This is a genomic window from Legionella gratiana (genome assembly GCF_001467695.1).
Classification (GTDB): Bacteria; Pseudomonadota; Gammaproteobacteria; order Legionellales; family Legionellaceae; genus Legionella; species Legionella gratiana.
Genome location: NZ_LNYE01000023.1, coordinates 57,672 through 157,891, shown reverse-complemented (window position 1 = coordinate 157,891; position 100,220 = coordinate 57,672). Strand labels below are relative to the sequence as shown.

The following is a 100,220-nucleotide window of genomic DNA, read 5'->3' as shown; positions in this document are numbered from 1 at the left end:
TCGACAGAGCAAAGTGAGGGATTTATCAGGCCGAACGTTTGAGAATATTAGTGGTTTTGAATACGCGATGTGGGCGTTGGATAAACACATGTGGACAAAAATGCTTGCCTGTTTACCAAAGGATAAGGAAGGTGAAGAAATAAAAGATAAATTAAGAGAGCAATATAAACAGGTAAAAGAAGTAGGTGTGACTTATATCCTTAATGGCGTAACACAACATTATATGCCTGACCCTGTAACGAAGACAGAACATCATTTTGATTTTGATAACACTATCCTTAAAGAACTTCAAAAATATGTTAAGAAATACGATGGTAATCAATGGCGAACAGGTGTTGGTGGTGCACAACGATTATTACCCATTCATGTTGTTGATGAATACTGTAGTGATGAGGCGTTTCATCCTGTCCCTGCATTTAAAGAACAACCCAAATCATCGAGGAGATTTGATAATTGGTTGAATTATGGCAGGAAGGAATCTTGGTTTTTTGAGGGTTCTAAGCTGGGGGTGGATTTTGCAATATATAAAGGCCGTCCCTGGTGGTTTAGCGGGCCAAAGGCTGAGAAGGATGGGGAACGCGGGCTATGGGATAGCGTCGATTTAAATGCGCTGAGGGCGCTATGTGAAGTCAGAACAAATGATTTTATTGCGCTAGAAAATGATCTCAAGCCCTGCAACTTGAATGAAAATCTTTATAAGATCTAATATCCATTGAGCGCAATGCGTGCTGATTCTGATTTTTTGGAATTATGAAGAAATTTTTCCGCAAGCAATACGCGCTCCTCCACCACCTAAAGATGGATTATCACTATAATTATCCCCACCCTCATGAACCATAATAGAGTGTCCTTTAATATCTTTGGTTTTTAAACGAGGTGCTAATATGGGAATCACTGCAGTTCCATTGCTATCAACAACCAATACTGGCAAATCACCCAGATGGCCATTGCCATATGGACCTTGGTGACTCTTTGTATTCGCAGGATCTAAATGACCACCTGCATTCATAGCATTATTGCCACAATCTGGATGTTGATGGACATGGAAGCCATGGATGCCCGCAGGGAGTCCCGTTAATTGGGGTTTAACCAGCAAACCATAGTGACTGTCTTCAAAAACAACTTTTCCTACTGAGGTTCCATTTGTTGTATAAACATTGCTAGTTACACTATCAGCATTCGATACAGATGCAATTAATAAAGAAAACATACTGACCATAAACTTCCCTGAATGTTTCATTTTAGCCATGTTTCAATCCTTTTTTAGTGACAATTTTTGTATTCTAACATAGCATAGCAGTTACCAGGTCATTTAAACGTTAAATTTCAAAAATAAATTAAAGAAGTGAATTACTTCTCTAAGGTTTTTATTATGACTCAATATGTAACACCAAAAATTAGAACAGCCACTTTAGAAGATGCTGAAGCTATAGCCAAAATTCATATCCATTCTTGGCAGAAAATGTACAAAGATTTTATTCCAGAAACGATATTACAAAATTTATCTCTTAACGAGCGTACTCTGCAATGGCATGATTTAATAAAACAACATGTAAAAGTATTAATAATAGAAATCAATCATCAAATTGTTGGTTTTGCGAGCATAGGTGCTTTTCATAATTTTGGTGTAGATGATGGTTCAATGGGAGAAATTAAAGCAATTTATTTACATCCCGATTATTGGCGCAAGGGATTAGGAACTCAATTATGCTTGGCTGCCATTTCTGAATTAGCGAAATTAGGGTACAAAAAAGTGCTTTTATGGGTATTTGAAGATAATATTCAAGCCCGAAAATTCTATGATGCTTTGGGATTTGAAGTAACCAGCTCAACCAAACTCGAAGAGTTTTATGATGGCGGTGCTTTATTAAAAGAAGTTCTTTATCAAAAAGTAATTTAGCTCAAGTATGAACATAGCTAATGTTTTATTTATCGAAGATTCACCCTCCACTTTCATGCGTGGAAGGTGACAAGATTCCTTAATTATGCAAATTTTATTTACGTTCATTTAGCAACATAAAAGCCATTTCCATGCTTTTTAAGTTGAACTCGCGTTATTTAGTATGCGAAGTTCCATCCACACAAGTACAAGTGCCGCTTCTTTGAGTAATATCAATGATGCACGACTTCATCCCTTGATGTGCTTGACAAAAATGCTCACAATTCCCCTGCTGAGTTGCATTACACATTTTCATATCATCTGCAACTGCTAAAATAGGGCTGAAATACAAGCCCATACTAAGTACAGCAATTAAAGGTCTAATAAACATTTTCCCTCCTAGTAAAGATATTTTTATTCAATGTTTTTCTTTCACTATGATGGTTATTATAGATCTAAAAAAAAATCTCATGCATATTTATTTACTGCTTTTATATTCCAGATAGAATTTTAATGACTAAAAAACATTTTTGTCGAAACGTGCATCAATACTTTATAATATAATTAATCATTTCTTTCCTCCTAATGGCTGCTATGAATGATATCAATATAGAGGGATTACAAAACCTATTGAGTGAAGCTCGAAAAAGCATCGAGTCTTCTGAACAAATTCTCAATGAACTTGGTGATGATGCAAAGGCAGCTGAAGTATCCTTTATGGAAGATACAGTGTATTCCATTCAATTAGTACTTCAATATCGATTCGGTTGCCAAGATGCACTAGCAGTACTTTTTCATCTTGATCAAAATCTCCTTTATCTCTTAGGAATTCAACCACAACATTCAGCCAAAATGAATTTTGATCGATTAGCTTATGCTTTAGGCCATGATGATTTAAAACAAATGCTTCATGCCCTCTCTTTACTCGTGAGTGCTTTATTAAAAATTACTAACCGTTATCAAAAGGAGCACCTCAAATTTGGATTAAAATCAAGTAAACCTGTAAAACAAAACTCAATTATTAAAGGAATGCAGAAACTTATTTCACTAAACAATCACTTTATAAGCTTAATTCTCAAACTAGAAAACAATGTAACACTGCTTTTAGAGCACCAATCTATTGGACCAATTTTTGATCATATAGCCGCTATTAGAGGACCCATTTCTCAATTTTATCAAGCAATATTAAATGGCATAGGTGAAGCAAAGGAACTCTATGAAAAAATTAATTTGAATCAACCCATAAATAACAGAGTTGATCTGCTTTTAAGACAAGCAGAAGAAGTACTTCAAATCATGCCTTCAATATATAAACCGCGTCCCCAATATACCTTACGTCAAGCCCCTCAAATATCTTCGGAACAATTAGAGCAACGTGCAACTGCAAAACGCTTACGCCCATTTTTTTAAAAATTTGAACAAATTACTAGGCAACGTTCCAGACTTTATGTGACATACTGTTTATTTTTAGAGGATACATAGATCGCAGCGATTACTTGGATCTACCTCATCTTCCGCGCTAAGAGTTCTAAAAGAGTATGATGCTGCTTTTCGCGGAAGAGGGTTTTGAAGGTAATTAATAATTATAGATAACACCCTACTCCATCATAACCAATCACCTGACATTCTTTGTAAGTACCTTTATCAAGACGATAACTTACCGAACCGTAATAAGCAATAATATCACCCTCTTTAGTTTGTTCTATATGAGGTTTTTGAAAACTATCAATGGATTCGCAGGCAGAGTGATTTAGTATCCAAGTAACACCCTCCCTAACAACGCGCGACTTACCTGGTGTTAATGAATTCTTTCCACAATTTTTCATCGCTAAACGTTCCATTTTTGGGGATGAAAAGAGTAAATCATAACCTGCTGCTGCAGCCTTCACTGCATTTTCAGCATCCAAGATTCCATGTCCACAAGGCTTTTTCCCAACACACGATTTATTCGGATCAGAGCTTACTCCAAAATTATGTGTTGTAATATAAAGTAACTGCTCAATTTGCTCAGAACTAAGTGTTTTATTACTTGCTGCAAGAATCAATCCTGCAACACCCGCAACATGCGGCGTTGCCATGCTGGTTCCTTGATAAAAATCAAATCCGGATCCTCCATAGCCACCCCCGGGATTCACCGTGGATAAGATGCCACCCCAAAGCCCATAACGTTTATCACCTCCTGGGGCCGCTAAAGTCACACTAGGGCCATAGTTCGAAAAGTACGATCTAAGTCCCTCTGGTCCTGTAGAGGCGACTTTAATAGTTCCATTACAAATCGCTGGGGCATTAAAATGCTCCCATACATTATCATTTCCAGCAGCCACGGCAAGAACTGCACCATTCTCTCGTGCAAAAAAGACCGCCTCTTGTAAAGCTTGATCGCAATAATCAATTTCTTCATTCGGTCCTTTATCTACACCAAAACTCATATTTAATATTTTTGCCGGATGAATATTCTTTGGAACCCCGGGAACATCGCCACCTACAGCCCAATAAATAGCATTGATTACGGAGCTTTCATAAAACATTCCATTACTACCAGGGATTTTTAGTGGAAGAATTTTTAAGTTTTCTCCCATGCCACTCATAACATGACCATAACCCGCTATTGTTCCGGCTACATGAGTACCATGATAAGATTTCGTCTCATCCATCAAGTTATTATTATTCCCTGCAAAATTCCAACCCCATATAGTACCAGTATCATCTTTAACAAGGTTATTGATTAAACTTTCGTTTAAAGCAATCCCGGTATCTAATACCGCTACTACTACGGGTTCTTTAGATAAACCAGTAGTATAAAACCAAGCACCATCACGGAAACCTGGCTTAGATTCCAACATAATTCCAGCAGGTCGTGAAAATTCATCCCATTGAATTTCATGTGATAATAAATTACCAGGATCCAAAATTTCAGGATCGGGAACGGGTTTAAAATAACTTACGCGGTCTTTCACTGCATATAAAACTTGTGGATTTTTACGCAGACGGTCCAATACTAAAGAAGTTGTATCCTTATCCTCTGTTTCTTTAGAAAGGGGGCTATTTGTAGCATCTAAAATTAATAAATAAGCACCATTCGCCATAGGATTTAATTGATTCACAGGTAATTGTGTCATTTGTTTTATTTGTGACTTTAACGAAGAAACACTCGTTATTTGTTCTTTATATTTGATAATCACTCGAACAGTATCCTGTTTGGGTGTCGCAAAAGTATTATGGGCGATGGACAAAAGACTTAGGCTTAAAATCCCTAATTTCAACATGCAAAATCTCCTTATAAAAATGCATAGCCAATCAGTATGCAATAAGATAAATATCAACACAAGATCAAACTTATCTCAAAATGATGCCGTCCTATACGTCATGTATTAAACTTAAATGACAGTTGAAATTATTCATGTGAGTTATACTCCCCAAATATAGACAATTTTAAACCAGTAGTTTGCTATAATATCTATTATGTCCAAATTTTAATCAATTGATCGTGAGTAATGAAAAGCACAACAAATTTCAACGATTGTTTTCCGGAAAACATGGAGAATATCGTGATTTAACGGTTGGAAAAGTAAAAAGCGAAGGGGCTGAAATAGGTGCATTTTTCAGTTGTTCGAAAACTCATTCTGAAAAACAGGAAGAGAAAATAAACTTCTTAGGAAAATTTATAACTAAACCAGTAGAAGAAAAGATCTATATGGATATTGTAGGATATTTTTCAAATGCTCCATCAACACGATTAGCCTGCTTTACAGAAGAAATTGTCAAGGAGTGTTCGCGTAAAAGCACAACATATTCTTGGATGAAACCAGACGAATTTGAGTATGAGGTTTGGATGGGGGGGCTTAGAAATAGATATCCTAAAGTTAAAGAAGAATATTTAACTTACCTATCAAAGCTGGTACCAGGATATCGTAATTTAGAAGATTATAAAGTAAACGATTTAAATGAAAAAATCAACTTTAAAGATTATATCGAAAAATACCATAAATTTCCTTCATCCGTTATAATAAACGACCAAGAATATCCCTTAACTGGAATCATGAAAAATGCTGCGGTAGCACTTTTTATAGGCGATAAAGACTGGTTAGGTGGCTCCTGCAAAAATACCGGAGCCTATATTGAAAATATAAATGGAACTGATTGCGCTGTCACTATTAATATAGATGCTGGATTTGCGGCTGATACGGATATAGAACCATTCAAAATTTCAAAAAATGTTATTCCATATAATGCTAACTACAGCTCAACCGACGAGAGTAAAGACTCGATTCATATAGATATGTTATCACCGGAACTACGCAATGAGTTTTTGCAAGCTTTATATTTAATTGTACACCGTTATCCTGAAAACGATATAAGGATGGATCATTTACTTGAGGCAATAGTCAGAAGAAATGGAGCATTTAACGATCCATCATTTGATCATGAAATTTTAACGGATGAAAATGCAATAAAAATAATCGATAAGTTAAAAAATAGAATTAACGAATTAAGAGAAACTTTTTCTGTAGCACTTCAAGAATATGCTCATAATAATGTAGACCTTTTAAATGAGCTAGTACATCAAGCACAAGAAAAAGATCTTGAGTTCTTACACCATATTCAAGAAACACATGAAGAACAGACTTCCCTGCGTCAAGAGCAAATTCCTAATGAACCAGAGCATCATATTGACTCAGATGAAGAGATATTTATAGAACCAGATGAAAACTCTGTAAATCCAATCACACCGGGAAAGTCAACTTGGTCTGATCTTTTTAACTCAATCAATTGGAAAAAATTTGGGATAGCGAGTATTGGAACGGCAGCAGCAGTTGCAGCTGTAGCTGCATTTTCCATGAAAAAATCATTTTAATCACTAAGAATAGCTTTGTTGCCTGGACAAGAAGCATCCAGGCTAAAAATTACAAATTAATAACGATAATGATCCGGTTTATAAGGACCTTTGATCGCAACACCTAAATATTGAGCTTGTTCATCGGTTAATTGAGTTAACTTCACGCCAATCCGAGCTAAATGCAACCGAGCAACTTTTTCATCCAATAGTTTAGGAAGAACATAAACTTGCTTTTCATATTGAGCAGCATTTTTAAATAACTCAATTTGAGCTAAAACCTGATTGGAAAAAGAGGCTGACATTACAAAGCTAGGATGACCTGTCGCACAACCTAAATTCACCAAACGTCCTTCAGCTAAAAGTATAATGCGTTTACCATCAGGAAAAATGACATGATCCACTTGGGGCTTAATATTTTCCCATTGATATTTCTTTAAGCTGTGTACATCGATTTCGGAGTCAAAATGACCAATATTACATAAAATAGCTTGGTTCCGCATTCTTTTCATATGATCATGAGTGACTACATGATAATTACCTGTCGCAGTAACCACAATATCTACTTGCTCTGCAACATCATCTAAAGTAACCACACGATATCCTTCCATAGCTGCTTGAAGAGCGCAAATAGGATCAATTTCAGCAATTAAAACAACAGCACCTTGTCCTCGTAGCGCTTGGGCACAACCTTTACCTACATCTCCATAACCTAAAATGAGAGCAACCTTTCCTGCAATCATTACGTCAGTAGCTCGTTTTAAACCATCTAATAAAGATTCACGGCAACCGTATAAATTATCAAACTTAGACTTAGTGACTGAATCATTCACATTAATTGCAGGAATACTTAACTCACCTTGTTTAGCCATTTCATACAAGCGAGCAACACCCGTAGTGGTTTCTTCCGAAACGCCTTTAATTTCAGATAATAACTCAGGATGTTTTTGATGAATGATTTGTGTTAAATCACCACCATCATCTAACAATAAATTAGGCGCCCAATTATTGGGTCCAGTCAATGTTTGTTCCACACACCACCAGTACTCCTCCTCCGTTTCACCTTTCCAAGCAAATACAGGGATACCTTTAGCTGCAATAGCAGCAGCAGCATGGTCTTGAGTAGAAAATATATTACAAGAAGACCAACGCACTTCAGCACCTAAAGCAACTAAAGTTTCAATCAGCACAGCTGTTTGAATGGTCATGTGCAAACAACCTGCAATACGAGCACCTTTTAAGGGTTTAGTTGGTCCAAATTCTTCACGCAAAGCCATCAAACCCGGCATTTCTGTCTCAGCTATAGCAATTTCTTTGCGTCCCCAAGAAGCCAACGACATATCTGCAACTTTATAATCCTGTATCATAGTGCCTCTCACTCCTACTTTATCGACCAATTCCATCACAATCTCCTTATAATGCTTTACGTAATTCAGCCACTTTGTCTAAACGTTCCCAAGGAAAAGTTTCACGTCCGTAATGGCCGTAAGTTGCTGTTTGTCTATAAATTGGACGAAGTAAGTCATGGTATTCAATAATACCTTGTGGTGTTAAATCAAAATGAGTATTGATTAGCTCAATGATTTCACTATCTTTTAATCGTCCTGTACCAAAGGTTTCAACAAAGATTGAAGTAGGTTCGGCAACACCAATAGCGTAAGAAATTTGTAGCTCACACTTATCGGCTAGACCCGCAGCGACTATATTCTTAGCAACATGCCGTGCTGCGTATGCCGCAGAACGATCAACTTTTGAAGGATCTTTACCGGAGAAACATCCCCCCCCATGTCTAGCCATACCACCATAGGTATCCACAATAATTTTACGCCCCGTTAATCCACAATCCCCTAAAGGACCACCAATAACAAAACGACCTGTTGGATTAATAAAATAACGAGTTTTTCGCGTCAACCACTCAGCTGGTAATGTCGTTTTAATCACTTCTTCACGTATCGCCTCAATTAAATCATTATGACTCATTTCAGCCGCATGTTGGGTTGAGAAAACAACTGTATCCACTTCAACAGGTATTCCCTGCTCGTATTTTAAAGTTAATTGACATTTAGCATCTGGCCGCAACCAAGGTAAAGCACCTGATTTACGTAAATAGGCTTGCTTCTCCATCAATCGATGTGCATAGGCAATAGGTGCTGGCATATAAACATCTGTCTCACGACTCGCATAACCAAACATGAGACCTTGATCTCCGGCACCAAGAATTTTAGTTTCGTGGTTATCAACACCTTGAGCAATATCAGGAGATTGTTTCCCTATTGCAGAAAGCACTGCACAGGACTCCCAGTCAAAACCCATTTGCGAACTATTATAGCCTATCTCTTTAACTACTTGTCGTGTAACTGCCTCAACGTCTACCCATGCTTTGGTAGTAATTTCACCACCGACCAATACCATACCTGTTTTAACAAACACCTCGCATGCTACTCGTGCTTTTGGATCTTGCGTTAAAATAGCATCTAGAATTGCATCGGAAATTTGATCAGCTATCTTGTCCGGGTGTCCTTCGGAAACAGATTCTGAAGTAAAGACATGACTTTCATTCATTGTTAATCCTCTTTAATATGTATTTGTATATCGAGCTGTTGGCTTTTCCTATCTCTACCAACTTCCAAAGATTATCTGCAGAATTTTGGTAAAGAAATGGGTAACAACCTTTACCTCATCAACTGTATAAACTCATTAAATATTATTTCTATATCATGTGGTCCAGGGCTAGCCTCTGGATGTCCTTGAAAACCTAAAGCAGGCTTCTCTTTATGTCTAATACCTTGCAACGTATTATCAAATAAAGAACGATGAGTAATAGCAAGACAATCTGGCAAACTCTCTTCATCCACTGCAAAACCATGATTTTGGCTGGTTATAAAAACACGTTTTTTACCTTCAATTTCAATAACAGGATGGTTCGCACCGTGATGACCAAATTTCATCTTTTTGGTTGCTCCCCCACAAGCTAAAGCTAAAATTTGAAAACCCAAACAAATACCAAATACAGGTATTTTATGTGCTAAAAATTCTTGAGTCGCACGGATGGCATAATCACACGCTTCTGGATCTCCAGGACCATTCGATAAAAAGATACCATTAGGATTCATTGCCAGAACTTCTGCTGCTGAGGTTGTAGCAGGCACTAAAGTCAAATGACAACCTTTATCATATAAGATACGTAAAATATTGTGCTTCACGCCAAAATCATAAGCAACCACATGAAATTGTTGCGGCTGAGAATTTTTTCCCCATTCTCCACAACCAGTATGCCAACGCTCTATTGTTTTTCTGGAAACTTCTAATGCCAAATCCACACCCTGTAAGCCAGAAAAAGAGTGTGCTTTTGCTAAAACCGACTCAGGATTTGCAATATCAGTACTGATGCATGCTCCTAATGAGCCTTTTTCACGTAAACGCAAAGTCAAATCGCGAGTATCAATACCTGCAATAGCAACCACTCCATTTTTTTTGAGCCAATCAGGTAATGATTGATCAGCACGATAATTGCTAGGTGTAATTGAAGCATTACGGATCACTAAACCCGAAGCCCAAACTTTATTGGACTCCATATCCACATGATTACATCCAGTATTTCCAACGTGTGCGGTGGTCAAAGTAATGATTTGTCGTGCATACGAAGGATCAGTAAGCATTTCTTGATAACCAGTTAGCGAAGTATTAAAAACCAACTCGCCAATACAATCACCTGACGCTCCTATTGAAATGCCTTCATAAATGGTACCGTCGGCTAATGCTAAAATTGCTGGTTGATTCATCATGGATCTACTCTAAGTTGTTTTCAATGATTTAATTTCAGCTTAAGTGAAACTGCATAACCAAAGCGATGCACTCATCTAAGCTCAAAAAATGCACATACAGATAAATGTCAGCAATTGTAACGTACTTATTTTAAAATTTCATGTCTTCAAAGAATTTTTTCACACCAGCAAACCAGGAATTAGAGCGTGGAGAATGGTTTCCTTTGGCATTTTCCAATGATTCATGGAATTTTGTTAACAATTCTTTTTGCTCTCGTGATAAATTAACGGGTGTTTCTACAACTACTTTACATAATAAATCGCCTTGACCATGCCCGCGTACGGATTTCATTCCTTTGCCCCTTAAACGAAACACTTTACCTGTTTGCGTTTCTTCAGGAATCTTTAACGTAACTCGTCCTTCAAGGGTAGGAACTTCTATTGAACCACCTAAAGCTGCGGTGATAAAACTTATGGGCACATCACAATGTAAATCATTTTCATGTCGCTCAAATATGGCATGCTTTTTGATACTAACCTGTACATAAAGATCACCTGGACCACCTCCATGCATTCCAGCCTCACCCTCACCACTTAAACGCACTCTATCCCCAGTATCAACGCCAGGTGGAATTTTGACGGTAAGCTTTTTACTTTCGCGTATCCTGCCTTGACCATGACAACTTGAGCATGGGTCAGAAATAATTTTACCTTCTCCATGACAATGAGGACATGTTTGTTGAATGGAAAAAAAACCCTGTTGGATGCGTACCTGCCCTATTCCATTACAGGTTTCACATGTTTTTGGTTGGGTTCCTGCTTTTGCTCCAGAACCATTACAAACGGTGCAAGAGCCATGTCTCGGAACAGTAATTGGAACTTCTTTACCTAAGGCAGCTTCTTCAAGGGTTAACTGCACATTGAATTGCAAATCAGCACCGCGTTGGCCGCGTGATTGTCGCCCAGAAGCCCGCCCACCTGAAAAAATATTTTCAAAAATATCTTCGAAAACATCACCAAAACCGCCAAAGCCACCAAAACCACCAGGGCCACCTCGCATAGTAGGATCAACCCCCGCATGACCGAATTGGTCATAAGCCGACCGTTTTTGTGGATCGGATAAAATACTGTACGCACTTTGAATTTCTTTAAATTTTTCTTCTGCTGCAGAATCGCCAGGATTACGATCTGGGTGATACTTCATTGCCAATTTGCGATATGCTTTTTTAATTTCAGCATCACTGGCAGTTCGACTTACTTCTAAAAGTTCATAATAATCCCGCTTTTCCATAACCACTCACAAAATTTAAAAATTAATAGGCTCCATAACCTAGCTTTTCAACCAATATGAAGCAACAGCATCTCTACCATTGTATTAAATTGTCACTCCCGCACAGCAAGTATCTATTTATTAATCTTAGCACAATGCTATATAGAAAATGGATCTTTGCCTGCATGGAAATGAGCACTGCTCCTTAACAATAGCATCAAACAATAACGTAACTCAGGAAGTACATCTTGATTTCCCAAGTTACGCGTTGCTTCACCTGGAGTCAAATACCCAGGCTATCATATTACGATAGAATTAATTACTTCTTATCGTCTTTTACTTCCTCGAACTCAGCATCGACAACACTTTCATCTGCTTTAGCTGATTCATGTGCTTGTGTTTGTGCCTGATCTTGATGTGCTTGGCCCTGCCCTGCCTGTCCTTCAGATGCTTTTTTAGCATAAACTCGTTCAGCCATTTTTGCAGATGCATCGCTTAGCACTTTCAATTTGTCTTCGATTTGTGCTTTATCACTGCCCTGAATTGCTTCTTTTAATTCAGCAATTGCCGTTTCTATACCTTTTTTCTCATCATCAGTAAGTTCTTCTGCTAAATCTTTCATAGATTTTTCACAACTGTGAATTAAGCTATCTGCTTGGTTACGAAGATCGGCCATTTCCTTAAATTTCTTATCTTCTTCTGCATGAGATTTAGCATCTTTAATCATCGCTTCAACTTCTTCATCACTCAAACCACTAGATGCTTTAATGACAATTGATTGAGCCTTACCTGTAGCTTTATCTTTAGCAGAAACATTAAGAATACCATTCGCATCAATATCAAAAGTAACTTCAATTTGTGGGACCCCGCGTGGCGCAGAAGGAATATCACTTAAATCGAAGCGTCCCAAAGATTTATTCGCTGACGCTTGCTCTCTTTCTCCTTGGAGCACATGTACAGTAACCGCTGTCTGATTGTCATCTGCGGTAGAAAATACTTGTGCTGTTTTAGTTGGGATAGTGGTATTTTTTTCAATGAGCTTTGTCATAATACCCCCCATCGTCTCGATACCTAAAGACAAAGGAGTAACATCAAGCAATAGAATATCTTTCACTTCACCAGATAATACCGCAGCTTGAATCGCAGCACCTACAGCAACAGCTTCATCTGGATTTACGTCTTTACGTGGCTCTTTACCAAAAAACTCTTCTACTGTTTTTTGGACTAAAGGCATACGTGTTTGACCACCCACTAAAATGACTTCATTAATTTGCGATACGGTTAGACCTGCATCTTTTAGTGCAATTTTGCAAGGTTCTACTGTACGCTCAACCAACTTCTCAACTAAAGATTCCAATTTAGCGCGAGTCAACTTAATGTTTAAATGTTTTGGTCCAGAAGCATCTGCCGTAATATAAGGTAAGTTAACATCAGTTTGCTGTGCCGAAGAAAGTTCAATTTTAGCCTTTTCAGCAGCATCCTTTAATCGTTGTAATGCTAATGGATCATTATGTAAATCAATGCCTGAATCCTTTTTAAATTCAGAAGCCAGATATTCAATCAATGCCAAGTCAAAATCTTCACCACCTAAGAAGGTATCACCATTAGTAGCTAATACTTCAAATTGGTGTTCACCATCAACTTCAGCAATTTCAATGATCGAAATATCAAAGGTACCACCACCAAGATCGTATACTGCAATGACTGAATCACCACGCTTTTTATCCATACCATAGGCAAGAGCCGCAGCGGTAGGTTCGTTAATAATACGTTTTACTTCAAGGCCAGCAATACGACCCGCATCTTTAGTCGCTTGTCGTTGTGAATCATTAAAGTAAGCAGGTACTGTAATCACCGCTTCTTTTACTTCTTCACCGAGATAATCTTCTGCAGTCTTCTTCATCTTACGCAATACTTCAGCAGAAACTTGTGGTGGTGCTTTATCCTGACTTTTCACGCGAACCCAAGCATCTCCGTTATCTGCTTTGACAATCTTGTAAGGAACCATCTTAATATCTTTTTGAACAATCGCATCATCAAAACGACGACCAATTAATCGTTTAATTGCAAACAGAGTATTATCTGGATTAGTCACTGCTTGACGTTTTGCAGATTGGCCAACTAATACTTCACCATCCTCTGTAAAAGCGACGATGGATGGGGTAGTACGATGCCCTTCACTGTTTTCAATTACCTTAGGTTTATCACCTTCCATTACAGCAACACATGAGTTGGTGGTACCCAGGTCTATTCCTATAATCTTTGCCATTCTATTCTTGCTCCAAAGTAGTAATTTTTCATGCAATAATTCGTATATGGGTATCCTGTGCTAAATTTCAACCCATTAATCTCACAATTTTATTTTTTTGATACAACAACTCGTGCTGGTCTAATCACACGGTCACTCAACTTGTAACCTTTTTGGAATACAGCTAATACCGTATTAGGTTCAGCATCTGGAGCATCCTGCATCGACATAGCCTCGTGTAATTGAGGATCAAATGGAGCACCAATAGGATCAATTTGTTGTACTTCAAATTTTTGTAATGCATCAACAAAAAGTTTCAACGTGAGTTCTAAGCCTTCACGCATTGATGCATCTTCTGCCTTGATAGCCAGTTGTAATGCTTGTTCTAAGCTATCAATCACCGGTAATAAAGAAGAAATTAACTTCTCAACACCATAACGATGAGCATTCGCTATTTCTCGTTCTGCTCGACGACGAAAATTATCTAATTCAGCCTGAGCACGTACTGCTTTTTCCCAACTCTCATGGGCTTGCTGTTCTGCAAGAGTGAGTTTCTCACTCAATTCAGCATAATTTGGATGCTCTAAAGACGCCTCTTGAGGTTCGATTAAGTCCAAAGCTTCCTCAAGACTTTCATCCTGAGCGTCATTAGACTGCTGCTCTTCGTTTAAATGTTGTTCTTTAAATTGATGCCAATCTTTTTTCTCTTTCTTACTCATGCAAATACTCCTGATTCACCAGAATTAACACCAATGGGTAATAAGTCTCCCATTTTCATCGTATCCTTGGCGCCGAAAATTAATATTAGGTTTTACACCTAATTAATGTGAGTTCGATATAAAAAATAATGTAATTTTTTTATATCGAACTATTCCAATTTTTAAACTGGATAACGTTCGTTTAGCGACCTAAAAGCATTTTTATGTCTTTTATGTCGAACTCACGTTAATTAAGGCGAACCTCCGAAATGGGGACAACACTGCGAAATTTCAAGTCCTTAATTCTCAAAAATCTGGTAAATTATAGAAAAAAACTCAGATTTCTATAGTACTTCCTAAGGTTTCCAGCAAAAACATTCAAATCAAGTAATCAGCAACAGTGAACTTGCAGTATATGTTCATTTATTCCATACTTAGACTTAAAAAAATCACCTAGGTTTATTTATGCAAAAATGGTCGCCTATATCTTGGCTTCAGTATTCATATCTACAGGCTGCAACATACGCTGATGAAGAAAAATTAAATAAAGTTGTAGAACAACTGAGTTTGTTACCCCCATTAGTAACCAGTAGCGAAATTAAAAATTTAAAAAAAGAAATTGCACGCGCTGGACGTGGTGACGCATTTATTCTTCAAGGTGGTGATTGTGCTGAGTCATTTAACGATTGTCGTGCAGAAATTATAAGCAATAAGTTGAAAATTATATTGCAAATGAGTTTAATTCTATTACATGGGTTGCGTAAACCGATCATCCGTGTTGGTCGAATTGCGGGACAGTATGCAAAACCTCGTTCTTCTGATTACGAAACAATTAATGGTATTACTTTACCCAGCTATCGCGGAGATCTGGTTAATTCGCCTGAATTTACCTCCGAAGCAAGAGAACCCAATCCCAAACTATTGCTGCAAGCCTATAATTGCTCAGCAGTTACCTTAAATTACATTCGTAGTTTGCTTGATAGTGGATTTGCTAGTCTTAATCATCCTCAACAATGGGACTTAGGTTTTGTGGAACATTCAAAACAAAAAGAAGAATATCAAACCTTAGTGAAATCAATTGCTGATGCCTTAGATTTTTTAGATACTATAGATGGAATAAAATCCAGTAATTTATCCAAAGTAGATTTTTATACTTCTCATGAAGCATTGCATCTGCATTATGAACAAGCACTGACACGCAAAATGGATGACGGGTTATGGTATAACCTTTCGACTCATTTGCCTTGGATTGGAATGCGTACGGCACAAACAGATAGTGCTCATTTAGAATTTTTACGAGGAGTTGAAAATCCTATCGGTATCAAAATTGGTCCGGGAGCTTCTCCAGAGTGGTTGGAAGAGGTGTTAGATAGAGCAAATCCACAACGTGAAGAAGGGCGTCTTTTATTGTTTACTCGTCTAGGAGCTCGGCACATCGAAAAATTACTTCCTCCGCTTATCGAGACAGTAAAGAAAACAAAGATTCCAGTAACATGGTCTTGTGACCCTATGCATGGAAATACCGAAACTACTTCTGATGGTATTAAAACCCGACATTTTGATAATATTCTATTGGAATTAAAACAAGCTTGGGAAATCCACCGCAGTATGGGCAGTTACTTAGGTGGTGTTCATTTTGAACTTACTGGTGATAATGTTACCGAATGCATCGGCGGTGCCCGCGGATTAGCAGCGGACGATCTGAAAACAGCATACCATAGTCTGGTTGATCCTCGCTTAAACTATGAACAATCAATAGAAATGGCCATCCAATTAAGTCGACAATTTAGAAGGTAAGAGTTACTATGATGTTTTATAAGGGCATTAAAAAAAGAGGCTTTGCCCCTTTAAATCCCCAGGATATTTAATAGTACGTTTTAAATGAAAGCAGGTCACGGGGGGATGGGGAATCTTGGCCGAACGGACAGGTTTGAGCTCAGGTTGAACGAAAAACGTCCCAGAAAAGCGGAGCATAGGTGGCTATGTGAGTATTTTCTGGGACGTTTTTCGTTCAAGATGAGCCAAACATGGCCGTTCTCTGAAAGGGTCCTTTTACTATCATTTAACGATGATAGTAAGGACTATACTCATGAACCGCCTCAATCATCGCAGCAACATGTTCTGGTGGTACATCAGGAGTTATGCCATGGCCAAGATTAAATACATGCCCGCTCCCGTGTCCAAAAGAAGCTAAAACCTTTTTGACTTGCTCATGAATACATTGTTTTGAGGTTAACAATACTGAGGGATCTAAATTTCCCTGTAGCGCTACTTTATTGCCAACTCGTCGTCGTGCTTCACTCAAATCACAAGTCCAATCCACTCCCAAAGCATCACAACCGGTAATGAGCATTTTTTCCAACCATTGCCCACCTCCTTTAGTAAACAAAATCACCGGGACATTAGGAAAATAACTCTTTATATGTTGTACGATGTATTGCATGTAATGTAGGGAACACTTTTGATAATTCTCTGGAGTTAAAATTCCCCCCCAAGTATCAAAAAGCATCACTGCATTGACGCCAGCTTTAATTTGTTCAATAAGATAATCAGCTACTGACAACGCTAATTTATGTAACAACTGATGTGCTGCTTCGCTTTCGGTATAAATTAAATGCAAAATACGTTTAAAGTCCCTACTGCTTTTACCCTCAACCATGTAACATGCTAAAGTCCAGGGACTACCTGCAAAGCCAATCAAAGGCAACTCTTTTGGCATTTCTTGGCGAATTAAACGCACTGCTGCCATCACATAAGCTAAAGAATTTAAATCTGGAATTTGAAGATTGTTAATTGCTTGTATCTCTTGAATAGGACGCTCAAAACAAGGTCCCTCCCCTTCAGCAAAATACAAACCTAATCCCATGGCATCAGGAATAGTCAAAATATCAGAAAATAAAATAGCGGCATCCAAGGGATAACGACGTAAAGGCTGCAAGGTCACTTCACATGCAAGCTCTGGATTTTTGCATAAGCTTAAAAAATCGCCCGCTTGTGCTCTCGTCTGTCTATATTCAGGCAAATAACGTCCCGCCTGACGCATCATCCATACAGGAGTTCTCTCTATCGGCTGACGTCTTAAAGCACGTAGAAATAAAGATTGATTTAGATCGTACATTACCTATCTCAGTATCTTAAATGAGCTAATAGTAACATACTTATTGTGCTCTACTCCAATTCTCATAGAAATGCTTTTTGTCGTTGATATCACTCTTAATCTTTTCCCAAGAGTAATTAAAACAACTCTATACAGAGAGATATTAATTTAGATACACTATAAAAAAATTATTTTTATGACAAAATGGATACCTTAAACATAAAAGCCCTCAACGTCAGTACAAAAATAGGCGTATATAACTGGGAACAACGCATTAATCAGACTCTATTAATTGATATCAGCATTGATACAGATTTTCGTGTGTGTGGGGAAGATTTAACTAAGACTATAGATTATGCGGCTCTTTGTGAACTAGTTACTCGCTACGTGGAATCAAAATCATTTCAATTAATTGAAACAGTTGCTAATGAAGTAGCTGCCTTAATTCAAGAACACTTTAAAATAACCCATCTTACAGTAGGTGTAAGTAAACCCCATGCGATAAAAAATGCAGAAAATGTTCAAGTGGTTGTACGCCGTTAATGAAACCAACGAAAGTAAGCGACTTTGTTTGCTAATCAATGAATCAGTTTAACTTGCTCTTCATGCATAAACTTAAAATTGAATGCATCAATTAGCCTCTCCATATAGGTCGCTAATTAAGCAATTGAAAATTATTTTATTTAAATCGAATTTATAATAAACTCTCGAGCTATGATTTAAGCGATTAGCTCAAATCTCTTTAAATCACTAGAGCTCTACTGCAACTTATCCTCTCCTTAAGGATAGCAAGGAGGACTGGTACTCTACCTAGTTTTCATGAATAAACGGGTTCGTTGCTGAGATAAAGCATACCCAGAACTCCATTGTTCACTGACTCTGAAATCAGGAAAAGGCTTTCAGCTTGGTACTTTATATCAGCGAAGAGATGATATCCGTTTACAGGTTTTGACTCATCTATCTAGTATGTCTTATCTCAATTGGCTAAAAAGTTACTTAATTTTTAGCATTAAAAACATTAATTAGTCCATTTTACTGGAGAATAGAGATGACGACTTACATCATGAATGCCCTTGGAACTATGTCTGAGGAGGAAATAACACAAGCCTTTGTTCTCATTCCACAAGGGGTGACTATACTTGATTTTTGCCGGAATGACCTTCACAAAAAATCAGGTGCAGAATTGGCTCAAATCTTTACTGCCATTCCACAAGGGGTAACTAAACTTGATTTAAGCTTGAATGACCTTTGCCAAAAATCAGGAGCAGAATTAGCTCAAGCTTTTGCTGCCATTTCACAAGAGGTGACCACACTTGATTTAGGCTGGAATCACTTTGGAGACAAATCAGGCGAAGAATTGGCTCAAGCCTTTGCTGCTATTCCACAAGGGGTGACTACTCTTGATTTAAGGGCGAATTACTTTTACAAAAAATCAGGTACAGAATTGGCTCAAGCCTTTGCTGCCATTCCACAAGGGGTGACCAAGCTTAATTTAAGCTGGAATCACTTAGGAGACAAATCAGGCGAAGAATTGGCTCAAGCCTTTGCTGCTATTCCACAAGGAGTGACTAACCTTGATTTAAGTGCAAATCACCTTTACCAAAAATCAGGAGCAGAATTAGCCCAAGCCTTTGCTGCCATTCCAAAAGGGGTGACTAACCTTGATTTAAGCGGGAATTTTCTTGGAAGCAAATCAGGAGTAGAATTGGCTCAAGCCTTTGCTGCCATTCCACAAGGGGTGACCAAGCTTGATTTAAAGATGAATGACTTTTGTAAAAAGACCGCGGAAGAATTGACGCTGATTTTTAAAGCAATACCTCAAAATGTTGCGACCGTGACTTTATCGGTTGACGATTTAAAGCAAATGAGTCTCGAACAACTTAAAGCCATTCAAACTCGCTATCCCCGTGCTGAACAAATTATTTTGGTTGATACTGTTAATCGTAAAAATCGGGAGTTAAATCCATCTTTAAGTAGAACAGATGCTAATGTATATGCACGATTTGGATTTCAGGTAGTTCCCCCATCTTTGTTTCATACCACTTCTTTTTTTGTTGCAAACAATAAAGAAAAGTTACAGGAGTTGGCACCAAATTTTGAGCGAATGCTCCATCCAGCACTCATGGAAGGAATCAAGAAATTTGGAGGATAAGCAAAAAAAGCAATACGGAATAACGTTTATTTAGCTATATAAAAGGCATTTCTATGCCTTTTATATCGAGCTAATGATCCATTAGATCCCAATTACCCACCCGTAGTAACCATCCCATTCAAACGCTCATTCCTAGCTAAATTAACCTGTGCTTGTTGAGCAAGTCCACGATTGGCATATGGGCCCACTACTACTCGAAACCAATTACCTTTAGTAGGATGACTCACTGGAATTATATATACACTAAAACCCTTGAGGATCAATGTACCTTTCATATGTTCTGCATCTTGTCGCGCTTTGAATGAAGCTACTTGCACTAAATAATTTCCCTTTCCAGAAGGAGCAGAAGCAGGTCTGGCTGCCATGGCATTAGTAGTAGCAGGCTGTTGCACTTTAGATGAGTTCGGTTTTACTTGCGGTGATGTAGTTGTAGTAGATGCTGCTGTAACTGCATTTGAAACAGGAGCAGTAGTTACTGAAGCTGCAGTAACCGTAGTTGTATTTGCAGTGGAAGTCGGCTGAGGTTGAGTAGTTGCTGCTGTATTTGTACTTGCAGCAGAGGCAGATTGAGCTGCTGTTGCTGCATTATTAGGTTGTGCTCCAGAAGTTTTTTCATTAGCCAGTAATGTATAAAACTCAAATTTGGGTTTAGGTGGAATCACAGCCTGTTTTGATGCTTCGGGCTTGGCTGATTCTTTTTTAGTATCATGATGAGCCAGAACTTGAGTATTTACCCAATGCGTTATTGTTTCAAAATCAAAAAAAGAAGCGGCCAAATAGCCTAATGAAAAAATAACCGTAATCAATATAAAGTGGTGCGATGCACCACCGCGCGATCGTGAAGAACGTTTATTATTGTATTCTCTTGCCATCACATACTCTCAGGAGCGGACACGCCCAATAAACCTAAACCATTGTATATTACCTGACGAACTGCTTCGAGCAAACAAAGACGAGCACCTCGTAATTGTTCCTGCTCACACAGAAGTGGAACTGCATTATAATAACTATGCAATCCATTGGCTACTTCACGTAAATAATAAGCTACTTGATGAGGTTCGCAATGAAAAGCAGCTAATTCCACAATCTCAGGATAACGACTTAGTAACGAAATCAAATAAGTTTCATGATCTTGTTCTAATAAGTCAAGATGTTTTAGTCCAACTGATTTATCCCAAAACAACTTTCTTTCCTTCAATTGTCTTAATACAGAACATATTCTTGCATGTGCATACTGAATGTAATAAACCGGATTATCACTAGACTCTGATTTCGCTAAATCTAAATCAAAATCCATATGCTGTTCTGATTTACGTGCTACATAAAAAAAGCGAGCGGCATCATTGCCTACTTCGTGACGCAACTCTCTTAAGGTTACAAAAGATCCACTTCTCGTGGACATTTGTACTCGTTCAACACCACGATACAAAATAGCAAATTGAACTAATAGTACGTCAAGTGTACGCTCATCATGCCCTAATGCTTTAACAACCGCACGTAAGCGAGTGATATAACCATGGTGATCAGCACCAAAAATATCAATGACACGATCATAACCTCTATCATATTTGTTCCAATGATAGGCTACATCTGAGGCAAAATAGGTAGTATGACCATTAGCACGAACCAAAACACGATCTTTTTCATCACCAAAATCAGTAGCTCTAAACCAAAGTGCCCCTTCCTTTTCGAAAGTATGGCCACCGTTCTTTAGTGCTTGAATGCCTTTTTGAATTGAACCGTCCTCAAATAATGATTGCTCAGAAAACCAGCTGTCGTAATTCACTCCAAACTCAGCGAGATCTTCTTGGATGTCCTCTAAAACTGTATTTAGAGCATGTTGATGAAACAATGAAAAAATAGGCATGCCCAAAAGAGTTTTCATACGCTCTACTAAAGCATCAATATAAATTTCTTTATCTCCGCCATGCGGTTCATCAAGCGGTAAACCCTCGATCGCAGTAGCCCAAGGATAAACATACTCTCTACGATGCTCTAACCATAGCTCTTGGGCGATTTCAGAAACATAATCCCCTTTATAAGCATTAGCAGGAATAACCACTGGTTCACCAGAAAGCTCCAAATAACGCAACCACACACTAGCAGCGAGGATGTTCATTTGTCGACCAGCATCATTGACGTAATATTCCAAAGTAACGTCATATCCTGCTGCTTTAAGTACATTTCCCAACGTAGCACCAAATGCGGCTCCTCTACCATGTCCTACATGTAAAGGTCCTGTAGGATTGGCAGAAACAAATTCAACCAATACTTTTTTATTTTTGCCAATGGTACTGCATCCGAAACATTCACCCTTTTCCAGTATTTCAGCAATAATTTGTGAGCGCGAACTACTGCGTATAAAAAAATTAATAAATCCTGCGCCTGCTATTTCTATCTTTTCTACAGCAGGATCAGATGGAATCGCCTTTACTAAAAGCTCCGCTATTTTACGCGGAGGTTGACGGCAAGGTTTCGCTAAAATTAAAGCCAAGTTACTGGCATAATCCCCATGAGCTGAATCTTTTGCACGATCGACCTTAATTTCAACATCCAAATTGTCTGGTATTTCATCCGATTTTTGTAATGAAATTAAAGCGTGTTTTAAAAGCTGCTCTACCGTATGTTTCATGCTACTTAATTTTCCATCAAAAAAATGATGCTATTATGCGCTTTTTTGTACTCTATGAAAAGGTTTTAATATACTTCATAAGACTACAGCTTAAATCTAAAAAAACTTCAAATTGTTACCTCACAAACTATGCGGTACACTTAAATATAACTTTTATAACATTAGTAATCCTGTGTTATCGAGCTCTTGTGAATCATTACCGGGTATTGGCCCAACACTTGCAGAAAAACTTGCTAAATGCGGTATCCATTCCGTACGTGATTTACTTTTTCACCTACCATATCGCTACCAGGATAGAACCCGAATTACTCCCATTCAAGATTTACAACCCAACAGTTGGTGTGTCATTGCTGGAGAAGTATGCAAAACTGAAATTAAACCAGGAAAGCGTGCTATGTTGCATTGTTATGTTCAAGATAAAACCGGTGTAATAAAGCTCCAATTTTTTCATTTTAACAAAAATCAAATTAGAAATTTAAATAACAGCGTGATGATTCATGCTTTTGGTGAAGTGCGTGAATTCAACAATATGTTGACTATGACTCATCCTGAATATCAATTACTTGAAAATGAGCATGAATGCCGTGTTAATGAAACATTAACACCTATCTATCCAAGTACTCAAGGATTAAGCCAAACTCGATTAAGACAATTGGTTCTCGTCGCCTTAAAAAGCTGTGAGCATGAGTTGCAACAATTAGAATGGATGAGTGAAAATGAATTAAAAGCAAAGAATTTTTATCCTCTCGGAGAGGCGATTCAATTACTGCATAACCCACCTCCTGATAGCTCACTACAGGCTCTTGAGACTGGACAACATCCTGCACTAAAACGATTGGCTTTTGATGAATTGTTAGCACAACGACTGAGTATGCAATTTGCTAGGGAATCACGTAATACGTTACATGCGACTCCATTACCTAGGGATCATCACTTAAAGAACGATTTTCTAAGTTCTCTTCCTTTTACCCTAACTCAAGCACAACAAAGAGTAGCCCAAGAAATCAGCATGGATTTAATGCAAACAAAACCAATGTTGCGCTTAGTACAAGGTGATGTTGGAGCAGGAAAAACGATTATTGCGGCTCTTGCAGCATTACAAGCTATTGCCAATGGTCAGCAAGTCGCCTTGATGGCACCTACAGATTTGTTAAGTGAACAACATGCCAATAACCTGACCCGTTGGCTTGAACCTTTGGGAATCAAATTATTAAGACTCAGCGGGAAAATGAAAGCAAGTGAAAGACGCCAAGCATTTACTGCTCTCGCAGATAACAGCTGCCAATTCATTATTGGTACCCATGCTTTATTTCAAGAAGCAGTCCGTTTTTCTTGCCTAGGTTTAATCATTATTGATGAACAACATCGATTTGGTGTTGAACAACGACTACTTTTACAGCAAAAAGGACAACACGCTCAGTTGGTCCCCCATCAACTACTGATGACCGCTACTCCTATTCCAAGAACACTTTCCATGAGCTATTTAGCGCATCTGGATATTTCCATTATCGATGAATTACCTCCTGGACGCACACCCATTACTACCGCCGTATTGAACCAAAATAAACGGGAAGCAGTTATTGAACGATTACTTGTTGCGCTCTCGAGTGGCCGACAAATATACTGGGTATGTACCCTTATTGAAGAATCCGAAAAATTACAATGCATGGCTGCCACAGAAACAGCCCGTACATTACAAGAGCAACTTCCTGCTGCTCGAATAGGCCTAATCCATGGACGTATGAAACCATTAGAAAAAGAAGCAACTATGGCTGCATTTAAAAATGGTGAACTCAATTTGCTGGTAGCCACCACTGTTATTGAAGTTGGGGTTGATGTCCCTAATGCAAGTTTAATGATCATAGAAAATGCTGAGCGTTTAGGTCTATCTCAACTCCATCAATTACGTGGTCGTGTAGGAAGAGGGAGTACTCAATCTCATTGTCTTTTACTTTATCAATCTCCTTTATCGCAACAAAGTGCTGAGCGTTTAAAAATAATGCGCGCTACTCATGATGGATTTATTATTGCCGAGAAAGATCTGGAATTAAGAGGAGCAGGTGAAATTTTAGGCGCAAAACAAACAGGCTACCGTCAATTTAAAATTGCAGACATCCAACGAGATCGTTCTTTGCTGCCACTTTTACCTCCTCTAGCCAAAAAACTAATACAAGATACTCCAGAAATAGCTCGTGATATCACTCAACGTTGGTTGGGTAATTTTGAGCAATTTCTGCAAGGGTAAAAATATTTTTTAAAATATCAAAGTCAAGACTGTTTTTTATTTTTTTCTTTGCTAAGATACTCAATCATATTCTCCAATCTTCTTCACAGTCCTGTGGATAACTTTTTAAGCAAACAGTATAACCAAAAATTAAATCAATCTTTTTAGCTTATTTTATAAAGGCCTTACCTATTTATTTTATATTTTTCAAAAATCATTTATCCACAAAATCTGTGGATAATCCTGTGTACAGAACATTTAACATCTTGTGGAATCTGTCTCATGCGTATCTGCTTTAGAACTTATCAACGTGTTTCTAAAAAACTGGACTCTTTCAAAGCGTGCTGTAAAAATACAAAAAAATTTCTAGGGTCTGTTGACAATTCGTTAAATGGAGTCAAAATGGCGTGATTTTATGCGCTCCGAAACGCAGCATACACGAAGTATGTGAGTATCGGAGCGCATAAAATCACGTCATTTTGGCCAGGATAGTCGAATGGTCAACAGATCCTAAGGTGTTTAAATATCGATAAAAACAATTAAGCTCTAAACAAAAATTTAACTGATTATTCATATCCAACTCACATGAACCGAGTTAAAATTAAAAATGATTCAACATGACCGATACCAGCAAGCAAAAAGAGTAACTCTTTTAGGAGCTGTTTCAAATGCACTTCTTGGCATTATTAAACTCATTGGTGGATATTTTTTCCACTCACATGCATTAGTAGCTGATGGAGTTCATTCCTTTTCCGATCTCATAACCGATGCGATGGTTTTGTTGGCCTCTAAATATGGGAGCCTTGATGCAGACGCTAGCCATCCGTATGGACATCAACGTATCGAAACCGCTGCAACTTTATTCTTAGCTCTTTTACTTATTTTTGCGGGTCTTGGCATCGCTTGGGATTCATTATATGACCTGCTCAAATCGACTTATATCAAACCTGATTGGTTGTCACTTCCAGTGATTTGCATTTCCATTATGAGTAATGAAGTTTTATTTCATTACACTTTATATATTGGGAAACGTATCAATTCTAAATTAATTACTGCTAATGCCTGGCATCATCGCTCAGATGCAGCATCTTCCGTCGTTGTTTTGGTAGGATTAATTGGCAGCCTGTTGGGATTTAGTGCTTTAGATGCAGTAGCAGCTATCCTTGTTGGTTTTATGATTATTAAAATGGGTTATGACTATGCCTGGAATAGTATCAAAGAACTAGTAGATACTGCAGTTAGCCCCGAACTATTAACGCAAATTGAACAAGTAATCAAAAATGTGGACGGAGTTGAGAAAATACATCAATTACGCAGCCGTTCTATGGGCGAAAATGTATTAATTGATGTACACATTTTAGTTTCACCTAAAATATCAGTATCTGAAGGACATTATATTGCCCAACATGTACATCACGCATTAACTGATCAGATTGAACACGTTAAAGATGTAATAGTACATGTCGATCCCGAAGATGATGAACTCGTTTGCCCCTCTTTACATTTACCCAGTAGAAAGGTGTTACTCGAGCAACTACTTAATGAAGTTCCTATTGATTTCCCACAAATTTTATCTTGGAATTTGCATTATCTGGACGGGAAAATAGGAATAGATATTGTTTGTGATGAACACTTTATCCAATGGCAAGAATTGCATACACGAGTCCTACTAGCATTGAAATTACAAATTGACATTGTAGAAGTTCGTTTATTTAGCTTGCATGAGATCATACATCACCACTAAACTACTAGCTTTTAGCTAGGTGTAGCCTGAATACATCTAAGTGGAGCTACTTTGTAACAAACTCCGGGTTTTCTTTGTGTCAGGTTACTTTATTTCTTTTCTTAGATATAGAAATAGGATAAGTAATGGTATCAGCTACCAGTTTAAAAATATTTTTTGCCTTTTCCATTTTTATAGTTATTTTGATGGCAGGCTGGTATCCTTTTAGAAAACGAATAAAAGAGGATCAGCATATTGATTTTCCTATAGGAGAAACATTAGCTACTGGGGTATTCTTAGGAGCAGGTTTATTACATATGCTCCCTGAAGCAAATTCATTATTCATCAAAATGGGTTATAATTATCCTTTTGCCTTTATAATTACTGGCACTGTATTTCTCATTTTTCTTTGGTTTGAACACTTAGGAAAAGAACTTTACCACCATAATAGTGCAACACATCCTGCTTTTGCCATTTTAGCTTGGGGAATGCTCTCAGTTCACTCGATTATGCTTGGTGCAGCATTGGGGATATCGCATCATAATTCAATGATTATAATGATTTTTCTTGCAATAATTACTCATAAGTGGGCAGAAAGTTTTGCAATCGCGGTACAATTAAATAAAAGTTCTATGAGTATGAATACCAGCCTGATATTTTTTATTTTATTCAGCTTGATGACCCCTATAGGAATTTATTTGGGTTGGTATTTTGGCCAAGGTGTAGAGACGAACTCTATATTTGATCCCATTCTAATTGCTGCTTCTGCGGGAACATTCCTTTATTTAGGGACACTCCATGGTTTAGAGCGTTGTGTTATGGTGGAGCGTTGTTGCAATCTTAAAGATTTCAGTTTTGTAATTATAGGATTTTCACTTATGGCTTTGGTGGCTATTTATGTCTAATTTTTTACAACAAAAACCCATTATCCTCGCTTCAAGTTCATCAATCCGAGTAAAACTGTTGCGCTCTCTTGGCATTGAATTCTCTACAGTGCCTGCTCATTGTAATGAAGAAGCGATTAAAGCTACTTTTAACTCCGAAAATACAGTTGATTTAGGCTACACATTGGCAGCACACAAAGCTTTAGAAGTTAGCCAACATCATCCAGAACATTTTGTTATTGCTGCGGATCAATTGTGCGTATTTGGAAAATTAATTCTTAACAAACCACTAAGCCATCAAACGGCAATCGAACACTTGCGTTTATTAAATGGTAACACTCATCAACAAATCGCTTGCCTTTGCATTGCAAAAAACAATGAACTACTTTGGCAACATCATGAAATTGCCAATTTAACCTTATATCATTTAAGTGAACAAACAATTGAAACTTATTTACAAAGTGAAAAACCCTATCACAGTTGTGGCGCTTATCACTATGAAACTCAAGGTAAGTGGCTATTTAAAGAAGTTCAAGGAAGTGAAGATACTATTCTAGGCTTACCTTTACGTCCTCTTGTCGAAATTTTAATACAGCTTGAAGCCGTAAGTTTTACCTAAAATACTACTAAGATTTTAATCAAAAACAGGATACAACATGCAAATAACCAAAATTCAAGCACGTGAAATTTTAGATTCTCGTGGTAATCCTACTGTTGAAGCAGACGTTATTTTAAAAAACGGCAATCAAGGAAGAGCCAGCGTTCCCTCTGGTGCCTCTACAGGAAGTCGCGAAGCTTGCGAGCTTCGTGATCACGATGCAAAACGTTACAATGGTAAAGGAGTGCAACAGGCGGTAGCTCATATCAATCATGAAATCAATCAGGCGCTACATCTTTGTTCTATTGAAGATCAAGAAGCGTTGGATAATCAATTATGTCAATTAGATGGAACAGAAAATAAATCGCACATAGGCGCCAACGCTATTCTCGCGGTATCACTTGCTGCTGCAAGAGCTCGAGCAAACACACACAACATGCCATTGTATGCGGCTCTAAACCAAGGTGAACAAATGTGCATGCCAGTGCCTATGATGAATATTTTAAATGGAGGAGCTCATGCGGATAACAATGTAGATATTCAGGAATTTATGATCATGCCTGTGGGTGCATCCGACTTTCCTACTGCATTGCAAATGGGAGCTGAAATTTTTCATGGATTAAAATCCGTTTTAAAAAAACAAGGCTTAAATACTGCTGTGGGTGATGAAGGCGGTTTCGCACCCAATATTCGTTCCAATCACCAAGCACTTGACTTACTTTGTGAAGCGATTGAAAAAGCAAACTATAAGTTAGGAGATGAAATAGTACTTGCACTAGATGTTGCTGCTTCAGAACTTTATGATCAAGGCTTGTATCACATGGCTTCGGAAAATCAAAAATTCACCTCAATGCAACTTATTGATTATTATACAAGCCTCGTTGCTCATTACCCTATAGTAAGTATTGAGGATGGTTTGGATGAAAAAGATTGGACAGGATGGAAGCATTTAACCCAAACGTTAGGTGAAAAAATTCAATTAGTTGGTGATGACGTGTTTGTGACTAACCCTAAAATTCTGCAGGAAGGCATTACTCAAAAAATAGCCAATGCGATTCTTATTAAAGTAAATCAGATAGGAACCCTAAGCGAAACGAGACAAACGATCCAATTAGCGCATCAAAATGGATATCGTTGTGTCATGTCGCATCGTTCAGGAGAAACAGAAGATACCTTTATTGCAGATTTAGCCGTAGCCACAGGTTGTGGTCAAATTAAAACAGGATCTTTGTGTCGTACTGACCGTATTGCAAAATACAATCAGCTCTTACGTATTAATGAAGTTGCTGCATTACCCTATGCTGGAAAAACTATATTGAGAAAATAGTAAATCATGCAATAACATCATTATGGATCCAGGCTTGATTATAAGCGGTAAGATATTTATAGACGTGCTTTTTTTAGGTTAAAAGGATAAGGACAGCCTATGCCCCTCTCACCTTAACCTGTCTCTATAGTCACCAGTTAAAAATCTTACCGAAAAGCCACTGTCTGTCCTGAAATATAATTGGAGTGACTGAGAAAATAGCTATCGGGGTAGTAGGCAAATACTACAGAACCATTTTTAATGGTGTTGATTACAGGCTTTGCTATACTTTCCGCAATAGCAGGGCATCCCCATGAACAGCCAGCACGCCCTTCTCTTTTTATAAAACTAGGTTCTACATACCAAGCTCCATGGATTACCACTCGCCTATCGTAGGCATTAGAATTTAGCCCTTTCTCTAATCCTTCCAGGTTCAAAGACAGACCTTTATGTCCCACGTATGTATTTTCAGTAATATAGGTGCCAAGACTGGATTTTTTGCTCGACATATCGTTAGAAAAACTAACTGGCACTTTACCATCGCCCGAATTACGGCCGTGGGCGACATAGGTTTTGAATACCAAAGACTCTGTATTCATATTAAAAATCCACATCCGAGGTTGATCGGATGGGACAGAATAATCGATAATGGTTAAAACTGGATTTTTAACATCCCCTTGTTCACTGACTTTAGTATAGGCACTTAATGCAAGAAGAATAACTTCTTTATTTAATTGCGGCGCTGATTGGCTGAGTTTTTCTATTTCTAATTGTTGTTCAGAAGGAACATTAAGCGCTTGTTCCATGTTGGTGATGGCGAAAACTTGAGTGGAATTAAATGCTGCAAAAGTAAATAATAAAACGAGTAACTTAATCATGGTGTATTAAAACTAAAAAATAGATCAATCAACTATTCCATAATAACAAATAATAATTTAGAGAATATTAAGTATGTATGAAATAAATTCTTTGCCCATTCCTTTTGGGAATAGTAAGTAAGGGTCTAGTTGAAACTCTAAGTAATTGTTTATTTGACGCCAATGTATATTTAATCCTCTGAAAACTGAATATTGGTGTTGTATTTCGTTCGATTAAGACAAAAACTGCTACGGAACATCTTAATATTTGCTTCATTTGCAAATACTCTACGTGCAAATTCATTATAATGATTCATATCTGACACATGTATTATTAATAAATAATCAGTCTCACCAGAAACAAAATAACATTGTTTAACCTCTTCTTGTTCCGCCATTTTACGCTCAAAATGAGCTAACAAATCTTCTCTTTGTTTCTCCAACGTAATATTTGCAAAAACAATCAGGCCCCGGCCTGCCTTAAAAGGATCAACTAAAGAAACATCTTTCACAATAATGCCTTCATCTCTCAATCGTTTCACGCGCCTAAAACAAGGAGGTGCAGAAATCCCTACTTTTTCAGCTAAAGCAAGATTCGTAATCTGATTGTCTTTTTGTAAAAGATTTAAAATTTTTCGATCAATTTTATCCAAAATTGCTGCTTGAGTAGGTGCAGTTTTATTTTCAAAGGATACATTTTCTTTATTCTTTTTCATATGTTACCTAAAACCATAAAAATTTAATTATAAAATGAAATAAAAGAACAATAAATAAAAAATTTATTTATTTATATTTCATGGTACATTGCCAGCCTCCACTTTACTCAATATAAAAGAGAACAATAATGATAAGACTGGCACATAGTGATGATATAATTCAATTAAACCAACTTATTGAGCATTCAGCTCGCATCTTAAGCAATAAAAATTATACCGCCCAAGAAATTGAGGGAGCAATTCATGCCATTTTCGGTGTAGATAAGGAGTTGATTAACGATCAAACTTATTATGTCATCGAAAAAGAAGGAGTGCTGGTTGCATGTGGAGGATGGAGTAAACGAAAAACTTTATTTGGTGGTGATCAATGCAAGGCCCGTGAGGAGGGGTTTCTAGATCCAAAGAAAGACTATGCCAAGATTAGAGCTTTTTTTGTTCATCCCGATCATGCGCGACAAGGGCTAGGCAAAAAACTTTTAGAATACTGCGAACAACAAGCGTTGATCTATGGATTTACCAAATTTGAGATGATGGCTACATTACCAGGAGCAAAACTGTACCAGGTTTGTGGTTATCAAATAATAGAGCCCAAATATTTTGTTCTTCCTGAGGGGCACGTTTTCAAAATGCTAAAAATGACAAAATATACCATGTAAATTCCCATCAAAGACAAGTAATGTATCCGGTTTAACTTCAATATCTGAAATTAAAGAGGTCTTGAATTTGCCTCAGAAACACGGCCCTGCTGGATTTTCTAGGATTATTTTTTAGGATGATATTCAGGAATTTCTTTGGAATAACGACCTCTTATCGTTCTAAAAAAATCAAGGATCATTGGAAAATCCTTATTAATATCCCCAGAGGGCAGAAATGCTTCATGGATTCGAACCTCTTTAGTTGCATAATCAGGGCCAACCATAACTATAGGCAATTTTGCTTGGCAAGCAATATGATAAAATCCTTCTTTCCAACGGGTAACTGGACTTCGCGTTCCTTCTGGAGTAATTGCTAACTTAAACTCGTCACGAGAGCGGAATATTTCAACTACTTGGTCAACTGTCTTATTTTTTTTGGAGCGATCAACAGGTGCCCCACCAAGTACTCGTAATAGGAAACTCAAAGGAAAAAAGAACAGTTGATTTTTAGCTAAAAAATGAATCTTAACTCCGATTGCAAAGCGTGCAAATAAACCAACGGCGAAATCCCAATTACTAGTATGCGGAGCAACAACAACCAGATATTTCTTATCTTTAGGTAATTCACCTACAATTTTCCAACCGAATAGTTTTAAAATAAAGCGACCAAATTTTTGCATATTCACAATCTATAATTATATTTGTTAGGAACCGTTGACATTTGCATCGCTCTTCGATCATTAAAGCAATAATGATTTCTATGAATCAAATCTTCTTCATCAAATCTTATAAAGCATGAAAAGTGGTCAACTTAGAATAAGTTGTCAACACGGTCTAGGGTCTGTTGACAATTCGCAAGACTGAGCCACAATGGGGTGATTTTAGAGCACCGAAACATAGCATACATGAAGTATGTGAGTATCGGAGCGCATAAAATCACACCATTTTGGTCAGTATCGTAGATTGGTCAACAGACTCTAGTATATACAAATTATTATTTCGATACACCTGAAATACTTTGCACACCCCCAATTTACTTAAGTTGTTAAAAATAAGAGTAATAAAAAATTAAAAAATCGTTCTAACGTGCAAATTTATACTAAAATGATACATATATAGGCGTAGCTATGGAGTGCTATAATGAAAAATGAAGATCCTGCACTTACTATTTCTAATCCACGTTTACTCGCCGCTGTTTACTACGGATTACTCTCTGTTGTTGGAACAATACTGATCGACGTATTACTTACATCAATGGGCATCATGGAAGTTATTCCTCTTTTTCGATCAATTGTCTTAGGAGTGATTGTCGCTTCAATCACTGGAGCCCTATTTGGCGAAAGTATCGTGCATTGCCCTAAACCTTATAAACTTAAAACCTTTTTCTTAGGCTTTATTATGGTCCTTCTTTCATTACCTTTTTTTGTTCTAGGTATGATGTTTTTTATGGAAGAAGTAGAAAAACCCATAATAAAAATAACCAATTTCCACGATCTTATTGGTACATACTTTATAGTATTAGGCTACAGCTATATTCTTTTCGGTTTTGTACTTGCCATTGCAGCAGGCCTTGCTTCTATGTATTTACGAGGTCAATTTGTCTATCAAATATTGCATACAGATAAACGACGCAGTCATCGCCTACCTCGATATCTAGGAACACTAGACAAGACCAAAGCAAAATCTGCATCAAAAACGCGTACTATGCAACGGAAAAAAACTTCAGTAAAATAACATCAAAAGTGGGGTGCTATTGACAATGTAATCCAATATATTACGAGCTAACTAATACTCTCATCAAGTTAAGGTGGCTGTATAAATACACATGTTCACCCCCCTGTAAAAAATACGTTGCTCCGATTACCAACCCACGTGCCTTTTTCTAGGTTTAAGGTAATCGTAATAGCTCAGGTACCCCATGCTGAATATAGCACAAACGGTCAAATAGGGCCGTTTCCTGAATGGAGTTGATTTACAGGTAATCTTATTTGGATTTTTATGCCCCTACATACATTCAGTAATAAAGATCAACTTTTTTTTCTTTTAGCTCAAGGAACTATGGTCCTCACACCCAACAATCGACTGAGTGAATCCATAATCCAACAGTATTTTACTCATTGTAACAATCAAACTGTAGATAAACCTAAATGCATGCCTTATCGTACTGCACTCATCAAAGCCTATGAGAACCTTAATTTTATTCATCCAAATAGGTCCTATCCTACATTGTTAAGCGATGCTCAGTGTCAGTATTTATGGCGAAGGATCATTAAATCTGAATCATCCATCACCTATAGTGAAGGTTTGCTCAAAGCCGTGATCACTGCTTGGGAGCGTTGTCAACAATGGCACATTACCTCCGAAAATCCAGAATTTATCGATACAGCTCAAACACGGAAATTTCAACAATGGTGGCTACTTTTTGAGAAACAATTAGAACAACGACATTTGATTACGGAATATCAATTAATCCCTCATCTAATTGATGCCCAACACTCTTTGTTCTCAGGTTCGATTGTTTGGGTATGTTTTGATGACTTTACTCCTCAACAAGTACACTTACAGGAACACTTAATAAATCAAGGATTCAACCAATACCAATATGATTTAAAAGAAAAATCATCTAAAACAGAAATACTGGCAGCTCAGGATGATAAAGAGGAATATCAGCAGTTAATGCGGTGGTTGCATTTAAAAATACGGGAAGGTCATTCTCGTATAGGAGTAGTTGTACCTAATTTGGAACAAGAATCAAACTTAGTACAAAGAATATTAGCACATCATTTTGAGTCAACACTCTTTAATATTTCCTTAGGTCAACCTTTAAGTGATTTTCCTTTAGTTGCTCATGCATTATGTTGGCTCAATTTAGAAGAGCTCACTTTAACCCAGCATGAGGCAAGTTTGCTTCTCCAATCCCCTTATCTTGGTCATTCTAAAGAAGAATTCATTGAACGAGCTGAATATTTGCAAGAGAGTACTTTACTAGGAAGACATTTGATTCCACTAAAGAGCTTTATAGAGGAGCTCTATGTTCATACCCCTAAACTTTCCAAATTATTAAGCCTTCTAACCCCGTATCCACAAATAGCTACCCTACATGAATGGATAAGCCTATTTCAAGCTCGTCTAAATAGTTTAGGATTTCCAGGTGACTATGGACTTAACTCAAAAAACTATCAATGTCTCAATCGTTTTATCATGCTTTTTGATGAATTAAGGCAATTGGCTGTACTTGACGCTTATTTAACCAAGATTGAAGCACTTGAAGCATTACGCTATCTGACCAGACATACCATTTTTCAAGCGCAAAAAAACAATGCACCAATTCAAGTTTCCGGTCTCTTAGAAGCTTCAGGATGTGAGTTTGATAGCCTATGGGTCATGGGTATAACCGATCAATGCTTGCCGCAAAAAGTGCATCTATCAGCTTTTATTCCCCCATACTTACAGCGTGAATTGTGCATGCCGCACAGCCTACCCGAACGTGAACTGCAATTTGCTCGTCAAATACTCCAAAGATTAAGGAGAAGTGCTAATTCCATAGTATTTAGTTATGCTCAATTACAGGGCGATAATCCTAATTTGCCTTGCTCCTTAATAACAACATTCCCTAATTTTACCTTACTGACCGCCCATAACTTTTCGGTACCCCAACCTGAATGCGTGACTGTAGAAGAACATTTTTCTCTACCAGTATTACCAGAAGAACATATTACTGGAGGTACAGCAATTTTAGCGAATCAAGCAAAATGCCCTTTTAAAGCCTTCGCGGAACATCGACTTCGTGCACAAGCATCTATGCAAACAACCGATGGTTTGAATCCTAAAGAAAGAGGACAGATTATTCATAAGGTGATGGAATTATTATGGCAAACATTGGAGAGTCAAGAGAAACTATATCTTTTAGGGCCTCCTATTTTAGATCAGTACATCGATGAAGCAATTCATACTGCCTTAGCTCTTTTAAAACAGCGAAACTCTGATTTACTTCTTGCATCACTTCAAGAAATTGAACATGCTCGTCTAAAGCGTCTCATACTGACCTATCTCGAATGGGAAAAACAACGATCTCCATTTACAGTCGTAGCATTAGAACAATCATACTCCATTAATTTAGCGGGTCTTGATATTCAGGTACGTATTGATCGTCTGGATCAGGTTGCTGATAAGAAATGGGTTATCGATTATAAAAGTAGCCTTCCTGCGAGTAAACCTTGGAATGAAGAACGGCCCAAAGAATCACAAGTACTTCTTTATGCGCTGCTTGATGACCAAATTAACACTCTTTTACTCATGCAATTAAAGTCAGGGAAAATAAACTGTGCTGGCCTTAGTGAGAACAAACAGAATATTAGTGGAGTCACTTCGTTAAAAAAGGATGAAACTTGGTCTGAACACAGAAAAATGTGGCAAAAACAATTAACTGATTTAGCGATGGAATTTCAACAGGGGCATTGTCCACCGCAACCTTCCCATTTAAATCTTTGCCAACAGTGTGATTTTCAAAATTTATGCCGCTTCCAAGGCGATGAATAGATATTAGACTTCGTTCCAAACTCGCTGTAGTGAGGGAAGTGCGAGGAGAAACGGAGCACAGAACGGGAGTGTACACGCCAGTATATGAGGATGCACCGTAAGCAATTCTCCACTACAGTAGCATTTGGAACGAAGTCTATTCTTTTTTGATGAACATACTAGTTCACCAATGAATAGATAAAAATAGCATGATTTTTCTATGTCAATTATGTTATAAGACATTTAATCTACTAGAAAATTCATTGAAATGGTTTTCCCTACATAATTATAATAAGAGATAAATCATGCCTTATAATCATAGAAAATTAGAACGACGCTTAAGCATTTGCGACAAAAAATTATCTGCGCTTTTCGCCAGTGAAAAAGAACTAGACGACAAGCTCAAACAACAAATAAAAGCAGTTCAAGATTATTATAACCTCTCTTATACTAAAGCAAGCTCAGCAAAGACTGTTGAAACAATTGCAACCAGTTATGAATCTTTTGTTGCTGGCCTCACTAAGGTAAAACATGGAGAGATGAGTCATATAGATGCAATGGATGCATTACTAAAGACAAGTGAATCTAGAAAAATTAATGTTTTATTTAAAAATCTTGCCAAAACATGTGAATTATTATTTTGGTCCGCTACTGCATTTTCTTTATATGCAGGTATTTTTGGAATCGCTTTACCCGTACTTATTATCCAACCGACTCTAGGTATTGCCGTGGGAATAACCATTGTTGGCGCGATGGTTGCAGCTGCATATAAAGCTCTTTCATGCTTTACCGAATTTAAATCAGTTAGCCGACATGACGCAGAATATACCAATGAAGTAAGTCTAGTTTCATTCTTCAAACACGCACCTCAAGAACGAGAAGTGCTCCAATCGATTGATGAGGAAGAAAACGAACTAGCACATGAATGTTGCATCTAAATTAATGGGGGTGGTCTGCCCCCATTGTTCGAGTAAACATTAGGGGGCAAGCTATTACAATTGCGAAATTTAACCAGATGTTTAATAATGATTAAATCACCGAACAAAGGAGTGAATATGTCACTCAAATCAACTAAAAGAAAAATTTTATATTGTGGCTTAATCACCTGTTTAATCAGTAGTTGTTATCGTCCACCTTATAACAATTTCAAACCAGTACATCCCATGCCTAGGCGAGTTGCTACCGGAGCAGTTGTTGGAACTGCGGTAGGAGCTGCTACTACAGGTACTGTAGCCGGAGCACTCGTGGGTACTGCAGCTGGAGGAGTTGCAGGGGCTGTTGTAGGGCTAAGTAAAACCAGTAAACGCAGTATCATTAAAGAATTGAATAAAGAAAATATTGAGTTCGTACAATATGGGGATACCATGACCCTTATTGTTCCTGTGGATAAATATTTCATGTTTGAAAGTCCACGTCTTAACGAAATTTGTTATCCAGGTTTAGTTAATATCATAAGGCTGTTGAAATTTTATCCATATAGCCCTGTTTATGTAGCTGGGTTTACAGATAATGTAGGTACTAGATACCATAAAAGGTCATTATCTCAAGCTCAAGCAGAAACTATGTTAACATTTTTATGGGCAAATAATATTCCAGCCAAACTCCTAAAAGCAGAAGGTTATGGTGATAAAAATGATGTAGGTGATAACCAATTGATTCATGGAAGTGCATTTAATAGACGCATTGAAATTCAATGGTTTAGTAGTTTAGGTGCAAAAATTTGCGCAACTTGCCCTGTTCCAGCACCACCACCTATGATTTATGCAACAAAGTAAGGCGATTTAATGCGTACATCACGATTTATTGGGGGAATTCTTTTAATTGTTGGAACTTCTATAGGTGGAGGAATGCTTGCTCTGCCTGTTGCCAACGCTGCGACTGGTTTTTGGCAATCCTCTATTTTTCTGTTTGTTTGCTGGGTTTTTATGACCTTAGGAGCCTTTTTTATTCTGGAAGCAAATCTTTATTTACCTAGAGGAAAACATATGGTTTCAATGGCGCAAGCTACTTTAGGTAATTTCGGCTTGCTCATTGCTTGGATAAGTTATCTATTTTTACTTTATACCTTATTGTCAGCTTATATTTCTGGTGGCACTGATGTATTAAACAGTCTTCTTTTTAAAATAGGGTTGCACTTAAGTGATTGGCAAGCAAGTCTTTTATTTACACTCATTTTTGGCCTTGTGGTTTATGGTGGCATTTATTATGTAGATTATGTGAATCGTGGTCTGATGTTTGGCAAATTAGCAGTCTATTTTTTATTAATAGTGCTGATTGCACCCCATATAGAGATACAACATCTTCATCATGGTGATATGCGTTACATTGGTGGAACCATCATGATTTTGATCACCTCTTTCGGATTTGCCATCATTGTTCCTAATTTAAGAGACTATTTCGATGATGATATTAAGCAATTAAAAAAAGTGATTTTTATTGGCTCATTAATTCCATTATTCTGCTATTTAGCTTGGGATGCTGTCATTATGGGTGCTCTTCCTTCTGAGGGTAGTGAAAACCTAGAAAGCTTAATGAGCAATCCACATACCACGAGTGCATTAGCAAGTATGCTCTCAAATAAAGTACAAAATACAATCATTAGTGCTTTATTTAATTTTTTCACTTCCATTTGCATGTTAACTGCTTTCTTAGGTGTATCCTTATGCTTATATAGTTTTCTTGCCGATGGTTTGAAGTTACGAGAGCGAGGGAGTCATGGTTTAGGGTTATTTTTACTTACTTTTACACCACCATTACTTATTGTCATTTATTATCCCGGCGCATACATTCATGCCTTGGGCTATGCAGGGATCTTTTGTATCATACTGCTACTGTTTTTACCCGCACTAATGTGCTATTTTGGTAGGAAATATTATAGCCCTGCTTTTAGTGTTCCTGGCGGTAAATTGACGCAAATTACCGTAATTGCTGTTTCAATTGGGCTGTTAATACATGAACTTTGGAAGTTAATAGGCTAAACGTAACAAAACCTGAAAAATTTGGAGTGCATACCTCAATCATTTTCAGGTTCTAAATACATTTCCAGCGTACACTACTGCATTGAACTCGGTTATGGTACGAATGTACTAAGTTAAGAGAAAAATCTGCTGATCAATGTCGAAGATGAAAATAGTTTAGTCAAAAACACTTAACTTAGTGCCATTAGGTTATGATACGATTGACCCAAAACGAGCAATATTGTATCATATTGAATTATTTTTTATCTATTTGGATTACTTCTTATGAACCATTCAAAGCTAATAGGTGGAATATTACTTATAGTAGGTACCTCAATAGGTGGCGGCATGCTTGCATTACCTGTATCTACAGCAGAAGTTGGCTTTAGTAATTCAATTTTCTTTCTATTTTTATGCTGGTTTGTCATGACTGCGGGTGCTTTATTAATGCTTGAAGTTAATCTACGCTTACCAACAGGTAGTAATATGATTTCCATGGCTAAATCTACATTAGGTTTACCGGGGCAAATTATTGCTTGGATCACTTACCTATTCTTGCTTTATACCTTACTGTCAGCATACATTTCAGGCGGAAGTGATATCTTTAATAGTTTATTGCATAAAATAAATATTAACTTACCCAACAGTATCACGGCGATACTGTTTACCTTTTTATTCAGCTTGATTGTCTATAACGGCATCCGTTCCGTAGATTACGTTAATCGAGGTTTAATGTTTGGTAAGTTGGGCATTTACATTTTGTTAGTTGCGATTATCAGCCCACATACATCAACTATGGGGTTAACTGGGGGCTCCGTACGTGCTTTTGCTGGCACACTAATGATTCTCATTACTTCTTTTGGCTATGCAACAATTATACCCAGTTTAAGAGATTATTTTGGAGATGATCTTCGTAGCTTAAGAAAGGTCATTCTCCTCGGCTCGCTCATTCCTCTTTTCTGCTACATTATTTGGGATGCCGTCATCATGGGTGTTGTATCACGTGAAGGCGATAATGGCTTAATTGCGCTCATGAGTTCTGATCATGCTACAAGCGGTCTAACTGAAGCGTTAAGTCAATCCGTTCAAAATCAATGGATAAGTGGATTTTTTGGCTTTTTTACTTCGATTTGTATGCTTACTGCGTTTCTAGGTGTTTCTATAGGTTTATTTGATTTTCTAGCAGATGGATTAAAACTTAAAAAATCTGGCTATCAAGGAAAATACACTTTAGCATTAACTTTTCTTCCGCCTTTGGCGGTAGTTTTATTTAATCCAGGAATTTACCTCCATGCTTTAAGCTATGCTGGAATTTGTTGTGTCATTTTATTACTGTTGCTCCCTGCAGTTATGGCATGGAAAGGACGTAAATACCTCATAACGAACGAAAGCCATTTAGTACCTGGAGGAAATTCCAGTCTTGTTCTCATTGGTTTTGTCGCGATAGGTTTACTTATTATTGCCCTAATGTATTAGCAGCAATGCGCTACAGACTCCCAACCTAATCTATGCACAAATCTATAGACATACCTCCAACTGCTCTCTGCACTAGAGGTTTGAGGTATCAAGAGTAGTTGTAATTATTGAAAATAATTTTTATTTGATTATTAAAGCTTCATAAAATAAACGATATATAGAGCAACCAATTGATCATTCAAAAAATGGTTAATTAATACGCTATAATAATAAGTAGGATAACTTTACGGCACTAAGCACAAGGAGGTTATCATGTTAGGTTGGGCACTCACATTTTTTATTATCGCTATTATTGCTGCTGCATTTGGATTTGGAGGAATAGCTGTAGCCGCAGCAGGAATTGCAAAAATTTTATTCTTCATATTTCTTGTTATATTTGTCGTATTTCTTGTAATGGGTTTACTTGGACGCCGTCCACCTCCCCCTTTATGAACAGACTATAAAAAAGAGCTTCAAGAAGCTCTTTTTTATAGTCTAATTGTAAATAATAAAAATATAAATTATCCTAAACAGCACTTAAAAATCTAAAGGAATAGAATGAAAATATCTCTAATTGCTAGTACACCTATATTATTATTTTCTTTATTGAATCCTGGTTATTGCTCTTCAAATCAATTATCCATTCTCTATTCATTTGATAGTTATGGTGAAGGCCGAACAGGAACAAATTTGCTCACTAATGATGATGGTATAACCTTTTATTCCCATAGTGATTACCATATTTTTAAAATTAACTCACTCTCTGGATCTTCCACTGTAATCCAAAAAGCAAGTACCTATCCCGATCAAGAAAAAAATTCTAGTTTTAGTGGTCATTTTACGATAAGTCGAGATAAAAATTATATGTACGGTATAGAAAATGGTTTTATAAGCGGCTCCATTTTTAAACTAAATCTCAATAATAATAATAAAGAATTGCTTCACGAGTTTGATTTAAGAGAGCGCTTTGAAGAAGGCTACGATGCGGTAGGTACTTTGATAGTCACACAAGATCAGCGGAAACTTTATGGCGCAACTGAATCTGGCGGTCTTATTCATTCTCGCTCAAAAGGGGGCGTAATTTATCAAATCACCATGGATCCAGAACTCGGATCTACTTATAAAGTAGTACATGCTTTTACAGGAAAAGAAGAGGGTAGGACACCTAATGGTGTTTTAGTTTTAAGTCCGGATGAGCATTATCTATATGGTTTAACGACTTATGCCAGTGAACCCAATTATTGCGGTACCCTCTTTAGAATCACTCTGGATGAATCAGAAAATCAACCCTTTGAGACACTGAGATCATTTGATTGTTCCAAGGATCAACCAAGGCTAAATACACTACTTATAAGCAAGGACGGTACTACTTTATATACTACATCGACAGATAATTATGGATCAGTTCTTAAAATTGAACTTAACCAACCCAATTATCCCACCACAGTATTACATCGCTTTGCAAGAAACGCTCAAGGACAACATCCAATTGATCTTGTATTAAGTCAGGATGAGCAGACTCTTTTTGGTTTAACAAGCGGTATGGACAGTAAAAATTATCATTATCCCGCGAATATTTTTAAAATTTCTTTAGCTAACGACGAACCTGTTTACTCAATTTTACATGTTTTCGATGAGAGTTTTCGGTCTACACCCCGATGGCCTAGAAAAATTATGCTTAATGCTGATGAAACCGCTCTTTATGGGACAAGTGAATATGGTGGAAAATACGGTATGGGAACTTTGTTTCAATTTGCTTTGAATCACTAGAGTTACAGAGGCGACAAACTAGAAGAACGTCACCCTCTGCGAAAGCAGGGGGTCTATTAGCGCATAGCTAATGAAAGATTATTACTCGCCTTTGCCTCAGATGCGTGATTGTATTAGAATCATAAGTTTATTTTAAAACCAAGAGTCTCTCTATCAGCACTTTGTTCCTTAGTTTTTCGTGCCTCCTGATATTCTTTCTTAAAATTTTTAAAATCAGAAGTGCTCTTATTTTCAACTTTTGTCGCTAATGAATCTTTAGTTATCGTAAGTGTCTCGAATCGCTTCGTAAAATCAGTTAATTCTAATTCAAAGTACCCTCCTTTTTTGAATTCTTGATCAAACGTTTTATTGTCCAAATTGCGTGTAGAATTTTTGATATCAACCACATTTCGGGGTTTTTCTTTATGGTGGAACAAGGAAAATGAATTAAGATTAGTTTTGGCATGAGCGGTTAAAACTAACACTGTTTGATTGTCAATTCTTTTTTCCTTCCAATAATAATCCCTTACTGTATGTCCCCAAGGATTTCTTATTAAAAGGAATTTAAGTCCACCCCGTTGATAACAAGCAACCACGTGCATTGCATGCTCACTAACCAATCCTTTGGAGTTTTTTTCTCTAACACCTGATGATCTCTTTTGAAATGTTCCTACGATTTCTTTCGACCCAACAATAACAAGTTTGTTCTGTGTTAAATTGTCCGAAATTCTTTTAAAAAATTCATTCTGCTCTGTCGTATAAAGTTTTAGACCTCGTTTTTGAGGTATAGACTCTATTATTCGTGTTCCAATTTGTTCAATATTTATGGCTTCAGGTAAAGGAGCTTTACCAGCAAACAACGAAATTAGAAGTGTATTTACTCGTTCATGGTTCTGATGTAGAGACAAGGGTGAGCTTTGTGTTAGAACATTTACATGATGCTCTATACTGTCTATAATGCTCTCTCTCTTTTGTTTTTCTTGAGCAATAAAATTCAAAAGACTTTCTTCAAGAGTTTCTTTTTCTAAAGCGTTTAATTTTAATAACAATGAAATATTATCAATTATTTGATTGAAACTACGATTGAAAAAATTTTCGTCGTCACCAAAAGCATCTTTCCCTTCTCTAAGAATAATTAATGGTGACTCAAACATTTCTTTAAACTCTATTAGGGTTATATTTCTCGGAATTATTTCTATATCGGCAGGTAATCCTAAGCGTCTATAAGCTATGGAAGGATCACCTACTTCCAAAGCATATTCAAAACTTTGTGGCTGAATTTTGAAGAGTTTAGAGGAAAATATTATTTCTTCTCCTTTTGATTCCTGTATTGAGAGACTAAAATCGCACTCTTCTTTTTTCGGATCATTTTTATCTCTCTTCAATATTCGATGTAAAGCATATGCTTTTTCTAACAAAAAAATTGCTGCATGAGTATGATTATTAGTTTTCAAAGAGTCTATTTTCGTGGCATCTAATACATAGGTCCAAACTTCTTTGTCTTCTTGTAAAGAAATTTCTACTGTATTATCATTAGTGTTGTATTTTAATAGTTTATTCAAATAATCATTATCTTTTTCAAGAATACTACCAAGAGCAGCAAGCATAAAACAATTACTTACCCCCTGTTGTCTAATGTCAGTAACTTTAATAGGTGTCGCTACTCGTGAAAGCTCTATGTGAGTAGTTTCCCATCCTAAGATTTCTTTGAGCTCTTTATCAGTAACTCTTATTTTCTTGTGTTGTAATTCTTCATCGTTAACTGGCACTTTGGTATACATGATAATCTCGCATAGATAAATTTGTTTGCTTAATTTTCAGTATAATGACGCAAAATGAAGCCACCGTGACTTAATAATGATTGATTGGAATAGTTTTTGTTCTTTTATGGCATAGGGTTAATAAATGTATGTTTTTCCATAAAACGTAGGATGTAGAGTGTTATGAGGCAAGGCAGAAATAACTGGAAGTGAACCATCAGTCTATACGATGAAAAACCTATTTCGCAGCACGAGTGATGACGAGCTTGCGATTTTATAGTGATAATAGGTATCTAATACAAGCGCGCCCATTTCATAAGATCGTAGAGACGACGTATGACAGGCTCTATGTGCTTATCTTTCGAACTATTCAGATCGAGTTCTTTCATAAGCGTCTCTTCATTTGTTTTAATGATTAAGATTCAGCATCTATCCAAATTGGCATTCATTTACATTATCAGAACGGCTAACACATAATTGATAGTGATCGGCTCCACCCCATGGAATCCTGGATTCCTCTATAAACTCTACAGTTTCAAGTTGAACATGATCTTCTGAAACGCCATGATAATAATGACATCTAACATTATCGCTTGGATGTTTATGATCACCCCAGGCCGCCACTCTGAAAACCAAATTTTTTTGGCTAGGGCTTTTATCATTGACTACAAGTTTCCAGCCAGATGGTGGAACAACATAATAATTTCTACCCGCCTTCACTAATAACTCATTTACTGTTGGGCAGGTTTTAGCATAGGCTAGCATTGTTATGCCATATAAAACACAAAAAGTGATTCCTTTTTTCATATATCCTCCTTCGATTAATTGTCGATTTCTTTATCTTAAAATTTATTAACTGATTTTTATAATCATAAAATTAAATCATTTAATAGAATATTTTGCTTGGACTTCAAAATTATCAATCAATATAATTTATTATATTCTTCTAATGATGAATTTTAATGATATTACTTGACCCAAAACTTATTGCCTTTGAGGCCATTGTGAAAAATGGAACTGTTCATGGTGCTGCAAAAATGCTTTTCATCTCTCAAACTGCGGTTACTGAACGTCTGCGGATATTAGAACAAAAAATGAAAACAACCTTATTTATTCGAAGTCGCCAAGGTATGACCTTAACGCTGGAAGGAGAATCTTTGCATCGTTACTGTCAACGTGTCATTGAAATGGGAGGTGCCCTTCTTGCAAGTATTCAAGGTGGTGGAATTACCTCAAACATACCCATCAAAATCGCTGGCCCCTCCAGTATTATGCGAACCAGGATAATTCCACAGTGCCAATTGGTAATGAGCGAATTTCCTCTATTGGTCATGACGTTTCAGTTAGATGACAATCCAGATATTAGCCCAAGGTTAAAGTCTGGTGAATTCGATCTTATTATTTTGCAACCGAAACATGCCTCTTCAGAGATGATTTGTAAACCATTAAACTCAGAACACTATGTTTTAGTTTGCTCACCAAAATGGCAACATCGCACCTTGAATGATATCCTTACTCATGAAAAGATTATTGATTTTGATGCAGTAGATCAAATGTCCCATTCCTATCTCGAAGCTTTTGGCTTATTAAGCGGTATTCAAACGGACCGTCATTTTGTGAATAATACCGAAAGTTTAGCTCAATTACTTGCGGCGGGATTTGGCTATGGTGTACTAACAAAAGAGTTTGCGGAGCCTTATATCAAATCCAATACTTTATATGTCCTTAATCAAGGGAGATCATTTGAAAATCTCGTTTCTCTTGCTTGGTATCCGCGACCAGAACAACCTCCCTACTTCTCAGCTTTGATTCATGCTATTCAGTAGCATTAATAAACCACTTTAATCAAACAAGGTGAATAAATGATTCGACTCGATTTAACTTAGATTGTTGTATCAGTATTAATCAAAAATTTTAACCTGAGTATTTTGCAAAGAACTTTTCCATGCTCTTTTCATAATTTCGGTATTAAATGAACTACCAAAATCAGCATTTCGGTTAAGAGCAATCACTCCCATCTCTCCATTAATTTTTTTGTTCCGTTCATGAATCACATAATCACAAGCTTGCTGCAAGGACATATTAAATTCAACCATCATGGATATCGTATGGCCTACCACATTTCTAATTAAATATTCCCCTTCTCCAGTTCCAGAAACCGCACACGTATTATTATTGGCATAACATCCGGCCCCAATAACACAACTATCCCCTATTCTGCCAGGAAGGCAATTACTGGTCCCTCCTGTAGAGGTTCCAGCAGCAAGATTTCCATGCGCATCCAAAGCTACAGCACCCACAGTTCCTGTTATTTTTTTATTTTGGATCGCTTCTAAGGTCTCGATCTTATTGAGCTTTTGAAATGTCTCATATTGATGCGAAGTTATAAAATACGACTCTTTTTCAAGTTCAAGATTATATTTTTTTGCGATTTCTAAAGCCCCATATCCAGAAAGAAAAACATGATTTGTATGTTCCATCACCAAACGAGCAAGATGAATTGGGTTTTTCACAGTACGGACCATAGAAACAGCACCTGCATCCAAATTGTGACCGTTCATGATTGATGCATCCATTTCTACTTCACCACGACAATTTAATGCAGAACCTTTTCCCGCATTAAATAATGGATTATCCTCAAGAATTGTAATCGACTCTTCAACAGCATCCAAAGCCGACCCACCTCTATCAAGCACGGAGTAACCTTTTTCAAGTGCATCAATCAAGCCCCTTTCAACCTCTTTTTGATATTTCTGTAAAAAAGGATAATTTTCACTAGCACCACCGTGTACTGCGATTGCAATTTTATTCATGTTCTTATTCCAAATTTGACTTTTTTACAGGAATAGCTGGATTTGCAAGAGTGCGATCTGCAATTGAAAATTGGCATCCCTTGACTAAGAGATGTACAATTAAATTTTCAACAAAAACCGCCTCACCTTCTTCAACATCAGTTATATTGGTTTGATCAATATTTCTACCATCGATGATCACAACCATACCTGAACCATAACATTCTGCATCCGATCCATTGCGTATGACCAAAGCAGTATCTTCTCCTAAACCAATACCTAATTGTTCTGGGTTCATAATAATGGCATGAGCAAGACGACTAAATCGGCCTCGTTTAATAAAATGAGTATCAATAATACAGGATTGTAAAATCCCCAAACCCGAGGAGGTCAATAAATTTCGATACCTTAATGCTTCGGATAGCCCACCACCAGTGATCATTACCGAAGCCATTACCATTGCCCCTGCACTTGTACCTGCGATAATGAAGTCACTATCCTGCATATATCGATCTTTAATGATATCAACAACAGGCGTTCCACCTAATATTGTGGATAAACGAAATTGATCACCACCCGTAAAGAAAATAGCTCCCGCATTTTCTGCTCGTTTTAAATATTCACTGCTACGTGCTTCTCCCCTTTTTTTAATAGGAATAAAACCTATATTGTTATATCCCATATTATGAAAAACATTTTGATAAATTTTTTTTACTTCATCCTGAATTTCTGAGCCAGTCGTAATAATCTCTATTTTCTTATTGGACGGGGGTAATAACTCACTTAGAATTTCATAGCGAGTAAATTCTTTTTTTTGTTCCGTATCGGTTGATAGATCACTACCTTTATCCTCTGCACCCCCGATAATCAGTAACTTAGCCTTGGGTACCATCATAGACCTCACTGACTGACTTAAATTGTTTTTCCTTTTGCTTCAAAAAATGAATGGTTTCAAATACATTCTCCACAGCACAAAAGATAAACGAATTAACATCAGCAACTTCTAGTACATGCTCAATAGCTGTCAATTCATCTGAAATAATATTTAATGAGGGTTTAAATTCAGAGCGAAGAATTCCAGAAACAAGAAGACGATTAATTTCATTATGCGTTCGTCCTCTTCCATCCTTATCATGTCGGATCACAATCTCATCAAACATAGAGGCGGCATGGAAACCTAATTTTTCTATATCTTCATCACGTCGATCACCAACAACACCAATAATTCCTATTTTTTTAGCGCAATGCACCGACTCAAGATAATTCTTTAACTCACAGAAAGCACCTTCATTATGTGCGTAATCGACCATCACATGACAATGAGGAAATTTAAAAAGATTCATACGTCCAGGTAAATTATCAAACGTAGGATAAAAAACATGCAGTGCTTCTTTTATCTTATCAAAAGAAAATTGACTAATCACTCCAGCTAAAGTAGCGGCCAATATATTGGCTATCATGCTAGTAGCAGCACCATGAAAACTAAGTGGTATTGATTTTATATTTGATAAAAAGGTTCGCTCAGAACCTCTTTGCACCACAAGACGGCCTTGATCAATATATGCAGCTAGTCCACCCGCCCTACAATGCTTTCTAATCCGTAGACTTTCATACATGCTAAATAAAGCAATATTACAATCCAAATCATTCCTTAGGTCATAAGTTAAATTATCATCTGCGTTTAAAATAGCATAGCCAGACTTTTTAGTACTACGAGCAACAACTGCTTTGACTCGAGCCAGATCTTCCAGAGTATGGATATCATTTAATCCCAAATGATCGCCACTGATATTTGTAATGACACTAATATCACATTCATCAAACCCCAAACCTGAACGCAAAATCCCGCCTCGAGCACATTCTAAAACTGCAAAATCAACTTCAGGATCATATAAAACTACTTGTGCGCTGTCAGGACCACTGCAATCTCCACTATGAACCAATCTATTATTTAAATAAATTCCATCGGTTGTAGTAAATCCTACATGATGATTCGTATAACGTGCAAAATGAGCAATCAAACGCACAACCGTTGTTTTTCCATTAGTACCAGTAACTGCCACAATTGGAATTCTTGCACTTAAGTGATTAGGATAGAGCATATCAAGAATAGGCGCCGCAACATTACGTGGTTTCCCTTCATTAGGGGCTAAGTGCATACGTAACCCAGGTCCTGCGTTAACCTCAAGAATCGCCCCCTGATTTTCGTTCAAAGGAACGCTTATATCTTTTGAAATAATATCTATTCCACAAATATCTAAATTCACAAGACGCGCTACACGTTCAGCAAGATAAATATTAAAAGGATGCACTTCATCAGTAACATCTCGAGCTGTTCCTCCTGTGCTTAAATTTGCCGCCTCTTTTAAAAATAAAATTTGTTTTTTGGGTAAGATGCTTTCTAAACTCAAATTATGTTCATTTAAAATAGAAAGAGTTGTGTCATCTACTTTAATTGTAGTTAACGTATTTTCATGAGATTCACCCCGATTAGGATCTTCATTGACCTGCTGAATCAGTTGATTAATTGTAAGCGTTCCATCTCCCACCACGTGGGCTGGAGTACGTTTTGCTACTGCAACCACCTTATAATTAATTACCAAAAACCGATAATCTTCACCTGAGATAAAACGTTCTAATATGATTTGATCGGAAATTTTTTTTGCCAACTTAAAAGCAATATGAACTTTTTGCTTATCAGTAATATGAGTCATAACCCCTTTACCGTGATTACCATTAAACGGTTTAATCACTAGAGGAAATCCTAATTGTTCCATTGCATCATTTAGCTCCTCTTCAGAGTGAATCATCAAACCGTTGGGGATTGGAATAAAATTTGCTTTAAGAATTTGCTTTGTCAGTTCTTTATCCGAGGCAATATCAACGCCAATTGAACTTGTTTTAGAAGATACAGATGCCCAAATTTTTTTTTGATTTCGACCATATCCTAAGGTAATTAAAGAGGTTTGCCCATAACGTTTATAAGGTATTTTTCTTTTTTGTGCTTCTGCAAGGATTGCCCGAGTGCTAGGGCCAATACCTTGTTCTTTAAAAATTTCTTTTAAATGAGCGATTGCTTCATCTAAAGGATATGATCTCCCTTCTGCTATCGCATGAATGAATTCGACAGCAATAGTTCCCGCATATAAACCTGCTTCCTCTATTTGATAAGAAAACAGTACGGTGTAAACCCCGTACTCATGAGTTCCATAGGTCCTTCCAAAACCACATTCCATGCCTGCAAGACATTGCAATTCCAATGCAACATGTTCTATAACATGCCCTAACCAAGTTCCTTCTTCAACTCTTGTTAAAAATCCTCCTTCAACACCAAGAGAGCAGCGGTGACTGAATAAACTTGGTAAATATTGAGTTAATCGCTCCTGAAAGCCCACTAAGAGATTGGTGGGAAATTCCTCGTATTTTCCTATATCAAGCTTGATAACAATGAGTTCCCTTCTGAAATTTGACCAATAATTAGGCCCTTTTAAGACTTGGGTTTTTAAAATGTTCATATGCATTCCTTGGCATAAAATGAATAACTAAAAACTCTTTTTAGCATAGGAAGAATTCATGAATTCTTCAAATTTATTTAAAAAATAACTGATAAATGATTGATTGTGAATTAAGGAATATCTTAGGGTGTGTAAACACGCCCTAATCGTTTGAAAATAAAAGAATATTGCCCACATTTCTAAAGAAACACGGGCAACGAAGATTGCTTTTTAACAGTTCAGGTAATTTATGTACAATTACACTCACATTCTTGATGATTTATTTCCTCTATAGAATCCTGTAATTTTAGTGGCAAATTCAGGTGCTGAGAAATTAGGCCAATGATCTTTGTCAAATCCTGGAGCATCTTTCAACTGTTGCTTATCCACATTAAGAATAAAACAATCATCTTTGTTGTCATACATAAATAAATTCCATGGCACTGCAAAAAATTTATTTCCAAAACCTAAAAAACCACCAAAATCAAGTACCAAATAATCCACTTTCCCAGATAGTTTATCGATAACAACTTCTGCAATTTCGCCTAGGTTTTCGTGTGTTGGATTCATCACTTTAGTGCCGGTAAGTTCTCCGGATTTAACAATTCCTCTGTTTTCCATGTTAAACCTCCTTGTAATATATAATTAATCATCAATGGCGAGTTTTACTTTGAAAGTCTTTTACTGCTTTTTCCGCTTGATCTTTAGTATAACCGTAATGTTTTTGAAGTTTTCCAAAAATCTCTTCTTGGTTCCCTTCAATTTGTTTTAAGTCATCGTCAGTGAGCTTACCCCAGAATTGTTTCATTTGACCTTTGACTTCTTCCCATTTACCTTGAAAAATATCCCTATTCATTTTATTTCTCCTTTTCTTCAGGTTCAAACTAACTGTAGTCAGTAATTTCAAAAAATACAAAAAATATTTAAGATATGGTGCTCAAATAGACTTAAGTATTATAATCATTTCGTATTTGCTCCTAATTTCCTATTTCACCTGGATTTTTTGCATGAAATTTTCAACCCTATTAAAAATGATGCGATTTTGGCCACCTTTTTGGGGAGCAGGAATTAGCGTAAAGAATTTTAATCCTGATGGAACATCTATTGTTGTCCAAATGAAAATGCGCTTTTGGAACAAAAATTATGTAGGCACTCATTTTGGGGGCTCTATGTATTCCATGACAGACCCATTTTACATGCTGATGTTAATGAATTTATTGGGTAAGGGATATATTGTCTGGGACAAATCTGCATCTATTCGTTATAAAGTACCTGCTAAGGGGACTCTTTACGCGAGATTCGAGCTGTCATTGGAGCAAGTTGAAAAAATTCGACTGCAAACAGAAGATGCTAAAAAAATTGAATCAGAATTCAATATACCTATTACCAATGAAGAAGGCGCTACAGTTGCCGAGGTAAAAAAAGTTCTATCTATTGCTAAAAAATAGCTTACATAATCCGACATATAAAGCATTTTTATGCCTTGTAACTCACGTTAATTTCCAAAAGTAAAGGTATAGAATTGAACTCCAGGTTCATTAACAATGATGTGTAAATATCCACTCGTAAATTCCTTTTGCACTACTAGCGGATAAATAGAGTATTTATCGATTAAAAGAACACTTTCTTTTATCTTTCTTCCAGTTAAATCACTTAAAATCACCTTAATATTAATTGGTTTTGCAGTACTATTGCCCATAACAGCATACACTTTGCGTGCTTTAAAATGTATTTTTAGTGCTGCATTCGCTTCTTCAGCACGAATATACTCGGCATGAACCTGCCATAAACCTTCTAAACTCCAAACATTAGCAGATAATTCTGGAGAAAAATGATAGCGAGTAGTTTTATCCTTTATAAGTTTCGGACTGTAATCAGCATCAGCTCGCGCATAGCCTAAATAAGTTTCGGGAGTTTCTGTGAATGAAAAAGAATTATCTTGTGACATATTTAAAATAGTTAAATTCTTCACCCCCAATAAAAAGCGAATGTTATTTTCAGTAATATCATAATTGCCTTCACCAAAATGCTTGTATACTACATCACCCTTTTTATTAATTAAATAATGTGCAGGCCAATAATGATTCTCATAGTTATTCCAGGTAACATACTGATTATCAAGTGCTACAGGGTATAAAATTCCATAGCTTTTTACTGCGGCTTCCACATTAGACAATTTTTTTTCAAAATCAAATTCGGGCGTATGGACACCAATGATCACCAATCCTTGATTGTGATAGCGTTTATACCATTCTTTAACATAGGGCAAAGTACGCAAACAATTAATACAAGAATAAGTCCAGAAATCAACTAACACTACTTTTCCATGCAAATCGTTTATGTGCAAGGGTGGGGAATTTATCCACGCATCAATGCCTTGTATGGGCGGTGCCGGATAAGGAAGCCACAATCCATCAATTAATGAAGTAGATGTTTTAATCCCTGTTTGAGGATTAACTGAAGTAGAAACAACAAGTCCTTCAAAATAAAGCATATACACTACGCTTATAATAATCAATCCACCTAAAAATTTACGAAAAAGAACAGCCCGAGATTTAAAAAAAGCAAAAGTTCTGATTAATTTTTTCCCATAAAGAGAGATAATAAACATAGGAATTGCTGCGCCCAAAGCAAAGGCAATAAGAGTAAAAAAACTAATTAGCGTTGCTTTTTGCAAAGCAGTTTGGACAATTATTGCTGCCAAAATAGGTCCTGCACACGGTGTCCAAATAATTGCAATTATGCCCCCAAATAAAAGTCCATTCCAAAAACCTCCTTCAGAATCATTTACTGGAGAAAAAATATTCCCTATGCGGGTAAATCCTTGGGTCATTTTGCCAAATTGTTCTGTTAAATAATTTGAAAACATAATGAGTCCCAAAAAAAGCAAAAGAACATAACCTGCATTGCGAACCCAATTAAAATCAATGTCAAAGTACTGCACTAATTGATGCGAAAAAAATATCAGTAGAGAAAAAAACAAAGTAAAACCAACAATAATGCCCACTGGCCTTTTTTTAGATCCTGTCAAAGATCCTGCTAGAAAAATAGGCAAAATAGGCAAAATACAAGGAGAAATAATGAGACCAAATCCCTCAATAAATCCTAAAAGTACATTTATAAAATGAGCTTCCATTTTTATCTTCCTGAGAACCTACAATTCATCTACAATATTCTACATACGCACATAAACACCACTTTCTTGTAAACGTTTAGCAACAACTAATTGGATATTATCACGTGCTCTTGCAGGAAAATATTGATAAACATCTAAAAAATCTTTGGCATTAATCGTAAGAAACTGACAGGCAGTAATGGTAACAATCCGCGCTGTTCTGCGTATATTACGTAAAATAGCAATTTCCCCGAATACATCTCCTACACCCAAAGTGTTGATATGTTTCCATCCCATAGAGCTTGTTTTTACAGAAACATGTACCGAACCCTTAATAATAATATAAAGCCTATCCCCTACTTCACCTTGTTCTATAACAATCTCTTCAGGTCCATAAGCAACAATCGTGCATTTATCCGCAAGCATTTTCTGCTCAGTAAATCCTATACCTGTAAAAATAGGGGCTCGAGATAGTATGGGGATCTTATCTATTTGTGACAAATTATTAATCGTATCCATGAAGTTGCTCCCTTAATAATCATGCAATATGACTTAATTTATAGTATAGATTGTATTTTCTAATTTTTTTAAATGGCTTTATCCTAAATTAATGTGATTCATTTGAGAAAAGAATTTAGCCTCCACTCAGCGTATTATTCGCTCTTTTATCGATTTTTTATTACCCTATTGTTTCTGAGAAAATTTGATGTAGTTTCAAAACATTTCTCAGTACAAGTTTTTTCAACATTGATTGGATACATTGAAGGGAGACTATCTACAATACTAATTGGCTCGCACTTGACTCGTATTTTCTTCTTTGGGTATTGTATTTTGCTCAGTGCATGTTTCATCAGATACAGGGAGGTCAATATTACTTACTAAATCATGAGTTCCTTGAATATTTCGTGTATCCTTCACTGCAGTCATAGCCAAAGAAACATCTTCAGCTTGTTTGTCTCCTTGTGGCATACTTGATTTTTTAGCATCTAAGTCCATTTTATCGAGAAAACCGCTTTCTTTTAAGTCTTGTTTAAAATCTGTAAGTCTTGGATTATCAAGAACCTTTTGGGCAAACGCTTTTACCGCGGGATTATTGTTTAAATAATCCTGTGCCATGTCACTAACCCCAGGAATTTTAAGTGCTTGTTGACACAACCATTGTGTGGTCTTATCTTCAAGCATTCCAACAGCGTGTTGTTCGGCCCCTGGTTGCTTAATTGCCTCATTAAGAGGCATTCCTCCCCCTTTCCCAAGCTTTATACCAAACAGATTGAACAATGATTCTATCATTTTCATTAATAAGTTATTATTATTTTCATTCGATTCTGTTCTTTCAGTCATGTTGCTTACCTCATAATAATGATAACTTGCTTAAAACGTTACCTATTATATTAGTCAATATGAGCAAATTAATTCCAACGAGATATTTTGATTTCACATATGAATCGTTTAAATAATTTATGATTGCAAAGTGATTAATAATCTCTAAGAGAGTCACAAAATAATTGCCCAAGAAACAATAGAACACTAATTAAATCTGCTACCCCACCAGGACTAATTCCTATTTCTGAAAAAACTCGATGTATTTCTAGAGCTTTTTGCCTGCGAGTTTGCAAACAGGAAATAGCTAGCAATTCTTTTACTTTACATTTTGCATAATCCAATCCAACCTTTCCCTTTTTATAGAGAATATTGGTATCATCTACGCACATTAAAAGCTCTGCATAAGCAAACAAACAGACTGTATCTAATGATTGTGTTTCTATAAAAAGCTCAATAAAAGCAGGGAGTAATTGAAAAATCCGATCATAACCTTGCATCGCCATTTGCCTCGCATCAATCACCTTATATTTTTGGCGCACTAAAGCACCATGACTTCCTGGATCTCCGGTATGATTTTTTAAAGGTATTGGCCAATCGTTTAATAACTGCAAATGTACGTCACTAGGTGTAAAAAACTTCTTTTTCTGAGCTAATCGAATCACTGAAACACAGATAATGCCTAAAGCAAAAATAGCGCCACGATGGGTATTAACCCCAAAAGTTCGCGCAAGCATTCGTTGCTCAGCCTTAATAGCTATTTTTCTTAATTCCTCGAAAGAACCATTGATTAGTCCATTTTTTGAAATTTGATAAAAATAATGGCGCAAGGCAAACAAACTGCGATAAAAAGTTTTGCCATCCATATCATGATGCGCCCCTGAATCAATAAAACTTACTAATCCAGGCTTTGGATACGCCTTAACCTCAAAATAAAGCGCTCTAATTGCCAATTTAGCTAAAGTTCGTTCACAACAAGGGATAGTGTTCATAAAGTTCTGTTCTTGATAATAAGATCACGTTGTTCTTACTCTTACACAATAGTTTTTTTGTAGATGTATTGAGTAATTCTTTAATCGAAATATCTCCTAAGGTTTGAAAACGGACCTCTCCATCTATAGTTCGTTTAAATTGTTGCGTTAAAGTATCAATGAAACCTTGCAAATGAGCTAATGAATATTCGTCATAATTGAGGAGCAAATCAAGATCGGAACTTTCGGTAACGAAATCGTATCCTGATAAATATTGGAATAAAAAAGATCCATAAACGGCAACATCTGACATTTCATAGAATTCAATAAATCTGCTTAAATCGTCAAGGCCATAATAACGCAAGAAAAAATCCTGCATCTCAATAAGTTGAGGTAGAGGTTCTTGCTTTTGTATTACTGAGGGTACAACTCGAAGGCCAACGCGATGTTTTTTACTGGCATACCAAAGAGATAAACCTAGATTGACGGTTTCTGCGTCAGGTAATTGTTTTGCATAAATACATGGAAATCCTCTTGTAAGCCAGGATGAAACTTGTTCTTCAATTATTTTTTTATCTCCATGACAGGCTACAAGAGAGAAATCCGCATCAGGCTTAAGATAAATTAGATGATGTCTTTGTGGAGTCATGTATGATTAGCGACTTGATTGATGATTGCAAAAGCCAACTTCCGCCCCCCACGCTCACTGCCTAAAAATGCACGATCATCTTCAGTGCTCTTCTTTTGAATGGCTAAACTAATCTTTTTAGCAAGTTCAGATGGAGTCACAATCTCATGTAAGCCTCCGAGTTGATAAAAATTTTGAACTCCGGGAGCAAACACTGGAAACGTCTTGCTCAGTTCCTTAAGCTGATTCAATTCTATTTTTGTCACTTTAGAAATACCCTCCAACCACATCACCGCTAAAGCTGCATCCGGTAATGCTAAGATTGTATCGGCCATCAATCCATAAGCAATAAACGCACCACCCAATGCTTGATTATAAACAAGCGATATCAATGGATTTCCCTGTTGACGTAAACATTCAAGACATTCAAGCAAGTGACCAAAATATTGTTGCATTCCTAACCATTCATCACGCATCGTTAATTCTTGCCCTGCAACATCCACTAAAAGCAATACTGGATCTTTAGATTGACTTTCAAGAATTTCGATTATATGTTCCGCCATAATCAGTGCTTGTTCAGCACCGAGAAAAGTGGATTCTTTAACTCCGAGAATATGCATCAATTGGTTATTTAACCTTGCTTGTCCCTGAATCACGGATTGATTCTCAATGAACTCAATTTCCTGAGAAAAAATTAATTTTAGAATATCCCTTAACGCAGCCATTTTATAGTTCCTTCGTCGCAATTCTTATAGCCATGATGTAACTCATAAGTTTGTTTTTATCTCTTTTGCTGCCTTTAAAAACTCTTCATCCTTCATATTAAAAAGAGTAGCAGCATACTTTGGAGCAACTTTGCTTAAATAAGTACCTTCTTCCTGATAACCTATCGTATCCTGGAGTCTTTTTTTCAAGAGATTATGCTTTTGTTTGATTGAGTTAATATCTAGAGGAATATGTTTATCTAGGGCAGCAATAAGCTTATCACGAATCACTGCTACATCCGAACTTATATAGCTCTGAACAACATCTTGTAAATAACGTGTTTTTCCTCCGTATACGCGCCATACCAAAGCCCTATCCAATGCATTAAACGCTTCTATTCCTGCTACAGCTTGGATTACTTCAGGACCGGAAACGCCAATACGCCCCACTTCATTTATAATCAGATAATCCAAGCACCCAGAAATAATGCCCATACCACCAAAAGCGCCGTTCTTACCGCAAACTACACCTACAGTCATTATTCCATTATTTCTGGCGTCGAAAATAGCACGAATCGTTTCTGAAATAGCTATCTCTCCAGCATTTGCTTCATGTAAACGCACCCCGCCACTATCAATAAGCAAAATTACCGCTTTAGCTTTAGTCTTAATCGCTGCTTTGAATAAACCCGTAAGTTTTGCGCCATGAATTTCACCAACAGCTCCCCCCATAAAATCTTTTTGCTGAGATGCAATAAGCACTTTATTCTTTTCCAATAAGGCAGAGCCAATGACAATGCCATCATCTGCTTCTCCGGGTAAATTTAAAGCGGCTAAATAGGGGCTATAATGTTTTTCTTCAGCAAGCCACTCCACAAATGAGTTCTCATCAAAAAGAGCATGAATTCGTTCACGCGCACCAAGTTCTTGGTAGTTTGTACCGATTTTGTAATAACCTTGAAATTCTTCTAAGGCTTGACTTAAACGTAATAGAACAACAGCGGGCATTGCGCCATTATCATTAAGCGTAAATTGCAAACCTACAGGCTTATATCGATTCACAAAATCCCCGATCACCATTTTCCAAACAGGTTTATAATGCTCAACTGCGGTTTGAATCATAAATAAAGTTTCGGATGTATCATTCTCTTCAATAATAACTTCCAAATTACCTGAGCCCACAACCCCACAAACTGTTTTTTTACCTCGTAACCGATTGCCAGGCAATGTAAAACGAAACTCCATTGTTTCCATATTCTTACCTCTACCAATTTCTAAATTTTGCAGGTGGCTCATATAAACCATGAGAACAGTCAACTAGATCTCGAATGGACTTAGCAGCTAAGAGATCGCGAGTTGCATCAGAAACCTTAATCCCTAAATCTTCAGGACGTTTTATTACGCCTCGATGACACAATTCTTCAACCTTGGCCTTATCCCGTTGTATGCCAACCTCTGTATAACCTGCAACACCACGAATTGCTTGCTCACGCTCCGCAAGAGTGCGACACATTAAAAGATTTGCAATGCCTTCTTCAGTCACAATATGACTTACATCATCTCCATAAATCATCACTGCAGGCAAATCTGCATTCATTGATTTTTGTAATTCCCACGCGTCCAGCTTTTCTACAAAAGTGGGACGTGCTGAACTCTGAAATGTTTCAACCATTTGAATGACTAATTTTCTTCCTCGAGGCATGGTCGTTGCTAATGCTTCACTACGTTCTTGCCCTGCTTTTAGCCACGCATAAGAGGAATGGCGTCGTCCGGGCGCGTCACAACCCATGTTAGGAGCCCCGCCAAAACCGGCAATTCGACCTTCAACAGCAGTTGAACTGTTGCCTTCAAGATCTATCTGTAATGTAGCGCCAATAAATACATCACAGGCATAATGCCCAGCAAGCTGGCCTAACATACGATGAGAACGCAAACAACCTTCTTTACCCGTAAAAAATACATCAGGACGAGCAGCTGCATAGCGATTCATGCCAACTTCACCTCCAAAAGGATAAATGGTTTTTACAAATCCAGCCTCTATAGCAGGAATTAACGTAGGTAGAGGATTCACAACCCAATGCTGGCCTATTTTTCCTTTTAGTCCTAATGATTCCGCATAAGTAGGTAATAATAGTTCAATGGCACAAGTATTAAAACCAACGCCATGATTTAAGATATTTACTTGATAAGGTGCATATATTCCTTTAATGACCATCATAGCCATTAATATTTTTATCTCATCAATTTGAGCAGGATCTCGGGTAAAAAGAGGTTCTATATAGGAGGGTTTCGGACCTTTAACAATAACGTCAACCCAATCACTTGGAATATCAACTCTCGGTAAACGATCAACCAGTTCATTAACTTGCACCACGACAATACCATTTTTAAAATTGGTTGCTTCGATAATTGCTGGAGTTTCTTCAGTATTTGCTCCGGTAAATAAATTACCTTGTTGATCCGCTTGTTCTGCCATCAACAAACAAACATGGGGCGTTAAATCAGTAACTAATCGACCAAAAAGCTCATTATAAGTATGAATATTACCTATCTCGATTTTTTTATTTTTAACCATATTGGCCAGACGTACTGACTGTGGTCCTGAATAAGCAAAATCAATTCGCGTTGCAATTCCTTTTTCAAAAATATCGAGATGTTCAGGCAAAGCGATAGCGGATTGAATCATATGCAGATGATTCACTTGTTTGGGATCTAATTGGGTCATTGCTGCAGCCAAAAAGCTGGCTTGCTTTTGATTATCGCCTTCAATACATACTCGATCACCTGAATGAATGAGCTTTGAAAGTACTGCCACTAAATCATCTGCATCAATAAACTTATTGTTTTTAAAGTAATCGTTAATCTTGGAGAGACGATTCAAATATTCTTTTTTATTTCTGTCCCACATTGTTGATCCCTGAACATGTCATTGTTTCTATTTAACGCCAGTTCGCTATAAAAAATAAAGTGATTTTTTACAGCGAACTGTTTTATTTAGAACTTACGTTATTTTAATGCAACTTCAATCGAGGCTTTACTCTACGACTTAATAAATTAGACAAAGTAAGTAAAAAGACTCTCCACCAACCATATAAAGCTATTTGATGTTGCTTGTATAAAGATAAATAAAATAAGCGAGCCAATTTGCCTTCTATCATAAAGCTCTTAGCCATTTTCCCCATTAAGTTACCTACTACATGATGGCTTAATGTCACCAAAGAACCATGATCACGATAATGATAAAAAGGTATTGGTTTACCCTCTAAATAATTTGGTAAATGTTTCGCTAAAAAATGGGCTTGTTGATGAGCAGCCTGTGCTCTTGGTGGGACCGTTTTATCTGAATTGGTCTGGGGACAGCTTGCGCAATCTCCTAATGCAAAAATGGCATCATCTACAGTGGTTTGTAACGTTTGCTTGACTACTAATTGATTCATGTTATTGACTTCTAAACCATCTAAATGACGCAAAAAATTCGGAGCTTTAATGCCTGCAGTCCACACAACAACATTAGCGGCTATAAATTTTCCTGATTGAGTAAATAATCCTTTTTCTGTAACTTCCTTCACCGGTTCATTTACATGGATAGTTACTCCCATATGAGTTAACTTAGCAAATACTTTTTCAGATAATTGATTTGGGAGAGCAATTAGCAATCGATTTGCTGCTTCTATTAGAGTCAAAGAAATATTTTTAGGCTGAATCTCAAATCCATAATTAATAATTTGCTGAATTGAATGATGTAATTCTGCTATGAGTTCAATCCCCGTAGCTCCTCCGCCCACTATTACAAGATTAAATGGCTCATGTTTGGGTTGTTGGGAAAGACACATAAAATGATTTAATAATTCGCGATGAAAATAGCTCGCTTGTTGAAGATTATCTAAAAACAAACAGTTTTCATGGACACCGGGGATGCCAAATTCATTCGCAATGCTGCCCACTGCAATAATTAAAATATCATACGAAATTACCCGTTTGGGCAAAATTTCTTTTTCGTGGCTGAAAAAAGGCGATAGATAAATTTCCTTTTTACTGCGATCCAATCCTTCTAATGCCCCTAAAACAAAATGAAAATGATGTGTAGCAGCATAAGCTAAGTATTCAATTTCATTTTCGTTGGTATATAAGCTCCCCGCAGCAACTTCATGCAAAAGAGGTTTCCAAATATGTGTAGGTGATGAATCGACTAGAGTAATAGAGACTCTACCTGCTTTCCCCAATTTACCACCGAGTGTCGCAGCCAGCTCCATGCCTCCTGCACCACCACCTACAATAACAATATGTGGTGAATTCAACTTGACCATAGAGTTTATCCATGAGTATTTATATTCAGTAGTGTAGTACTATTTATGTCTTTATTAAAATTATCTATAATTTTTGTAACGCTGCGATTCGTTTTTCTAATGGAGGGTGACTGGAAAAAAGAGTTAACCAGCCGTTTTGACTGGATATTTTCATTGCATTAAATGCTGGCGCCCGATCATCGCTGGGTGTTTTATCGACAAGTTGTTGTAATCGCTCTAAAGCTTTTATCATTTTCTCTTTACCAACAAATTGTGCTGAGCCTCTATCTGCTCTAAATTCGCGATACCTAGAGAACCACATGACGATCATTGAAGCAAGAATTCCAAAAAGTAATTCAAATAGAAGAGCAACCCCATAATAAACAAAACCGCCGCCAACGCTTTCTTCATTATCTCTTCGGAAAAATTGAGTTACAAAAAAAGCAGCAATACGGGCAAAAAAGATGACAAAAGTATTCACAATCCCCTGAATTAAAGTGAGGGTTACCATATCACCATTGGCAACATGAGAAATCTCATGTCCTAAAACACCTTGTATTTCTTCCTTATTCATAGATTGGAGTAATCCAGTTGACACCGCAACAAGAGCATTATTCTTATTCCACCCTGTGGCAAAAGCATTGGGTTCTGGACTTTCATAAATTCCAACATTTGGCATTCCAATATTTCTTTGCCTCGCTAAATTTCCTATCTCACTAAACAACCAAGACTCTATATCATTAGTTGGCTTTTCAATTAATTGAATATTAAATGCGTGTATTGCCATCCATTTAGAGATAAACAGAGAAATAAATGAACCTGTAAAACCAATAATTAACGCATAAATAAATAAAGATTGATAATTTAAACCATATTGTGTCAGATATGGCTGGACATTAAATAAACTGAGGATAAAAGAAATAACTGCAATAATGGCCAAATTTGTAGCAATAAATAAAGCTATCCGTTTAAACATGGCTTTCTCCTCATATATCCTTAAACAGCGAGAACTCCTTATTTAATTATAGACATTAAAAGAGGGCATGTAGAATACCGATATCTCTACAGCCATTGACTTAAGGGTTTTATCATTTTCGCGAAAGCGAAAATCCATTTCTATTTGAGTATCAATGGCGGTGCAGCACACCCCACATCTTATTTCCACAAAAATAATGCAATAATTGAATGGAATCCAAGTAATAAGACTACTGTTCCTGTCAACAGCATAATAATTCGCGGTTGAATATAGCGAACGAGATATGCTGCAAAAGGAGAAGCGACTGCGCCACCTAAAATCAAACCGAAAATAACCGCCCAATGAGTAATTCCTATTGTAAAAAAGAACGTTGTAGAAACACTGAGGGTAATTAAAAATTCAGTTAAATTTACTGAGCCGATAGTATAATGTGGGGTTGTACCTTGTACCAATAGGGTAGCATTAACAATAGAACCCCATCCTCCTCCACCTGCCGCATCAAAAAAACCCCCAAAAAATCCAAGGGGGATTAACCCGCGTGCATGATTAGACGGCAATGCACGCCTCTTTAATCGTTTGACCATAAAATTTTTTATGAGCTTAAGGATTTTTCCACCTTGGAGAGCTCGGTATAAAATAAACCCACCTATAGTGATTAAATAAATTGCAATAAATGGCTTTGTTAGCTTTTCTGATGCTTTTGTTAAAAGGAATGCACCAAGAATACTCCCCAAAATACCTGGGATAGCTAATCGTCTAAATAAAGCATAATCAATATTTTTAAACATAGCATGTGATAAACCCGAGATACCGGTTGTCACAATCTCGGAAGTATGAACTGCAGCACTAGCCACTGCGGGAGAAATACCTACAGAAACCAAAACTCCCGTAACAATCACCCCATATGCCATCCCTAATGCACCATCAATTATTTGTGCAAGAAAGCCCACTAGTACAAAAATAAAAAATTGCTCCATAAATTTCCTTGTTCTTTCATTAAATTAAATCAATACCAGCAAAACGGCATTAGTTACTGCCTTTATTTTTCCATAATTTGCTTGCAATCATGGAGCAACTGAGTATTAAGACAACCATCGAGAGCGTTACTACTATGGGAATATCGATGAGATTATGCACTATCATTTTTATCCCAATAAAGCTTAAGATTAAAGCCAACCCAAAATTAAGATAGTAAAACTTATTTTGTATGTTTGCCAAAATGAAATACATGGCTCGCAACCCTAAGATTGCAAAGGCATTTGATGAGCAAGCAATAAATGGATCTTGAGTAATACCAAATACAGCAGGAATACTATCAATAGCAAAAATCAGATCACTTATTTCAATAAAAATAAGGACGATAAATAAAGGAGTTACATAATAGGATTTATTCTTCTTAACAACAAAGCGCCCACCCCGGAGTTTTTTTGTTATCGGAAAAAATTTTCTTAATGTCTTAAGAATAAAATTATTGGCAACAGACTGATCATTTTCAATCATCTTGATTATTTTAAATGCTGAATAGATAAGCAGTACACCAAACAGATAAAAAATCCAATCAAATTTATTAACGAGCCATATCCCAAATACAATGAGTATTATTCTCATGGAGATTGCACCTAATACTCCAAACAGAAGTAAACGACGCTGATACTGCATCGGTATCGAAAAATATTTAAATATCATGACAAACACAAAAACATTGTCCATTGATAATGACTGTTCGATCAAATATGCGGTAAAAAATTCAAGTGCTTTTTGGTTTGCAATTTTGATTGTTTCACTTTGTGCGAGATATACCCACAAAAATATATTAAAAAGCAACGCTAAAATAATCCACACTGCAACCCACATGAACGAAGATTGCAAGGAAATCTGTTTCTGTTTTTTGCTCAAAAAAATAATATCAATCGTTAATACAATCAGTATTAAAATAATGAAAATTAACCATAGCCACCATGTGCCAATAGACTGCATCTTTTCTTCCTGAAAATGAATAACTTCTTCTAAAAACAAACACTTTAATCAAACTGAACAAAATTTTTAAAAAGTTTCTTCCTCTATCTTTTATATCTTAGATAAGATTTAGTGATACCCCAAGTAATGATACCCCCAATACTAATAAATAATGCTGCAAGAATAATCGTACGTAGCGGTAAAAAAGAGATGGCAGTAAGATTTAAAACCACAGCTAAGCACGGTATAAATACAGGTATTCTAAATATTTTAGCATTAATACTCTTCTTAAACTCATCCAATTTAATTTTGATTAAGGCAATGCTACTCAATGAAAATATGAATAAGACCATGGCACTTGTAGCACTTGCAAGCCCTCCTAAAGTCCCTATTACTCCTAATAAGAAAACTAATGGAAATATTACTAAAATGGCAATATACGGAGTATGAAATTTGCGATGAACCCTTTGTAAAAATTTCGATAATAGATTCGCTTTTGACATACCATAAAGCAAACGTGAAGCAGTAATATAATTTAATAGCGTTGTATTAGAAACCGAAAAAATGGCAATAATTGAAAAAAAATAATTAGGCATAGCAGGATAAGATTTGCTAACAACGTCTAATAGAGGTGAGTTAGAGTGACTAAGATCACTTGCTGGAATAATTGATGTCGCCATCCAACTTACTCCAAGATACAAAAAACCAGCTATACCGACAGATGATAATATGGCACGAGGTATATTTTTTTCGGGTTGTTTTACTTCTTCTGCAACATTTGCCAGATCTTCAAATCCTGTAAAGGCAAAAAAAGCTAAAGCAGCTCCTTGAAACACATCCTTTAGCCCTACCTGTTCTTCAGGAGTAATAATTTCAGTATGAGTTGTTGTTAAATACCAAAAACCAAAACTGAGTACCATAAATAGACCACTTACCTCAACTATGGTACTTATTATATTAGTCAGGGATGATTGTTTGATTCCACGTAGATTAATTAGGAGTAAAATGCTCAAAAAACTGAAAATACCAAACCAAGTGGTAATCTTAAATCCCAAGGCGTTAAGATATCCAACAAATGCATGTGATAAAGTTGACATGGAGAGAATAGTCGCACCGAGAAGCAATAAACCCGCCAGTATTGATAACCACTGCGATCCAAAGGCTTCATGAATATAAACAGAGACGCCACCACTTCGAGGAAAACGGCTACCAAGTTCGCTATAGGTTAATGCAGTGAAAAATACAATTCCCAGAGCAATAGCAAATGAAAGCCACGCTAACGATCCTGCATGACCAGCAATTTTTCCTACAATGGCATAAATTCCTGCACCAAGAATATCTCCTACCCCATAAATGATTAAAGCACCTAATCCAAGCACTCGTATCAAACCCGTTTGAGGATCGTTGTTCATTTGCAGTCCCTAGAAGTCATTATCTTTATTTATATTTTTTTCAATACATGTAGGATATATCAACACACTCTAATCATCATACATAAAAAATTATTTTAACGGGTGAAGGATCATTATTATTAAGCTATTATCAACAAAAGGACGATTTCTCATTTAAAAACGGAGCATTGTAATGCAACATCTAACAAAAATTTTGATTTTCATCTTTATGGGGCTTTTGAGTAGTTTTACCTACTCTGCCAATACAGAATCCCTTCTTTTAGGTAAGACATTAAGTCAAACAAAGCAACAACAGATGACACCCAAACAGGCACTGCAACGTTTAAAAGGTGGAAATCAACGTTTTCTATCCAATCAACAAATAACCAGGGACTATATAAAACAGGCTCATCAGGCTTCATTTGGGCAATATCCTTTTGCGGTGGTTCTAAATTGCATGGACTCACGAAGTGTCCCAGAATTATTTTTCGACCAAGGTTTAGCTGATTTATTTACTTTGCGTGTCGCAGGAAATGTGCTTAATGATGATAATTTAGGAAGTATGGAGTATGCAACTAAAGTTATAGGGGCTCGTCTTATCGTAGTTTTAGCGCATACCTCTTGTGGGGCTGTTGCTGGAGCTTGTGATGGTGTTGAATTAGGTCATTTGACTGATGTTTTGCATAAAATAGAACCTGTCGTCCAAACCAGCATGCAAGAGCAGGGAACAAAAAATTGTGCTGATCCTAAACTAGTTGATGCCATTGCTAAAGCTAATGCTTTAAAAATAGTTAAAGAAATACAGGAAAGAAGTCCTATAATTAGCGATTTAATTAATAAAAAGCAAGTAGGGATTGTTGCTGGAATCCATGATATAAAAACAGGGCAAGTACATTTTTTTGAAGAAAAACGCTTTATTCCAGATTAAAAAAGTATCCTCCCAAGAAAATTTACCTTAAATAGTACGAAGCCTAGGTGAAGCCTAGCTTCGTTTTTTCATCGTCGTGCTACTCAACACCGCATCAGGACGTTTTCTTTAATGTATCCATTAAAACATTTTCTAATCGTTCCTTATCTACAGCAGTACACACACGAATAGTGCTACCCTTTTTATCCACTACTGTAGTACCCGCCTGCTCTTCAGGGCTTAATAATACACGCAATTTTTTATTGCTTGCTTTGACAATTGAATCATCATAAGCAACTACCGCCGAGAGAACATCCCAAAAATACCATTTGTGCTCGATTATTTCTGCTTCATTACGATGAAAAAGCTCATAAAAAAATTGATTAGCCAGATTATTTTGATTTTGCTTTAACTTTTGATAAAAAGCTTGGGTTACAGGAACTTGATTGGTCACATCTAAGCCTACCAGAGTAATAGGCACCCCTGAACGAAATACTTTGTCCGCGGCTTCAGGATCCACATAAATATTCCATTCTGCGGTAGTATTTTTAATGGTTTGATCAACCTCAACTAAATTTCCAGTACTTTCAACTGCCCCACCCATGATATAAATCATTTTAATTTTATTTTTTAACTCTGGATCTTTGGCAACAAATGCACCAAGATTCGTTAATGGACCTATTGCTAAAATCTCAACAGGCTCAGTCGCACTGCGTAAAGTAGACTCCAATAATTGAATAGCAGTTTGCGATGTTTTTACGTCAACTTTAGGTAATAAATCAGCAGCACCTGCTAAATTGTCTGCTTGTTTACGTAACCAATCAGGGAAATGATGCTGTCCTGATAAGGGTGTAGCACGTCCACAGGCCAAAGGAATTTTTTCTTGATGCATTAAAGCTAATAATCCAGCAACATTTTTTAATCCCGCTGGACAGTGAGATTCTCCTGTACCAACTACAGTAATGGCTTTAATGTCGATATCCTTTTGCGCCAATAAATAAAGAATAGCTAACTCATCATCGGTTCCAACATCAGTATCAATGATAAAGGATCTTGTTGCATGTGCAATGGATAACCACAATGAAAAACAGATAAGTAGAAATACGTTCACAGCAAACCTCATAATTGAACCTCCGATTCTGTATAGAGTTTTTTAATAGTTAATACGGATATAAAACAAAGTAACGCACTTAAAATAAGGTAAAAACTAGGAGCAAGATTATTATTATATGTTTCAATAAGGTAAGTAACGATAAAAGGAGTTAAACCGCCGAAAAAAGCAAATGCAAGATTATACGAAATAGCAATCCCAGTATAACGAATAGATACAGGAAATAATTCCACTAATAAACTGGGATAAACCATAATAAAACTGCTTAAAAATCCCAAAATAGATAATGCGATGATAAGTGATTGCGTCGTTTGCAGGGACAAAGTTGCAAATAAAAAATAACTCAATAAGATAAAACCAACGCTACCAATCAAAAGAATAAGTTTACGTCCATATCGATCACCACACCAACAAAGAAAAATGAGCAACAGAGAATAAAATGCTAAATTAATTGTATTAAATAAAGTCGCCTGTTGTTTAGAGTAAGCAAGAAAAGTAGAAAGGTACGTAGGCATATATAGAAACACAAGATTAATCATGACAGAACCCAAGCATGTCAAACCAATACCTTGCAAAATTTTTCGCCAATACCCACTGATTGCCTCAGTAAAAGGAATTCGTTTACGTTCTGCAGTATTCTGAAACGCAATAAATAATGGACTTTCTGCTAATTGTTTACGTATATAAAAACTAAATATACCCAAACATCCACCAAAAACAAAAGGGATACGCCAACCAAAGTTCGATAATTGCTCATTTGAAAGATGCGTTGTTAAAATTAAACTAATCACTGCACCGAGAAAGATACCAAAATTAAGGAAAGAAAAAATAACACCACAAGCCAATGCCCTGGAACGCGGAGCTACATGTTCACAGGTAAACGTTAATGCCCCTGGAATTTCACCCCCGATAGATAATCCTTGTAGTAAACGTAAAAAAATGAGCATGATGCTGGAAAAAATACCGATCTGTTGATACGTTGGTAAAAATCCAATGAGTAATGTAGGAACTGCCATTAAAATAACCGAAAAAATAAATGTTTTTTTTCGTCCGTATTTATCACCAAAATGACTAAAAACAACCCCACCTATAGGGCGAATCAAATATCCAATCGCAAAAACAGCATAGACACTCATTAATGAAGCGAGCTTATCCGTTTCCGGAAAAAAAATTTGACTAATTACAGGTGCGAAAATAACGTAAATGACAAAATCATAAAACTCCAATGCACCACCTAAAGAAGCAAGAAAAATAATTTTTCGTTCGCTAGGTTTTAACTTTAACTCATGCACGCTTAAATCCTTGTTTCATGGGAAAGAGCTAAAATAACATAACTTGCAATGACGCTCATGATTTTTTTATCACTTCATTATAATCTGCCTCTTAGGTAACAAAAGGCATTGTTGCATGGATAAAATTGTAGGTAGTGCCATTAGGCTAAAGACCAACCTACGATTTTTATGATTATTCACGCAACAACGCCGGTAACCAATAAAGATTCAACCCAAAAACACGGGTTAATTGATACAAAGACGCATAGTTTCTGTTGTTAAATTTTAGTAATATCAAAATAATTCCTTATATTCTCTTCGTTAAGATCATGCAATCTCATTTTATTACCCAAGAAGTTATTCAACGTGTTAAAGAGTCAGTGACCCAAGCACATATTGATGCATATAAAAAAGAGGGCGCAGTTTGTATCCGCCAAATTCTAACAGCTGAAGAAATTACAGTGCTTCGTGAAGGTATTGAACTTAATCTGAGATCGCCTAGCCATCGTTCGAAAATTGCAAGTAAAAGCGATGATCCTGGTCTATTTATAGAAGACTTTTGTACTTGGCAGAGCAATCCACATTATCAACGATTTATTTTTGCATCCCCTGCCAGTGTTATTGCAGGAACACTTATGGAGAGTAAAAAAACACGGCTTTATCATGATCATCTTCTTGTTAAAGAACCAGGAACACAACAGCATACACCATGGCATCAAGATCAACCCTACTATAACATTGAAGGGATTCAGAATTGCAGCTTATGGATATCTGTGGATCCAGTACCGCGTAGTTCTAGCTTAGAATTTATTGCTGGTTCTCATTTAGGGCCATGGCTTATGCCTCGTTCTTTTATGGAGAATCAAGCAAAATGGTTCCCGGAAGGAAGCTTAACAGAACTTCCTGACATTGAAGCCCATCGTGAAAAGTACCCTATTATTAGTTGGGAAATAACTCCTGGGGATATTATCTGCTTTCACATGTTAACACTTCATGCGGCACGAGGAGTTCCAGGCACACAACGACGTAGAGTTTTTTCCGTGCGTTTTCTAGGTGATGACATTACTCATGCCCCACGTAAATGGGTAACTTCTCCTCATTTCCCAGGATTAATCAAACAACTCCCTGAAGGTGCTCCGATGGATCACTCTTTATTTCCTATTATTTGGGAATGTTGATTTGCACAACGGGAAGATCAATCAAGAAATAGCCTCTAAAACCGAACCTGCAAACAAGTCGTAAGTATCATCTCAATAACGTATAAAAAAACACTTTATTTTATATCGAACTCACCTTAAATAGATATATATACCCTGACTTAAGTGACTTAAATATCAACTAACTCATTGAAAAAAAATACTCATTAAATAAATTCATATGAGAAACCAAAATATTCAATTGGAAACAGTTTAATCAAATTGATTAATATGATGGAAGGTAATTGTTTCGAGTAACTAATATGAAAGGCACCGCCATAATTCAGACATGGGGAACGAACAGTCAAAGTAAGTCGGGAGAAGTAGCTAAATATCCTGAGAAGGATTTGGGGCATGCATCTCTTGAGTTAAGATTCCCTGCTACTCCAGAAAACTTGGATCTTATAAGAAACTATTGCAATTCCAGCGATAAAATTGAACTAGGTAACGATGATATATGTGTAGTTCGATTTAGTTTCATACCTGATCCTTTTAACATTGGAGAACCATTCTTTCTTAACATGACTTATAAAGAGGACGCTCTTTATGCAGCAAAGATTCATCCTGACCCATTATTCCCAACCTGTTCATTAACGGAAAAGGGACGTACTCTTGATGTCAATACTGCTGAAGGCCAGTACATCACTAATCAAAAAGCTATAGCTGATTGTCAGGACTTAATGACTGCAACCATAATAATAATAAAAGAACTGAATAAGTTAAAACACGAATCTAAGATTAATCTCCAACATCCTGAATGTGCCACAATCTTAAAGGCTGCAAAAATAGCACATCTGGAATTACCTCAAACAAAGGAACTATCAGCGGAACAATTAAATAAATTAATTGAAGATGCAGAGTTTATTCAACATAAAGCAGTTATACAGTTAGAACTATTAGTGGATCAAAAAGAGAAATTTAAACATGTTGATACATTTAATGAAGATGACTATTTATTCTATGGTAGGCCTGCTGATAAACAAGTAGAGCTTCCTATAGGAACAGGAGAACATGAGCTTAATGCTGTTTGTATGTTAGAGCAGATGCAAAAAATAGTAGACTCTGATTTTAAATATAATGAGCATACCCATAATTCTGCGAGTACAGTATTAAGTATATTAAATGCAGGTAGTGAGGGTAAAACATCTGAACTATCCACTATCAAAAGGTTAAGCGCTACTTTGCAACCTGCAGCTACTCCTCAAATGGTATATCATAAGGCGCTCGCGCTTAAAGATAGATCTTGTGCAGAAGAGAAAATGAGAACAAGCACAAAATCTACCTTGCATCAAGAATCACTTATTATCGGTTTATTAGCCGCAGCAGGTTTAGTGATTGGAGCAGGTATCGGAGCCACACTGGTTGCTACTGGAGTGTTTGCTCCTTTAGGAGTGGGTGTATTAGGTCTAGTTGCTGTTGCCGGAACAATAGGTGGGGGTCTATCATTGATTAGCGGGGCTTTAGGATTTAGGGTAACTCAATTTACTGAGACTCCAACAATAGAGACTCGAACACCTAAAGATATCGGTATAAGTGCATCTCAAAGTTATTTGTTCACTTCGAATAAATTGAGTCAGACAGCTATAGAGCGATCTGTATATCAACAGAACACCTCACTAACTTCAATGCAATCAGAACCATCAATTGCAACGGAATACGCACACAATAAAGACCTCTCTCTCAACCGTAATAGAAACGATTCAACGAATCAACAGGCTGAGCTTGTGCTGGCAGATAACTCTGATGATAAAACATGGAGACCTTTGTGAAACCCGGATTCATTGGGTCTCATTCAAAAAACGATGTGCCTCAGCGTTTACAAGGCACAATGCAGGCTGATATCATAAACACTAATAAGCAACAATATAGAAATAGGTTCAAATTAATACTCCCAAATTTACGATAAAAATTCTGTTTTTTTTCTTAAAAATAAGCAATACTTCTCTCTGAACCAATCGTGGCAATACCTATGATTAAAATAAGGCCCTTCCTAAAATGGGCAGGTAGTAAATACAACTGCTTGGAAAAGATTGTTCCCTTTCTTCCTCCAGGAAAACGCTTAATAGAACCGTTCACCGGTTCAGGTGTTGTTTTTATGAATACCAATTATTCTTCTTATCTCCTTGCTGAAAGTAATCTTGATCTCATTTACCTATTTACCCTATTACAACAACAAGGGGAGCCATTTATTAGGTACTGCGAATCTTTTTTTAATCCAGAATTCAATCGCAAAGAGAAATATTATCAGATAAGATCAGATTTTAATGCCTCACCTTATTCCGCTCAAAAATCAGCTTATTTTCTTTATCTTAACAGACATGGTTATAATGGCTTGTGTCGCTATAACTCCAAAGGAATCTATAATGTTCCTTTTGGTCTTTATTCAAAACCTTATTTTCCACACAAGGAAATGCACCTATTTCATCAAAAAAGTCAATGTGTTGAATTTATTCATAATGATTTTAGGAAAACTTTTGAGCATGCGGAGCCTGGTGATGTAATCTATTGTGATCCTCCTTATGTACCTCTTTCAGAAAAAACACCCCATTTACCCTACAATCAAAAGTTATTCACCAATGAAGATCAAATTGAGCTCACAGAGCTCGCTAAAGAAACAGCCGCAAAAGGTATTCCAGTTATTCTCTCCAATCATGATACTGAATTTACCCGACATCACTATCGAAAAGCAACAATCAAAAGCTTCCCAGTCTCTCGTTTTATCAACTGTCAAGGCTCTATGCGTCAGCCAGCCAAAGAATTAATTGCAATATTTAATTAAATTGAGCTGACCGGGCTCGATCAAGATACTTACCTGTTATTTTCTACCAGTGTTAAAAAAAATACACTTGATAAAATAAAGATTCCATCAATCCAGTAAAAAATCGGAGTTTCAGATCTATTTTTTAACGAGGTACGTCATGCAGTCCTAACTTAACGTCAGTTATGGATAAGGAAATTGTTATTAAAAGTAGGTTGGTGCTGAGCATGCGAAGCCCAAAACTCGGAGCGAAGCGACCTCCGTTATATTGGGCTGCACTTCAACCTACAATTTAACCCTTATCGAGATAAGGCTTGAATTTTACAAACCTCTTTATACCTAACTGACGTTAACTTAAGCAATCTGAAATCTATTAACAAATTATCCTAAGTGTAGGCAACTTTAAATCCAAGAAATATAAGTATGAGTTTAGAAAATGAAAAAAAATGATATAGAAAAATATGCTTTCGAAGAAGAAATATTTACCAACCCTGCTGAAGTTTATACGAGACTTAAAGAAAGACTGATTAAAGAAGGACCTTTAGCTCCCATGCCAGAATATGAAGGAATTATTCAAGAGCTGATAGAAAATTTAAACCATCCTTTCATACTAGACTTAATTAATCATGATAATACGGTTAACTTACCCTTGCGAGGTGCTTTAGCGAATCAGTATGCACAAGCATTACTTGGCTTACGACATGTGGCTTTAGAAGTTGAGCTTGAGCAAGAAGAAATTGATGCAGGATATCCTCATAGACCACATACCCATGGAAGGTATCCTTATCAACCCACTTTAGAAGCTATTTCTAAAGCGATGGATTTTTTTGATACTGTAGAAAGAATTGCGCATACTAATAACATTCCTCTCTATCATGCAGATAGGTATACTCATTACGAATTATCCTTTAAGCACAAGGAAGGAATGATTATTGTACCCTCATCCAGACCACTTAGTTTAGAGGATTTAATTTATTTAAGAGCTTATGCCGCTTTAGCATTCACCGGTGTAAGTACCAAAACATTATTTACTGATGCTTACCATAATACTCCAAAAGACTTTTGGGTTCATGACATCAATCACAATAGAAGATTTATGTCTTATGATGACCGATATTGTGAATTACATAATTGCACTAGAGAAGAGGCTTACAGGCAATTTGCTAAAACGATTAACGAGGTTATTTTTCCTTCAATAAAAATAGATGTAGGTATGTCCAAACACGAGATAAACAAAAGAAATATGATGAAAGCCATTTATTTTGAGTTTTTGCATGAATATGCATTTACTCCTGATGTGGATTCTTTAAAAAAAGCTTTTCGTTTTAAAGCCGGCGATCCTGCTCCTTTTGAAATTATGATAAAAAGTCAACCTAAAAATATAGAATCACTTCGTATGCAAAATAATAATTTACAAAGTGGTGTATTTGGGGCCGGAAAAAACATTGATTCCAGAAGTACCCGAGTAAAATATTTTCACGACACTGTAGGTCCCAATTTCATTACGAGTTTATATAATAAATTAACACACTCCTTTTATGACAATAAATATTTTTCAACATCTGAATTGCCCCCTCTTAATGAACGTACACCTGAGTTAGTAGCTGATGCTGCTTTAGCAATAATGGATGTATTTGAAATTAATCAACAGGAGCTTGGTTTAAATAGAGAAAAATTAATATTGCTTGCTCTTAACAAAGATGCACATGGAAAAATACTAGGAAGAGTTGAGGGATATCCAAATCAGAGTTTGAAAAAACCTGAATTAAAGCGAGAAATTGTTGAAAAGGTGATTCTTTCTGAACGAAAGAATCAATTAAATGTTTTAAACAACAAATATACTTTATTCAAAGACGATACAGTAATAGGTACACTAAATGTAAACACTCAATGGCATAACACACTTAAAGACACTACTTCACCAGATGATAATACCATTATGGATCTGGATTTGAGTTTCTGATTCCAAGAAGATGCCCAAAGAGAATACCAAACATTAAGTGCGTTATAGCGTAAGTGCTCATCTCTAACTGTTCATCCAAGAGGAAGCACTTACGCGGCCTTTCTAATTGATGATTTTTAAAATACCGTCACCTTGCAACATATTCTTATGCCCTGCTAGAGGATAATGCTATTGGTGAAGATCCTACGCATGCTAATTCGGTTGATCTCATTAACTGTTTCAACTCCTATAAAGGAACGGTCATATTTGAGCGTTTAACCAAAAATCAGCATCCTAGGTGGCTTTTTACTTTAAATAATCTGATGGTCTTTCTGATCTTTAATAAAAAAAGCAAGAATAGTAACCAACAAAAGTGAAAGAGGTAATATGGATAAAGCAACTTGATAATCCACTACAGTATAAATATGCTCTCCCTTAACAATACCACTATCACCAAACGTATCCAATAATTTACCCACCAAGGGTTGGAACACAGCCCCAGCAAGAGAAATTATCATATTAGTCGCTGCAAAAACGGTACCTGATAATTGAGCGCCACTGCATTCTTTAGCCATAATAAATACGATAATTTCTGTAGCACTAAACACCCCATATAAAAATAATAAGACATTGAGACTAAAATAAGATAATCCTGGACAATACAAAACAAGACTAATACAAATTAAAGCCAAAATGGCACCTAAGACCAAAGGTAATAAGCGTTTTCCCGAACGATCTGATAAATAACCCGCGACTGGAGCCCCTACTGCCCAACCCAAAAATACTGCGGAAACCGTCTTAGCTGCTTCAACTTTAGTTAAATGATGAGCTTGCTCCAAATATGTTTTTCCCCATAACTCACCAAACACAGATAAAGAAGTATACAAACAAGCACCAACAAAACCGATGACCCAAACTTCAGGAGCCACTAGTACTTTAAGCACATTTCGAAAAAACTCCGGTAAAGGGTGTTTATTTGCTTGATGCCCTTCGGGTCCATCGCGAACAACCAACAACATCAGCACACTCAATCCAGCACCAACAATGGCGATCAAGATTAATACTTGTTCCCAACCTATACTTTGAGACCATTCAGTAATTTTTACTTCGCCGTAAACAAGACCAAGCATTCCTAGAGTGGTCATTAGTCCTGCCACTAAAGAAAAATAACGCCTGGGTAACCAATGTAACGCGAGGGAAAGAACACCTACAAAAGCAAAAGAAGAGCCAAACCCCACTAAAAAACGGCCTGCACCTACTAAAAACATAGATGAAGTAAGTGTAAACATCCATGAACCTACAGTACAACAAAGACAAGCAAACGTTAAAAGCCGTCTTGGACCAAATCTATCCATTAACATCCCGACAGGCATCTGCATAGGAGAATAGGCAAAATAATACAGAGCAGATATCTGACCAAAAGTGGTTGCTGAAATATGCCCTAAGGCGGTACTAAGTTCGGTCTGTAATACGCCTGGGATAATGCGTAAAATAAACTCATAACAATAAAACACAGCCCCAACAAAGCAGATAAACAAGCCTAGCAGCAGCTGTTTTCTTGGAACAATTTCATTTAGGTGCATGAGCGTGTGTTTCCTTTAAAAAGAATGTTAATAAAGCAGCAATACACATACCAATAGGTATAAATGCTAAGGCAATACGATAATCAGTCATGTTATAGAGTTTATGCACATTCTCAACTACTAATGCCGTTGAAAGAGAAGCGCCGCTACGTAGGGAGTAACTAAAATCCAATAAATACCCTACTAAAGGCTGTAATAACATACCACCTAACATAACAATCATATTAGTCAGTGCCATCGCTGTACCTGCAGCTTCACCTGGACTCAACTCTCTCCCAACTGCAAATACAATCGCTTGCGCACTGTAAAATAAACCTAATAAAAACATGAGGATCTGTACATTACTCTCGGTCAAACCTGGAAAATACAGAATTACCAGCATCAATACAGTAGCAACACTAGCACCTAAAAGCATAGGTAATTTTCTGCGCGCTATGCGATCAGAAAAATACCCCATTAACGGAGCTCCTAAAGTGAAACCTAAGAAAAGCAAAGAGTTCGCCAAACCGGCGCCATGTGCAGAGAGACCATGAGCATGCCTTAAATAGGGGATTCCCCACAATTCAGCAAAAACTGTTGTAGGTAAATAAACCAAACAACCAAATAATCCATTAACCCATATTTGTTTGTTACCTGCAATAATCCCTAAGTCAATCATACCCTTTTTAAACGAAGAAACAGTCCCACTTTGTCTGTAACGACCCTTTTTATCATGAATGCCTACCCATAAAATGAAGGTTAATGCAATACCAAAGAAAGCCGTCATATTAAGAGTCCTAATCCAGCCTAATCGATGAACAAATATCTCTAAAAAATTATCACCTAGCATAGCACCGACCGTTCCTAATGCTGAAGTGAGTCCTGAAACCATAGCAAGCTTATTCTCAGGTAACCAGATCGTTGCTAGCTTTAATACACCAACAAATGCGAATGCAGAACCTAATCCAACCAAAAATCGTCCCGAAGCCGCAACCCAAAAAGCTGTTGTTCCTGTGAATAAAAAAGTACCAATAACACAAATTAAACATGCAAAAGTTAACAGTCGTCTAGGACCGTAGCGGTCCATCATGATTCCAACAGGTAATTGCATAGGGACATAAGCATAGTAATAAACAGATGAAATATTCCCAAATCCTGTGGCAGATAAATTAAAATGCTCACGCAGTGCCGTTTCCATCGCACTAGGCGCGATCCGCAGCAAATACTCGTAACTATAAAACATGGCTCCAAGACCACAAATAAGCCATCCAATTAATGCGTAATTTCTACGGTTTTCAGAAAGCAAGGTTATCTCCTTAACATTGGTTAAGCAAAACGTCTACTGTCTTATCTAAGACAGTTAAGGCGCTTATCTAATTCACCTATTATTATCCTGGACACAACCAGGCACATCTCATACGGCATACTCCTACACCCAGAGATCCCTTATTGCATACGGGATGCTACTTTTTTATTTTAAATTACAACTCATTGACTTACGCCACTTGCTATTGCAGCTTGGGCTACAGCAGCTGGAACTCGTTCTCGCAAACGAGGGTCTATAGGCTTTGGAAGAATATAGTTAGGACCAAACTCCCAATACGCAACACCTGGGTAATTATCCTTCACTACCTGGGGAACTGGCTCATGCACTAATTGGCGGATTGATTCAACTGCCGCAATTTGCATGGATTGATTAATACATGTAGCCCGTACATCCAATGCACCACGAAAAATATACGGAAAACATAATACATTATTTACCTGATTAGGATAGTCGCTACGTCCAGTAGCTATAACGATATCATCCCGTACTTGATGAGCTATTTCGGGTCTGATTTCAGGATCTGGGTTTGATAATGCAAAAATAATGGGTCTAGGTGCCATTCGTTTTAATAAATCAGCATCTAATAAATCTGGTTTCGCAACACCAATAAATACATCAGCATCAACTAATGCATCAGCTAAGGTTCTACATTCAGTAGTACGTGAAAAAGCAAATTTATAGGTATTTAAATCAGCTCGGCCTGAATGAATAACCCCTTTAGTATCCAAAAGCAACATATTTTCTTTATGGGCACCCAAGGCTACCAGTAATCGCATTGAAGCAATTCCTGCGGCACCGGCTCCTATACATACAATTCGTGCTTCAGATAATTTTTTCTGTTGTAACTCAAGGGCATTCAACAAACCTGCAGCAACTACTATAGCAGTCCCATGTTGATCATCATGAAAGACTGGGATATTTAATTGTTCAATCAAAGCCTGTTCAATTTCAAAGCACTCTGGAGCCTTAAGATCTTCTAAATTAATTCCACCAAAAGTAGGAGAAATTCGTTTTGCTGTACCAATAAAAGCTTGCGGATCGTGAGCATCAATTTCTATATCAAAGACATCAATACCAGCAAAACGCTTAAATAAAACTGCTTTTCCTTCCATAACCGGCTTACTTGCAAGCGGACCGAGATTGCCTAAACCAAGAACAGCAGTACCATTGGTCATTACTGCTACTAAATTACCTTTATTAGTGTAACGATAAGCATTTTCAGGATTTTCTGCTATCGCAATTACAGGAGCTGCGACACCTGGCGTATAGGCCAGGGATAAATCACTCTGAGAGTCTGTTGGTTTAGTCACATGAACACCAAGTTTCCCAGGAGTAGGAAATTCGTGATAATCCAATGCACATTGTTTCAAAACGTCGTTATCCAAAGTACTTACTCTCTTAATAAAATAAATTTTTAAGTAAGATCCGGAATCTTACAACCATTATCAATTCATCGCTCATTCCAAGCTCTCAGACACAAACATCTGAGCATACACTCCTAACGCTAAGAGAAATAACTGAGAAACAATAAGGATTTAACATGAATTGAACTATCAAGACTGAACAACCAACAAGAATTTACATCGTAGGCAGCAATCTGTCAATAAGTCACACTTCGAGTGAAGTATAAACAAATAAGGCGCAAAATAACGCCTTATTTTTTTTCTTCTTTATTAGATGTAGCACGCTGGCTATAGCGATCACGGAACTTCTGAACACGTCCTCCAGTATCTACTAATTTTTGCTTACCCGTATAAAAAGGGTGGCAATTTGAACATACTTCAATGTTCAAGTCCTTACCTAATGTTGATCGAGTTTCAAATTCCTCACCACAACTACAGGTTACTTTGACTTTTTTATATTCAGGATGAATTGATGCCTTCATAATACTACTCTCTATAGTTATGAGTATCGCCACCTGAACCACAGCCAGGCACCATACTCGACGCAAATGACGCAAAACAATAGCAGAAAATCTTCTTTAAAGCAATTTTTATGACAATGCTCCTCATCCTCAATAAAAGTTATAATCCTGTATCTTCAGCATAAAACGTACGATATTTAACTCATTATTTATAATAATGACCTACAATTCTTAGATAACCTAATTAAATGAAAGGAGCTTAAAATGAAAAAAATGGAACTTTATAAACTTGATACTCCAAATGATCTTGATATTAAAGATAGGCGCAAAATCGCAGAAACAATTAATCCACTTGTTGCGGATACTTTTGCTTTATTTGTTAAAACAAAAAATTTTCATTGGCACATGACTGGACCACATTATCGCGATTATCATCTTTTGCTCGACGAACAAAGTGAGCAAATTTTTTTAATGATCGATGTTTTAGCAGAGCGAGTCCGAAAATTAGGAGAAAAAACAATCCAATCTATTGGACAGATCAAAGAGCTACAGACGATTAAGGATACTCATGAAACATTGTCCGCTGAGGAAATGCTTCATCAGCTCCTCAAAGATAATAAAGATTTTTTAAAAAACATGAGAAAAGCTCATGAAACATGCAGTAAAAAAAATGATGTTGCTACAACGAGTATTTTAGAAGTATATATTGACGAAACAGAACGAAGAGTTTGGTTTTTATTTGAAACACTACAAAATAAATGAGGTAAAACAGCAGAAGCTGTTCTATAGCTTTGGTTCACAGTGCATGCAAGGTAAGTTCGATATAAAAAATCACTTTATTTTTTATGTCGAACTCACGTTAAATAGTTAAATCTCGTTTAATTCCAATGCAACCCAAACAGGTGCATGATCAGAAGGTCTTTCTGCTTTTCGTGGTGTTTTGTCAATCACTGATTGTTTGCATAAATGATTAAGTTCTTTACTCAATAAAATATGATCAATACGCAAACCACGATTACGTCTAAAAGCGGCAGCACGATAATCCCACCAACTAAACGATTGCTCTTCCTGAATAAAATTTCTAAAACTGTCATGAAATCCAAGTTGTAACAGTTGAGCAAAAGCTTTTCGCTCAGCAGGACTTACCAATACAGAACCTTCCCATTCAATAGGATCATGAACATCTTGATCTTCGGGAGCAATATTAAAATCTCCAACTACAGCGATTTTAGAATAAATTTTTATTTGCTGTTGAATAAAATCAGTAACTTTTTGTAACCAATTCAATTTATATTGATATTTATCTGAAGTAAGTTCAGAACCATTGGGAACATATAAATTAATCAATCGAATTCCTGCAACAGTCACTATTAAAATCCGTCGTTGAGGATCATCTAAATCCGGAACATCAGTGAGAATATCCGAAAAAGGATATCGACTAATTATAGCAACACCATTGTATGTTTTTTGTCCAGAAAATACCACATAGTAGCCTTTTTCTTCAAACGCAGCCTTAGGAAAATTCTCATCAAGTAGTTTTGTTTCCTGTATCGCAAGAATATCCATATGAGAAGAATCCAGCCAAGATAATACTTGATCTAACCTAATTTTGAGCGAATTAACATTCCAACTTGCCAATTTAAGCACACCAATCTCCTTTATATTCTATTAATAAAGGAGCATGATCTGATAAGCGTACCTCACGAAAAATACGGCTATTCACCACATCCTCAATAAATCTCGGAGTCACTACTTGATAATCGATTCTCCATCCTACATTTTTTTCCCAAGCCCGTCCTCTAAAAGACCACCAAGTATATTGTTCTTCTTCTTGGTTATGAACTCGAAATGCATCAACAAAACCCATAGCTCCAAATAACTCATCCATCCAAGCACGTTCTTCTGGCAGAAAACCAGAGTTCTTTTGATTGCCTCTCCAGTTTTTTAAATCAACTTTTTTATGAGCGATATTATAATCTCCACATAAAATTAATTCGCGTCCTTCATTTTTTAATTGCTTTAAATGCTTAGCAAATTGGTCTAGAAATTGATACTTCACTCCTTGACGCAGATCACCGCTAGTACCCGATGGTAAGTAAAGCGAAACAATACTGAATTTCGGATAATCAAATTGAATATATCGCCCCTCATTGTCGCAATAATCAAATCCTATTCCTTTAATAACACGAATAGGTTTTTGACGTGCATAAATCGCTACGCCACTATATCCTTTCTTTTGCGCTGAATAGTATTCACAATAATAATCACGGGGATAATATAGTTCTTCTGGGATTAATTGCTCCGGTTGTACTTTAGTTTCTTGGATACAAACAAAGTCTGCATCTTGTGCTACAAGCCATTCATAAAAACCATTACGTGCTGCTGCGCGTATACCATTGGCATTAAAACTGATAACTTTCATTTCTATTCACTCAATTTTAGGGCAGTTCTCGCTAAACGCTCCCCTAAATGCTTTGCTAAATTAATTTCATCTTGACTTAGAGGACGGTCATTTGCTACACCAGAAACATGGGTCACACCATACGGAGTACCCCCACTCATTGTATCATTTAATGAGGGCTCAGAATAAGGTATCCCTAGTAAAATCATACCCTGATGCAATAAAGGCAACATCATACTTAATAAAGTAGATTCTTGACCTCCATGCATACTTGCCGAGGAGGAAAATACACAAGCAGGTTTCCCTACTAAATCACCTGCCAACCACAAAGAAGAGGTATTATCTAGAAAATACTTTAAAGGAGCAGCCATATTTCCAAAACGAGTTGGACTTCCCAAAGCTAATCCATGACAATAACGCAAATCTTCTAATGTAGCATAAGGTGCTCCATTATCTGGAATCGCCTTATCTACTGCTTCACACGTAGCAGAAACCGAAGGAACTGTTCTTAAGCGTGCTTCGATACCCGTAACATGCCCTACACCACGCGCGATATATTGTGCTAATTGTGCGACAGCACCACTACGCGAGTAATATAAAACCAAAATATAAGGATCAGACATCAAACTACTCCATGACTCTAGGGTCAACAGGCCCTAATAATTAAAACAATACTTTAGTTGCTCTTCCAATTTCATTTCAATAAATTTAATGCGTTGATACAAAGATCCTCCTTTCTCAGGTTTTAGTGCTTTTAAATCGGCAACAACATCATCAGATGATTCATAATAATTCTTAACCGACATATTCGTGATGATTTTACTTACTGCACTAACATGATGTCTATTCCAATGCCCTGAAATAATAAGCCCAATAGAGGAACCCAATAAGAAATTCTCTTTGGTGTAATCCATGAGTAACGCTTTGATTCTTCGTATGTTCGAATTTCCTTCATTTTTCCCCCAGAGCTTAGAGTAAGAGTCTGGAAAAACCAAAGTTGGCTTTGAACGTTTAAAAAATGAGTATGTAGTTAACTCAATGCACGAAAAAGAAGAATACGATTCAGAGCTGATTGAAGAATCATCAGTCTCTTGCAAAAACTCAAAATCCCCACTTTTGATTGTAGCAATAGAACCCGATCCTTGTGACATTTTTTCTCCTCCGTGAAGACATATAGTTTTTATTTGACACAATTGAGTGAAAATTGCAACCTAGAATTTACAGTATCAGAATTATCAATAGATCCAAAAGAGAGTATTCCTGGATTACATCGGTGCTGCACCCCAAATATAAGGTCGATCATTAACCCCCTGGTGCTCCATTTTCGATGAGGTATTGTTGCCGCATTCATAAATGAAATTTTCATCTATTCGGGAATGGTCACTTTAACCTAAAAAAGCAGTTGACCTTGATTACGAAAGGTGACTGCTTTTTTTAGATTTAACTTAATGGTAGTGACTTCAGATGCTAGCTTCTGTTACCTATTACATTTTAAAGAATATAACGAGCCAAATCCTCATCAGCTACAAGCTGTCCGAGATTTTTATCTACATACGCCTTATCAATATAAACGGATTCCCCTGCTTTATCCGTAGCTTCAAACGAAACTACTTCCAACAGTCGTTCCATAACAGTATAGAGTCTGCGTGCACCAATATTTTCTGTACGCTCATTTACTTGCCATGCTACTTCGGCAATGCGTCTGATACCAGATTCATCAAACGTTAATGTTAAACCTTCAGTAGCCATCAAAGCACTGTATTGCAACGTTAACGATGCTGTAGGCTCTGTAAGAATACGTACAAAATCCTCAACAGAAAGAGCGGATAACTCAACACGGATGGGTAAACGACCCTGCAATTCAGCAATCAGATCAGATGGCTTAGCTACATGGAACGCTCCAGATGCGATGAATAAGATATGATCAGAACGAATCATTCCATATTTAGTTGTAACTGTAGTTCCTTCAACCAAGGGTAATAAATCCCTTTGCACGCCTTCACGAGAAACATCGCCCCCGCTCCCACTTTCAGCGCGCCTGGCTACTTTATCTAATTCATCAATAAAAACAATACCATTTTGTTCGACATTTTCTATAGCACGAGTCTTAATATCATCTTCATTAATCAGTTTAGCAGCTTCTTCTTCACGTAAAATTTGCATTGCCTTAGCAATAGTCATTTTACGTGTTTTTGTTCGATGGCTGCCCACTTGTTGGAACATCGATTGTAATTGGCTCGTCATCTCTTCCATACCAGGAGGAGCCATAATTTCAATTCCTATTGGAGTTGCTGAAACTTCAATTTCAATTTCATTGTCATTCAGTGTCCCTTCACGTAATTGCTTACGAAATACTTGCCTTGCCGTGCTGTCCTTTTCTACAGGAGTTAAACTGCCTCGAGCAGGGGGCAGTAATACGTCAAGAATCCGTTCCTCAGCAGCGTCTTCAGCTAAATGTTCGACTTTTTTCATAGCAAATTCACGTTCTTGCTTCACTGCAATATCTGCTAAATCGCGCAAAATAGAATCAACATCACGCCCAACATAACCTACCTCAGTAAATTTGGTCGCCTCAACCTTAATAAAGGGAGCCCGAGCTAATTTCGCTAAACGACGAGCAATCTCTGTTTTTCCTACCCCCGTTGGTCCAATCATAAGGATATTTTTAGGCATGATTTCATTACGTAAAGCGGGATCTTGAATTTTCATCCGACGCCAACGATTACGTAAAGCAATAGCCACAGCTCTTTTCGCATTATCTTGGCCAATAATATATTTATCTAATTCTTGGACAATCTCTCGCGGAGTCATTACTTCTCGGATCTCTCGAGGAGTTGCCACCATACTGTTATTTGTTGCCATTATTTAATTCTTCTATAGTTAAATGGTTATTGGTATAAATACAAATATCGCCTGCGATCATTAACGCCTTACGCACTATTTCTAGAGCGGATAAATCTGTATTTTCCATCAATGCTCGTGCAGCAGCTTGTGCAAAAGGGCCTCCTGAGCCAATAGCAATCAAACTATTTTCAGGCTCTATTACATCACCATTACCTGTAATAATTAAGGAGGACTTGACATCTGCTACAGCAAGAACAGCTTCCAGTCGGCGTAACATTCTATCCATTCGCCAGTCTTTAGCAAGCTCCACCGCAGCACGCACTAAATGGCCCTGGTGCATCTCCAGCTTGCTTTCAAAACGTTCAAAAAGAGTAAACGCATCTGCAGTTCCTCCCGCAAAACCAGCAATAACCTGGTCTTTATAGAGGCGTCGCACCTTACGAGCATTTCCCTTCATCACCGTATTACCCAAAGTCACCTGACCATCACCTCCAATAACTACCTGATTACCACGTCGTACGGAAAGTATGGTTGTTCCATGAAATTGTTCCAAAATTAAACCCTCAAATCAAACCAGAATATCCAACATGGGGATGATTGATAAAAAAACAAGAGTAACGCTTAAAATTAATCAATTTTATTGGAAAGAATAGGGTTTGTTTACAATTCGCTAACTTGAGTCAACATTTATCTCAATAACTCAAAAAACTGAATTTTTAATCGAATTTACTCAGGCACCTGCTGATACCAAAGAAAAGACTGATCAACAAGAACTAGGAACAGTAAAAGGGATAAAAATCAATTTAAAAAAGATATTCCATGAGATAAATGTTCCAATCCAAGATATTCGGCAATGCTTTGTCCTACATCTGCAAATGTATCTCGACGACCTATAAATTTACTTTTAAGACATGGGCCATATACAAGTACGGGAATATGTTCACGCGTATGATCAGAACCAGGAAATGTAGGATCACAACCATGATCAGCTGCAATAACAACAAGATCATCAGGTTGTAATAAAGCATCGAGTTCTGGAAGGCGAGCATCAAACTCTTCGAGCGCATGAGCATAGCCAATTACATCACGTCGGTGGCCGTATGAAGAATCGAAATCTACAAAATTTGTAAAAATCAAACTACCCTTAGGGGCTGTCCTCATTGCCAACAAAGTTGCATCAAATAAGGCCATATTTCCATCAGCTTTGATGGTTTGAGTAATACCCTGGTGCGCGTAAATATCGGCAATTTTTCCAATACTAATCACTTCTCGACCGGCGTCTTTCAAGTAATCAAGTAGTGTTTTTGCCGGTGGTAAAGTTGCGTAATCTTTACGATTTGCTGTTCGTTTGAATGCTCCTAAATGACCAATAAATGGACGAGCAATGACTCGACCTATCTGATATTCATCTACTAAATCTCGAGCGATTTCACAAATATCATACAAACGCTGCAAACCAAAGCTTTCTTCATGGGCAGCAATTTGAAACACACTATCAGCAGAGGTGTAGACAATGGGTTTTCCAGTACGTATGTGTTCTTCGCCTAATTCATCAAGAATTGTAGTACCAGATGCATGCTTCTCACCAAGTACACCCGGCAACTTGGCACGCTCGATAAAAGAATCAATTAATTTTTTTGGAAAACAAAAAGGTTGATCAGGAAAGTAACCCCATTCAAAAGTCACTGGAACCCCTGCTAACTCCCAATGCCCGCTGGGAGTATCCTTACCTAAACTTTGCTCTACTGCATAGCCATAATAACCAATAGGCTCAGCAAAAGAAGACAACTCAACAAAACGCAATCCAGAACTTGCTAAAGCCGCATGATAAAGTCCCAACTTCGCCAAATTGGGTAATGTGAGTGCTCCTTGACGCAGCCCTTCTCTATCCCCATCACCACGTCCACACGTTTCATGGATATGAACAAATGTATTAGCGCCTGTATCACCATAACGAGATGCATCAAGGCTGGCACCTATACCAAAAGAATCCATAAGTAATATGCACACTCTCCCTGTCATCTTAATCCTCGAGTTGTTGGCAACGTGTTTCTTTTAAACCCAAAAGCATTAGAAAAGCAATGAATAATCCTAAAGGTAAAATAATTGCTGCATATTGATATGCACTCAAAGAATAAACTGGAGTCCCATTTATTATTTGCATACCACTATGATTGGTTAATAAATAACTGAATAAATTTTGATAAATAATATAACCGCCTTGAGTCAATATGGAAATAACACTTACTGCTGTTGCAGTCATTGCCGGTGAACTGCTTTCAGCGACTAAGGCATAACTGATTACTTGAGCTGAAGTAAAAAAACCAAGCAGGAAAAATAAAAAAGCCATCATGCTATAAGAAACAGGAAGATAAAGTACTGCAAGTAAAGTCAGAAGTGAGGTAATAACACCTACCTTCATAGGGATAATTCGTAAACCAATCCTATCAGAAATCCATCCCACAAGCGGAGAACCAATAATTGCTCCCAAAAACAACATACCATTTACCATAGAAGCTTGAGCGGAACTAATACCCAATCGTTGTTCTAAATATAAAGTTCCCATCATTGCACCAAAAACAGCAATAGCCATATTCATGAGACTGGCATAGAATGCAGCCCGCAAATACTGTGAGTTAAGATATGCCTTCTTAGCTGCAGACATAACATTAATTGGTTCAACAGGTTGCTTTAATGCAACTTGAGGTCTCTCTTTTATCCAAAAAAACATCACAATGAGCATTGTAAACCCAAGTATTCCAACATCTTGTACTGCTTGGCGCCATCCAACTAAAAGAACCAACTTAGTTAAAGGGTATTGTGCCAACATGCCCCCAGCCATTGCCATCGTCACTATAGCTCCGGTTACTAAAGCCATACGTCTTGGAGGAAACCAATGCGAAGCTAAACGAACAGGACCTAAAAAACAGAATGCACTTCCTATGCCTGTAATAAAACGGCAAAATAAAGCTGTATAAAAAGAATGGGAATAGGCGAGAAGAAAGGTACTTGCTACACACAAAAACATCGCTATTAATAAAGTATTTTTAATCGAAAATCGATCAAGAACCATTCCAGCAATAAAAAGAAACAATACATTAGAAAGGTAATAGACACTTGATAACCAAGCCATTTTATCTGCTTGAATACGATAATCTTGCATGATATTTGCGGCGATGGATGCAAACATATTTCCTTGAATAAATTCATAGAAAAAGAATAAAGTTGCAGCAAAACACACCATCCAGGGTAATAAGGATGATTTAACCTTATCATATTCTTGAAACTCATCCACTATGTGCATCTTGACTCCTCAGCTTTAACGTTTGCAATAGGTTTCTCGGGTTATTAATACAGCAACTAAAGCTGCAACAGTTGTTATTGGAAATATCCACATAGCAAATTGAAAATCTGCAATCGTATACGTTGTGACTGCTTCACCTGCATGATGTGCAATTAACCAACCAAATAATACTTGTCCTACACCGCCGCCGCCCATAATAATAACAGAAGCGACCCCTGTAGCTGCCCCCGTGTTTTCAATAGAATTGCTTTCAGCTACTAAAGGATAAGTAATTACTTGTGTACTTGTAAAAAGACCTAAAGCAAAAAAGAGAATACTTAGAGTAAATTGCGATAAAGTTATATCTAGAAATAAAGGAACTAATGTAATAAGTGTCGCTATTGAGCCAATAATCATTAGAGGTTTACGACGTCCCTGAGAATCAGACAACCATCCTGCTAATGGACAACCAATGACGCTCCCCATAAAAATAAGGCTCACCACATTACTGGCAGCCATTTCAGATAAATGATGCACTACTTGTAAGTAGCTAGCGCCCCATAAGGCACATAAAACCATAATGGGCAAATTAAGAAAAGAAGTATAAAAACCTGCCAACCAATTTTGTGGATTAGATAATGCCTTGAAAAATCCAGACATCACTTGTCTTTGTTTGAGATAATCCCCTGTCGGTGCGTTTTTAGGCTTGTCATTGACAATCCAATAAATCCAAAGTAATAGCACAGCACCAACGGCGCCATCAATTAATAAGGCATTACGCCACCCAAATAATTCATAAAGATAGGCAAAAGGAGTATGGGCCATCATACCCCCTACAAAAGCCATAGTAACCAAAGAACCAATTACAAGTGCTTGCCTTCTCGGCGGAAACCAATGCGATACCAAAACAACGCAGGATAAAAAACAAAATGCGTTACCTATCCCCGAAAGAAAATGACAAAATGAAGCTAAAATAAATGAATCAGTTAAAGCAAAACCAACCGTGCCTAGAATGCAAACAAACATAGCGCTGAGGATAACTATACGTGTCGAAAAACGATCTAAAATAATTCCTGCCGGAAGAAGAAATAAGATATCTGCCCACAAATAAGCACTGGACATCCAACTTAATTGAGTTGCATCAATATGAAAATCATCACGTAAAGGCTGATTAATGACATCGAAAATATTTAGCTGAAAAAATTCATAAAAGAAAAACAATCCAGCTGAAAGACACACAACCCAAGCCATTAAGTCACCACGAGGGACAAAAGCTCTCGAATCCACTGCAACAGATTGCGACACAGTTACTCCTTATGGCCTAAAAATTGCGCCAGAGTATATCAAAACTCTAAATGAATTGGTATCTTTATTGAACAAGTTCTCTTTGTAAAAAAGAACTCCTTAATATAAAAACGAAACTCATTTGCTTGTCTCTAGCTAAATTTTATGCATTCATGCATAAATTACTTACTGTAGTTGGAATACGCATCAATAAAAATGGTTTATCACCTGCGTAAACACGTTGAATAAGTTCCATTTTATTCAATAAATTTGGTGACACATCTTTAGTATCAGAGGGATTAATAGCCAAATAATCTACACGATGATTGGTCAGCAAATGGCAAAGCTCTTTTTCACTAAAAGCAAATTTTACTTTTCCTCGCGCATAAAATTGCGCTGAAAATTCTGTTTTATAATCCCAGTAAATCAGATAATCCCCCGTAGCTGGATGTTGTTTTAACCATGCAGCAACTACAGGTTTTTGTGTTTTTGACACTGCTTCAGGTACTGCATTAAAAGCAAGCGTCACTACTAGAAAAATCACTCCTACAATTAAGGATAGTCCTAAAACTAAGTTTTTCGCTTCAATCATTACACCTACCCGATCCCAATATTCAACAAAAAATAATGAGAAAGCAGGCAAGCTGCAAAAAACATAGGTATAAATAATATTGCTGGAAAATGTAAAAAAGAACAGGGGAACCACAGCACAAAGAAAAAAATAACTTAACCATCCGTCATTATCTTGAAACACTTTACGAACGTTATGCCTACATTTGATAAACCAAGCAAGTCCAAGAAGACACCAGGGAAAAATTCCAGATGCAGCATAAATCCAAATCATCCCCCAATATTCTTTGTGAGCATATCCATATTTATCACCCATCCATCCAGGCTTTAAAAATCGATTAAAGTTTTCACCAATAATAAAATAATTTAAAAACCCAGGAGTTCGTAGTTCAGCCCAAATATACCAAGGAATTGCTATGGTAAACATGATTAAAATACCTTTTATCCAAGGCAATCTTTCCCATAAATTACGCCATTGATTCCGTATCAATACCCAAAAAAATAAAGGCATACCAGGTATGACAACAGCAACTGGCCCCTTGGCTAATAAACCTAATCCTAACGCAACAAAAAAAACATAAGACCATAGCCTATTCCTATCTACCAAGGCATGCCAAAATGCAACAATAACTAAAGTCACACAAAAAACTAATGCCGGATCAGTCATCACTGTGCCAGCATCAAGAAAAAAATATAAAGTCCCTGCTAAAACCAAAGTGGTGATCATAGCAATCAAAGAACCACTATGCTTTTTGGCTAAGCTCCAAACAAGCCATAAAACCATTATTGATAAAAGCAATCCAGGAAGACGAGCGGTGAATTCATTAATGCCAAAAAGTTTCATTGAGAAAGCAGATAGCCAAGTCGACAACGGGGGTTTAGCCCAAAAAGGAACCCCATAATCATGCTGTGGCGTTACCCAATTACCAGTTTCCAACATCTTTCGAGCAATCTCAGCATAACGTGCCTCGGAAACATCATTAAGTGGAATAAAGCACATGGAAACAATTCGGCACACAAGGAGAAAGAATAATGCAAACACAGCATTATTAAGGAATAGTTGTTGTGACTGTTTCTCGTTTTTGATGTCCAATACAAAACCTCATTAAAAACGCTCCCACTCCTACAAGAAAGCCGTGAGCGTGTGGCACACAACATGACGTGGGTTTAATGCCCACACAGCGTCATAAACCTAGAAAAAGCGGTTGGTCCTACTGTGTGAGCTAAAAAGTACTGAACCAGCTGATTTTTTTTGTTCACAGTAGTGGTGATTAATGCTTTCAAAAAAATTCAGCACCTTTAACTCGCTCGCTATCGACCCAACTGCTTTTTCTAGGATAAAAATAATAAAAATAGGGAAATATTACCCATTATTTTAAATTTTTCCATGCTTTTTTTCAAAAAAAAGCAGTGCTGAACGCAAATCAACATGAATAACATAATGAATTTTATTAAGTTTTTAAAAATACTAAAATTGTATAATGAAAATACATGACGTGAAGATTACTTTAGTTTACACTGAGGCCTTGTAAGGAGAACTTACATAATCTTTTTGGACAACTGGAGACTAAACATGACGTTTGAGTTAAAGGAATTAAGTACATTAAAAAAAGAGTTTAATGATGCGGTCGATGTATTATTAAAACGCGATAAAAAAGGAAAAATTGAAGACCTTGCTAATCCAAGAAAGTACGAACTTCAATACCTCTCTTCGATACTGAATAGATTAGAAGAGCAAGTAACTGAAAAAACAATGAAACCCCAAATTGCAGCAATCACTTTTTATGGTGCAATGCAAACCGTCATGAGGGACATTGAAAATAAGCGTGGGATGTTCGATTCTTCTGGCCTACTTAGTGACAGTTTGGCAAATATAATAGGAATCAATGCTGAAATCTCTGCAGAAAATAAACCAGATCTCTATCAAACCGCTAAGTTTTATACCGCTATCAATGAGTTTTTAAAACAAATTTTCGTTAACAATGATTCACGTAAAGGATTTAAAAAAGACCATATCCTTCGTGCAATTCCCACCAATCACTTAAATGAACTCGTTGAAACTAGTTATCTATTATCAAAAACTGCTGAAAAAGCAATTGTTGATTCCTTGGTTGCTAATGGACAAACTACCGTAGTTTTGGAAAAACCAACTGCTGATGTAGAAGAAAAACAAGACATTCCCGTTGTTGTTGAAGGAAAAAAAAATATATGGGTAGGCGAATACGTTGCTAATAAAAAAGTCTCTTCTCCTCTATCAGCTACAGGACGTTTTGGAACATGGGACGAGCTAAATCTTGCGCTTGCTGATTTGATCAAAGATGAGCTTGCAGATAAGAATGTTTCAAAAATTAACAAGCTAGGTTTGCACCGCGCGGCCCAACTTCATTTTTTGAATACCATAAAAGGAGCCGTCCAAGCTACCGAAATTAGTGAATCAGAAAAAATTGCTGTCCTTGCTGGAGCAATGCACCTTGTACGTAAACAAATTGATGATGAATACGCTTCCGCAGTATTAACAAGCACTGAAAATTCTGTTATTCATAAAGGATTGAATAAAATTCTGGGTAAAAAGGGCGACGTAGCTTCGCAAGATATCGAAGCATTAATTTTTTCAACAACTCAATTCATGCGCTTTCTTACCGTAGAGCCCAAAGCCAATGACAAAAAAGCAATACGAGCCAAGCACTTTTTTTCAGAAATCGCTGGCTTTGATTTAAAAAATATTTTTAATCTGTGCATTGACATGATTCATGACTGTCGTAATGATGCATTACATCATGTTGTTGAAGAGTTTAAAAAAGAAGGCAAAACTCCAGAGAAAGCGCCTAAAAGTTATATCGCTTCTGCGCTAAGCAAACTCTCCTTCTTAACAAGTAAGAAAGAAGAGTCCAGTGAAGAAGAGGATGATGAACTGGAACACAAAAGTACGGATGCATTAACCCATTAATTTTTAAACTTCAAGTAGGGTCTGTTGACAGACCCTATAAGCCTAGCTGCTGTATTCTTATAATTATAAACAATGTCACTTCGTATAAGCCATTTCGATTAATTTTTGCTACAATGCTATTTTCTCTAATCTATTTGTAGTTTGTACTAATGAAAATTACATTAATTATTAAAAAGTTATTACTCATCATCATTTTTTTAGTTACCATGCCAAGCATAAGTATCGCCTTAGAAGAAAATCACGATCACTTAAACAAGGATAATAACGTTAACAAATTGCAGGATAGCCGTGTAAATGAAAAAAAAGAGGAGTCTGACAAACCACACTCTGCCCCTAAAAAACTGTTATCTATTACTATAGATGATTTACCTTTTGTTGGTGAATATAGAAATTTTCATTTAAATATGATGATCGAGACAATGACCAAGGAGCAAGTTCCTGCCACAGGATTTATCATTGCCAGTGAAGTACGTAAAAACAATTGGGACATATTGCGCAAATTTCGTGATGCAGGTTTCGGATTGGGTAACCATACTCTCAGTCACGCTAATTTGAATAAAATGGATGCCGAAGAATACATCTATGAAATTCAAAAAGCAGATAAAATTTTATTACCTGTTTTAACTGAACCCAAATATTTTCGTTATCCTTATTTAGCGATGAGCTCTGGGCGAAAAAAGGAAGACATACTCTGTTATCTTGCACAAAAAAATTATCATGTTGCACCTATTACCATTGACTCCAAAGATTTTGTCTTTAATCAGCGTTTATTATCAGTCCCTGAGATAAACAGACGAGCGTACCTTGATGAATTAAAGCCCTTTTATCTTGATTTTATTTGGCAACAAACACTTCGAGCTGAAGAACATAATCAATTTCATCACAACAATGATCAAGCACAAATTCTACTGATCCATGCTAACTTACTCAATGCCTATGTTTTGCCTGATATTATTCATTTGTATCAACAAAAGGGTTATGCGTTTGTCAGCTTAGAAAATGCTTTAAAAACCTTTAAATCTCCGATTCAATGTGCTAAACCACAGATGCTTGCTCGAAACAAAGCAAAACATCAACAACAAATATCCGACAATAAAGATATCGAAACATTTATAGAGTGGGATTAAGTGGTGTTTTACATGTAACCTCTTAATAAGCCTGGATAAAAGCGCAGAACATAGAAAAATGCAGATTGCCTAGACTTATAGAGAAATTGCGTTTACATACGATAAGTAAGTAAGAGTATTGCATTAACTCTTTCCCCCATATTACACTTTTTAGTTCATAATTTTAAAAAATGGATTTAGTTCAAAACAGGGATAGGACTTTGAAGTTCATAACAAACAAGTTAGCATTCACGTTAGTGGAGCTCTTAATTACGATATTAGTACTCAGTATTATACTCGTTTTGTCAATTCCAGCATTGAGTACTCTGCTGATGAATAATCGTTTAGTTGCTAGAACTGATATGTTTGTAAATGCACTTAATTACGCACGCAACACTGCCTTAGGTGAATCAATAAATGTCGTTGTATGTCCATTTGGCATAGCTCAATCGACCACATGTGGTGGAAATTGGAGCAACGGGTGGATTGTTATCACTCAACCTTCTGTAGGTGCAAGCACATTGCTGCAAAGCCAACAACTTCTACCGTCAGACCCTGTGCTTTCAAGTAATGTAGTAAGCATAGTTTTTGATCGTCATGGACTAACAACAACACCTGGTAATTTCAAGTTTTGCGACAGTAGAGGAGGGACATTTGCACGCTCTGTAGAAGTATTAGCAACGGGTTTTGTACAATCAAGCGTTACACCGGGTCAAGCAGTTTGGGATAACAGCGCACTTACATGTCCTTAAAGGAGAATATACATGAATCATGTAAGTTATTTGAGCATACAACAAAAAGGATTTTCCTTAATTGAAGGCCTTGTTGCTTTTATGATTTTAGCTGTTGGTATGTTGGGGATAGCAAGTATGCTTATTCTATCGAGTAAAGCCAATAATTCAAGCTATGCGAAACAACAAGCAGTGCAAAGTGTTTATAATATATTCGATAAAATACGTGCCAATTATCAAGCAGCAATTAATGGAAACTATAATATCTCTAATATCAATAGTATGGGGGCCCCTATCCTACCCCCACAACCTGGAACGATGTGTAATCAATCACCATGCTCAAACACTCAGTTAGCTGCATATGATACCTGGTATTGGCTAACTTACGATGTTAGCAAGTTACCTAATGGTAGCGGCTCGATTACTTCAACTCCAGGAGCATCAGGCAATACTATTATTACAGTAACCGTCCAATGGGACGATAGTTTGGCAAAAAACCTAGTCGGAACAAGTAACACCCAAGCATCCACTAATCCCAACTATGTTCAACTAAGTATCCAAAGTCAATTATGAGAAATTATCCAAAACATCCACGTGGTTTTTCTTTAATTGAATTAATGATTGCTACTATTATTGGGCTTTTACTCAGTTATGCAGTCATTGAAATTTATGTGACCCAAGCACAAGTTTATAAAACGACTAACTCACAAAACCTCATTCAGAATACCGAAAATGCCATTGCCAATTTACTAACTCCCATTGTTCGATCTGCTGGATTTTTAGGATGTGGCTCTATAAGTAGCTCAATATCCAATTTAAATGGAGGTGGATCAAATCCTATTGGCTCACTCAATACCAATCCAACCTTAGTCATGGGATACAATACTCAAAGCTCCCCCATTACAATTACGCAGAGTAATCCTGCTAATAGTACCAATGCCGCCGATTGGCTACCTTCTCTCGATCCTACATTAGTCGGAACTGTTGAAAACAGTAGTGATGTACTAGTCGTTCTAGGTGCAGTGCCGGGTAGCTTTCCTGCATCAGTAACTGTTATAGATTCAGGCAGTAATTCTTTTACGGTTCAAAACACGGGTGGGGTTAACCTTGTAGCTGGACAATTTGCAGCTGTATCTGACTGCGCTACATCTTCGGTCTTTCTAATTACTGGAGCAACTGGAACCAGCATATCACATTCAGGAGGAACAGGGGTGTATGCCAATGGGACTTCCACTTTTCTTGTGAGCTACCAGGCAGGGGCTCAATTCATACCGCTACAGCAAACTGCTTTTTTTGTAGGACAGGGCCAAGGTGGACAAAGTGCATTGATGCGAGGAATTTTAACCAATACAGGTTGGACAATTCAACCCCTTGTTCCCGGGGTTTCAGTAATGAAAGTAGAATACGGAATTGGCAGTAATGGTTCCATATCTCAATATGTTACTGCTAACGCAGTAACAAACTGGGCTCAAGTTTATGCTGTTCGTCTAGGATTTTTAATTGAGGGGCAAATCGCTTCGGGTACTTTGAATACTACTCAATACACGGTATTAGGTACTACAGTAAATGTCCCCAACGATAATCGACTTCGTCATGTTTATGAAATCAATATTGCTTTGAGGAATGCCATCTCATGACCCCTACTCCTTCATCAAAATTCTTAGAATGGATAACGATAAAGTTAGCGTTAACGGAGAAAAAAAAGCAAAAAGGTTATATTCTCCTTTTGACTATGATTCTACTCATTATTATTACCATTTTAGCGCTTGCAAATGTGTCACTAAATACGACACAAATTCGAATTGCGGCGAATACAACCGATACAGAAATCAGCTTAGAACAAGCAGAAGGCGCCTTAAATGAAGCAATCAATAAACTAATAAATGGAACTTATACTGCAACAAATTTTCTACAAAACAATAATGGATTATATACATTGAATGTCAATTATCCTCCATTATGGAGCACAATCAACTGGTCCAATCCTGCTGCAGTAATTAATAGTTTTCAAGGGTATTCTAATACTCAGGCAAGTTACATTATTGAGAAACTACCTTCAGTGAGTATTCCTGGACAAAATATGAATAAAGTAACAAATATTTATCGAATCACTGCGCGTTCATTAGGTCCCAATGTGAATACAGCAATCATGTTGCAAAATACAATACGAATACAGCAATAGATAACTGCAATAAGGATGCACCAATGAAGCAACCTCGAAGAAAAGGTTTTACCTTAATTGATTTAATGATAGCTTTATTAGTTATGGCAATACTGGTTACGATTGCCTACCCGTCCTATGTGAATTTTTTGCTAAAATCGCGACGATCTGACGCTTTGGCAACACTTGCACGCGATCAAATCTTACTCGAACGCTGCTATGCCCAAAATTTTTCTTACAACACATGCGCCTCCTTACCCACATTTCCACAAATATCGGCGCAAGGATTTTACAGCATCACCTTAACTAATTTGGGTGCGACAACATATACGCTAACTGCAACGCCACGAGGAAGTCAGACTAAAGATACTACTTGTGCGAGTATGACGGTTGATCAAACCAATGTAAAAACCGCAGTAGATTCCTCAGGAACTGTTCAAACAATTTGTTGGAATCCATCATAAAAACGGTAACAACGTGTCTTCAATGATACAAAGACACGTTGAAATTTAAAGAATAATGGTATTACATAAACCCATTAGCATCGATTACCGCTCATTTCAGGGACTGTGCTTTCTTTATTCGTTTCACCACTCATGTCGGAGACGTTGGGTTTTTCATTCTTTTTCACTACTGTCTTGGGTACAGTAACAAAAAATCCTCTTTTAAACCCCGCGAAAGTGACTTCATCATCTTTTTCTTTCTTTCTCATCGGTGGTGTTTCTAAAAGAGTAACACTCTTCAGTACTACACTTTTTTCTTGCTCTTTAACTACTTTTTTTGTCGAACTTGAAACATCAAGTGTATTCGCTTCATGATATGCTTTGACGAAACTCTCATGCTCTTCAGATGAAATCAGAGCGTGCTTCTCTAATATGCTTAAAATATCCTCTAATTTAAGTTCATCAATGGTTTTCTCAAATTGCGCATGATAATGATTATCATCCATACTAAAAGTATCTTGATGATACAAATAATGATCTAAATCATCACGATGTACAAAACGATAAACACCCAGTTCATTTTTTCGCATATCAAACATATCATTGATTCTCGCACTCATACAATCCATCTGAGAAAACAATAAAACCATAAGCAAACTAAATTCATCACGTATTGGAGGAAGAGGTGGAAGCTTGGATTTAGGATAAACAGTGAGGGTATTATCATACAAACTCAGATTAACATTTTTACATAAATGGGTGAACGCCTTAGGCATAAAAAGCTCCTAACTATTATAAAACACAACTTGATTAAAGTTTGAGCCCAAAGTGTAATATAGAAACATTAAGGTTTTATTAAGAAATGAACAATATGAACAATATGGAATATCAACGCACTCTAGGCAGTGGGAGACAAAATAGGATGTAGGTAAATCAAGTATTGGATCAAAGAAACACTAAAAGGCTAACTTTAATTGCTCCCAGTACCGGTTATAAAGCATCAGTGTATCCTCTCCAACATCTCGCTGGAATTGACCTTTTTTCATGATTTCTTCTGAGGGATAAAGCATGGGATTATCTTTAATCGATAAAGGCAATAAAGCACGACCTTTTGCATTAGTAATGGCATGCCCTTCCTTTAATGCTATTTGTGCGCTTGCTTCAGCTTTAAGCATAAAATTAATAAATTGCAGTGCTTCTTTGAGATGTGGGGGATTTTTAGGGATTGCGAGACAATCTACCCAAATCACAAAACCATCTGCAGGGTAAACAAACTCAATAGCCTTATTTTCAGCCTTGGCTTTAAATGCGTCACCATTCCATGCGGATCCAACGAGCGCATCCTCATCAATAATAATTGCCTGAATACTGTCACTTGCAAATAATTTAATATTAGGTACAAGTTGCAATAAATGTTCATAAGCTTTTTTAATATGCTCTGGATTATTATCATTTGGATCAAATCCCAAACTCATCAAGGCAATCGCAAATACTTCACGCGAATCATCTAAGAGCATCAGTTGATTACGCCATTTTTTATCCCACAACTCATTCCAAATTTTTGGTGGTTGACGTATAGCATTACTGTTAAAAAAAATACCCGTAGCACCCCATATAATAGGCACACTATAATGATTATCCCGATCATAATCATTATTAACAAAACGTTTATCCACGTTATGAAGATTTGGAAGTTGTTGATGATCGAGCGGCTCTAGCATACCCTGCCTTTTCATCCGTTCCACAAAATAAGCAGAGGGAAGAATAACATCATAAATTGTTTGTTGACTTGCCTTTAACTTAGCGTACATCGTTTCATTACTGTCATAGGTTGAAAAATTAACCTTGACTCCAGATTCTTGTTCAAATTGTTGAATTAAACTTTTAGGAATTTCACCACCCCAAACATAAACATTAACAACTGGACTGGAAAAAATCTTTGACGTAAAAAAGAAGAGCAATAAAAATAAGCGATAATTCATACCAGTTTTCCTGATAATCGATGCGAAATAATGACTAAAATCATGGATAGAATAAAGATGATCGAACACAAAGCATTCAACTCTGGGGTAACTCCAGTACGTACTAATGAATAAATGGTTAAAGGCAAAATAGAAAAATCAGGGCCTGCCACAAAATAACTGATGATGACATCATCAAATGATAAAGTAAAACTTAAAAGAAAAACACTTAAAACAGCAGGCCAGAGTAAAGGAAGCAAGATTTTAGTAAGTGCAACATAACGGCTAGCACCCAAATCTAATGCACCAAAATAAATATTAGGATTTAACGTATTGATCCGAGCATTAAGGGTTAATATCACAAACGGGATTGAAAACGTAACATGAGCGATTAATAAACTTAAAAAGCCAATAGGAATCTTAGTAAGATTAAAGAAAATTAATAAGGCAACACCCAGAACTAAATCAGGGATAATAATAAGTAACAGTAATAAAGTATGTAAAATTTGACGACGTTTTGAACGAAATAAAAATAAATGAATGGATGCCAGCAAACCCATGGTGGTTGCGATTAATGCCGAGCTCAAACCAAGCAAGACGGAATTAAAAAAAGCAGACCATAAACCTCGATCACGAAAAAGTTCATAATACCATCTTAAGGAAAAACCATGCCATTGCAGTGAAAACTTAGCATCATTAATGGAATATAATACCAATATTACAATTGGACTATAAAGTGAACCATAGACAAAAAAAAGAAAAAGGCGTTGCATGAATATTTTCATCGAATAACCTCATTTTTCTGGCGTCGGAAAAAAAACAGCAACAACAACAGTAAAAATGTAAGTAGTACACTAGTGGCCGAGCCTTGAGGCCAATTGCTTAAAACAAGAAACTCATTTTGAATTAAGTTACCTAATAAAATAGATCGAGCTCCTCCCAACACATTTGGAATATAAAAC

91 protein-coding genes (1 of these 91 only partly in view) are annotated in these 100,220 nt (G+C 36.9%); 36 read left to right on the top strand and 55 right to left on the bottom strand.

Annotation, left to right across the window (positions count from 1 at the left end):
• On the top strand, positions 1-706 hold a 706-nt coding region (locus Lgra_RS17530), incomplete at its 5' end, for an F-box protein (protein WP_238584432.1).
• Between the two features lie 42 nt (positions 707-748).
• Here Lgra_RS17530 and Lgra_RS11565 read toward each other — a convergent pair.
• Positions 749-1,240 carry a superoxide dismutase family protein gene (locus tag Lgra_RS11565; protein WP_172468424.1) on the bottom strand — a complete coding sequence of 164 codons (492 nt, stop codon included), beginning with the start codon at positions 1,238-1,240 and terminating at the stop codon, positions 749-751.
• Between the two features lie 132 nt (positions 1,241-1,372).
• On the opposite strand from Lgra_RS11565, the gene Lgra_RS11560 reads away from it, so the two are divergent.
• Positions 1,373-1,900, top strand: coding sequence for a GNAT family N-acetyltransferase (locus tag Lgra_RS11560; protein WP_058499429.1), 528 nt, complete (start codon positions 1,373-1,375; stop codon positions 1,898-1,900).
• Positions 1,901-2,054: 154 nt separating this feature from the next.
• Here Lgra_RS11560 and Lgra_RS11555 read toward each other — a convergent pair whose 3' ends face one another.
• Positions 2,055-2,270: a hypothetical protein gene (locus Lgra_RS11555; protein ID WP_058499428.1), complete on the bottom strand. Its 216-nt coding sequence runs from the start codon at positions 2,268-2,270 to the stop codon at positions 2,055-2,057.
• Positions 2,271-2,473: 203 nt separating this feature from the next.
• On the opposite strand from Lgra_RS11555, the gene Lgra_RS11550 reads away from it, so the two are divergent.
• Positions 2,474-3,289 (top strand): hypothetical protein, encoded by an 816-nt coding sequence (locus Lgra_RS11550; protein ID WP_058499427.1) that lies wholly within the window; start codon positions 2,474-2,476, stop codon positions 3,287-3,289.
• Positions 3,290-3,462: 173 nt separating this feature from the next.
• On the opposite strand, the gene Lgra_RS11545 is transcribed toward Lgra_RS11550, so the two are convergent.
• Entirely contained in the window at positions 3,463-5,145 is a 1,683-nt protein-coding gene (locus tag Lgra_RS11545; protein WP_058499426.1) for a S8 family serine peptidase, read from the bottom strand.
• Positions 5,146-5,366: 221 nt separating this feature from the next.
• Between Lgra_RS11545 and Lgra_RS11540 the strand changes: the two genes are divergently transcribed.
• The gene (locus Lgra_RS11540; protein WP_058499425.1) at positions 5,367-6,734 is read left to right on the top strand and encodes a hypothetical protein; all 1,368 of its coding nucleotides are present in this window, start codon (positions 5,367-5,369) and stop codon (positions 6,732-6,734) included.
• Between the two features lie 56 nt (positions 6,735-6,790).
• Here Lgra_RS11540 and ahcY read toward each other — a convergent pair whose 3' ends face one another.
• The 6 genes from ahcY to grpE all read right to left on the bottom strand — a co-directional run bounded on the left by ahcY (position 6,791) and on the right by grpE (position 14,714).
• Positions 6,791-8,116 carry an adenosylhomocysteinase gene (ahcY, locus tag Lgra_RS11535; RefSeq protein ID WP_058499424.1) on the bottom strand — a complete coding sequence of 442 codons (1,326 nt, stop codon included), beginning with the start codon at positions 8,114-8,116 and terminating at the stop codon, positions 6,791-6,793.
• Positions 8,117-8,126: 10 nt separating this feature from the next.
• The gene (metK, locus tag Lgra_RS11530; RefSeq protein WP_058499423.1) at positions 8,127-9,275 is read right to left on the bottom strand and encodes a methionine adenosyltransferase; all 1,149 of its coding nucleotides are present in this window, start codon (positions 9,273-9,275) and stop codon (positions 8,127-8,129) included.
• 110 nt (positions 9,276-9,385) lie between these two features.
• Positions 9,386-10,498 carry a glutamine-hydrolyzing carbamoyl-phosphate synthase small subunit gene (carA, locus tag Lgra_RS11525; RefSeq protein WP_058499422.1) on the bottom strand — a complete coding sequence of 371 codons (1,113 nt, stop codon included), beginning with the start codon at positions 10,496-10,498 and terminating at the stop codon, positions 9,386-9,388.
• A 130-nt stretch (positions 10,499-10,628) separates the two neighbouring features.
• A complete protein-coding gene (dnaJ, locus tag Lgra_RS11520; RefSeq protein WP_058499421.1) occupies positions 10,629-11,768 on the bottom strand; it encodes a molecular chaperone DnaJ in 1,140 nt (379 codons plus the stop codon).
• Positions 11,769-12,066: 298 nt separating this feature from the next.
• Complete coding sequence (gene dnaK, locus Lgra_RS11515; protein ID WP_058499420.1) at positions 12,067-14,016, bottom strand: molecular chaperone DnaK; 1,950 nt, start codon at positions 14,014-14,016, stop codon at positions 12,067-12,069.
• A gap of 89 nt (positions 14,017-14,105) precedes the next feature.
• The gene (gene grpE / locus Lgra_RS11510) at positions 14,106-14,714 is read right to left on the bottom strand and encodes a nucleotide exchange factor GrpE (RefSeq protein ID WP_058499419.1); all 609 of its coding nucleotides are present in this window, start codon (positions 14,712-14,714) and stop codon (positions 14,106-14,108) included.
• Positions 14,715-15,158: 444 nt separating this feature from the next.
• Between grpE and Lgra_RS11505 the strand changes: the two genes are divergently transcribed.
• Positions 15,159-16,490: a 3-deoxy-7-phosphoheptulonate synthase class II gene (locus Lgra_RS11505; protein WP_058499418.1), complete on the top strand. Its 1,332-nt coding sequence runs from the start codon at positions 15,159-15,161 to the stop codon at positions 16,488-16,490.
• Between the two features lie 265 nt (positions 16,491-16,755).
• Here the strand turns inward: Lgra_RS11505 and hemE are convergent, their stop codons facing one another.
• A complete protein-coding gene (gene hemE / locus Lgra_RS11500; protein WP_058499417.1) occupies positions 16,756-17,811 on the bottom strand; it encodes a uroporphyrinogen decarboxylase in 1,056 nt (351 codons plus the stop codon).
• Positions 17,812-17,994: 183 nt separating this feature from the next.
• Here hemE and folB point away from each other — a divergent pair, with 183 nt between their 5' ends.
• Together folB and Lgra_RS18315 are read left to right on the top strand one after the other, a co-directional pair.
• Positions 17,995-18,333 carry a dihydroneopterin aldolase gene (gene folB / locus Lgra_RS11495; RefSeq protein WP_058499416.1) on the top strand — a complete coding sequence of 113 codons (339 nt, stop codon included), beginning with the start codon at positions 17,995-17,997 and terminating at the stop codon, positions 18,331-18,333.
• A 505-nt stretch (positions 18,334-18,838) separates the two neighbouring features.
• Positions 18,839-19,942: a leucine-rich repeat domain-containing protein gene (locus Lgra_RS18315; protein ID WP_238584431.1), complete on the top strand. Its 1,104-nt coding sequence runs from the start codon at positions 18,839-18,841 to the stop codon at positions 19,940-19,942.
• Positions 19,943-20,034: 92 nt separating this feature from the next.
• Here Lgra_RS18315 and Lgra_RS11485 read toward each other — a convergent pair whose 3' ends face one another.
• Together Lgra_RS11485 and argS are read right to left on the bottom strand one after the other, a co-directional pair.
• Positions 20,035-20,814: an SPOR domain-containing protein gene (locus tag Lgra_RS11485; protein WP_058499415.1), complete on the bottom strand. Its 780-nt coding sequence runs from the start codon at positions 20,812-20,814 to the stop codon at positions 20,035-20,037.
• Positions 20,814-22,574 (bottom strand): arginine--tRNA ligase, encoded by a 1,761-nt coding sequence (argS, locus tag Lgra_RS11480; protein ID WP_058499414.1) that lies wholly within the window; start codon positions 22,572-22,574, stop codon positions 20,814-20,816. Before argS ends, Lgra_RS11485 begins: the two co-directional genes overlap by 1 nt.
• A gap of 172 nt (positions 22,575-22,746) precedes the next feature.
• On the opposite strand from argS, the gene recG reads away from it, so the two are divergent.
• From recG to eno, 5 genes are all read left to right on the top strand, one after another.
• Positions 22,747-24,819, top strand: coding sequence for an ATP-dependent DNA helicase RecG (recG, locus tag Lgra_RS11475; protein WP_058499413.1), 2,073 nt, complete (start codon positions 22,747-22,749; stop codon positions 24,817-24,819).
• A 586-nt stretch (positions 24,820-25,405) separates the two neighbouring features.
• Positions 25,406-26,542, top strand: a complete 1,137-nt coding sequence (locus Lgra_RS11470) for a cation diffusion facilitator family transporter (protein WP_058499412.1) — start codon at positions 25,406-25,408, stop codon at positions 26,540-26,542.
• Between the two features lie 125 nt (positions 26,543-26,667).
• Positions 26,668-27,426, top strand: coding sequence for a ZIP family metal transporter (locus Lgra_RS11465; RefSeq protein ID WP_058499411.1), 759 nt, complete (start codon positions 26,668-26,670; stop codon positions 27,424-27,426).
• Positions 27,419-28,024, top strand: coding sequence for a Maf family protein (locus Lgra_RS11460; protein ID WP_058499410.1), 606 nt, complete (start codon positions 27,419-27,421; stop codon positions 28,022-28,024). The genes Lgra_RS11465 and Lgra_RS11460 overlap by 8 nt, the downstream gene beginning before the upstream one ends.
• 37 nt (positions 28,025-28,061) lie before the next feature.
• Positions 28,062-29,330, top strand: coding sequence for a phosphopyruvate hydratase (eno, locus tag Lgra_RS11455; protein ID WP_058499409.1), 1,269 nt, complete (start codon positions 28,062-28,064; stop codon positions 29,328-29,330).
• Between the two features lie 146 nt (positions 29,331-29,476).
• Here eno and Lgra_RS11450 read toward each other — a convergent pair whose 3' ends face one another.
• Together Lgra_RS11450 and Lgra_RS11445 are read right to left on the bottom strand one after the other, a co-directional pair.
• Entirely contained in the window at positions 29,477-30,115 is a 639-nt protein-coding gene (locus Lgra_RS11450; RefSeq protein ID WP_238584444.1) for a murein L,D-transpeptidase catalytic domain family protein, read from the bottom strand.
• Between the two features lie 242 nt (positions 30,116-30,357).
• Positions 30,358-30,882, bottom strand: a complete 525-nt coding sequence (locus tag Lgra_RS11445; protein ID WP_058499407.1) for an Lrp/AsnC family transcriptional regulator — start codon at positions 30,880-30,882, stop codon at positions 30,358-30,360.
• Positions 30,883-31,010: 128 nt separating this feature from the next.
• On the opposite strand from Lgra_RS11445, the gene Lgra_RS11440 reads away from it, so the two are divergent.
• On the top strand, positions 31,011-31,538 hold the full coding sequence (locus tag Lgra_RS11440; protein WP_058499406.1) for a GNAT family N-acetyltransferase: 528 nt from the start codon (positions 31,011-31,013) through the stop codon (positions 31,536-31,538).
• A 104-nt stretch (positions 31,539-31,642) separates the two neighbouring features.
• Here the strand turns inward: Lgra_RS11440 and Lgra_RS11435 are convergent, their stop codons facing one another.
• Complete coding sequence (locus Lgra_RS11435) at positions 31,643-32,197, bottom strand: 1-acyl-sn-glycerol-3-phosphate acyltransferase (protein WP_058499405.1); 555 nt, start codon at positions 32,195-32,197, stop codon at positions 31,643-31,645.
• 460 nt (positions 32,198-32,657) lie between these two features.
• Between Lgra_RS11435 and Lgra_RS11430 the strand changes: the two genes are divergently transcribed.
• From Lgra_RS11430 to Lgra_RS11395, 8 genes are all read left to right on the top strand, one after another.
• Positions 32,658-33,251 (top strand): hypothetical protein, encoded by a 594-nt coding sequence (locus tag Lgra_RS11430; protein ID WP_058499404.1) that lies wholly within the window; start codon positions 32,658-32,660, stop codon positions 33,249-33,251.
• Positions 33,252-33,515: 264 nt separating this feature from the next.
• The gene (locus Lgra_RS11425) at positions 33,516-36,056 is read left to right on the top strand and encodes a PD-(D/E)XK nuclease family protein (protein ID WP_058499403.1); all 2,541 of its coding nucleotides are present in this window, start codon (positions 33,516-33,518) and stop codon (positions 36,054-36,056) included.
• Positions 36,057-36,340: 284 nt separating this feature from the next.
• A complete protein-coding gene (locus Lgra_RS11420) occupies positions 36,341-36,973 on the top strand; it encodes a DUF5638 domain-containing protein (protein ID WP_058499402.1) in 633 nt (210 codons plus the stop codon).
• 117 nt (positions 36,974-37,090) lie between these two features.
• A complete protein-coding gene (cmpA, locus tag Lgra_RS11415) occupies positions 37,091-37,810 on the top strand; it encodes a C-OmpA-like family protein CmpA (RefSeq protein WP_058499401.1) in 720 nt (239 codons plus the stop codon).
• A 9-nt stretch (positions 37,811-37,819) separates the two neighbouring features.
• Complete coding sequence (locus Lgra_RS11410) at positions 37,820-39,013, top strand: amino acid permease (protein ID WP_058499400.1); 1,194 nt, start codon at positions 37,820-37,822, stop codon at positions 39,011-39,013.
• A 264-nt stretch (positions 39,014-39,277) separates the two neighbouring features.
• Positions 39,278-40,468, top strand: coding sequence for an amino acid permease (locus Lgra_RS11405; RefSeq protein ID WP_058499399.1), 1,191 nt, complete (start codon positions 39,278-39,280; stop codon positions 40,466-40,468).
• Positions 40,469-40,720: 252 nt separating this feature from the next.
• Positions 40,721-40,900: a DUF1328 family protein gene (locus Lgra_RS11400; RefSeq protein ID WP_003635698.1), complete on the top strand. Its 180-nt coding sequence runs from the start codon at positions 40,721-40,723 to the stop codon at positions 40,898-40,900.
• Between the two features lie 105 nt (positions 40,901-41,005).
• Positions 41,006-42,217 carry a choice-of-anchor tandem repeat GloVer-containing protein gene (locus Lgra_RS11395; protein WP_058499398.1) on the top strand — a complete coding sequence of 404 codons (1,212 nt, stop codon included), beginning with the start codon at positions 41,006-41,008 and terminating at the stop codon, positions 42,215-42,217.
• Between the two features lie 119 nt (positions 42,218-42,336).
• Here the strand turns inward: Lgra_RS11395 and Lgra_RS11390 are convergent, their stop codons facing one another.
• Positions 42,337-43,977 (bottom strand): calpain family cysteine peptidase, encoded by a 1,641-nt coding sequence (locus Lgra_RS11390; protein ID WP_058499397.1) that lies wholly within the window; start codon positions 43,975-43,977, stop codon positions 42,337-42,339.
• A 408-nt stretch (positions 43,978-44,385) separates the two neighbouring features.
• Positions 44,386-44,763, bottom strand: coding sequence for a hypothetical protein (locus Lgra_RS11385; protein ID WP_058499396.1), 378 nt, complete (start codon positions 44,761-44,763; stop codon positions 44,386-44,388).
• A 155-nt stretch (positions 44,764-44,918) separates the two neighbouring features.
• On the opposite strand from Lgra_RS11385, the gene Lgra_RS11380 reads away from it, so the two are divergent.
• Positions 44,919-45,782, top strand: a complete 864-nt coding sequence (locus Lgra_RS11380; RefSeq protein ID WP_058499395.1) for a LysR family transcriptional regulator — start codon at positions 44,919-44,921, stop codon at positions 45,780-45,782.
• Positions 45,783-45,857: 75 nt separating this feature from the next.
• On the opposite strand, the gene Lgra_RS11375 is transcribed toward Lgra_RS11380, so the two are convergent.
• The 5 genes from Lgra_RS11375 to Lgra_RS11355 form a co-directional block, all read right to left on the bottom strand.
• Positions 45,858-46,769 carry an isoaspartyl peptidase/L-asparaginase family protein gene (locus tag Lgra_RS11375; protein WP_058499394.1) on the bottom strand — a complete coding sequence of 304 codons (912 nt, stop codon included), beginning with the start codon at positions 46,767-46,769 and terminating at the stop codon, positions 45,858-45,860.
• A gap of 4 nt (positions 46,770-46,773) precedes the next feature.
• A complete protein-coding gene (locus Lgra_RS11370; protein WP_238584430.1) occupies positions 46,774-47,643 on the bottom strand; it encodes a cyanophycinase in 870 nt (289 codons plus the stop codon).
• Positions 47,624-50,263 carry a cyanophycin synthetase gene (gene cphA, locus Lgra_RS11365; RefSeq protein ID WP_058499393.1) on the bottom strand — a complete coding sequence of 880 codons (2,640 nt, stop codon included), beginning with the start codon at positions 50,261-50,263 and terminating at the stop codon, positions 47,624-47,626. Before cphA ends, Lgra_RS11370 begins: the two co-directional genes overlap by 20 nt.
• A 243-nt stretch (positions 50,264-50,506) precedes the next feature.
• On the bottom strand, positions 50,507-50,863 hold the full coding sequence (locus tag Lgra_RS11360) for a PRC-barrel domain-containing protein (protein ID WP_058499392.1): 357 nt from the start codon (positions 50,861-50,863) through the stop codon (positions 50,507-50,509).
• Positions 50,864-50,894: 31 nt separating this feature from the next.
• Positions 50,895-51,098, bottom strand: a complete 204-nt coding sequence (locus tag Lgra_RS11355) for a CsbD family protein (RefSeq protein ID WP_058499391.1) — start codon at positions 51,096-51,098, stop codon at positions 50,895-50,897.
• Between the two features lie 151 nt (positions 51,099-51,249).
• Here Lgra_RS11355 and Lgra_RS11350 point away from each other — a divergent pair, with 151 nt between their 5' ends.
• Positions 51,250-51,690, top strand: a complete 441-nt coding sequence (locus tag Lgra_RS11350) for a DUF4442 domain-containing protein (RefSeq protein ID WP_058499390.1) — start codon at positions 51,250-51,252, stop codon at positions 51,688-51,690.
• A 47-nt stretch (positions 51,691-51,737) separates the two neighbouring features.
• Here Lgra_RS11350 and Lgra_RS11345 read toward each other — a convergent pair whose 3' ends face one another.
• From Lgra_RS11345 to Lgra_RS11285, 13 genes are all read right to left on the bottom strand, one after another.
• Complete coding sequence (locus Lgra_RS11345; protein WP_058499389.1) at positions 51,738-53,378, bottom strand: cytochrome c biogenesis protein DipZ; 1,641 nt, start codon at positions 53,376-53,378, stop codon at positions 51,738-51,740.
• Between the two features lie 39 nt (positions 53,379-53,417).
• Positions 53,418-53,876, bottom strand: coding sequence for a cyclic nucleotide-binding domain-containing protein (locus Lgra_RS11340; RefSeq protein WP_058499388.1), 459 nt, complete (start codon positions 53,874-53,876; stop codon positions 53,418-53,420).
• Between the two features lie 264 nt (positions 53,877-54,140).
• The gene (locus Lgra_RS11335; RefSeq protein ID WP_058499387.1) at positions 54,141-54,698 is read right to left on the bottom strand and encodes a hypothetical protein; all 558 of its coding nucleotides are present in this window, start codon (positions 54,696-54,698) and stop codon (positions 54,141-54,143) included.
• A gap of 134 nt (positions 54,699-54,832) precedes the next feature.
• Positions 54,833-55,669, bottom strand: coding sequence for a triphosphoribosyl-dephospho-CoA synthase (locus tag Lgra_RS11330; protein WP_058499386.1), 837 nt, complete (start codon positions 55,667-55,669; stop codon positions 54,833-54,835).
• Positions 55,647-56,297, bottom strand: coding sequence for a malonate decarboxylase holo-[acyl-carrier-protein] synthase (mdcG, locus tag Lgra_RS11325; RefSeq protein WP_058499385.1), 651 nt, complete (start codon positions 56,295-56,297; stop codon positions 55,647-55,649). Before mdcG ends, Lgra_RS11330 begins: the two co-directional genes overlap by 23 nt.
• Positions 56,294-57,001: a biotin-independent malonate decarboxylase subunit gamma gene (locus tag Lgra_RS11320; protein ID WP_058499384.1), complete on the bottom strand. Its 708-nt coding sequence runs from the start codon at positions 56,999-57,001 to the stop codon at positions 56,294-56,296. Before Lgra_RS11320 ends, mdcG begins: the two co-directional genes overlap by 4 nt.
• Positions 57,002-57,043: 42 nt before the next feature.
• Positions 57,044-58,234, bottom strand: coding sequence for a biotin-independent malonate decarboxylase subunit beta (locus Lgra_RS11315; protein ID WP_058499624.1), 1,191 nt, complete (start codon positions 58,232-58,234; stop codon positions 57,044-57,046).
• A 10-nt stretch (positions 58,235-58,244) separates the two neighbouring features.
• Entirely contained in the window at positions 58,245-59,888 is a 1,644-nt protein-coding gene (gene mdcA, locus Lgra_RS11310; RefSeq protein WP_058499383.1) for a malonate decarboxylase subunit alpha, read from the bottom strand.
• Between the two features lie 103 nt (positions 59,889-59,991).
• Positions 59,992-61,287: an NAD(P)/FAD-dependent oxidoreductase gene (locus tag Lgra_RS11305; RefSeq protein ID WP_058499382.1), complete on the bottom strand. Its 1,296-nt coding sequence runs from the start codon at positions 61,285-61,287 to the stop codon at positions 59,992-59,994.
• A gap of 64 nt (positions 61,288-61,351) precedes the next feature.
• On the bottom strand, positions 61,352-62,242 hold the full coding sequence (gene htpX, locus Lgra_RS11300; protein WP_058499381.1) for a protease HtpX: 891 nt from the start codon (positions 62,240-62,242) through the stop codon (positions 61,352-61,354).
• 179 nt (positions 62,243-62,421) lie between these two features.
• The gene (locus Lgra_RS11295; protein ID WP_058499380.1) at positions 62,422-63,219 is read right to left on the bottom strand and encodes a sulfite exporter TauE/SafE family protein; all 798 of its coding nucleotides are present in this window, start codon (positions 63,217-63,219) and stop codon (positions 62,422-62,424) included.
• Between the two features lie 49 nt (positions 63,220-63,268).
• Positions 63,269-64,219, bottom strand: a complete 951-nt coding sequence (locus Lgra_RS11290; protein ID WP_058499379.1) for a TerC/Alx family metal homeostasis membrane protein — start codon at positions 64,217-64,219, stop codon at positions 63,269-63,271.
• A gap of 83 nt (positions 64,220-64,302) precedes the next feature.
• Entirely contained in the window at positions 64,303-65,610 is a 1,308-nt protein-coding gene (locus Lgra_RS11285) for an APC family permease (RefSeq protein ID WP_058499378.1), read from the bottom strand.
• A gap of 172 nt (positions 65,611-65,782) precedes the next feature.
• On the opposite strand from Lgra_RS11285, the gene Lgra_RS11280 reads away from it, so the two are divergent.
• Positions 65,783-66,517 (top strand): carbonic anhydrase family protein, encoded by a 735-nt coding sequence (locus Lgra_RS11280; protein WP_058499377.1) that lies wholly within the window; start codon positions 65,783-65,785, stop codon positions 66,515-66,517.
• A 94-nt stretch (positions 66,518-66,611) separates the two neighbouring features.
• On the opposite strand, the gene Lgra_RS11275 is transcribed toward Lgra_RS11280, so the two are convergent.
• Together Lgra_RS11275 and Lgra_RS11270 are read right to left on the bottom strand one after the other, a co-directional pair.
• Positions 66,612-67,607: a nucleoside hydrolase gene (locus Lgra_RS11275; RefSeq protein ID WP_238584429.1), complete on the bottom strand. Its 996-nt coding sequence runs from the start codon at positions 67,605-67,607 to the stop codon at positions 66,612-66,614.
• Positions 67,608-67,615: 8 nt separating this feature from the next.
• Entirely contained in the window at positions 67,616-68,899 is a 1,284-nt protein-coding gene (locus Lgra_RS11270; RefSeq protein WP_058499375.1) for an MFS transporter, read from the bottom strand.
• Between the two features lie 308 nt (positions 68,900-69,207).
• Here Lgra_RS11270 and Lgra_RS11265 point away from each other — a divergent pair, with 308 nt between their 5' ends.
• The 4 genes from Lgra_RS11265 (at position 69,208) to Lgra_RS11250 (ending at position 74,795) form a co-directional block, all read left to right on the top strand.
• Positions 69,208-70,056: a phytanoyl-CoA dioxygenase family protein gene (locus tag Lgra_RS11265; RefSeq protein WP_058499374.1), complete on the top strand. Its 849-nt coding sequence runs from the start codon at positions 69,208-69,210 to the stop codon at positions 70,054-70,056.
• A gap of 263 nt (positions 70,057-70,319) precedes the next feature.
• On the top strand, positions 70,320-71,843 hold the full coding sequence (locus tag Lgra_RS17845; protein WP_131743517.1) for a hypothetical protein: 1,524 nt from the start codon (positions 70,320-70,322) through the stop codon (positions 71,841-71,843).
• A gap of 200 nt (positions 71,844-72,043) precedes the next feature.
• Positions 72,044-72,853, top strand: coding sequence for a DNA adenine methylase (locus Lgra_RS11255; protein WP_058499373.1), 810 nt, complete (start codon positions 72,044-72,046; stop codon positions 72,851-72,853).
• Between the two features lie 415 nt (positions 72,854-73,268).
• Positions 73,269-74,795 carry a hypothetical protein gene (locus Lgra_RS11250; RefSeq protein ID WP_058499372.1) on the top strand — a complete coding sequence of 509 codons (1,527 nt, stop codon included), beginning with the start codon at positions 73,269-73,271 and terminating at the stop codon, positions 74,793-74,795.
• A gap of 290 nt (positions 74,796-75,085) precedes the next feature.
• Here Lgra_RS11250 and Lgra_RS11245 read toward each other — a convergent pair whose 3' ends face one another.
• The 4 genes from Lgra_RS11245 to rpmE all read right to left on the bottom strand — a co-directional run bounded on the left by Lgra_RS11245 (position 75,086) and on the right by rpmE (position 79,548).
• Complete coding sequence (locus Lgra_RS11245; protein ID WP_058499371.1) at positions 75,086-76,357, bottom strand: MFS transporter; 1,272 nt, start codon at positions 76,355-76,357, stop codon at positions 75,086-75,088.
• The gene (locus tag Lgra_RS11240) at positions 76,344-77,642 is read right to left on the bottom strand and encodes an MFS transporter (protein WP_058499370.1); all 1,299 of its coding nucleotides are present in this window, start codon (positions 77,640-77,642) and stop codon (positions 76,344-76,346) included. The genes Lgra_RS11245 and Lgra_RS11240 overlap by 14 nt, the downstream gene beginning before the upstream one ends.
• 182 nt (positions 77,643-77,824) lie before the next feature.
• Complete coding sequence (locus Lgra_RS11235) at positions 77,825-79,048, bottom strand: malic enzyme-like NAD(P)-binding protein (protein WP_058499369.1); 1,224 nt, start codon at positions 79,046-79,048, stop codon at positions 77,825-77,827.
• A gap of 269 nt (positions 79,049-79,317) precedes the next feature.
• A complete protein-coding gene (gene rpmE, locus Lgra_RS11230) occupies positions 79,318-79,548 on the bottom strand; it encodes a 50S ribosomal protein L31 (protein WP_058499368.1) in 231 nt (76 codons plus the stop codon).
• Positions 79,549-79,791: 243 nt separating this feature from the next.
• On the opposite strand from rpmE, the gene Lgra_RS11225 reads away from it, so the two are divergent.
• Positions 79,792-80,289, top strand: coding sequence for a Dps family protein (locus tag Lgra_RS11225; RefSeq protein ID WP_058499367.1), 498 nt, complete (start codon positions 79,792-79,794; stop codon positions 80,287-80,289).
• Between the two features lie 105 nt (positions 80,290-80,394).
• Here Lgra_RS11225 and xth read toward each other — a convergent pair whose 3' ends face one another.
• The 10 genes from xth to Lgra_RS11175 form a co-directional block, all read right to left on the bottom strand.
• On the bottom strand, positions 80,395-81,174 hold the full coding sequence (xth, locus tag Lgra_RS11220; protein ID WP_058499366.1) for an exodeoxyribonuclease III: 780 nt from the start codon (positions 81,172-81,174) through the stop codon (positions 80,395-80,397).
• Positions 81,167-81,949 carry an exodeoxyribonuclease III gene (locus Lgra_RS11215; protein WP_058499365.1) on the bottom strand — a complete coding sequence of 261 codons (783 nt, stop codon included), beginning with the start codon at positions 81,947-81,949 and terminating at the stop codon, positions 81,167-81,169. The genes xth and Lgra_RS11215 overlap by 8 nt, the downstream gene beginning before the upstream one ends.
• A 2-nt stretch (positions 81,950-81,951) precedes the next feature.
• Entirely contained in the window at positions 81,952-82,551 is a 600-nt protein-coding gene (wrbA, locus tag Lgra_RS11210) for an NAD(P)H:quinone oxidoreductase (protein WP_058499364.1), read from the bottom strand.
• A 33-nt stretch (positions 82,552-82,584) separates the two neighbouring features.
• Positions 82,585-83,079, bottom strand: coding sequence for a DUF5617 domain-containing protein (locus tag Lgra_RS11205; RefSeq protein WP_058499363.1), 495 nt, complete (start codon positions 83,077-83,079; stop codon positions 82,585-82,587).
• A gap of 340 nt (positions 83,080-83,419) precedes the next feature.
• Positions 83,420-84,790, bottom strand: a complete 1,371-nt coding sequence (gene hslU / locus Lgra_RS11200) for an ATP-dependent protease ATPase subunit HslU (RefSeq protein ID WP_172468399.1) — start codon at positions 84,788-84,790, stop codon at positions 83,420-83,422.
• Positions 84,777-85,325: an ATP-dependent protease subunit HslV gene (gene hslV / locus Lgra_RS11195; RefSeq protein ID WP_058499362.1), complete on the bottom strand. Its 549-nt coding sequence runs from the start codon at positions 85,323-85,325 to the stop codon at positions 84,777-84,779. The genes hslU and hslV overlap by 14 nt, the downstream gene beginning before the upstream one ends.
• Positions 85,326-85,570: 245 nt before the next feature.
• A complete protein-coding gene (locus Lgra_RS11190) occupies positions 85,571-86,794 on the bottom strand; it encodes a phosphopentomutase (RefSeq protein ID WP_058499361.1) in 1,224 nt (407 codons plus the stop codon).
• A 1-nt stretch (position 86,795) separates the two neighbouring features.
• The gene (locus Lgra_RS11185) at positions 86,796-88,076 is read right to left on the bottom strand and encodes an MFS transporter (protein ID WP_058499360.1); all 1,281 of its coding nucleotides are present in this window, start codon (positions 88,074-88,076) and stop codon (positions 86,796-86,798) included.
• A 15-nt stretch (positions 88,077-88,091) separates the two neighbouring features.
• On the bottom strand, positions 88,092-89,360 hold the full coding sequence (locus Lgra_RS11180) for an MFS transporter (RefSeq protein ID WP_058499359.1): 1,269 nt from the start codon (positions 89,358-89,360) through the stop codon (positions 88,092-88,094).
• A gap of 142 nt (positions 89,361-89,502) precedes the next feature.
• Positions 89,503-91,002, bottom strand: a complete 1,500-nt coding sequence (locus Lgra_RS11175; protein ID WP_058499358.1) for an ArnT family glycosyltransferase — start codon at positions 91,000-91,002, stop codon at positions 89,503-89,505.
• A 480-nt stretch (positions 91,003-91,482) separates the two neighbouring features.
• Here Lgra_RS11175 and Lgra_RS11170 point away from each other — a divergent pair, with 480 nt between their 5' ends.
• From Lgra_RS11170 to Lgra_RS11140, 7 genes are all read left to right on the top strand, one after another.
• Positions 91,483-92,856, top strand: a complete 1,374-nt coding sequence (locus Lgra_RS11170; RefSeq protein ID WP_058499357.1) for a hypothetical protein — start codon at positions 91,483-91,485, stop codon at positions 92,854-92,856.
• Between the two features lie 149 nt (positions 92,857-93,005).
• Positions 93,006-93,983, top strand: coding sequence for a polysaccharide deacetylase family protein (locus Lgra_RS11165; protein ID WP_058499356.1), 978 nt, complete (start codon positions 93,006-93,008; stop codon positions 93,981-93,983).
• 200 nt (positions 93,984-94,183) lie between these two features.
• On the top strand, positions 94,184-94,714 hold the full coding sequence (locus Lgra_RS11160) for a GspH/FimT family pseudopilin (protein WP_058499355.1): 531 nt from the start codon (positions 94,184-94,186) through the stop codon (positions 94,712-94,714).
• Positions 94,715-94,726: 12 nt separating this feature from the next.
• Positions 94,727-95,266 (top strand): type IV pilus modification protein PilV, encoded by a 540-nt coding sequence (gene pilV / locus Lgra_RS11155; protein ID WP_058499354.1) that lies wholly within the window; start codon positions 94,727-94,729, stop codon positions 95,264-95,266.
• Entirely contained in the window at positions 95,263-96,330 is a 1,068-nt protein-coding gene (locus Lgra_RS11150; RefSeq protein ID WP_058499353.1) for a PilW family protein, read from the top strand. The genes pilV and Lgra_RS11150 overlap by 4 nt, the downstream gene beginning before the upstream one ends.
• 95 nt (positions 96,331-96,425) lie before the next feature.
• Positions 96,426-96,875, top strand: a complete 450-nt coding sequence (locus tag Lgra_RS11145) for a pilus assembly PilX family protein (RefSeq protein WP_420795205.1) — start codon at positions 96,426-96,428, stop codon at positions 96,873-96,875.
• Between the two features lie 23 nt (positions 96,876-96,898).
• Positions 96,899-97,318, top strand: a complete 420-nt coding sequence (locus Lgra_RS11140) for a type IV pilin protein (RefSeq protein WP_058499352.1) — start codon at positions 96,899-96,901, stop codon at positions 97,316-97,318.
• A gap of 74 nt (positions 97,319-97,392) precedes the next feature.
• Here the strand turns inward: Lgra_RS11140 and Lgra_RS11135 are convergent, their stop codons facing one another.
• The 4 genes from Lgra_RS11135 to Lgra_RS11120 form a co-directional block, all read right to left on the bottom strand.
• Positions 97,393-98,073, bottom strand: coding sequence for a hypothetical protein (locus tag Lgra_RS11135; RefSeq protein ID WP_238584428.1), 681 nt, complete (start codon positions 98,071-98,073; stop codon positions 97,393-97,395).
• A 180-nt stretch (positions 98,074-98,253) separates the two neighbouring features.
• Positions 98,254-99,279, bottom strand: a complete 1,026-nt coding sequence (locus Lgra_RS11130; protein WP_058499351.1) for an ABC transporter substrate-binding protein — start codon at positions 99,277-99,279, stop codon at positions 98,254-98,256.
• The gene (locus Lgra_RS11125; RefSeq protein WP_058499350.1) at positions 99,276-100,043 is read right to left on the bottom strand and encodes an ABC transporter permease subunit; all 768 of its coding nucleotides are present in this window, start codon (positions 100,041-100,043) and stop codon (positions 99,276-99,278) included. The genes Lgra_RS11130 and Lgra_RS11125 overlap by 4 nt, the downstream gene beginning before the upstream one ends.
• Positions 100,040-100,220, bottom strand: the 3' portion of a protein-coding gene (locus Lgra_RS11120; RefSeq protein WP_058499349.1) for an ABC transporter permease. Its footprint extends 644 nt past the window's final position; only the last 181 of its 825 coding nucleotides appear in the window; its start codon lies off the right edge, out of view; it ends in the stop codon at positions 100,040-100,042. Before Lgra_RS11120 ends, Lgra_RS11125 begins: the two co-directional genes overlap by 4 nt.

What these genes read in the sequence shown, in the direction of transcription:
- Lgra_RS11565 (WP_172468424.1), bottom strand. Translation starts at nt 1,240, where the DNA reads ATGAAACATTCAGGGAAGTTTATGGTCAGTATGTTTTCTTTATTAATT.
- Lgra_RS11560 (WP_058499429.1), top strand. Translation starts at nt 1,373, where the DNA reads ATGACTCAATATGTAACACCAAAAATTAGAACAGCCACTTTAGAAGAT.
- Lgra_RS11555 (WP_058499428.1), bottom strand. Translation starts at nt 2,270, where the DNA reads ATGTTTATTAGACCTTTAATTGCTGTACTTAGTATGGGCTTGTATTTC.
- Lgra_RS11550 (WP_058499427.1), top strand. Translation starts at nt 2,474, where the DNA reads ATGAATGATATCAATATAGAGGGATTACAAAACCTATTGAGTGAAGCT.
- Lgra_RS11545 (WP_058499426.1), bottom strand. Translation starts at nt 5,145, where the DNA reads ATGTTGAAATTAGGGATTTTAAGCCTAAGTCTTTTGTCCATCGCCCAT.
- ahcY (WP_058499424.1), bottom strand. Translation starts at nt 8,116, where the DNA reads ATGGAATTGGTCGATAAAGTAGGAGTGAGAGGCACTATGATACAGGAT.
- metK (WP_058499423.1), bottom strand. Translation starts at nt 9,275, where the DNA reads ATGAATGAAAGTCATGTCTTTACTTCAGAATCTGTTTCCGAAGGACAC.
- carA (WP_058499422.1), bottom strand. Translation starts at nt 10,498, where the DNA reads ATGATGAATCAACCAGCAATTTTAGCATTAGCCGACGGTACCATTTAT.
- dnaJ (WP_058499421.1), bottom strand. Translation starts at nt 11,768, where the DNA reads ATGGAAAAGCGGGATTATTATGAACTTTTAGAAGTAAGTCGAACTGCC.
- dnaK (WP_058499420.1), bottom strand. Translation starts at nt 14,016, where the DNA reads ATGGCAAAGATTATAGGAATAGACCTGGGTACCACCAACTCATGTGTT.
- grpE (WP_058499419.1), bottom strand. Translation starts at nt 14,714, where the DNA reads ATGAGTAAGAAAGAGAAAAAAGATTGGCATCAATTTAAAGAACAACAT.
- Lgra_RS11505 (WP_058499418.1), top strand. Translation starts at nt 15,159, where the DNA reads ATGCAAAAATGGTCGCCTATATCTTGGCTTCAGTATTCATATCTACAG.
- hemE (WP_058499417.1), bottom strand. Translation starts at nt 17,811, where the DNA reads ATGTACGATCTAAATCAATCTTTATTTCTACGTGCTTTAAGACGTCAG.
- folB (WP_058499416.1), top strand. Translation starts at nt 17,995, where the DNA reads ATGGATACCTTAAACATAAAAGCCCTCAACGTCAGTACAAAAATAGGC.
- Lgra_RS18315 (WP_238584431.1), top strand. Translation starts at nt 18,839, where the DNA reads ATGACGACTTACATCATGAATGCCCTTGGAACTATGTCTGAGGAGGAA.
- Lgra_RS11485 (WP_058499415.1), bottom strand. Translation starts at nt 20,814, where the DNA reads ATGGCAAGAGAATACAATAATAAACGTTCTTCACGATCGCGCGGTGGT.
- argS (WP_058499414.1), bottom strand. Translation starts at nt 22,574, where the DNA reads ATGAAACATACGGTAGAGCAGCTTTTAAAACACGCTTTAATTTCATTA.
- Lgra_RS11470 (WP_058499412.1), top strand. Translation starts at nt 25,406, where the DNA reads ATGATTCAACATGACCGATACCAGCAAGCAAAAAGAGTAACTCTTTTA.
- Lgra_RS11465 (WP_058499411.1), top strand. Translation starts at nt 26,668, where the DNA reads ATGGTATCAGCTACCAGTTTAAAAATATTTTTTGCCTTTTCCATTTTT.
- Lgra_RS11460 (WP_058499410.1), top strand. Translation starts at nt 27,419, where the DNA reads ATGTCTAATTTTTTACAACAAAAACCCATTATCCTCGCTTCAAGTTCA.
- eno (WP_058499409.1), top strand. Translation starts at nt 28,062, where the DNA reads ATGCAAATAACCAAAATTCAAGCACGTGAAATTTTAGATTCTCGTGGT.
- Lgra_RS11450 (WP_238584444.1), bottom strand. Translation starts at nt 30,115, where the DNA reads ATGGAACAAGCGCTTAATGTTCCTTCTGAACAACAATTAGAAATAGAA.
- Lgra_RS11445 (WP_058499407.1), bottom strand. Translation starts at nt 30,882, where the DNA reads ATGAAAAAGAATAAAGAAAATGTATCCTTTGAAAATAAAACTGCACCT.
- Lgra_RS11440 (WP_058499406.1), top strand. Translation starts at nt 31,011, where the DNA reads ATGATAAGACTGGCACATAGTGATGATATAATTCAATTAAACCAACTT.
- Lgra_RS11435 (WP_058499405.1), bottom strand. Translation starts at nt 32,197, where the DNA reads ATGCAAAAATTTGGTCGCTTTATTTTAAAACTATTCGGTTGGAAAATT.
- Lgra_RS11430 (WP_058499404.1), top strand. Translation starts at nt 32,658, where the DNA reads ATGAAAAATGAAGATCCTGCACTTACTATTTCTAATCCACGTTTACTC.
- Lgra_RS11425 (WP_058499403.1), top strand. Translation starts at nt 33,516, where the DNA reads ATGCCCCTACATACATTCAGTAATAAAGATCAACTTTTTTTTCTTTTA.
- Lgra_RS11420 (WP_058499402.1), top strand. Translation starts at nt 36,341, where the DNA reads ATGCCTTATAATCATAGAAAATTAGAACGACGCTTAAGCATTTGCGAC.
- cmpA (WP_058499401.1), top strand. Translation starts at nt 37,091, where the DNA reads ATGTCACTCAAATCAACTAAAAGAAAAATTTTATATTGTGGCTTAATC.
- Lgra_RS11410 (WP_058499400.1), top strand. Translation starts at nt 37,820, where the DNA reads ATGCGTACATCACGATTTATTGGGGGAATTCTTTTAATTGTTGGAACT.
- Lgra_RS11405 (WP_058499399.1), top strand. Translation starts at nt 39,278, where the DNA reads ATGAACCATTCAAAGCTAATAGGTGGAATATTACTTATAGTAGGTACC.
- Lgra_RS11400 (WP_003635698.1), top strand. Translation starts at nt 40,721, where the DNA reads ATGTTAGGTTGGGCACTCACATTTTTTATTATCGCTATTATTGCTGCT.
- Lgra_RS11395 (WP_058499398.1), top strand. Translation starts at nt 41,006, where the DNA reads ATGAAAATATCTCTAATTGCTAGTACACCTATATTATTATTTTCTTTA.
- Lgra_RS11390 (WP_058499397.1), bottom strand. Translation starts at nt 43,977, where the DNA reads ATGTATACCAAAGTGCCAGTTAACGATGAAGAATTACAACACAAGAAA.
- Lgra_RS11385 (WP_058499396.1), bottom strand. Translation starts at nt 44,763, where the DNA reads ATGAAAAAAGGAATCACTTTTTGTGTTTTATATGGCATAACAATGCTA.
- Lgra_RS11380 (WP_058499395.1), top strand. Translation starts at nt 44,919, where the DNA reads ATGATATTACTTGACCCAAAACTTATTGCCTTTGAGGCCATTGTGAAA.
- Lgra_RS11375 (WP_058499394.1), bottom strand. Translation starts at nt 46,769, where the DNA reads ATGAATAAAATTGCAATCGCAGTACACGGTGGTGCTAGTGAAAATTAT.
- Lgra_RS11370 (WP_238584430.1), bottom strand. Translation starts at nt 47,643, where the DNA reads ATGATGGTACCCAAGGCTAAGTTACTGATTATCGGGGGTGCAGAGGAT.
- cphA (WP_058499393.1), bottom strand. Translation starts at nt 50,263, where the DNA reads ATGAACATTTTAAAAACCCAAGTCTTAAAAGGGCCTAATTATTGGTCA.
- Lgra_RS11360 (WP_058499392.1), bottom strand. Translation starts at nt 50,863, where the DNA reads ATGGAAAACAGAGGAATTGTTAAATCCGGAGAACTTACCGGCACTAAA.
- Lgra_RS11355 (WP_058499391.1), bottom strand. Translation starts at nt 51,098, where the DNA reads ATGAATAGGGATATTTTTCAAGGTAAATGGGAAGAAGTCAAAGGTCAA.
- Lgra_RS11350 (WP_058499390.1), top strand. Translation starts at nt 51,250, where the DNA reads ATGAAATTTTCAACCCTATTAAAAATGATGCGATTTTGGCCACCTTTT.
- Lgra_RS11345 (WP_058499389.1), bottom strand. Translation starts at nt 53,378, where the DNA reads ATGGAAGCTCATTTTATAAATGTACTTTTAGGATTTATTGAGGGATTT.
- Lgra_RS11340 (WP_058499388.1), bottom strand. Translation starts at nt 53,876, where the DNA reads ATGGATACGATTAATAATTTGTCACAAATAGATAAGATCCCCATACTA.
- Lgra_RS11335 (WP_058499387.1), bottom strand. Translation starts at nt 54,698, where the DNA reads ATGACTGAAAGAACAGAATCGAATGAAAATAATAATAACTTATTAATG.
- Lgra_RS11330 (WP_058499386.1), bottom strand. Translation starts at nt 55,669, where the DNA reads ATGAACACTATCCCTTGTTGTGAACGAACTTTAGCTAAATTGGCAATT.
- mdcG (WP_058499385.1), bottom strand. Translation starts at nt 56,297, where the DNA reads ATGACTCCACAAAGACATCATCTAATTTATCTTAAGCCTGATGCGGAT.
- Lgra_RS11320 (WP_058499384.1), bottom strand. Translation starts at nt 57,001, where the DNA reads ATGGCTGCGTTAAGGGATATTCTAAAATTAATTTTTTCTCAGGAAATT.
- Lgra_RS11315 (WP_058499624.1), bottom strand. Translation starts at nt 58,234, where the DNA reads ATGGAAACAATGGAGTTTCGTTTTACATTGCCTGGCAATCGGTTACGA.
- mdcA (WP_058499383.1), bottom strand. Translation starts at nt 59,888, where the DNA reads ATGTGGGACAGAAATAAAAAAGAATATTTGAATCGTCTCTCCAAGATT.
- Lgra_RS11305 (WP_058499382.1), bottom strand. Translation starts at nt 61,287, where the DNA reads ATGGTCAAGTTGAATTCACCACATATTGTTATTGTAGGTGGTGGTGCA.
- htpX (WP_058499381.1), bottom strand. Translation starts at nt 62,242, where the DNA reads ATGTTTAAACGGATAGCTTTATTTATTGCTACAAATTTGGCCATTATT.
- Lgra_RS11295 (WP_058499380.1), bottom strand. Translation starts at nt 63,219, where the DNA reads ATGGAGCAATTTTTTATTTTTGTACTAGTGGGCTTTCTTGCACAAATA.
- Lgra_RS11290 (WP_058499379.1), bottom strand. Translation starts at nt 64,219, where the DNA reads ATGCAGTCTATTGGCACATGGTGGCTATGGTTAATTTTCATTATTTTA.
- Lgra_RS11285 (WP_058499378.1), bottom strand. Translation starts at nt 65,610, where the DNA reads ATGAACAACGATCCTCAAACGGGTTTGATACGAGTGCTTGGATTAGGT.
- Lgra_RS11280 (WP_058499377.1), top strand. Translation starts at nt 65,783, where the DNA reads ATGCAACATCTAACAAAAATTTTGATTTTCATCTTTATGGGGCTTTTG.
- Lgra_RS11265 (WP_058499374.1), top strand. Translation starts at nt 69,208, where the DNA reads ATGCAATCTCATTTTATTACCCAAGAAGTTATTCAACGTGTTAAAGAG.
- Lgra_RS11255 (WP_058499373.1), top strand. Translation starts at nt 72,044, where the DNA reads ATGATTAAAATAAGGCCCTTCCTAAAATGGGCAGGTAGTAAATACAAC.
- Lgra_RS11250 (WP_058499372.1), top strand. Translation starts at nt 73,269, where the DNA reads ATGAAAAAAAATGATATAGAAAAATATGCTTTCGAAGAAGAAATATTT.
- Lgra_RS11245 (WP_058499371.1), bottom strand. Translation starts at nt 76,357, where the DNA reads ATGCACCTAAATGAAATTGTTCCAAGAAAACAGCTGCTGCTAGGCTTG.
- rpmE (WP_058499368.1), bottom strand. Translation starts at nt 79,548, where the DNA reads ATGAAGGCATCAATTCATCCTGAATATAAAAAAGTCAAAGTAACCTGT.
- Lgra_RS11225 (WP_058499367.1), top strand. Translation starts at nt 79,792, where the DNA reads ATGAAAAAAATGGAACTTTATAAACTTGATACTCCAAATGATCTTGAT.
- Lgra_RS11215 (WP_058499365.1), bottom strand. Translation starts at nt 81,949, where the DNA reads ATGAAAGTTATCAGTTTTAATGCCAATGGTATACGCGCAGCAGCACGT.
- wrbA (WP_058499364.1), bottom strand. Translation starts at nt 82,551, where the DNA reads ATGTCTGATCCTTATATTTTGGTTTTATATTACTCGCGTAGTGGTGCT.
- Lgra_RS11205 (WP_058499363.1), bottom strand. Translation starts at nt 83,079, where the DNA reads ATGTCACAAGGATCGGGTTCTATTGCTACAATCAAAAGTGGGGATTTT.
- hslU (WP_172468399.1), bottom strand. Translation starts at nt 84,790, where the DNA reads ATGGCAACAAATAACAGTATGGTGGCAACTCCTCGAGAGATCCGAGAA.
- Lgra_RS11190 (WP_058499361.1), bottom strand. Translation starts at nt 86,794, where the DNA reads ATGACAGGGAGAGTGTGCATATTACTTATGGATTCTTTTGGTATAGGT.
- Lgra_RS11185 (WP_058499360.1), bottom strand. Translation starts at nt 88,076, where the DNA reads ATGCACATAGTGGATGAGTTTCAAGAATATGATAAGGTTAAATCATCC.
- Lgra_RS11170 (WP_058499357.1), top strand. Translation starts at nt 91,483, where the DNA reads ATGACGTTTGAGTTAAAGGAATTAAGTACATTAAAAAAAGAGTTTAAT.
- Lgra_RS11165 (WP_058499356.1), top strand. Translation starts at nt 93,006, where the DNA reads ATGAAAATTACATTAATTATTAAAAAGTTATTACTCATCATCATTTTT.
- pilV (WP_058499354.1), top strand. Translation starts at nt 94,727, where the DNA reads ATGAATCATGTAAGTTATTTGAGCATACAACAAAAAGGATTTTCCTTA.
- Lgra_RS11150 (WP_058499353.1), top strand. Translation starts at nt 95,263, where the DNA reads ATGAGAAATTATCCAAAACATCCACGTGGTTTTTCTTTAATTGAATTA.
- Lgra_RS11145 (WP_420795205.1), top strand. Translation starts at nt 96,426, where the DNA reads ATGATTCTACTCATTATTATTACCATTTTAGCGCTTGCAAATGTGTCA.
- Lgra_RS11140 (WP_058499352.1), top strand. Translation starts at nt 96,899, where the DNA reads ATGAAGCAACCTCGAAGAAAAGGTTTTACCTTAATTGATTTAATGATA.
- Lgra_RS11135 (WP_238584428.1), bottom strand. Translation starts at nt 98,073, where the DNA reads ATGCCTAAGGCGTTCACCCATTTATGTAAAAATGTTAATCTGAGTTTG.
- Lgra_RS11130 (WP_058499351.1), bottom strand. Translation starts at nt 99,279, where the DNA reads ATGAATTATCGCTTATTTTTATTGCTCTTCTTTTTTACGTCAAAGATT.
- Lgra_RS11125 (WP_058499350.1), bottom strand. Translation starts at nt 100,043, where the DNA reads ATGAAAATATTCATGCAACGCCTTTTTCTTTTTTTTGTCTATGGTTCA.